The sequence below is a fragment of the Pseudomonas sp. KBW05 genome (assembly GCF_003852405.1).
Taxonomy (GTDB): Bacteria; Pseudomonadota; Gammaproteobacteria; order Pseudomonadales; family Pseudomonadaceae; genus Aquipseudomonas.
In genome coordinates, this window is sequence record NZ_QAJM01000010.1 from 57,875 (window position 1) to 172,802 (window position 114,928).

A 114,928-nucleotide genomic window follows, 5' to 3' on the forward strand; every position below is an offset into this window, starting at 1 on the left:
CCACCAGGTTGGAATAGCCGGGCTTCTTGATGATCAGCAGGCTGCTGCCATCATCGGCGGCCGCGCTGGTGAGGACCACCTGGCCTTGGGCGTTGGTGCGGCCCACGACGTTTTGCGCGCCGTTGCGTTGCAGCAGCACTTCGGCGTCGGCGATTTTCTGGTCCTTGACCACTGCGCTGAGCACTTCAATCGGCAACTGTTCGGCCTGGACTGAAAACGCTACCGCACACAATGACATCGCCGAGGCGACACGAAGCAAACCCATGCTTAACTCCCTTTAAGTAGTGGGCGGAATCGCCCTACAAGATTTTGCGCTGCAACATACGCTGAATTCAGCGAGCTGGCAGTTTTTTTGTACAAAATGTGACGTGGTTTTTATCGCGCCAGCCCTCAGAAGCATTGCGCTACAATCAAGGCTTGCTACCCAGGAGTACGCTGCGATGAGCGAACCGACGTTTGAGCAAAAACAGGATCATTACCACAAGATCCGCCGGTCCAATTACCTGGCCAGCCTGCGCCTGGAGGGGTTCGACACCCAACCGGCCGATGTCGACAAGCCCCTGCCGACCCGCGAAGCCGTCCTTGCCAAGTACCGCGACACCCCACGCTGATGCTCGACAAATATGGCGTGGGCCAGGACCCGTACTGCTATCCCGGTAGCAGCGTCCTGCGCAACCGCCTCGATTTGCACGACGAAGCCCGCCTGCACCAGGCTGAGCGGGAACTCTCCGAAATCGCCGTAGGCAACCTCCCGCTCTTCCCACCGCCCTACGACCTCGATCGCCTGCAGCACATCCACCGCATCCTGTTCGGCGACCTCTACGACTGGGCCGGCGAACTGCGCAGCGTCAACATCCAGAAAGGCGACACCCTGTTCTGCACCCCGGAACGCATCCCACCGGAAGCGGCGAAAATCATCGGGCATATGGAAGCGGCCAACTGGTACGTCGGCGCGACCCAGGCCGAGTTGGTGACGCAGATTGCCGAGGCGTACGGCGACCTCAACGTCATCCATCCCTTCCGCGAAGGCAACGGCCGGGCACAGCGGATTTTGTTTGAACAAATCATTGTGAATGCGGGGTTTTCGGTGAACTGGTGGCTGGTGAAACACGCCGCGTGGGTACCGGCGAATATTGATGCAGTGGCGTGTGATTATCGGGGGTTGGAGGCGATTTTTGAGCGGTGTATCAGCAGGCCTGCCAGCAATTAATCGCTCCCAGCCACACCGCTGAACCTGTGGGAGCTGGCTTGTCGAGTCGTCGCACCGCTGCGATGGCGGTGTATCAGCCGATAATTCCCTACCTGACCCACCGCCATCGCGGGCAAGCCCGGCTCCCACAGTTGGCGCGATTTTCCTGTGAAATCACTGCCAAGCTGCCAACGCCGGACGCCGCTGTAAGAAACCTCCAAACACCGTGACATCCGCGTCTGAAACTGCTTAAAACACTCACGCGCCCCTCTACAAAACCCATATTCGCCTGTCCGAAACTAGCGCCCTTTCCACGGCCTGGACAACACCCTATGAACATCGAAAGGACTCAATACATCGGCCACTACGGCGTCACTTTCACCGTGCTGCGCGTTGCTGTTTTACCTGCCGATCGGAACGCGCTGGCAAACCTCTGCCTACTAGACGCTGGCGCGTCCGCAAATAAGGTCCGCCAACAACTGGTGGATCTCTACGGAAAAATGCTTGCTCGCGATTTGCCTTGCAGGATGACTATCGCGATCACCAAACCGCTAACCCGACAGCAGGCGGATCTGTTCAATGAGCGCGGGACCATCATCGCTGTGTTGCTAGCGGGGGCTTTCAGTGCGCCAATTCATCCATTTTCGAAACCCGTGGCACGCGTCGCGGCCACAACTGTGGGCGTAATCACCAAAAGCTTCATTCGCACCTATCACGCAGGCGATGTGGTTATTGGAATTGAAGCGCAGGTCGAAGGTGGGATAGGCCCCCAGCGCTCCATGTCTGCAATGGTTATTCCATTCATGGGGGGCATCACCCGATGATGGAGTACCTGCAATGGCTGATTTTTATTGTGTTGAACGTTTTCATCGACAACAAAATACGCGCGCAAAACCTAAGGAAGTATGTCGGTTTGTCTCTGCTAGCCACAGGGCTGGCCTGTGCAATATGGCTCCCTTACTGGGCGCACGAAGCCCAGTTGCCCAGCGTGCCGATAGGCGCAATCCTATTAGGTTCGGGACTGTTCCTGGACCGACACCGCTACAATCGAACCCAATCCGCTCACCCACTGCTTGTGGCACCCACGCTTAACTTGGCCGCCGATTTCCCAGACGACCCCCTCATGCTTCATCTTCTGCAACTCATACATGAAGATGTGGGCCTGCCCAAGCACCAGGCCATTAACCTCAATACCTCAATCAACCACGACCTCGGCTGTAGCAGTAGCGAGGCCAGACGATTGATGGCAGCGCTGAAACAAGATTTCGGTTTGAAACTCGGTGACTATAAAAGCAACCGCTACTTCAAGCGCCGAGGTTTCGACGTCTATTTGCGATATGTAGAAAGAGGGTGCGAAGGCAAGACGCCACTCACCATCAACATGCTCTACCAAGCCATCAAAGCCAAACGCTGGGACTCTGAGACGCTCGAAGCAATCGGTTACCCGTCGTCATGAGTATCTATCTGCAAACAGCCTTTTTCCTCGGCCTTTACTTGCTGCTGCATCTACAAATCACAGACCCCACCCTCAGAAAGCGTTTCGCACTCACATTTCTCGTGGCCGGGCTCACTTTGATGTTCCTACTACCCTACGTAGCGGTGATTCTCAGAATGCCCTTCCTACCTGTCTTCGTATTCTTGATAGGCTTGGCACTCTTCATCACCCGAAACCAATACCGCCTGCAACGCGACCATCCCCCTCACCCACTCCTGCGTGCCCCCACCATGAACCTCGCCGCCGACTTCCCCGAAGACCTCGCCATGCAGCAACTCCTGCAACTGCTGCACGAAGAAATCGGCCTGCCGAAACACAAGACCCTGCGCCTGCAAACCTCGATCAACTTCGACCTCGGTTGCGACGGCGCGGAGGCCAAGCAGTTCATGGAAGCCGTGGAGGAGGAGTTTGCCCTCGATATGGGCGACTACGACGCCTATCGTTACTTCAACCCGCCGGTGTTCGATGTCTTCCTGAAGCACCGCGCCAAGGGCCGCGGCGACAAAATCCCACTGACCATCGGCATGCTGTACCTGGCGATCAAGACCCACAGCTGGGACACGCAAACCCTGGAAAACCTCAGCTGACCCCATCAGAGGGAAGGAACAAGTGACCTGTGGCGAGGGAGCTTGCTCCCGCTGGACTGCGCAGCAGTCCCAGCTTTTTCAACAAAGACGGGGCCGCTTCGCGACCCAACGGGAGCAAGCTCCCTCGCCACAGGTAGGATGTTCGCTCTCGACCCCCCTGCATTCGATCTGCGCTAATCTGGCGAGCCACGCACGAAACAACAAGGACCTTACATGGACGTAACAATGGGCCTGCTGGCCGCCTTGCTCTGGGGCGGCACGGACTTCCTCGTGGGCCTCAACGCCCGCGCCGTCGGCGTTAAACGCGCGGTGTACTTCGGCCAAGCCCTCGGCTTTTTGATCATGACCCTGTTACTCGTTATCTTCCCGGCCTTCCTCTTCAAGTCCCTTGATGCCCCGCTGAGCGTCTGGCTCCTCGGCATCGCCGCCGCACTGTTCACCGTCTCCGGCGCCCTCGCACTGTCCAAGGCGTTCGCCCTGGGCAAAGCCGCCATCGTCGCGCCACTGGTGACGTCCTACGGCGTAGTCACCACGCTGCTGTCCTGGGCCAGCGGTGAGCACATCAGCCTGCTTCAACTGGGCTGCATCGCCCTGTGCGTGATCGGCGTGATCCTCTCCAGCCTCCACAAGGACAACGGCGTCCCCCACAACAACCCACGGCTGTCCATCGCCTACGCCATGCTCGCCGCAACGCTGTACGGCACCAGCTTCTGGCTGCAAGGCCGATACACGCTGCCGGCGCTGGGGCCGATCAGCATGTTGTGGCTGGGTTATCTGGTGGGCCTGTGCGTGCTGGTGATGATGGTGCTGAGGATCAAGGATGGCCTGAAAATCCCGCCGCTGAAAAACTGCGCGACGTTGACCGGGGCGAGCTTGATGAACCTGGGTGGGTTCTCGGCGTTTTCGTGGGGGGCGATGGCGGGGTCAGTGTCGGTGGTGACGGTGATCAGTACGTTGTCGGGGGGGATTGCGGCGATTCTGGGGTTTGTGTTTTTCAAGGAGCGGTTGTCGGCGGTGCAGGTGTTGGGGGTTGTACTCGTACTCGTCGGCGCCGTGGTCCTGCACATCGCCAACTAACCTCCCGCGCACAAAAAAGCCGCCTACAAGAGGCGGCTTTTTCACAACGATCGAATCTTACAACTTAGGACCTGCAGCCTTGATCGCATCGCTCACTTCAAACTTCTTGAAGTTCTCGATGAACAAGCCAGCCAGCGCCTTCGCGGCTTCATCGTAGGCAGCCTTGTCGGCCCAGGTGTTGCGTGGGTTCAACAGGCCAGTTTCAACGCCCGGTACGGCCAGTGGCACGTCGAGGTTGATGGTGTCGAGGTGTTCAGTTTCAGCACCGATCAACGCGCCGCTCTGGATCGCTGCGATCACGCCGCGAGTGGTCGGGATGTTGAAGCGGTTGCCGACGCCGTAGCCGCCGCCGGTCCAGCCGGTGTTGACCAGGTAGACCTTGGAGCCGAAGCCGCGGATGCGCTTGATCAGCAGCTCTGCGTATTCGCCAGCCGGACGCGGGAAGAACGGTGCGCCGAAACAGGTGGAGAAGGTCGACTTGATGCCGCCGCCGGAACCCATTTCGGTCGAGCCCACCAGTGCGGTGTAGCCGGACAGGAAGTGGTAGGCCGCTTGTTCTTCGCTGAGGATCGACACCGGTGGCAGTACGCCAGTCAGGTCGCAGGTCAGGAAGATCACCGCGTTTGGCTCGCCGCCCAGGTTCTTCTCGGAACGCTTGGCAACGTGCTCCAGCGGGTAGGCAGCGCGGCTGTTCTGGGTCAGGCTGACGTCGGTGTAGTCGGCGTGCTTGGCGTCGTCGATGACGACGTTTTCCAGCACGGCGCCGTGCTTGATGGCTTTCCAGATGACCGGCTCGTTCTTCTCGGAGAGGTCGATGCACTTGGCATAGCAACCGCCTTCGATGTTGAACACCACGCCTTCGCCCCAGCCGTGTTCGTCGTCACCGATCAGGTAACGGCTTTCGTCGGCGGACAGGGTGGTTTTACCAGTGCCCGACAGACCGAAGAACAGGGTCACGTCGCCTGCTTCGCCGATGTTGGCGGCGCAGTGCATTGGCAGCACGTCAGAAGCCGGCAGCAGGAAGTTCTGCACCGAGAACATGGCTTTTTTCATTTCACCGGCGTAACGCATGCCAGCAATCAGCACTTTCTTCTGGGCGAAGTTGAGGATCACGCAACCGTCGGAGTTGGTGCCATCACGCTCTGGCACGCACTCGAAGTTGGCCACGTTGAGCACTTGCCATTCATCACGGCCGGCCGGGTTGTACTGGGCCGGGTTGATGAACAGGCAACGACCGAACAGGTTCTGCCAGGCAGTCTGAGTGGTCATTTTCACGGCGAGGTAGTGGTCTTCGGCCGCACCTACGTGAACGTGGGAAACGAAATGCTCTTGCGCGTTGTTGAACGCCTCGACGCGAGCCCACAGGGCATCGAACTTGTCGGCCGGGAACTTGCGGTTGATCGGGCCCCAGGCGATGGCGTCCTGGGTAGTAGGCTCTTCAACGATGAAACGATCGACTGGCGAACGACCGGTACGGTGACCGGTTTCTACGACCAGCGCGCCAGTATCGGCAAGCACGCCTTCACCGCGCTGCAGGGCTTCTTTGACCAGATCGTCAACACTCAGATCGGTGTATACGGCGTTATTGGCTTGCGTCATGAGGTTCCCCGTCGGCCTATGGCCGAGTGCTCCAAACGTTTTGTAGTAGAAAGTTGCGCACTACTACCGCGAAAAAAGTGGGCCGGATTATGCCAGAAAAGCCCAAAAAGAGTAGGGCCCTCCCGTCAGAACTGCGCTAATCCGGCGTTTGTCAGGTGATTTACCTGTGCTTAAACGTTTTAGTGGCGGGTATCGGAAGGGGTGTCGATGCCTGCGCCGGCGAACAATTGCACTACATCGGCGGCATCGAACAGGTAACGCTCATTGCAGAACTGGCAGTCGATCTCGATGTTGCCGCCGTGTTCCACCACCAGGTTCTGCGCGTCTTCCAGGCCCAGGCTGACCAGGGCGTTGGCCGAGCGCTCGCGTGAGCAGCTGCAATTGAAGCGCAGGGACTGTGCGTCGAATAGACGCACGGCTTCTTCGTGGTAGAGACGGTGCAGGATGGTTTCGTTGCTCAGGCCCAGCAGTTCTTCCGCCGTGAGCGTGCCGGCCAGGGCGGTGAGGCCGCGCCAGCTTTCCGCGCGATCGTCGTCGTCCTTGATGCGGTCGGCGGGCAGTTGTTGCAGCAGCAGGCCACGGGCGCGATGGCCGTCAGCGTTGAGCCAGAACTTGGTGCCCACTTGCTGGGACATCACGAAATAGTTGGTGAAGCAGTCCGACAGGGTCTCGCCGTCGAGGTCGACGATACCCTGGTAGCGCTGGCCTTCGGTCGGGTCGACGGTGAGCGCCAACACGCCGTTGGGCATCAGGTCGGACAGGGTCGCGTCCGGGGCGATCTGGTCGGCCTCGTAACGGGCCAGGCCACGGATGTCGCGCTCGCTGGAGCATTCGATCATCAGCAACGGGATCGGGCCTTCGGAACGGGCCTGCAGGATCAGCAGACCGTCGAACTTCATGGTGCCCACCAGCAGCGCCGCAGCCGCCATCAACTCACCGAGCAACTGCGCGACCGGCTCAGGATAGGCGTGCTTGGCGAGGACTTCGGCGTAGCTGCGCTCCAGCGACACCAGTTCGCCCCGGGCGTCGGTCTCGTCGAAGATGAAGCGTTGGGTGAAGTCGGTATCCGGTAGATCAGTCATAGGTCTGGGTATCTGAATTGAAGAATATTGACGCGAAGATGCTGCAGTTTATGAACAAACCGAGGCAGTTCCAAGCCAACTGACGCTTTGGGCGATTGCCGGTGGCCTCAGTCGTCGTTTCCGCTGCCGCGAAACTTGAACAGGTCGCGACGCTGTTTTTTGCTCGGTTTGCCATCGGTGGTCATGCCGATGGCACCGGCCTTGCGCATCGCCGCCGCATTTTCGCGCTTGGCGATGCTGGCGTCGGTCTCGGCGTACAGCGCCTGGGCTTCAGGCGCACCGCGGCGCACAGTGGAAAGCGCCTGCACTACGACTGTCTTTTCATCAAACCCTGCACGAATCTGGAACTCATCTCCGACGCGCGGTTCCTTGCCCGGCTTGCAGCGCTCGCCGCGATGGTGCACCTTGCCGCTCTCGATGGCGGCCTTGGCCAGGGCACGGGTCTTATAAAAACGCGCCGCCCACAGCCACTTGTCCAAACGGACCTTTTCTTCCTCTTCCTGCTTTTGAGCCACTTGAATTCCTCGCTCTGAAAAATGTCGCAACTTTACCGTTGAAACCCTTCGACGCATAAACCTCAAGGCTCACCTAAGATACGCCAGGCAGCTGGAGTTTTACGTGACTTTCCATTGCATCGACTGATTACCGGTACCTGAGCGATATCTGTCGCCATTTGCCGAATATTCTGCGTGAATACCGCGAATTCGGCGCCACCCCTTCACGGATGGTCGGGGATTGTCACAATCCATGCGCAGTTGGACGTTACTGTCCTCGAAGACTACGAAACATTTCTGAATGACCGGTTACCCATATTGAAGACATTTGACCATTTGACCGTTGTGGGTCTGCGTGAGTGGGTGGCACTTCCCGACCTGGGAGTGGCCGGCCTGCGCGCCAAGATCGACACCGGCGCCAGCACCTCAAGCCTGCACGCCACCGATATCGAGCCTTTTGAGCGCGACGGTGAGAACTGGGTGCGCTTTACCGCGCACCTGGGCAGCGTGGTGCAATTGCGTCACCGCCGCTGTGAAGCGCCCCTGGTGACAATGAAAACCATCAAGAGCTCCAACGGCCATGCGCAGGTGCGCTATGTGATCAGCACCACCCTCGCGCTGGGTGATCGGGTATGGCGGGTGGAATTCACCCTGGCCTGCCGCAAAGCCATGCGTTACCGCCTGTTGCTCGGCTCCAAGGCGCTGATTGATGGCCAGTTGGTGGTTAATCCAGGCGTCAAGTACGTTCAAGACAAGCCGGTGTTCCCGGTCTCTACTATTTCTGCCCCAGGTGCTGCATGAAGATTGCTGTGCTGTCGCGAAACCCGCGTCTGTATTCCACCCGCCGCCTGGTCGAGGCCGGCACCGAACGTGGCCACGAAATGGTGGTGATCGACACGTTGCGTGCCTATATGAACATTGCCAGCCACAAGCCGCAGATCCACTACCGGGGCAAACCCCTGGAGGGCTTCGATGCGGTCATCCCGCGTATCGGCGCTTCGGTGACCTTTTATGGCTGCGCGGTGCTGCGCCAGTTTGAAATGATGGGGGTGTTCCCCCTCAATGAATCGGTGGCCATCGCCCGCTCGCGGGACAAACTGCGCTCGCTGCAACTGCTGTCACGCCGGGGCATCGGCTTGCCGGTCACCGGTTTTGCCCACTCACCGGACGACATCCCCGACCTGATCGAGATGGTCAACGGCGCACCGCTGGTGATCAAGGTGCTGGAAGGTACCCAGGGCATCGGCGTGGTGCTGTGTGAAACCGCGACGGCGGCAGAGTCGGTGATCGAGGCGTTCATGGGCCTCAAGCAGAACATCATGGTGCAGGAATACATCAAGGAAGCCGGCGGTGCGGATATCCGCTGCTTCGTGGTGGGCGACAAGGTGATTGCGGCGATGAAACGCCAGGCCAAGCCAGGCGAGTTCCGCTCCAACCTGCACCGTGGCGGCAGCGCCAGCCTGATAAAGATCACCCCGGAAGAGCGCATGACCGCACTGCGAGCGGCCAAGGTCATGGGGTTGAGCGTGGCAGGTGTGGATATCTTGCGCTCCAACCACGGGCCGCTGGTGATGGAGGTCAACTCATCGCCAGGCCTGGAAGGGATCGAAACCACCACGGGCAAGGATGTGGCGGGGATCATCATTCAGCACCTGGAGAAGAATGGCGGGCCGAATATGACGCGGACCAAGGGCAAGGGCTGATTTCACGCTCTCTACCAGCCACCACAAAAAACTGTGGGAGCTGGCTTGCCTGCGATGAGGGCGGCACATTCAACATAATTGTTGACTGAACCACCGCTATCGCAGGCAAGCCAGCTCCCACATTGGGTTACTGGGTGTCTGTTAGACCGCATCTCTGGGCAACATCAGCCCAAGCGGCAAACGCACCCGCGCCTCCAGGCCTCCGCCTTCGCGGTTGCGCAGCTCAACATTGCCGCCATGCATAGAAGCAATCCGCCGCACAATCGCCAGCCCAAGGCCAGTGCCTTTGCCACCCCGGGCACGGTCGCCACGGGTGAACGGGTTGAAGATGCCTTCCAGCTCCGCCGGGTCGATCCCGGTGCCACGGTCCATCACGCTCAGCACGACATAGGGCGCAGCACTGTCGCCGGACACATACGCCGCCACTTCCACATCTGAACCCGCGTGATGCAAGGCGTTGCCGATCAGGTTGTTCAACAGGCGCTTCATCGACACCCGACGTAGCGCAAACGGCTGGATCGGCTCCAGGCGCATGCGCACCTGTTCGCCATTCTGGTTGTAAGGCGCCACCACCTCACGCACCAGGTCAGTCAGGTCCACTTCCTCAACCACTTCGTCACGGCCATCACGGATAAACGCCAGGAACTGGTCGAGGATCGCGTCCATGTCCTCGATATCCCGCACCATGTCGTCGGTGAGGTCGTTATGGTTGCCCATCAACTCCAATGACAGCCGCAAGCGCGTCAACGGTGTGCGCAGGTCATGGGACACCCCCGCCAGCATCAGCTCGCGTTCGCGCCCGGCCTGTTCGACGTCCTCCGCCATCTGGTTGAAGGCGCCGTACACCTCGGTCATCTCACTGGGCGTGTCGCTGACCGGCAGGCGCACACTGCGCCCCTGGCCCAGTTGGCGGGCAGCAAACACCAGGCGTTTGAGCGGTTGGTTGAGCTGGCGCACGAAAATCCACGCGGACGCGGTCGAAAGCAAGCCAATGGCCAGGAACCAGCCCAACACGTTCCAGATCTTCTGCCCCCGCAACGGGTGCGGGTACAACGGCACTTTCAACCAATCCTCACCCAGGCTCGGCGCGCGCACCCACAACGCGGGCGACACATGCATGCGCAGCCGCACCTCGGTGTCTTCACCCAGTTCGGCCTGCATCTGGCGCTGGTAGATCTCGCTGTAGGGCCAATGCTGCTCACCCTCCGGCACACCGGCGCCGGCGACGCGCACCAGGGTGGCGGCCTTGGCGATCTTCTCGCGGTTCTCAGGGTCGGCGGCCCAGTAGGCGCGCAGCGTCAGGGCGACACCGTGACTGTATTGTCGATCCACGAGCACGTCCTCGTTCATCAATAGATAAACCAGCGTGAGTGCCTTGGAAAACAGAACGACGATCAGCACCAGCCAAAGGGTGCGGGAGAAAAAGCTTTGCGGGAACCACAGCGGGGTTTTCATAGAAGACAGCTAGACACCTTGCAGGAATGAGCGGCGCTCGCAGAATTGCAGACGCCGGGCATCCCGTCGACCCTCACGGCGCCGAACCCATGGATGCCCGTTCCTGCAAATCTTCGGTCACTTGGTTGCAGTGCCATCCGGCACAAACACGTAACCCACGCCCCACACGGTCTGGATATACCGTGGCTTGGACGGGTCCGGTTCGATCATCCGGCGCAGACGGGAGATCTGCACGTCGATGGAGCGCTCCAGGGCGTCCCACTCCCGGCCACGGGCCAGGTTCATCAGCTTGTCGCGGGTCAGCGGCTGGCGGGCGTTCATGACCAGCGCCTTGAGCACGGCGAATTCGCCAGTGGTCAGCATGTGCACTTCATCGCCACGCTTGAGCTCACGGGTCGCCAGCGACAGCTCGTAGTCGCCAAACGTAACGCTTTCGTCTTCGCTGCCCGGTGCGCCTGGAACCGGCGGTGCCTGGCGACGCAATACGGCCTTGACCCGCGCCATCAGCTCGTCCGGGTTGAACGGCTTGGCCAGGTAGTCATCAGCGCCCAGCTCCAGGCCCTTGATGCGGCTCAGCTCATCGCCCTTGGCGGTCAGCATGATGATGGGGATCTGGTTGTTCGCGCTGCGCAGGCGCTTGCAGGCGGTCAGGCCGTCTTCGCCCGGCAGCATCAGGTCGAGTACGACCAGGTTGAATACTTCACGCCCCAGCAGACGATCCATCTGCTCGGTGTTCGGCACCGCGCGGGCACGGTAGCCCTTGGAGTTGAAGAAACGCTCCAGCAGGCTGCTCAGCCCCGGATCGTCATCAACGATGAGAATTTTTTCGCCTTCAGCAGTTTGTGCAGTGCTGCTCATTGGATGCTCCTCTTATCTCGGCGCGCATTATGGCGTAGCTGCCGTTATACGCACCGTGTGCATTGTTAGCAGATTTTTCCTCTACTGCCAGCGAACCCGCGCCCTACAACCTTTGGCACAGTCCCCCCAAGGACAGAACGCTGGTTATAATGCGGCGCCTTCGTGCAGGGCAACGTCAGATCGTTACCGTTTACTGCCGGGCTTTTTTTACCCGCTTGTCGTGATTTTTTCGATTTCGAGGGTCAATAGGCTGCCTCTTGACCCAGGCAGCGGCGCCAGTCGGGCCGCTCAACCAGCCGCGCAAGGCCTTGTTTTACGGGCCTGCGGGCTGCTTTCAGAATTTCAGGTGGTTTTATGGACAGCATCAACAGCCGCATCGCCGAGGAACTCGGTGTACGCCCGCAACAGGTCGAAGCGGCCGTCGCTCTACTGGATGAGGGCTCCACGGTGCCCTTCATCGCCCGTTACCGTAAAGAAGTGACCGGCAGCCTCGACGACATCCAACTGCGTCACCTGGAAGAGCGCCTGCGCTACCTGCGAGAACTCGACGAACGGCGTATCAGCATCCTCGCCAGCATCGAGGAACAGGGCAAGCTGACCCCTCAGCTTGAGCGCGACATCAAGCTCGCCGACACCAAGACCCGCCTCGAAGACCTCTACCTGCCGTACAAGCAAAAGCGCCGCACCAAGGGCCAGATCGCCCTGGAGGCCGGCCTCGGCGAGCTGGCCGACGGCCTGTTCAACGACCCGTCGCTGACCCCGGACACCGAAGCCGCGCGCTTCATCGACGCGGAAAAAGGCGTCGCCGACGTCAAGGCCGCCCTCGAGGGCGCCAAGTACATCCTCATGGAGCGCTTCGCCGAAGACGCCAGCCTGCTGGAAAAACTGCGCACGTACCTGAAGCAAGAGTCCATCCTCAGCGCCCGCGTGATCGCCGGCAAAGAGGAAGAAGGCGCCAAGTTCCGCGATTACTTCGAGCACGACGAACCGCTCAAGAGCATGCCGTCCCACCGTGCGCTGGCGATTTTCCGCGGGCGCAACGAAGGTATTCTCAGCTCCGCGCTGAAAGTCGGCGACGAGCTGCCGGGCACCATGCACCCGTGCGAAGGCATGATCGGTCAACAATTCGGCATCCAGAATCAGAATCGTCCTGCGGATAAGTGGCTCGGCGAAGTGGTGCGCTGGACCTGGAAGGTCAAGCTCTACACCCACCTCGAAACCGACCTGCTCGGCGAGTTGCGTGACGGCGCCGAAACCGAGGCGATCAACGTCTTTGCCCACAACCTGCACGACCTGCTGCTGGCCGCACCGGCCGGCCCGCGCGCCACCCTGGGCCTCGACCCGGGCCTGCGTACCGGCTGCAAGGTCGCGGTGGTCGATTCCACCGGCAAGCTGCTGGACCACGCCACCGTGTACCCGCACGTGCCGCACAACAAGTGGGACCAGACCCTGGCGATCCTCGCAGCGCTGTGCGCCAAGCACGCCGTGGACCTGATCGCCATCGGCAACGGCACCGCCAGCCGTGAAACCGACAAGCTGGCCGCCGAACTGATCAAGAAATACCCCGCCATGAAGATGACCAAAGTCATGGTCTCCGAGGCCGGCGCATCGGTGTACTCGGCGTCGGAACTGGCCTCCAAGGAATTCCCGGACCTCGACGTGTCGATCCGTGGCGCGGTGTCCATTGCCCGCCGCTTGCAGGACCCGCTGGCCGAACTGGTGAAGATCGACCCGAAATCCATCGGCGTCGGCCAGTACCAGCACGACGTGTCGCAGCTGAAACTGGCGCGCGGCCTGGATGCGGTGGTGGAAGACTGCGTAAACAAGGTCGGCGTGGATGTAAACACGGCCTCCGTCGCCCTGCTGGCGCGTATCTCCGGCCTGAACAGCACCCTGGCGCAGAACATCGTTACCCACCGTGACGAAAACGGCGCCTTCAAAACCCGCGCCGCGCTGAAAAAAGTCGCTCGTCTGGGTGAGAAAACCTTCGAACAAGCCGCAGGCTTCCTACGCGTCATGAACGGCGACAACCCACTGGATTCGTCCGCTGTCCACCCGGAAGCCTACCCGCTGGTGCAACGCATCGCCGCCGAAACCGACCGCGATATCCGCTCGCTGATCGGCGACGCCGCGTTCCTCAAGCGCCTGGACCCGAAGAAGTACACCGATGAAACCTTCGGCGTACCGACCATCACCGATATCCTGCAAGAGCTGGAAAAACCTGGCCGCGACCCGCGTCCCGAGTTCAAGACCGCCGAGTTCCAGGACGGCGTCGAAGACCTCAAGGATCTGGAGCTGGGCATGATCCTCGAAGGCGTGGTGACCAACGTGACCAACTTCGGCGCGTTTGTGGATATCGGCGTCCATCAGGACGGTTTGGTGCATATCTCTGCGCTTTCGGAGAAATTCATCAAGGACCCGCGTGAGGCGGTGAAAGCCGGTGACGTGGTCAAGGTCAAGGTCATGGAAGTCGATATCCCGCGCAAACGCGTCGGCCTGTCGATGCGCATGAGCGACACCCCCGGCGAGAAAATCGACGGTGCCCGTGGCGCCCGCCCAGGCTCGGCGCCGCGCCAGTCGCAGAACCGCTCGGAAAACACAGCGCCGCGCAAGGAAACCGCGACCGCAGCGCCAAGCAACAACGCCATGGCCTCGCTGTTCGCCAACGCCAAGCAGCTGAAGAAACGCTGATGGAGATCCCGGCCGGCTTGACCCAGAGCGCGTTCAGCGAACTGATCGGCTGCCGCCTGCAACGCCTTGAAGAAGGCGTTGCCGAGGTGGCCCTGACCCTGGAGCCGCACCTGCGCAACCGCGCGGGCAAGCTCCACGGCGGGGCGATTTTCAGCCTGGTGGACATTACGATGGGGCTGGCCTGTTCCAGCGTCCATGGTTTCGACCAGCAGAGCGCGACCATCGAGTGCAAGATCAACTACATCCGCGCCGTCGAAGACGGTGACGTGCTGTGCACCAGTCGGGTGATTCACGCCGGTCGACGCACCCTGGTGGTCGAGGCGGATGTGTACCAGGACGAAAAACTGGTCGCAAAAGCACAAGGCACCTTCGCTGTCCTATAGCTCCCCACCCTCGATTTGAGTTAATTTCGGCGCTGCACTAAACGGCGTCGGAATTTTCTTGCTGCGCTATAGCCAAATTCATGGAGTGAAGTCGGCTTTTTCTGAGCGAGTCAAATCGACTCTAGACCAGGCGATCACGCCAGTTTTAACTTCACCCTTGTAGACCGTCCTGCCCACCCCCATATTGGGGCGACTGACGCGTGAAGGAATCCAACTTGAGCGAACTTCTCAACCGCCGCCTGGCTTTGCTCGGCAAGCGCGAACACCTCTCCCTGCTAGAGCAGTGCTTGCACGGCATCGAGCGCGAATGCCTGCGCGTCACCGGCGAAGGCCGCCTGGCACAAACGCCGCACCCCGAAGCCCTGGGCGCCGCGTTGACCCACGAACAGATCACTACCGACTACTCGGAATCGTTGCTGGAGTTCATCACTCCCGCCCTGCCCAACCCGGCCGATACCCTGAGCAGCCTGGACAAGATCCATCGCTTTGCCTACACCAAGCTCGGCAGCGAGTACCTGTGGAGCCCCTCGATGCCGTGCCCACTGCCGGCTGAGGAAGACATTCCGATTGCCTACTACGGCACGTCCAATATCGGGCAGCTCAAGTACGTGTACCGCAAGGGCCTGGCCCTGCGTTACGGCAAGACCATGCAGTGCATCGCCGGCATCCACTACAACTTTTCCCTGCCGGAACAGTTGTGGCCGTTGCTCAAGGAGACTGAAGGATTTGTCGGCACCGACCGCGATTATCAGTCCACGGCCTACATCGCACTGATCCGCAATTTCCGCCGCTACAGCTGGCTGCTGATGTACCTGTTCGGTGCTTCGCCGGCCCTGGACGCCGGTTTCCTGCGCGGGCGCTCGCACCAGCTCGAAGTGCTCGACGCCGACACCCTGTACCTGCCGTACGCCACCAGCCTGCGCATGAGCGACCTGGGTTACCAGAGCAACGCCCAGGCCGGCCTCACGCCGTGCTACAACGATTTGAACAGCTACACCGACAGCCTGCGCGAAGCGGTGGCAACGCCCTACGCACCGTACGTCGAAATCGGCACGCACAAGGACGGTGAGTGGGTGCAGCTCAACACCAACATCCTGCAGATCGAAAACGAGTACTACTCCAACATCCGCCCAAAACGTGTGACCTACACCGGCGAGCGGCCGATCCAGGCGCTGATGGCCCGTGGCATCCAGTACATCGAAGTGCGTTGCCTGGACATCAACCCGTTCCTGCCGATGGGCATCGACCTGCCGGAGTCGCGTTTCCTCGATGCGTTCCTGTTGTACTGCGCGCTGAACGACAGCCCGCTGTTCGCCAGCAACGAGTGCGGCAACGCCACCGCCAACTTCCTCAGCGTGGTCAAGGAAGGTCGCCGTCCGGGCCTGCAATTGCAGCGCGACGGCCAGCCTGTGGGCATGAAGGAATGGGCCACCGAGCTGCTGGAGAAGATCGCCCCGTTGGCCGCCCTGCTCGATGAGAGCCACGGCATCAACGAACACAGCCAAGCGCTGGACGCCCAGTTGGCGAAGGTTCAGGACCCGTCCCTGACCCCGTCGGCCCAGGTATTGGCGGCGATGGCCGAGCGTAAAGAGAGCTTTGCGCAGTTCTCCCTGCATCAGAGCCAGCTGCATGCCGAGCATTTCCGCAGCGAACCGCTGCCGGCTGCAGAGCAGGCGCACTTTGAAGAACTGGCGCGCAAGTCGCTGGCACAACAGGCAGAGCTGGAGCAGAACGAAGTGGGCGATTTTGATGTGTTCGTCGGTTCCTACCAAGCCAGCATTCTGGCGATCAGCAACTAAAGCCTGACTCCTGTGGGAGCTGGCTTGCCTGCGATGGCGGTGTATCAGTTGGCATCTGTGCTACTGACCTACCGCTATCGCAGGCAAGCCAGCTCCCACATTTGCCTGCGCCGGACTGAAGATCTGGCTCCACGCTTCTCCTCATAAGCTAATTCGAAAATGTTATTTATTTTCGAGTTCTTAGATCATTTAGTCTTCTCACACGCCGACCCTCGGCCGCCTGATTGAGGAGCTTCCCCTTGAAACTATTGACCCCTCTGCGCCTCTTGGCCGCATTGTCCCTGGCCGGTGCCAGCCTGTTTGCCCAGGCGGCGGATGTGACCATCGCTTACCAGACCACCGTGGACCCGGCCAAAGTCGCCCAGGCCGACGGCGCGTATGAAAAAGCCACCAACGCCAAGATCGACTGGCGCAAATTCGACAATGGCGCCGACATCATCGCCGCCATTGCTTCCGGCGACGTGCAGATCGGCTACCTCGGTTCGAGCCCGCTGACCGCTGCCATCACCCGCAAAGTGCCGGTGGAAACCTTCCTCGTCGCCACCCAGATCGGCGGCGCCGAAGCCCTGGTGGCGCGCAATGGTTCGGGGATCAACGGCCCGCAGGACCTGATCGGCAAGAAAATCGCCGTGCCCTTCGTGTCCACCGGCCACTACAGCCTGCTGGCCGCGCTGAAGCACTGGAACATCGACCCGTCGAAAGTGACCATCCTCAACCTCGCACCACCGGCGATCATCGCCGCCTGGAAGCGTGGTGATATCGACGCCACTTACGTGTGGGACCCAGCCCTGGGCGTAGCCAAGGAAAACGGCAAGGTGCTGATCACTTCCGGCGAACTGGCCAAGTTTGGCGCACCGACCTTCGATGCCTGGATCGTGCGTAAGGACTTCGCCGCCAAGCACCCGGAAATCGTCACGGCTTTCGCCAAAGTCACCTTGGATGCCTACGCCGCCTACCGCAAAGACCCACAAGCGTGGATTGCCGATAAAGGCAACGTCGACAAGCTGGTGAAACTCTCCGGCGCCAAGGCCAGCGACATCCCGCTGCTGCTGCAAGGCAACGTCTACCCGCTGGCCGCCGACCAGGTGACCCTGCTGGGCGCGCCGACCACCAAGGCCGTGACCGACACCGCCGCGTTCCTCAAGGAACAAGGCAAGGTTGACGCCGTACTGCCGGACTACGCCCCTTACGTCAGCGCCAAGTTCATTACCAACTGATCAGGAGTTCATCGCGATGGCCTTGCTACAACTGGAGCGCATCAGCGCACAGTACCCAGGCGCCACAGAACCGGTACTGTCTGACATCTCAATCGACCTGGGGCCCCAGCAATTGCTGGTGGCCCTCGGCCCGTCCGGCAGTGGCAAGACTTCGCTGTTGAACCTGATCGCCGGTTTTGTCGAACCCTCTTCCGGGCGCATCACCCTTGATGGCGTGCCGGTCAAAGGCCCCAGCGCCGAACGCGGCGTGGTGTTCCAGGACGACGCCCTGCTGCCCTGGCAGGACGTGCTGGCCAACGTCGGCTTCGGCCTGGAGCTGGCCGGCGTGCCCAAGGCGCAACGTGAAGTGCGCGCCCGGGAAATGCTCGCGCTGGTGGACCTGGCCGGTTTCGACAGCCGCCGTATCTGGCAACTCTCCGGTGGCCAGAAGCAACGCGTCGGCCTCGCCCGTGCGTTGGCCGCCGACCCACGCGTACTGCTGATGGACGAACCCTTCGGCGCCCTCGATGCGTTCACCCGCGAACAGATGCAGGAGTTGCTGCTGCAAGTCTGGCGGCGCACAGCCAAGCCGGTGTTCCTGATTACCCACGACATCGAAGAGGCGGTCTTCCTCGCCACAGACTTGATCCTCCTGGCGCCCAACCCCGGGCAGATCGTCGAACGCCTGAGCCTGGACTTCGGCCAGCGCTACGCTGCCGGTGAATCGGCGCGGGCGATCAAGTCCGACCCGCGCTTTATCGAAACCCGCGAACACGTGCTGGGCAAAGTGTTCTCCCAACGGCAGGTGTCCGCATGAGCAGCTATGAACTCGCCGCCAAGCCGGTGATGCAGACGGTGATCCCGGTGCGCCGCAGCTTGAGCACCCGCTGGATCAGCGTACTGACCCTTATCGCCCTGTTGGCAATCTGGTGGGCCGTGACTGCCACCGGCTTGATCGAACCGCTGTTCCTGCCGCCGCCGTCCGCCGTGCTGCAAAAGGGCTGGCTGCTGGCGACCACAGGTTATATGGATTCCACCTTGTGGCAGCATTTGGGCGCGAGCCTCAGCCGCATCGGCCTGGGCCTTGGCTTTGCGGTGCTGACCGCCGTGCCGGTGGGGATTGCCATCGGTTCCAACCGTATCGCCCGGGGCATTCTCGACCCGCTGATCGAGTTCTACCGGCCGATTCCACCGCTGGCCTACCTGCCGTTGATCGTGATCTGGTGCGGCATTGGCGAGCTGTCCAAGGTGCTGCTGATCTACCTGGCGATCTTTGCACCGATCGCCATCGCCACCGCGACCGGCGTGCGCACCGTTGACCCGGCCAAGTTGCGCGCGGCACAGTCGTTGGGGGCAACTCGCGTCCAGTTGATCCGCCACGTGATCCTGCCCAGCGCCCTGCCCGATATCCTCACCGGCGTGCGCATTGGTTTGGGGGTGGGTTGGTCGACGTTGGTCGCCGCCGAATTGATCGCGGCCACCAGCGGCCTGGGCTTTATGGTGCAGTCGGCGGCGCAGTTCCTCGTCACCGACGTGGTGGTGCTGGGGATCCTGGTGATCGCCCTGATCGCCTTCGCCATGGAAATGGGCTTGCGTGCCCTGCAGCGTAAATTGGTGCCATGGCATGGCCAGGCACATTGAGTGAGAACAGCATGAGCAGCCTGACCGTTACCCCCTTGAGCATCGCCCTCGGCGCCGAGATCCGTGGCGTCGATATCACCCAGCCGCTGAATATTGAACAGCGCGACGCCATCGAACAGGCGTTGCTCACCCACTCGGTGCTGTTCTTCCGCGGCCAGGTCATCACCCCGCAACAGCAGGCGCGGTTCGCGGCGAATTTCGGCGACCTGCATATTCACCCGATCTACCCCAACGTGCCGGAACAGCCCGAAGTGCTGATCCTCGACACCGCCGTCACCGACGTGCGTGACAACGCCGTATGGCACACCGACGTGACCTTCCTGCCCACCCCGGCGCTCGGCGCGGTGCTCAGCGCCAAGCTGCTGCCGGCGTTTGGCGGCGATACGTTGTGGGCCAGCGGGATTGCGGCGTATGAGGCGCTGTCGGCGCCGTTGCAGCGCTTGCTCGATGGGCTGACGGCTACACACGACTTCACCAAATCCTTCCCGCTGGAGCGCTTTGGCAACAGCGCCGAAGACCTGGCGCGCTGGGAAGAAACCCGCAAGAAGAATCCACCGTTGTCCCACCCGGTGGTGCGTACGCATCCTGTGAGCGGACGCAAGTCGCTGTTTGTCAGCGAAGGGTTCACCACCAGGATCAATGAACTTGAACCGGCAGAAAGCGAGGCGATTCTCAAGCTGCTGTTCGCCCACGCCACCCGGCCGGAATTCACCATCCGCTGGCGCTGGCAGGAAAACGACGTAGCGTTCTGGGACAACCGCGTGACCCAGCATTACGCCGTGGATGACTACCGACCGCAGCGGCGGGTGATGCACCGGGCGACGATCCTCGGCGACGTACCGTACTAAAGACTGGCGACGGTCAAAATGTGGGAGCTGGCTTGCCTGCGATGGCGGTGTATCAGCCAAAACTTCATCGACTGACACTCCGCCTTCGCGAGCAAGCCCGCTCCCACATTGAACGCGTTCTACCGTTTATTCAGCAGTGGATGGCTTTTCCCACAGGTTGATCCCGCCTTCCTGGGCAAACCGGTCGATCTCCGCCAGTTCTTCTGCGCTGAAATGCAAGTTCTTCAATGCGCCGACGTTCTCGATGATCTGCTCCGGCCGACTGGCACCGATCAGCGCGCTGGTCACCCGTGGGTCACGCAGGGTCCACGCCAAGGCCAATTGCGCCAGGCTCTGACCACGGCGCTGGGCGATTTCGTTCAGTGCCCGTACGTGGGCAATGTTGGCTTCGGACAAGTGCTTGGCCTGCAACGAACCACCACCCGGGCGATTCACCCGCGCATCCGCCGGTACGCCGTTGAGGTATTTGTCGGTCAACAAACCCTGGGCCAATGGCGTGAACGCAATCACCCCGGCGCCGAGTTCTTCGGTGGTGTCCAGCAGGTCTTTTTCCACCCAGCGGTTGAGCAGGTTGTAGGCCGGTTGATGGATCAGCAGCGGCACTTTCCACTCTTTGAGCAGGGCCGCGATTTCGCGGGTTTTCACCCCGGAGTAGGACGAAATACCGATGTACAACGCCTTGCCCTGTTGCACGGCGGTGGCGAGGGCGCTGGCGGTTTCTTCCAGCGGGGTGTCGGCGTCAAAACGGTGGGAGTAGAAGATGTCCACATAGTCGACGCCCAGGCGTTGCAGGCTCTGGTCCAGGCTCGCGAGGATGTATTTGCGCGAGCCGCCGCCCTGGCCGTAAGGGCCGGGCCACATGTCCCAACCGGCCTTGCTGGAGATGATCAGCTCATCGCGGTAATGCTTGAAATCTTCGCGCAGCAAACGGCCGAAATTGATCTCGGCGCTGCCATACGGCGGGCCGTAGTTGTTGGCCAGGTCGAAGTGGTTGATACCCAGGTCGAACGCGGTGCGCAGCAGGGCGCGCTGGGTGTCGATCGGGGTGCTGTCGCCAAAGTTGTGCCACAGCCCCAGGGACAGTGCAGGCAGCACCAATCCACTACGGCCTACGCGGCGATACGGGATAGATTCATAGCGGTTTTCGGCAGCAATGTACGTCATCGAATCCTCTCTGGGCTTAGGGCAAATAAGGCCTGGGAATAACCTTATTCCCAGGCCTTTTAACCAGCTGAATCGCTTAAGTTTGCCCTTCCGTTTTACAGCAATTTCCTACCAGAGTGGAACGACGTAGCTGACATAAAAGCGATTTTCATCCTGCACGGTGGCGCCGGTAATGTCCGGGCTGGCGTGGGCATTTTTCCAGGTCACACCGAGGCCTTTGAGGGTGCCGGTGGGCACTTGATACGCCACCGCCACGTTGCGTTCCCATTCGCTGGTGGTGCCTTGTGCGGTGCGGATGTCATCGCCGTGGGCATAGGCCGCCGAGAAGGTCAGACCCGGTACGCCGAGTTTGCCCAAGTCATATTTGTACTGCGCCAGCCAAGTGCGTTCGCCGGCGTGCTGGAATTTGTTCAACTGCATGTTAGTCAGTGCCGGCGTATCGGCGCCTGAGCCAGGACCCTGGCGGTTATCGCCGCTGTTCAGGCCGGAGTCGAGGTAGGGGAAGTCACTTTCGCCGCTGTTTTTCTGGATGCCCAGGCCGACGGTGTGGCCGTCCAGGCTGTAGCTCTCCAGCAAGCTGGCGGTGGTCTGGTTGATGCGCCCCTTGTTCACGCCGTCGCCGTAAAGGCCGCTGGCTGCGTAGTCTTTTTCACCGTCGGCGTTACCGCCCACACCCAGGCTGCGGAACACCCGCACGTCGGTATCGAGCGCGCCCACCGACAAGGCGTCATGGCGCTTGGCGCCCACGAAAAACTGCTGGTAGTAATCCTCAAGGTTCGAATACCACAGGCTCACCGTGGTGTTCTGGATGCCGGTGTAGTCGGCGCCGCCGAACAGGAAGCGATCACTCTCTTTGGTACCGCCCGCGGTGATCATGCCCTGGTCGCCGGTTTCGTTGCGGATCTTGGTCTTGAAGATATCGCCACCGGTGAAGGTGAAATCGCTGAGGTCCTTGGACACCAGTTGCACACCGGTATTGGTCTGCTGGTAGAGGCGGCCGTCGGTGTTGGCCAGCACCGGGTTGTTGCCGAACAGCGTGCCCACGCGCAGCTCGTCCTTGGCGAAGCGCATCTTGAACGTCGGGCTGAGCACGCCGAACTGGTCGGCGGATTTGCCGTTGTCCAGGGGGAACATGCTGCCGGGATAGCGGCTCTGGTGGTCCTTGTCGTTGAGGTCGCCACCGGAGTCCAGCTTCAACCCGTAGAACGCCTGCAAGTCGAGGCCAAAGCCCACCGGCCCTTCGGTGTAACCAGACTTGAAGTTGAACTCGAACCCCTGGCCCCAATCACGAATGCTGTGGGCCTTGGCGTTGCTGTTCACCACATCGCGCCCCTGCTGGTTGAGATAGCGATTGAGCAGGGTCACATCGGCGTGGCTGTCATCGATAAAATCGGCATGGGCGGACAGCATAAAGCTCGCCATGGCGGCACCCACCATAGGGCTTAATAACGTCTTCATTGGTACCGGTCTCCGTCACTGTTCTGAAATGAAAGCGTCAAACGCTTCACACAATTAGGCGGTGGACAGATGACAGTTACGCGTCAAAACGCGCGTTGAACGGATGAAATTAAATTCATGAAAGCCCCGTAGATCAGGGCCTTGCGCGGTTTTTTGTGGGAGCTGGCTTGTGTGGGAGCGGGCTTGCTCGCGAAGACGGTGTATCAGTCACACAGGCATCGACTGACACGACGCTTTCGCGAGCAAGCCCGCTCCCACAAAAAGCTAGCGAACCAAATGCAGGAACTGCAAGTGCCGCTCGTACTGATCAAGGATGTCGTTGATGATCTGCTCCTTGGTGTAGCCCACCAGATCGTAGTCCTGGCTGCCCTCGGCCAAGTGCACTTCCGCCCGGTAGTAGCGGCGGTTGTTGAGCTCCTTGGAACCCATGCCGCCACGGGCAAACGACGGCGTGAAGTAGCCGCGCATCTGCACCTGGTAGATGAACGGATGTTCCTCGCCATGGCCGATTTCCAGGCTGACACTGTCGTTTGACGGGTCGGGCTGAGTCGTCACATTCAGGCCCTTCTCGACAAACACCGCCGTCACTTCTTCGATCGCCGGGCGTACCGTCGATTCAAGGAAGCGATACACCTCATCCCGCGACGGGAAGTGCACGGCCTGGCTCAAGCGCTGGCGCCAACCGCCACGACCCCTGCGCGAAGCCGAGACCGGCGCCAGCGAATGCAGCTGCGCAATCTGCTTCTGGGATTCGAGATAGAACGCCTTGTGCAGCCCCCACATCATCAACAGCAGGATCAGCGAGAACGGCAACGAGGTCAGCACCACTGCGGACTTCAGCGAATCGATGCTGCCAGCAAACAGCAACGCGCTGGTGACCAGCCCGGTCATCACGCCCCAGAACACCCGCAGCCATTTCGGCCCGTCTTCATCGGCGTTGCCGCCTTTGGACGAGAGCGTGGACAGCACCACGGTGCCGGAGTCGGCCGAGGTGACGAAGAACACAAAGCTGATAAACACCGTGACCGCGATCACGGTCTTGCTCCACGGGTAGGTTTCCAGCAGCAGGTAGAGGCTCATCGACGGGTTGTCGATGGCCGACTGGCCGAGCGCGGCCATGCCGTGGTTGAGCACCTGGTCGATGGCGCTGTTGCCGAAAATCGACATCCACGCCAGGGTGAAACCCAGCGGGATCAGTAGCACGCCAAACACGAATTCACGGATGGTGCGGCCACGGGAAATGCGCGCGATAAACAGGCCCACGAACGGCGACCATGCAATCCACCAAGCCCAGTAGAACACCGTCCAACCGCCCAGCCAGTCGCTGGGTTTGTCGTAGGCGTACACGTCGAAACTCTTGGTCGGCAAGGCGCCCAGGTAGTCGCCGAGGTTCTGGATCAGGGTGTTGAGCAAATGCTGGGTGGGCCCGGCGAACAACACAAACAGCAGCAGCGCGCAGGCCAGCAGCATGTTGATGTCGGACATCACCCGCACGCCCTTATCGACGCCGGCCACCGCGACAATAATCGCCGCGCCCATCATCAAGGTGATCAGGCCGACCTGGATCCACTGCGTGTGGGCAATGCCAAACAAGTAGTCCAGGCCCGAGTTGAGGTGCAGCACCCCAAAGCCCATGTCGGCCCCCAGGCCAAACACCGTGGCGATGATGCCGAAGCCATCCACCGCGTAACCGATGGGGCCGTTGATGCGCTTGCCGATCAGCGGGTACAGCGCTGAACGCAACGCCAGCGGCAGGTTATGCCGGTAGGCGAAATACGCCAGGGCCATGCCGACAAACGCGAACACGCCCCAGCCGTGCAGGCCCCAATGCAGAAACAGGATCTGCATGGCCTGGCGCGCAGCGTCGGCGTTCATCGGCGCGCCTTGCGGCGGTTGCACCAGGTGCGTCAGCGGCTCGGACACGCAAAAGAAAAACAGCGTGATGCTGATCCCGGCGGCGAACAGCATGCCGGCCCAGGACAGATAACTGAACTCGGGCTCGTCGTGGTCGGCACCGAGTTTTATCTTGCCGTAGCCCGATAACGCGGTGACCACCACGAAGACCAGATACAGGGTCATCGCCAGCATGTAGTACCAGCCGACCGTATTGGCCGCCCAGTTTTGCGCGGCCAGCAGCCAGGCACCAGCCTGTTGTGGGATCGCGATGACAATCAGGCCGAACAGCAGAATGAACGTGGCGGCGAAGTAGAAGACCGGCGCATTCATGCGCACCAGGCCGCTGGGTGGGGTGGACGATGCACTCATGAACGATGCACCCCGAGGGTGAGGGATGTGGCTGTAAAAAACGGACTCAGCAAAGGTAAGCCTCCTATTGTGAGCGGGCAGCGAACCACCGGGTTTAACTTGAACGAGCATTCAAGTTAAACATGGATAGGCAGTTTTGGACTAATCCCAGGGCCGAGCGGTAGGCAATTCCTACACTAGCTCAAGGATGGGTATGACGGATGGGCATGGCAAATCGTTCAGCGACTTGGGGGTGAAATACACAAAACATGTGGGAGCTGGCTTGCCTGCTCCCACATTGAGTCTGTGTTCGACTTACTTTTGCGTACCATCATCATGTTGCAAATTGGCCTGGGTAATATTCGCCCCCGCCGGTACGCTGCGGGTCAGCCACACATTGCCACCGATGGTCGAGCCCTGGCCGATGGTGATGCGCCCCAGAATCGTCGCCCCGGCGTAGATCACCACGTCATCCTCGACAATCGGGTGGCGTGGGTGGCCTTTTTGCAACTGCCCGTCTTCATCGGCCGGGAAGCGTTTGGCACCCAGGGTCACAGCCTGGTAGATACGCACGCGTTCGCCGATGATCGCGGTTTCGCCGATCACCACGCCGGTCCCATGGTCGATAAAGAAACTCGGGCCGATCTGCGCGCCGGGGTGGATATCGATCCCCGTCGCCGAATGGGCGATCTCCGCACTGATGCGCGCCAACAGCGGCAACCCGGCGCGGTACAGGTGGTGCGCCAGGCGATGGTGAATCACCGCGAGGATGCCGGGGTAGCACAGCAGCACTTCGTCCACGCTGCGCGCGGCCGGGTCGCCGTGGTAGGCGGCCAGCACGTCGGTGTCCAGCAGGCTGCGCAGGGACGGCAAGGCCAGGGCAAAATCCTGGATCAGGCGGATGGCGTGGGCGTCAACAGCGCCGTCATCCTGGCCGCTCTGGCGGGCGGCGTAGCGCAGTTCCAGGCGGGCCTGGGCCAGCAGCGCATTGAGCGCCACGTCGAGGGTGTGGCCAACGTAGAAGTCTTCACTTTCCTCACGCAAATCCACCGGCCCCAGGCGCATGGGGAACAGCGCACCGCACAGCGACTCAAGGATCTGCGCCACCGCTTCGCGCGACGGCAACTCGCGCCCACCGTGCTCGCCGCTCAGGCGGCCATTGCGCGTTCGCCACTGGTCCCGGGCGCCGCGCAACTGGCTGACGATGGTCTGTAACTGCCAATGACTGGAACGCTCACTCACGGTATTCACTCCTGACGAAATGGCCATCACTTTACGGTATGCAGGCGGGCCGCCCTTAAGAACCAATGGTGTGATGCTAAGAACCATCAGGCATAAGCAGATTGGCGGTTGCCCGATGAAAAGTGCCTGCCTATAGTCGCCCCATCACTTAGCCACCGTGCGCAGCCATGATCAAACAACAGCTGGACCGCTTTAACCGCCTGGAACTGCTGGGCGGCGCCACTGCCCTGGAAAAACTTGAACGGCTGTCGGCCTGGTTGGGCCGGGACATCTACGTCAAGCGCGACGACACCACGCCCCTGGCGATGGGCGGCAACAAGCTGCGCAAGCTCGAATACCTCGCCGCCGATGCCGTCGCCCAAGGCGCCGACACCCTGGTGACCGCTGGCGCGATCCAGTCCAACCATGTGCGCCAAACTGCCGCGCTGGCCGCCAAGCTCGGCCTGGGCTGCGTCGCCCTGTTGGAAAACCCCACCGGCACCGAAGACCCCAACTACCTGGGCAACGGCAACCGCCTGTTGCTGGACTTGTTCGACGCCAAGGTCGAATTGGTCGAGAACCTCGACAACGCCGACGACCAACTCCACGCCCTCGCCGAGCGCCTGCGCAGCAACGGCAAGAAGCCGTACCTGGTGCCCATCGGCGGTTCCAACGCCCTCGGCGCCCTCGGTTACGTGCGCGCCGGCCTGGAGCTGGCCGCGCAGATCGAAGACAGCGGGATCGAGTTCGCCGCCGTGGTCCTGGCCTCCGGCAGCGCCGGCACCCACAGCGGCCTGGCGCTGGCGTTGAGCGAAGTGCTGCCAGATTTACCGGTGATTGGCGTCACCGTCTCGCGCACCGACGAAGCCCAGCGCCCGAAAGTCGAAGGCCTGGCCGAACGCACCGCCGAGTTGCTCGGCGTGACAATTCCCGAGGCGTTCAAGGTGATCCTCTGGGATGAATACTTCGGCCCACGCTATGGCGAGCCGAATGCCGGCACCCTGGCGGCGATCAAGCTGCTGGCCAGCCAGGAAGGCTTGCTGCTGGACCCGGTCTACACTGGCAAGGCCATGGCCGGTTTGCTGGACGGTATCGGCCGCCAGCGGTTTGAGGATGGCCCGATCATTTTCCTGCATACCGGTGGGGCGCCGGCGTTGTTTGCGTATGGCGCCGCCTTCAGCTGAAGGAACAGAGATCAAAAATGTGGGAGCGGGCTTGTGTGGGAGCGGGCTTGCTCGCGAAGACGGAGTGTCAGTCACCAGATGTATTGACTGATACACCGCATTCGCGAGCAAGCCCGCTCCCACACAAGCCAGCTCCCACATTAGACTGCTGCATATTTCCAAATGGAATATCAATTTAGATTTATATTATTTTCAAGTCTTAAAAACCCGCTCTATCATCGCGCCGTAGGCGAAGACGCGCTACGCGCTTTAAGGCAGGATACGACTACTGCGTCACCTGCTTCGCTCAACATAAAAACACAGGGGCTCTTCATGACTATTTCCGTATTCCGTCGCACGCTGCTGGTAGGCACTTTGGGCCTGGCACTCGGCGCTGGCCTGATCGGCCAAGCCGTTGCCGGCGACCAGTTGGACAACATCAAAAAAGCCGGCGAAATCAAGATCGGCCTGGAAGGCACCTACCCACCGTTCAGCTTTGTCGATGAAAGCGGCAAGCTCAGCGGCTTCGAAGTGGAACTGTCCGAAGCCCTGGCCAAGGAGCTGGGCGTGAAGGTCAAGCTGCAAGCCACGCCTTGGGACGGCATCCTCGCCGCCCTGGAATCCAAGCGCCTGGACGCTGTGGTCAACCAAGTGACCATCTCCGAAGAGCGCAAGAAGAAGTACGACTTCTCCAAGCCGTACACCGTCTCCGGCATTCAAGCGCTGACCCTGGCGAAAAACGTCGACACCATCAAGACCGCCGACGACCTGGCCGGCAAGAAAGTCGGCGTAGGCCTGGGCACCAACTACGAACAATGGCTCAAGGACAACCAGCCTAAAGCCATCATCAAGACCTACAACGATGACCCAACCAAGTTCCAGGACCTGCGCATCGGCCGTACCGACGCCATCCTGATCGACCGTCTGGCCGCCCTGGAATACGCCAAGAAAGCCACCGACACCGCCGCTGCCGGCGCTGCGTTCTCGCGCCAGGAAGCCGGTGTTGCCCTGCGCAAAGGCGAGCCTGAGCTGCTCGACGCGGTAAACAAGGCCCTCGACAAGCTGCGCGCCGATGGCACCTTGAAGAAGCTGTCCGAGAAGTACTTCGCCGCTGACGTCACTCAATAATGGAAGCAGGTTTCCAACTCGCGCTGGACTCCGCGCCCTTTCTGCTCAAGGGCGCGTATTACACGGTGATTCTCAGCCTCGGCGGGATGTTCTTCGGTTTGCTGCTGGGCTTCGGCCTGGCCTTGATGCGCTTGTCGCGCTTCAAGCTGTTGAGCTGGACCGCCCGAGTCTACGTGTCGTTCTTTCGCGGCACGCCCTTGCTGGTGCAGCTGTTCCTGATCTACTACGGCTTGCCGCAAGTGGGCATCGAGCTGGATCCGATCCCGGCAGCCATGATCGGCTTTTCGCTGAACATGGCCGCCTATGCCTGTGAAATCCTGCGCGCCGCTATCGCCTCCATCGAGCGCGGCCAGTGGGAAGCCGCGGCCAGTATCGGCATGACCCGCGCGCAAACCCTGCGCCGGGCCATCCTGCCGCAGGCCATGCGCACCGCATTGCCGCCACTGGGCAACAGCTTTATTTCGCTGGTCAAGGACACGGCGCTGGCCGCCACCATCCAGGTGCCCGAGCTGTTCCGCCAGGCGCAATTGGTCTCGGCACGCACCTTTGAAATCTTCACCATGTACCTGTCCGCCGCCCTGATCTACTGGATTCTGGCGAGCATCCTGGCGCATTTGCAAAATCGTCTGGAAGACCGGGTCAACCGGCATGACCTGGAGTCTTGATCGATGATCGTGGTTGAACAACTGACCAAACAATTCAAGGGCCAGGTGGTGCTCAACGGCATCGACCTGGAGGTCAAGGAAGGCGAAGTCATCGCCATCATCGGCCCCAGCGGCTCCGGCAAGACCACCTTTCTGCGCTGCCTGAATTTCCTCGAACAACCCACCAGCGGCCGGATCAAGGTGGGTGACATCGAGATCGACACCAGCAAGCCGATCAACCAGCAACAAGGCCTGGTACGGCGCTTGCGCCAGCACGTGGGTTTTGTGTTCCAGAACTTCAACCTGTTCCCCCACCGTACCGCGCTGGAAAACGTCATCGAAGGCCCGGTCGTGGTCAAGAAGATGCCCCGCGAAACGGCGACCGCCCTCGGGCGCAAGCTGCTGGAACGGGTCGGTTTGGCGGGCAAGGAAGACGCATACCCGCGACGCCTCTCGGGTGGCCAGCAACAGCGCGTGGCAATTGCCCGGGCGCTGGCCATGGAGCCGGAAGTGATCCTGTTCGACGAACCCACCTCGGCGCTCGACCCGGAACTGGTCGGCGAAGTGCTGGCGACCATTCGCAGCCTGGCCGAAGAAAACCGCACCATGGTCATCGTCACCCACGAGATGAGCTTTGCTCGCGACGTGGCCAACCGGGTGATCTTCTTCGACAAGGGGGTGATCGTCGAGCAGGGCGAAGCCAAGGCATTGTTCGCCAACCCCAAGGAAGAACGCACAAAGCAGTTCTTGAGCAAATTCCTCGCCCACTGAGTCGGTCGTGTGTGAAATTCGCTTGTGTCACAGGCCTGGCACAACTCCAAATGTGGGAGCGGGCTTGCTCGCGAATGCGGTAGGTCAGCTGCCACATGCGTCGGCTGACACACCGCCTTCGCGAGCAAGCCCGCTCCCACAAGGGATCTCCTCGCCTACAGCAAGTCTGCATTCCAAGCGGTAAAACACCCCGCCACACCTATCCGGAATTCCCCCGCCGCGTCAGCCCCTTCTGAATCTCACCCAACCCGCCGTTTAGCCCTTTGCCGCCATTGACGCCTCTTGGCCAACCCTCTTATCTAGCGCCCTGAGGATTGGATCCTATCCCGGCTATTCACTGAATCGTTCTTTTCAGCCCCTGCCCGCACCCCGCGCAAAGGGCCGGAACGATTGCTGCTGGTTGCATCAAGGAGATTACTTATGACGCACACCCTGCTCACCGCGCCGACCCTGCCACAGGCCCTTCGAAACGGCATCAACGCCCTGGCTGCCGCACAGCTGCAGGTCGATATCGCGCCCTACCCCGACATGGATGAAGGCGACCTGATCGAACTGTTCTGGAACAACTGCTTTGCCGCCTCGCGCCGGGTAACCGCCTGCAAGGTCGGCACCCCCACGCACCTGCGTGTGCCGGAAAGCTTTGTGCAAGATGGCCCGGCCCAGGTCCATTACCAGGTCATGCAAGTCGGCCACGCCGCCGCCCGCTCGGCCGTGACGCGGGTGCGGGTGAAAACCAACTACCCGGGCGGGCAGCCCTCGCCACTGTACTGCGACGAAAACCTGAACCTCGCTCCCGCCAGCCTGCCCGAGACCATTCGCCGCTACGGCGTCAACGCCAGCCAGGTGCGGCGGGGCATTCCCCTGACTATCGAGCCCTACCTGAACATGACCAGCGGCGACGCCATTACCCTGCGCTGGGGCGATGTGCGCCTGGACCTGCCGAAGATCCAGGCCAGGGATGTCGGCCAGCCTGTACGGGTGTGGGTGCCCTCGACTGTGATTGTCGAAGCCGGCGACGACAGCCGTCTGGAGGTCACGTACTGCATTCTTGATCGCGTCGGCAACAATTCTCGCTGGGCGCCAGCACGCACTTTGCGCATCGCCGCCGGGGCGCCGGCCCGCCCGGCCGGGACGGCGCTGATCTATCAGCCGCGCCCTCTCGGCTCGCCCTGCGAACCTGGGTGACGGACCTTCTATGCTTATTCCAAAAATCACGTTTATTTAAATATTTAACACGCTTAGGGTATATGCACCGGACCACCGGACATCTTTGATTTTTCTGTTTTCATTTCATTGAATGCGAGGTCGGTATGGTCAGAATTACCCCGGTGCGCAACGCCAGGGCATTACGTGCAGCCAAGGAGCGGCGCTGATGTCTAACTTGGCTCAAACACCCCCCCAGAGAGATCTGGACGTCGCCCCCCTGCTGTTGCCAGCCACCGTGCTGCGCAACGACGCAGAGGCGCTGAACGCGGCCCACGCGCTGGCCCAGGCGGCACGCCTGCACGCCGCCCAGCGCGATCAGCAACGCAAACTGCCATGGGCACAGCTGGAACAATTCACCCGCAGTGGCCTGGGCAGTATTTCCATTCCCCGTGAATACGGCGGCCCGCAGGTGTCCTTCGTGACCCTGGCCGACGTATTCGCAATCATCAGCGCGGCCGACCCGGCCCTCGGCCAGATCCCGCAGAACCATTTCGGCATCCTGCACCTGCTGCAAGGCGCGGCCACCGAGCGCCAGAAAAAGCAGCTGTTCCAGAGCGTCCTCGACGGCTGGCGCATCGGCAATGGCGGCCCGGAACGCGGCACCAAGAACACCCTGGAACTCAAGGCGCGCATTACCGCCAAGGGCGACGGCTATGTGGTCAGCGGCCAGAAGTTCTACTCCACCGGCGCGCTGTTCGCCCACTGGGTGGCGATCAAGGCACTCAACGATGACGGCAAGCAGGTCATGGCGTTCGTGCGCCGGGGCACTGAGGGGCTGCGCATCGTTGACGATTGGTCGGGCTTCGGCCAGCGCACCACCGCCAGCGGCACGGTATTGCTGGATCAAGTACCGGTGGACGCCGAGTTGGTAGTGGAAAACTGGCGCATCGGCGAAACCCCGAACATCCAGGGCGCCGTCTCGCAACTGATCCAGGCCGCCATCGACGCCGGCATCGCCCGTGGTGCCCTCGACGACACCATTGCCTTCGTCCGTGAACGTTCGCGCCCGTGGATCGACGCCAAGGTCGAACGCGCCAGCGATGACCTGTATGTGATCGCCGACATCGGCAAGCTGAAGATCGAACTGCACGCCGCTGAAGCCCTGCTGCGCAAGGCCGGCCAAGTGCTGGACCAGGTCAGCGCCGCGCCGATCACCGCGCAGTCCGCCGCCCGTGCATCCATCGCCGTGGCCGAAGCCAAAGTGCTGACCACCGAAGTGTCGCTGCAGGTCAGCGAAAAGCTCTTCGAACTGGCCGGCAGCCGCGCCACCCTCGCCGAGTTCAACCTCGACCGCCACTGGCGCAACGCCCGCGTGCACACCCTGCACGACCCGGTGCGTTGGAAGTATCACGCCATCGGCGCCTATCGATTGAACGGCACGTTGCCGGCTCGTCACTCCTGGATTTAACCGACCAGAACACTTCCTCTACAAGCTTCTGGAGCACACATGACTTTCTCTGCAAACGTCGCGGTTATCACCAGCGATGAACAAGCCCTTGTTGTCGCCAGCGACCTGGCCGAAGACTTCCGCCGCGACAGCGCCCAGCGCGACCGCGAACGCCGCCTGCCCTTGCCCGAACTGGACGTGTTTTCACGCTCCGGGCTGTGGGGTATCAGCGTGCCGAAAGAGTACGGTGGCGCGGGCGTGTCCAACGTCACCCTGGCCAAGGTCATTGCGTTGATTGCCCAGGCGGATGCGTCCCTGGGCCAGATCCCGCAGAACCATTTCTACGCCCTCGAAGTGCTGCGCGTGAACGGCACGCCGGCGCAGCAACAACGACTGTACGCCGAGGTATTGGCCGGCCAGCGTTTCGGCAATGCCCTGGCCGAACTGGGCACCAAGACCGCCCACGACCGCGTCACCTCGATCACCCGCGACGGCGATGGTTTTCGCATCAGCGGCCGCAAGTTCTATTCCACCGGCGCGATCTACGCCCAACGCATCCCCACTTCGGTGGTGGATGAACACGGCGTGCAGCAACTGGCCTTCGTGCCCCGTGACAGCGACGGCCTGACGGTGATCGACGATTGGAGCGGCTTCGGCCAGCGCACCACCGGCAGCGGTTCGGTGGTGTTCGACAACGTGTGGGTCGCCGCCGCCGACGTGGTCCCGTTCCAGAGCGCCTTCGAACGCCCGACCACCGTCGGCCCCCTGGCGCAGATCCTCCACGCCGCCATCGACACCGGCATCGCCCGCGCCGCCTTTGAGGATGCGCTGCACTTCGTGCGCGCCAAGACCCGCCCGTGGATCGATTCCGGCAACGACAAAGCCACTGAAGACCCCTTGACCCTGAAAAGCTTCGGCCACCTGAGCATCCGCCTGCACGCCAGCGAAGCCTTGCTGGAACGCGCCGGCGAGTTCCTCGACCGCGCCCAGGCCGAGAGCAACGCCGACACCGTCGCCGCCGCCTCGATTGCGGTGGCCGAAGTGCGCGCCTTGAGCACCGAAATTTCCCTGGCCGCTGGCAGCACCCTGTTCGAACTGGCCGGCAGCCAGGCGACCCTGGCCGAACACGGCCTCGACCGCCACTGGCGCAACGCCCGCGTGCACACCCTGCACGACCCGGTGCGCTGGAAGTACCACGCAGTCGGCAATTACTACCTCAACGATGCAAACCCGCCACTGCGGGGGACCATCTAAATGGCCAAGAAAAAAATCCTGCTCAATGCCTTCAACATGAACTGCATCGGCCATATCAACCACGGCATGTGGACCCACCCACGGGACACCTCGACCCAGTACAAAACCATCGAGTACTGGACCGAATTGGCGCAGATCCTCGAGCGCGGGCTGTTCGACGGGCTGTTCATCGCCGATATCGTCGGCGTGTACGACGTCTATCAAAATTCCATCGACGTGCCGCTCAAAGAGTCGATCCAGCTGCCGGTGAATGACCCGTTGCTGTTGGTCTCGGCGATGGCGGCGGTGACGAAAAACCTCGGCTTCGGCCTCACTGCCAACCTCACCTACGAGCCGCCGTATCTGTTCGCGCGGCGCATGTCCACGCTGGACCACCTGAGCCGTGGCCGTGTGGGTTGGAACATCGTCACCGGCTACCTCGACAGCGCCGCCAAGGCCATGGGCCTCACCGAACAGGTCGAGCATGACCGCCGCTACGACCAGGCCGACGAGTACCTGGAGGTGCTCTACAAACTCTGGGAAGGCAGCTGGGAAGACGACGCCGTGCGCAACGACCCACAGGCGCGGGTGTATGCCCAGCCGGGCAAGGTGCACAAGGTCGAGCACCACGGCGAGTTCTATCAGGTTGAGGGCTATCACCTGTGCGAGCCGTCGCCGCAACGCACGCCAGTGCTGTTCCAGGCCGGCAGTTCGGATCGCGGTTTGCTGTTCGCCGGGCGGCACGCCGAGTGCGTGTTTATCAGTGGGCAGAACAAGGCCGCGACCAAGATCCAGGTGGACAAGGTACGCGCCAGCGCCGTCGAAGCCGGGCGCAATCCGGATGACATCAAGGTGTTCATGGGCCTCAACGTGATCGTTGGCGCCACCGAAGAGGCGGCCTGGGCCAAGCACGCCGAGTACCTCAGCTATGCCAGCGCGGAAGCCGGCGTGGCGCACTTTTCGGCGTCCACGGCGATTGATTTCTCGCAGTACGCATTGGATGAACCGATCCAGTACGTGAAGAGCAACGCGATCCAGTCGGCCACCAAAAACCTGCAAAACAACGACTGGACCCGACGCAAATTGCTCGAGCAGCACGCCCTCGGTGGGCGCTACATCACCCTGGTGGGTTCGCCTGAACAGGTGGCGGATGAGTTGGAATCGTGGATCAGCGAGACCGGGCTGGATGGGTTCAACCTGACGCGGATTGTCACGCCGGAAAGCTATGTGGATTTCATTGAGCTGGTGGTGCCGGAGTTGCAGAAGCGGGGGTCGTACAAGACCGCTTATGAGACCGGAACACTAAGGGAAAAAGTTTTCCACAACACCGCGCGCCTGCCCGAACAACACACCGGTTCCAACTACCGACACTGATCAAAAATGTGGAAATGAGCTTGTGTGGGAGCGGGCTTGCTCGCGAATGCAGTGTGTCAGTCGGCACATTCGCCAGCTGACCCAACGCTTTCGCGAGCAAGCCCGCTCCCACACAAGCCAGCTCCCACAGTGAATCCTCATTGTTTGTACCAATACCTTATGACTGGAAAATCATTATGAAAAAAACACTGCTCTCCCACCCAGTCAAAGTACTGGCCCTGGCCCTTGGCCTGTTCAGCTCGGCGGTATTCGCCAGCGACGCGCCGCTGAAAGTCGGCACCACCGCCGCTTTCGCAATACCGTTGGAAGCCGCCGTTGCCGAAGCCGGCAAGCAAGGCCTGAAAGTCGAGTTGGTGGAGTTTACCGACTGGATTGCACCCAACGTCAGCCTCGCCGCCGGTGATATCGACGTGAACTACTTCCAGCACATCCCGTTCCTGGAAAACGCCAAGGCTGCCGCCGGTTTTGACCTGGTGCCGTACGCGCCGGGGATCATCAACAACGTCGGCCTGTACTCGAAGAAATTCAAAAGCATCAACGACCTGCCCCAAGGCGCCAGCGTGGCCATCGCCAACGACCCGATCAACAGCGGGCGCGGCCTGCAATTGCTGGCCAAGGCGGGGCTGATTACCCTCAAGCCGGGCGTGGGCTACAAGGCCACCGAAGAAGACATCGTCAGCAACCCGAAAAAGATCAAGATCCTCCAGGTCGAGGCCGTGCAACTGGTGCGCGCCTATGACGACGCCGATCTGGTGCAGGGCTACCCGGCCTATATCCGCCTGTCCAAGACCTTCGATGCCGAGTCGGCGCTGCTGTTCGACGGCCTCGACCACCCGGAATACGTGATCCAGTTCGTCACCCAGCCCAAAGGCACCACCGATCCACGGGTGATCAAGTTCGTCGATATCTACCAGCACTCGCCGGTGGTGCGCGCCGCGTTGGACAAGTCCCTGGGCAAGCTCTACCAAGTCGGCTGGGAAGCTAAAAAATGACCGCTGCCCACTTCCAACTGCGCGACCTGGGCACACCGCCCAGGGACGCCGAGCAGACCGAACTGCACCCCGACCTGAACCGCGCCCATGTGCGCTTTATCAACCTGGGCAAGAGCTACGACGGCAAGGTGCATGCCCTGCAAGGCATCGACCTGGCGATCCAGCGCGGTGAAGTGTTCGGCATCATCGGCCGCAGCGGCGCCGGCAAATCCTCGTTGATCCGCACCATCAACCGCCTGGAACAACCCAGCACCGGGCGGGTGCTGATCGATCAGGTGGACATCGGCGACTTCGACGAAGACCGCCTGGTGGCGCTGCGTCGGCGCATCGGCATGATCTTCCAGCACTTCAATCTGATGTCGGCCAAAACCGTGTGGCAGAACGTCGAGCTACCGCTGAAAGTGGCCGGCGTGCCCAAGCCGCAGCGTGAGCAGAAAGTGCGCGAGCTGCTGGAGTTGGTGGGTTTGCAGGACAAGCACAACGCGTATCCGGCGCAGTTGTCCGGTGGGCAGAAACAGCGCGTGGGCATTGCCCGCTCGCTGGTGCACGATCCCGAGATTCTACTGTGCGACGAGGCCACGTCGGCTCTCGACCCGGAAACCACCCAGTCGATCCTCGGCCTGCTGCGCGAGATCAACCGGCGCCTGGGCCTGACCATCGTGCTGATCACCCACGAGATGGCGGTAATCCGCGAGATTTGCGACCGCGTGGTGGTGCTGGAACACGGTCACATCGTCGAGCAAGGCCCGGTGTGGCAGGTGTTTGGCGACCCGCAACATGAGGTCAGCAAAACCCTGCTGGCTCCCCTGCAACACGGCTTGCCGGAGGAACTGCAAAGCCGTTTGCAGGCCACTTCGACGTCGGCCGAGGCGGCGGTGGTGCTGCGATTGCAGTTCACCGGCGCAGGCACCGACGAGCCGGACCTGGCCGCGCTGTTCAGCGCCCTCGGCGGGCGCGTGCGCTTGCTGCAAGGCGGCGTGGAGCGCATCCAGGGCCATGCCTTGGGGCAATTGCTGCTGGCGGTGAGTGGTTCGTCCCACAGTGCCGATGAATTGCGCAAGCGCGCCGGCAATTGGGCACAACAGGTGGAGGTGCTGGGCTATGTGGTTTGATCGTTTATTACAGGGCGCCATCGATACCTTGTTGATGGTCGGTGTGTCGTCGCTGATCGCGTTACTGGTGGGGATTCCGCTGGCGGTGTTCCTGGTCACCAGCGACAAGGGCGGCATCTACCAGGCACCGGCGCTGAACCGCGTGCTGGGGGCGTTCGTCAATCTGTTCCGCTCGATTCCGTTTCTGATCCTGATGGTGGCGCTGATCCCGTTCACCCGGCTGATCGTCGGCACCACCTACGGTGTGTGGGCAGCGGTGGTGCCGCTGACCATCGCGGCTACGCCGTTCTTTGCGCGGATTGCCGAGGTGAGCCTGCGCGAGGTCGATCAGGGTTTGATCGAAGCCGCCCAGGCCATGGGCTGCCGACGCTGGCACATCATCTGGCACGTGCTGTTGCCGGAAGCGCTGCCGGGGATTGTCGGCGGGTTCACCATCACGTTGGTGACGATGATCAACTCGTCGGCCATGGCCGGTGCGATTGGCGCCGGTGGCTTGGGCGACATTGCCTACCGCTACGGCTATCAGCGCTTTGATACGCAGATCATGCTGACCGTGATCGTGCTGCTGGTGGTGCTGGTGGCGTTCATCCAGCTCGGCGGCGATCGGTTGGCGCGGGTGCTGAACAAGCGCTGAGGTATAGTCGGGGCATCTCCGCACTCGGTATCGCCCGCTATGTCCCTCAAGCCCGACGACCTCGACCAGATCACCTCCACCACCCTCGGCCACTACAACAAAGTGGCCGAGGACTTCCGTGCAGGCACCCGCGACCACGATGTGAGCCAGAACATCGACGCGCTGCTGCGCCACATCCAGGGCGCGGCGCCGTTTACCGTACTGGATTTCGGCTGCGGCCCGGGGCGCGATTTGCAGACCTTCACGCGCATGGGGCATATCGCCGTGGGCCTGGACGGCTCGGAGCGCTTTGCGCAGATGGCCCGGGAAGACAGCGGGTGTGAGGTATTGCAGCAGGACTTCCTCAAGCTGGACCTGCCGGCTGAACGCTTCGACGGGATCTTTGCCAATGCGGTGCTGTTTCATATTCCCAAGCAGGAACTGCCGCGAGTGCTCAAGCAGCTGCATGGGGCGCTGAAGGCCGGGGGCGTGTTGTTCAGTTCCAACCCTCGGGGTGAGAACCAGGAGGGGTGGAATGGGCCACGGTATGGGTCTTATCACGATCTTGAGGCTTGGCAGGCATTGCTGGCTGAGGCTGGGTTTGTGGAGTTGGAGCATTACTACCGGCCGGCGGGGTTGCCGCGGGAGCAGCAGCCTTGGTTGGCCAGTGTGTGGCGCAAGCTTTAGCGCTGTCTGGTCTGACGTCTTCGCGAGCAAGCCCGCTCCCACATTTGAAGGCATTCCAAAGTTGGAACTCGGTCAAATGTGGGAGCGGGCTTGCTCGCGAAGGTCTCAAAGACACAGCTAATCGACCTGATACACCACCGGTTTCTCACCCGCCACCAACGCCGTAACGCTGCGCGCGGCATACCCCTCTCTTGGGACCGCAGCAAAATTCGCCACCAACCGCGTGCCATCGGCAAAGGTGGTTTCCTGCACCAACCGATCCACCGTCAGCCACCGAAATCCGGTCATCGCCTGCGTTGCCAAGCGCTGGTGCAACGGCCGGAAAAACCGATCCTGGCGCTCCATCACCGGTAACCGCTGCTTAACCGTCGCAGCACTCAAGTGATACAGCGGCGGCACGTTGTAGAGCAGTTGCGCCAGCTCATTCTCAACCCGCACATTGCTCAGCTTGAGACTGTCGAACAGCCAGTGATGGGTGGTAATCACCGACCCATGGAACACCGCCTGATACAGCGGCAAACGCATGCTTGGCTCGAAATGAATCGTGCGAAACGGCTCGTTCAGCGGCACCGCCTTGAAGAACACCGCAGGCTGCTCCGGCGGGTACCAGTTGCCCACGTAATGCGGCGATTGCTTGTCCTTCGTCATCGCCTGGTCACTCCAGCCAATCACTGGCGTCTGCATGCCGTGGGCGAACAGGATGCCCTGGGCGGTGATCGCGTTGCCGTCCTCGGAACCGGTCGGCAACTGGCGTGCGGTATTGAGCCAGCGGGACGCATCGATATTGCCTTCGGCGTTTTGCGCCTGGGTCATGGGGGCACCGTCGCGGTAGCTGTCGAAGACCATGCTGGTGGCATAGGCATCGAGGAACCAGGCGTTGAAACCCGCCTTGGCCTGCACAGCCTGTACCCGCGCCTCCAACAAGGGCCGCACACAGCGCGGATCGGTGTAGTGGCCGGATTGCTGGAAGCCGGTTTTCAGTTTGCCGGTTTGCAACACTATTGCGCAGTCACGATAGGCCCGAGAGCCAAGATGGGCGGTGGTCCAGTCGGGGTTTTCGCTGGCGGACAAGGCGGTCTCATAGGAGTCGTAGGGCGCCATCAGGAAACCGGCGTCCACTCCGGTGCGAATCGCCTCGGGGTGCCACAGGCCGCCTTCCCAGCCTTCGCCCAGGGTCACCAGCAAGCGTGGCAGACCTGCACGGCTCAACGCTTGGATCGTCTGGCTGCCCCACGTGCCAGGGGTGTCGCGCAGTGCTCCGGCAAATGCGCCGGCCAGTTCACTGCGAAGCTCGCCATAGCGCGCAGCGAGGCGCGTCATGTCGGGCGCGTCCACCTGCCAGCTCTGCCGGGCTTTTTTGTTGATCGCCGCGTTGAGCCCACGCAGCAACACCGTCTGTTCATAGCGATTGAGCGGCGTGGCCTGTGCCAAGACTTTCGTCGCTTCCTTGTCCAGCAGCCCCTTGAGTTCATGGGTGCGCAGTCGCTTGAGCAGCAGCGGCCAGTCCCGCACATCATCCAGGGCCAGCAGATCATTGCCCCACAGATAAACGTGGCTGGCCCCCAGCAGTTTCTCGCCCTCGGGTGTCTGCTGCAACTTATCCGCAAGTGGCTCATAACGGCCCTGCTCAACCAGCCATTGGCGATAGCGTTTGGCACCCGCCAAGGGGTCGGCATCGCCCAAATGCAGCAACAGGGTCATGGGCGCGGCGGGATCAAGTGCGGTGAATTCATGGGTCACCGACAACGCCTGGTCCGCCTGCCAGCGCAAGCGGTTGTTGTAGGGGTTGGTCAGCAACCAGTTCAAGGTAAAGCCGCCGTGGTCCATGCCCCACAACGGCAGGCTGATGTCCTGGGTGGTGTTGATGTCGCCCTGCTCCAGCAGAAAGGCTTTCCACACGGCATTGTCGGCAGGCACGTAATGCCCTTCGGCCAATGGCCAGATCAAGCCCTTGCCCAAGGCGCTGCCGGGTTGTTGAAGGAGCGCCACGTCACCCGGTTCGTGCGCCGTGATGACGAATGTCAGGTCGCGTTGCGCGAGGTTGGCCGTCACGCGCAAAGTTCCCCACTGCCAACTGGCTTGTTGGGCGTTCTGCACGAGTTCGCTGACTGCGCGCGCGGCAACGCCGCTGGAGGCCTGCACCGGCGCCTGGCCGTTGGGCGTGACGCGGATGGCGAGGGTGGCGGGGTCGAGTTCGACGCGCCACAGCGGGTTTTCGAGGACGGTGCTGGCAAGGGTCAGCGGGGAGATGAGGAATGTGCAGAGCAGTAAAAGATGGCGATGCCAGTTCATAGCGTTCGACCGGGTGGGGTGGAGGTTGGGAGGGTAGAACACTCTGCTGCCTGACAGGGCAGTGATAGATGTTTCGGGAGGTTTCTTACACCCCCCCAGCACTGTGGAGATCCAAATGTGGGAGCGGGCTTGCCCGCGAATGCAGTGTGTCATTCAACCCATCAGGCGTCTGATACACCGCTTTCGCGAGCAAGCCCGCTCCCACAGGTTTGATCTTCATTTTTTCTGGTTAACCGCGTTGCTCAGCCTTTGGCTCGCGGATCTTGTACCAAGCCACATACAGCGCCGGCAGGAACAACAGCGTCAACAACGTGGCAATGATGATCCCGCCAATCATCGCGTACGCCATCGGCCCCCAGAACACTTCGCGGGCGATGGGGATCATGCCCAGGCTCGCCGCTGCCGCCGTCAGCAAGATCGGCCGGCGCCGGTGCTCGGTGGCTTGCACCACCGCATCCCACGGTGAATAACCGGCCACTTCGTACTCGTCGATCTGCGTCACCAGGATCACCGAGTTGCGGATGATGATGCCGATCAGCGCGAGGATGCCAAGGATCGCCACAAAGCCCATGGGCGTGCCCGTGGGGATCAGCGCCAGCACCACGCCAATCAGCCCCAGCGGCGCAACACTCGCCACCAGGAACATCTTCTGCACGCTATGCAGCTGGATCATCAGGAACGTCGCCATCAGGAACAGCATCAACGGCACCACGCTGGCAATCGGGCCTTGGGCCTTGCCGCTTTCTTCCACGGTGCCGCCGGTGGCGACCTTGTAGCCCACCGGTAAACCGGCGTTGAACTTGTCGATGGTCGGCGCCAGCTGTTTGACCAGATCGGTGGGCTGCATCTCATCTCGCACTGACGCCTTGACCGTGATGGTCGGCTTGCGGTCGCGACGCCAGACCAGCGGCTGTTCCAACTCATAGCGCACCGTGGCGAACGCCAGCAGCGGGATCGACGTGCCGTTGGGCGTGACGATCTGCAGGTTCTGCAAGGTTTCCGGCGTGCCGCGCTCGGCGTCTTCGGCGCGGCCGACCACGTTGATCAGGTAGATATCGTCGTGCACTTGGGTCACCGAGGCGCCGCTGACCACGCTGTTCATCAACTGCGCGACGTCTTCCGACGACAACCCCAGCTGCCGCGCCTTGTCCTGGGCGATGTCCACCCGCAGCACTTTGCCGGGCTCGTTCCAGTCGTAGATGATCTCGCCCAGGTGGGTGTTCTGGTCCAGCAACGTGGCCAGTTCGATCGCATGTTTGCGCACCTGGTCGATGTCCTTGCCGGACACCCGATACTGGATCGGCCGCCCCACCGGCGGGCCCATTTCCAACGGCTGCACATAGCTGCCGATGCCGACGAAGTCATCGCGCAGGCGCTTTTGCAGGCGCTTGATCAACTCGCCGCGTTCTTCCAGGCCTTTGCTGACGATCACCAGCTGTGCGTAGTAGGGGTTTTCCAGTTGCTGGTCCAGCGGCAGGTAGAAACGGATCGCGCCCTGGCCGATATAGGTGCTCCAGCGTGCGATGTCCGGGTCGTCCTTGATGATCGCTTCAAGGCGGTCCACGGCCTTGCGCGTCTCGTTGATCGAGGCGTTTTGTGGCAGGTTCAGGTCCACCAGGATTTCCGGGCGGTCCGACGACGGGAAGAACTGGTTCTGCACGAACTGCATCGAGAACACCGACGCCACAAACAACGCCACGGTAATGCCGATGGCCCACCAGCGGTTGCGCATGGCCCAGAGCATGCCGCCGTTGAACGCGCGACCGATGCGCCCAGGCTCGGCATCGTGGGGTTTGACCTTGGCGCTGAGGATATGCACGCCAATCACCGGCGCAAACAGCACCGCCACCACCCACGACACCAACATCGCCACGGCGATCACGGCAAACAGGGTGAAGGTGTATTCGCCCGCAGAACTGGCGTTGAGGCCAATCGGCACAAAGCCCGCCACCGTCACCAGCGTACCGGTGAGCATCGGGAACGCCGTGGACGTATAGGCGTAGGTCGCCGCCTGTTCCTTGGTTTCGCCTTTTTCCAGGCGCGTGATCATCATCTCCACGGTGATCATCGCGTCGTCCACCAACAGGCCGAGGGCGATGATCAACGCGCCCAGCGACACCCGCTGCATGGTGATGCCGCTGTATTCCATGAACACGAACACCAGCGCCAGCACCAGCGGGATCGAGCACGCCACCACCAGCCCGGCACGCATACCGAGGCTGATAAAGCTCACCACCAGCACGATAATCACCGCCTCAAACAGCGCGCTGGTGAAGCCGCCGACGGCCTCTTCCACCACTTCCGCCTGGTCGGACACCTTGTGCACACCAACGCCCACCGGCAGGTCGGCGGTCAGTTCGTCCATGCGCTCATGCAGGGCCTTGCCGAACGCCTGGATATTGCCGCCCTTCTGCATGGCAATGGCCAAGCCAATCGCCGGCGTGCCGTTGAAACGGAACATCGGCCGCGCCGGGTCGACGTAGCCACGGCTGATCTCGGCAATGTCAGCCAGCCGATAGAAACGGTCATTGAGCCGCAGGTTGACGTCGGCCAGGTCTTTTTCCGAGGCGAACTGCCCGGACGTGCGCACCGAAATCCTCTCCGGCCCGGCCTCGATCACCCCGGCAGGCGTCACCGCGTTCTGCGATTGCAGGCTTTGCACGACCTGGCGCTGATCAATGCCCAGCGCGGCCAGTTTGCGTGTGGAGAAGTTCAGGTAAATCACTTCGTCCTGCTGGCCGATCATCTCGACCTTGCCCAGCCCCGGCACCGAACGGATCTCGGCGCGCACCTGCTCCACGTAGTCGCGCAACTGGCGCATCGACAGGCCGTCGCCGGTAAAGGCGTACACCGAGCCGAACACGTCACCGAACTCATCGTTGAACGACGGCCCCTGCAACCCCTGGGGGAAGCTGCCGCGAATATCGTCGATCTTCTTGTGCACCAGGTACCAGATGTGGGGGATGTCCTTGGCGCTGGTGGTGTCCTTCAAGAACACAAACACCGTGGACTCACCGGGCCGGGTGTAGCTTTTCACGTAGTCGAGGGAGTCCAGCTCTTCGAGTTTTTTCTCGATGCGGTCGGTGACCTGCTTGAGGGTTTCTTCCTGGGTCGCACCGGGCCAGCGGGTCTGGATCACCATGGTCTTGATGGTGAAGGACGGATCTTCCTCGCGGCCCAGGTTCATGTAGGAGAACACGCCCATCAGCAGCGCGACGAACATCAGGTACCAGACGAAGGACTGATGCTTGAGGGCCCAGTCGGATAAGTTGAAGCTGCCTTTCATCGCGGGCTGTCCTCGTCGATTTTGACTGTCTGCCCGGGTTTCAGGCTGTTCACGCCGGCGGTGACGATGCGCTCGCCGGGTTTGACGCCGCCGTTGAGCACGGCGCTGCTGGCGTCACGGCTGATGACGGTGATGTCACGCGGTTGCACGGTGCGGCTTTGGGGGTCGAGCAGCCAGATGCGGGTCTTGCCATCGACCTCCTGCAACGCGCTCAGCGGTACTTCGATGCGCGGCGCGATGGCGGTGCTCAGGGTCACGCTGATCGCCGTGCCCAGGCGGAAGGCTGGCGGCGTCTCGGCCAGGGTCAGGCGCGCACGACGGGTGCGTGTGGCGCTTTGGGCCTGGGGTTCGATCTCGCGCACGATGGCGGTGGTGTGCACGTTCGGGTCGAGTTGCCCGGCGACCAGGAACACCACGTCGGGTGGCAGCCGTTCGGCGAGCCCGGCCGGTAGGTCGATCACCGCTTCCTTGATGTCCGGGCGGGCCAGGGTCACCACTTGCTGGCCGGCGCTGACCACCTGGCCGGCTTCGGCATTCCAGGCAGTGACGATGCCGGCGTGGTCGGTGCGCAGTTCGGCGTAGTTGAGCTGGTCCTTGGCCTGGTTGACCGCCGCCTGGGCCTGGTCGAGGGAGGCCTGGGTGGTTTTCAGGTCGGTCTGGGCCACATCCAGCTGGGCCTGGGCGCCGACGCCACGGTTGAACAGTTCCTGCTGGCGGCGCGCGTTGGCCTGGGCGTTGATGAATTGCGCCTGGACCTTGGCCAGGTCGCCCTGCGCCGCGCGCAGCTGGTTTTGTTGATCGGTGGGGTCGAGCACCGCGAGCAAGGCGCCCTGCTCCACTTCGGCGCCCACATCCACGGCACGCCGGGCGATGCGCCCGGGCACGCGGAAACCCAGGTTGCTTTCATAGCGCGCCTGGATCGTGCCGGCGAAGCGGCCGAGGTTGGCCTGGTCCTCCGCTTTCACTTCCATGGACAACACCGGACGCACTTGTTCGGGCGGCGCCTCTTCCTTCGAGCAGGCCGCGAGCAACAGGCTGGCGGTGAGCAAAACCGTCAGGCGCTTCATGGCTGGGCTCCTTGTTGGGCAATCTCGACCAGCATGCCGGGGTGCAGCAATTGCCCACCGGCCACCACGACCTTTTCGCCGCCCTTGAGGCCATCACTGATGATGACTTTGCCGGTGAGGTAACGCGCCACGCTGACCTTGTGCAACTGCGCCTTGCCGTCGCCGTCGATCAACCACACGGCGGGCTCGTTGAGGTCTTTGGTCAGGGCCGACCAGGGCAGCTCGATGCTCGGTTTGGCCGGGCCATTGGCGGTGGCGCTGACCACCGAGCCCAGTCGCATGCCCTTGGGCAACGCCTCCAGGGCAATCTTCACCTGCACGGTGCCGGTGTTGGCGGCCACAGCCGGGGTGACTTCGCGGACCTTGCCTTGGGCCTTGATGCTGGGGTTATCCAGCAGGCTCACGGTAATCGGCGCGTCGGGCGGCGGCTCCACCAGCAGCGATTCATAGACGTTGAACACTGCATCGCGCTCGCCGTCCTGGGCCAGGCTGAAGATCGGCACGGTGGCCTGCACCACCTGGCCCACTTCGGCCTGGCGCGCAGTAATCACACCGGGCGCGTCGGCAATCAATGCGGTGTAGCCCAGTTGTTCGCGGGCGTTAGCCAATTGAGCCTGGGCGGCGACCAGGGCGCTTTGGCTGCTGCGCAGCGCGGCCTGGGCGGCGTCGTATTCGCTGCGGCTGGTGTAGCCCTTGGGCAGGAGTTTTTCCTGGCGCACAAAGGCTGCCGCCGTTTGTTTGACCCGCGCCTGCTCGGCCACGACCTGGGCCAGGGCGGAATCGACGTTGGTCTGCAAATCCTTGGGGTCGAGCTTGGCCAGCACTTGCTTGGCGCTGACGCGGTCGCCCACATCGACCATGCGCTGGATGATCTTGCCACCCACGCGGAACGACAGGTCGGTTTGCACGCGGGCCTGGATGTCGCCGGTGAGGGTGACCGCCGCGGCGAAATCCGCCGGTTGCACGGTCTGCACAAAGACCCGTGAATGCTGCTTGGGCTCGGCTTTTTCCTGACCACAACCGCTGAGTAGCGCCAGTAGGCCAAGTCCGAAAATACAGGTGGAAATACGACCGCCCATGCAGGCTCCTTTTGCGTGATGCCGACTTGCCAGTGTGTATGCGACTGTGAGCTTAGTTCAGGGTTCCTTATCTGCATGGAGGCTCCCATACTCCGAGGGTTCCCACACCGATTGAATACCCATGCTCAAGACCCTCGCGGTGGCCAATTACCGCTCGATCAATAAATTGGTGGTGCCCCTGGGCCGGCTGAACCTGGTGACCGGTCCCAATGGCAGCGGCAAATCCAACCTGTACCGCGCCTTGCGCCTGCTGGCGGAAACCGCCCAGGGCGGGGTGATCAATGCACTGGCCCGTGAGGGCGGGCTGGATTCGACCTTCTGGGCCGGGCCGGAAACCATCAGCCGGCGCATGCACAAGGGCGAGGTGCCGATTGAGTCCACCGTGCGCCAAGGCGTCAAGCGCCTGCGCCTGGGCTTTGCCGGTGAAGATTTCAGCTACGCCATTTCCCTGGGGCTGCCCGAACCCAGCGAGTCGTTTTTCGCCCTCGACCCGGAGGTGAAAAAAGAGTGCATCTGGGCCGGCCATATCTACCGCCCGTCCAGCCTGCTGGTGCAACGTTCCGGGCCGATGGTGCGTGCCCGCGACGGTCGCCAGTGGGATGTACTGGCCCAACACACGCCGAATTATCACAGCCTGTTCGATCAGGTCGGCAGCCTGCGCGGCTCGCCGGAAGTGCTGTTGCTGCGCGAAAGCATTCGCGGTTGGCGCTTTTATGATCACTTTCGCAGCGATGTAGACGCGCCGGTGCGTCAACCGCAACTGGGCACACGCACGCCGGTGTTGCATCACGACGGGCGCGACTTGGCGGCGGCGTTGCAGACCATCCGCGAAATCGGCGACCCCGAGGCGTTGCAGCGCGCGGTCAGCGATGCGTTTCCCGGCGCCCGCTTGAACATCCAGCCGTTGCAGGGTGGGCGCTTTGCAATCGAGTTTTATCAGGAAGGTTTGCTGCGGCCGTTGTCGGCGGCGGAGTTGTCCGACGGCACCTTGCGTTATCTGCTGCTGATCGCGGCGCTGCTGACGCCACGGCCACCGACCATGATGGTGCTGAACGAGCCGGAAACCAGCTTGCACCCGGATCTGTTGCCGGCGTTGGCGCGCTTGATTATCCAGGCATCCCGGCAGTGCCAGGTGTGGGTGGTGTCCCATGCCAGCCGGTTGATTGCGGCGTTGCAGCAGGATGAAGGGTGCAATTCGATTGTGCTGGAGAAGGTGTTGGGGGAGACGCGGATGGTGGGGCAAGGGATTTTGGATGCGCCGGCGTGGCACTGGCCGGAATAGTCGGTGACTGGGAGGGCCTCTTCGCGAGCAAGCCCGCTCCCACATTTTGATCTGTGAATACCTTCAAATGTGGGAGCTGGCTTGCCTGCGATAGCGGTAGATCATTCACCGCATAGGCAAGGGATCAACCCTGCCACTTACCGCCCTCAACAATCACACTCTCCGGCTTGGTGTCATCGCTCAGCTCTTTGCGCACATATTGGTCATACAGCTTGAGCAAAAATTTCTCCTCACCCAACTTCGCCAACTCGGCATTCACCCAGTCACGCAGTTCGATGTTGCCCTTCTTCACCGCTGGCGCAATCGGTGCTTCATCACCGAGTTTCTCTTCCAGCACGCGGTAGCCCGGGTTCTGCTTGGCCCAGCTGAACAGCACCAGGTTGTCTTGCGCATACGCATCACCACGGCCCGCCGACAGCGCTTGCAGCGACTCGGAGTTTTTCTCGAACTTGAGCAGTTTCCAGTCCGGGTGGTTTTTGGTCAGCCAGATATCGGCGGTGGTGCCGGTGGTGACAATGGTGGTGCGGCTCGCCAGGTCATCCAGGCTTTTCACCACGCTGTCGTTGGGCACCAGCGCCTGCACCGCGACTTTCAGGTTGGGGTTGGTGAAGTCCACCGCCTCCTTGCGCTCCGGCGTCACGGTCATGTTGGCGAGGATCAGATCGACCTTGTCGCTTTGCAGGAACGGAATACGGCTGGCCGGCTCGACCGCGACGAACTCGACCTTGTTTTCATCGCCCAGCAGATCCTTGGCGAATTGGCGGCCGATATCAGTATCGAAACCTACGTAGCGCCCGGCCTCGTTCACAAAGCCGAACGGCGGCTTGTCGGTGAACACGCCAACGATCAGCTTGTCCCGCGCCTTGATCTTGTCGATGTAGCTCGCCGCAGCGGCGACGGGTTTGGCAGGCTCTTCGGCCTTTTTATCGCAGCCGGCCAGCAGGGCGACGGCAAACAGTGGCAGCAGTAACTTTTTCATAGCAGCTCCAGTTCCTTGGTTTTCTTCGGCAGTGTTGAGACAAAGGAGAACTTCTCCAGGAACTGCTGCGCGCGTGCGGTCTGCGGGTTCGTAAAGAATGCCTCGGGGGTGTTGTGTTCGAGGATGCGACCGGCCTCCATAAACACCACGCGGTCGGCGACGGCGCGGGCGAAGGCCATTTCGTGGGTGACGATCAGCAGGGTCATGCCATCGCGGGCCAGGCCCTGGATCACTTCCAGCACTTCCTTGACCATTTCCGGGTCGAGGGCGGCGGTGACTTCGTCAAACAGCATGACCTGCGGGTTCATGCACAACGACCGGACGATAGCGATGCGTTGCTGTTGCCCGCCCGAGAGCTGGCGCGGGAAGGCGTCGCGCTTGTCGGCCAGACCGACGCGCTCCAGCAGTTTTTCGGCTTGCTCGCGGGCTTCGCGGGGTTCGCGTTTTTGCACTTTCAGCGGTCCGAGCAGGATGTTGTCGAGCACGCTCAAGTGCGGGAACAGGTGGTAGCTCTGGAACACCATACCGATGTCCTGGCGCACTTGGCGCCAGTCGGTGTGTTTATCCAGCAGCTCTTTACCGGCAAAACGCAGGCTGCCGCTGTGGGCGACTTCCAGCCCGTTCAGGCAGCGCAGCAAGGTGCTTTTGCCGCAACCGCTGGGGCCGAGGATCACCACCACTTCGCCGCTTTGCACGCGCAGGTCGATGCCCTTGAGCACCTGTGCTTCGCCGAAATATTTGTTGAAACCCTGAAACTCGATCAATGCGCTCATGCTTGGGCCCAGCGCCGTTCCAGCACCTTGGAGGCGGCCGACAACGGGTAGCAGATAAAGAAGAAAAACAGGAACAGCACGCCGTAAATCAACACGGATTCGTAGGTGCGTTCGATGATTTGCTGGCCGACCTTGATCACGTCCACCACGCCGATCAGCACCGCCAGGGAGCTGGTCTTGATGATGCGCGTGTAGACGTTGATGGTCGGCGGCGTCATGCGCTTGAGCGCCTGGGGCAGCAACACGTAGCCGTACAACTGCGGGGCGGACAGGCCAATCGACAAGCCCGCTTCACGCTGGCCCCGGGGCAACGAATGCAAGGCGCCGCGTACCACTTCGCCGACTTCACTGGCGCCCCACAGCGATAGCACCAGCACCGCGCACCAGAAACTCGGAATACTCAGGCCAAAGAAAATCGGCAGGCCGAAAAACAGCAGGTACAGCCACACCAGCACCGGGATCGCGCGGAACAGTTCCAGGTACACCCGCAACACCGCGTTGATCACCTTGTTGTTCAAGGTGCGCAGCACGCCATACAACACGCCGCCGACGGTGCTGAAGGCGATGCTCAAGAAGGAAATCGACAGGGTTTGCGCAGCGCCCTTGCCCAGTTGCGGCAACGACACCCACAACAACTCAAGACCCGAACTGGCCATGCTGGAGCCTCCTTTCCAGGCGGCTGAGCAGCAGCGACAGCGGCAAGAACAGCAGCACGCAGATCAGCGTCAGCACGGCGAGCATTTCGTAGGTCTTGTAGTACAGCGCGATGTAGCTCTTGGTGGTGTAGAGAATCTCTGGCACCGCCACGGCGGAAACCACGGTGGTCTCCTTGAGCAGAAAGATGAAATTGGCGAACAGCGCCGGCAGGCTGAGGATGCCAGCCTGGGGCAGGATCACATGGCGCAGCAACTGCCAGTCGGACAGGCCGATGGACTTGCCCGACTCGATCTGCGCCAGCGGCACCGCTTCCACACCGGCGCGCAGCACTTCGGTGAGGTAGGCGCCGCCAAGAAAGGTCATGGTGATGATCGCCGCCCAGAAACCGGAGATGTTGAAGCCCAGGGCTGGCAGCGCGAAGTAGACAAAGAACAGTTGGATCAGCAGCGGCGTGTTACGCGCCAGCTCCACATACAGCGCCACCAGGCGTGACAGGTACGGCGTGCGAAACACCAGCAGCGCGGCGTTGATCAACGCCACCAGCAGCGAGGTGGCAATGGCGATCAGGCCCACTTGCAGCGTCACCCCCACGGCTTTTAAAAACGCCGGCAAGGTGCTGAGGATAAAAGCGAAATCGAAGGTCATCGGCAGTCCAAAACGCCGCAGGGGTAATGCGGCGTGCGCGGTTCGATCCGGCGTGGGTAACGTCGGGTAGCGCAGACTTTAAAGGTATAAAAACAAATATTTAAATACCTAAATAGCATATTGATATCACGCAAAAACCTAACCCCGAAGCCGCCGGGTTCTGAGGCCCTGCACAAATCCCCTGTGGGAGCAGGCTTGCTCGCGAAGGCGCTGTGTCAGTCGACAAATGCAGTGGCTGAACCACCGTATTCGCGAGCAAGCCCGCTCCCACACAAGCCAGCTCCCACAGGTTTGACTGCATTCCAAAGTCCAGGCAATAAAAAACGCCGACGCTGTAGAAGCCGTCGGCGTTGAAACCTTGAAGGGGGTTTTCAGCTACATCAGAACGCCGGCAGCACAGCGCCGCTGTATTTCTTCTCGATGAAGGCTTTGACTTCCGGGCTGGTCAGGGCCTTGGACAGTTTCTGGATAGCGTCGCTGTCCTTGTTGTCCGGACGTGCCACCAGGTAGTTCACATAAGGAGAATCAGCACCTTCGATCAACAGCGCGTCTTTCGCCGGGTTCAGGCCAGCTTCCAGGGCGTAGTTGGTGTTGATCAGGTCCAGGTCGACCTGGTCCAGCACGCGTGGCAACAGGGCCGATTCCAGCTCTTTGAACTTCAGGTTCTTCGGGTTGCTCGCGATGTCTTTCGGCGTAGCCAGTGCGTTTTTCGGGTCTTTGAGGGTGATCACACCAGCCTTTTGCAGCAGCAACAGGGCGCGGCCGCTATTGGAGCCTTCGTTCGGGATGGCCACGGTGGCGCCATCTTTCAGCTCGGAGATGTTCTTGATCTTCTTCGAGTAGGCGCCGAACGGTTCAACGTGCACGCCGACCACGGTGGTCAGGTTGGTGCCTTTACCTTTGTTGAAGTTTTCCAGGTACGGCAGGGTCTGGAAGTAGTTGGCGTCCAGACGCTTCTCGGCCACTTGTACGTTGGGCTGAACGTAATCGGTGAAGACTTTGATCTGCAGGTCCACGCCTTCTTTGGCCAGGGTTGGCTTGATCAGCTCAAGGATCTCCGCGTGCGGGATCGGCGTGGCGGCAACCACCAGTTTCTCGTTGGCTTGGGCGAAGCTTGCAGTCAGGGCAGCCGCCAGAGCGGTAAACAACAGAACCTTTTTCATGCAGTGTCCTTAATTCCGGGGCGTCGGTGACGGCCGCTTTTTATGTGGTGTGCCAGCGATGTGCTATCGCGGCGTGAAACGGACAATACCTAGATTTTTTATTCCCGAACAATATCTTTTATTCACTTTGATATTCCATTTTGCTCATACAAGAATTTTCTGAGGGTTTCCTGCTCGGCCGGACTGGCAGCGTTGAAGATCCGCCGCACTTGCTCCAGCGGCGAGCCCGCCACCGGCAAATTCAAATGCTCGGGCAAGATCTCGTCGCCACTGCTCACCAGCAATGCAAAGTGAATAACGTTTTCCAGCTCACGGGTATTGCCCGGCCAGCTGTGCTGTTCCAGCACCTGCTGGGCGGCGTCGCTGATCAGCGGCACCGGCAGGTCCAGGCGCTGGCTGTAGATACCGAGGAAATATTCCGCCAGGGACAAGATATCGCCCACCCGCTCGCGCAGCGCCGGCAGTTCCAGCTGGCCTTCGCTCAGGTAATGAAACAGGCGCTCATGGAACTTGCCCGCCGCCACGGCCTGGGCGAGGTCGATGCTGGTGGCGGCGACCAGGCGCACGTCCACCGGGCTTGGCTGATGGGCGCCGACGCGGGTGACTTCGTGGTTTTCCAGGGCGGCGAGCAGTTTGACCTGGATCGGCAGCGGCAAGTCGCCGATCTCGTCCAGGTACAAGGTGCCGCCGTTGGCCGAACCAAACCAGCCGGCACGGCTGCTGGCCGCGCCGCTGTGGCTGCCGGCGGCGTAACCGAACAGCTCGGCATCGGCATAAGTCGGGCTGATCGCGCCGCAGTTGACCGAGACAAACAAGCCGCCGCGATCGCTGCCACGGTGAATGTGGCGTGCCAGCAGTTCCTTGCCGCTACCGGTCTCGCCGCGAATCAATACGGGCAAGGCGCGCGGCGCAAGGCTTTCAAGGTCTTCGCGCAGTTGCCGCGAACGTGGATCAACGAACACCAGCGCCTTGGCGCGGATGCTCAGCGGGCTTTTATCGGCGTCGGGAAAGGTCAGCAGCGGCTGACCGTAGGTTTCATGCAGACTCATGGCAGGCTCCCGCCCCGGCTCCACTCAGGGACGGGGCGTCGAAAAATGTTCAGGCACTACGGCGGGCGTGGTGCTCAAGGCGGTTTTGCAGGCGATAGAGGTAGGCAAAACCCTGCTCCCAGCGCTGATGGCCGGACTTCACATTGATATGTCCCGCGCCCGACAGGATGCCGGCTTCGGCGCCCCACTGACGTGCCAGCTCAAGGGCCCGAGGGGCACTGACGGCACTGTCGTTGTCGGAGCTGACCACCTGGCTCGGAAACGGCAGCAGGTCGGTAGGAATCGGCGCAAAATTGCGCAAGGCCGGCGAGCAAGCAGGCCGTTCGACATCAGCCGGCGCCACCAGCAAGGCGCCGCGCACCTGCCGCAAGAACTGCACGGGAGCCGTCGCCGCCCAATGCGCCACGGTGATGCAACCCAGGCTATGGGCGATCAGGATCACCGGCGTGCTGTCGGCGGCGATGGCCTCGGCCAGCGCGGCCACCCAGTCTTCGCGGCGCGGCGTCAGCCAATCGGCCTGCTCCACGCGGGCGCTGTTGGGCAGGCTGTTCTGCCAATGACTTTGCCAATGATCTTCTGGCGATCCTTGCCAGCCCGGCACGATCAGATAACGAATCGACTCGCTGTGCATGGGTGTGCCCTCCTGCAGCGTTTAACGTTGTAGGACAGTATAGGGATGGGTTATATATTCGTTAAGGAATAAGAAGCTATTTATTAATAACCAAAAAATAATCTGTGTGGAGATCCAAATGTGGGAGCGGGCTTGCTCGCGAATGCGGTGTGCCAGTCGGCACATTCATCGCTGGCACACCGCATTCGCGAGCAAGCCCGCTCCCACAGGGGTCCTCATTCCAGGCTGAAATAGGCGGTGCTGGTTAAATTCGAGGCAAAAAAAAGGCCGCACCCTGCCAAGGAGACGGCCAAAAAATTGTCGAGGCTTTGTTGCAATTAACTAACGAGCGGTAATCACTGACAACTTGGTAATCCCCGCGCGTTCGATAGACGCCATGGCGCGCGCCACTTCGCCGTAGTTCACACCATCGTCAGCCTGCAGTTGCACCCGCACATCGGGGTCCTTGGCCTTGGCCGCCTGCAGATTGAATTCCAGCAGATCCGGCTGGATTTCGTCCTTGTTGATAAACACCTTGCCGGCGCCGTCGATGCTGACCACCAGCGGGTCTTTCTGCTCCACCGGGGCCACGGCCTCGGTCTTGGGCAGGTTGATGGGGATCGCGTTGGTCAGCAGCGGCGCGGTGACGATAAACACCACCAGCAACACCAGCATCACGTCCACCAGCGGCGTGACGTTGATCTCGCTCAGTACCTCATCACTGTCTTGGGTGGAGAAGGCCATGTCAGGACGCCTCCTTCACTTTTTGCGGGGTGCCGGCGGCGGTTTTGTTCAGTGCCGGGTGCAACAGCACGCGGAACGAGTTTTTCTGCGCGAGGCTGTAGAAGTCGTGGGCGAAGTCGTCGAGGTCGGCGGCGGTCAGCTTGAGGCGACGCAGGAAGTAGTTGTAGACCAGCACCGCCGGCACGGCGACGGCAATACCAACGCCCGTCGCAACCAGCGCGGCACCAATCGGCCCGGCCACGGTTTCGAGGCTGGCGGAGCCGGCGGCGCTGATGCCTTTGAGGGCTTCCATGATGCCCCACACGGTGCCGAACAGGCCGATAAACGGCGAGGTGCTACCGATACTGGCGACCACGGCCAGGCCGGTTTCCAGGGAGCGACGCTCACGTACGATCTGCTGGCGCAGAGCGCGCTCGAGGCGGTCCTGGTGGTTGATGGCCTGGCTCAAGTCCGCAGCATGCGGGGTTTCACCGACCTGGATCGCCGCGTAGCCAGCCTGGGCCACACGAGCAGCAGCGCCAGGTTGGGTCTCTGCCAGCTCGGCGGCCGAGTCGAGACTCGATGCCGCCCAGAACTGTTTGTGGAACTTGCGATCCTGCGCCTTGAGGCGACCGAACTGCACGCCCTTCAACAGCGCCAGGCCCCAGGTCGCGACCGAAAAGACCACCAGCAGCCAGATCACCGCGCTTTCGATGGATTCAAGTGGAGATGCTAATGCCATGATGTGTTCCCTCTGTGCAGGTCGCGGCGTGTGCAACACACCGCAGCCGAATAGTTAGTGAATCTTGAAATCGATCGGGACGCTGACCCAGCCGTCCTGGGCCACGTCGCCCTGCTTGGCCGGCACGAAGCTCCAGCGCTTCACCGCTGCCAATGCGGCGTCGTCGAGTTGCTGGCGACCGCTGCTTTTCTGGATCTGGATCTCGCCCGGCTTACCGCTGGCCAGCACGTGTACCCGCAGCAACACCGTGCCTTCCCAGCCCCGGCGCTGGGCCAGTGACGGGTATTCGGGCGCCGGGTTCTTCAAGTACGCGGCGTTGGCCGAGGCCGGTGTGACCGGGGCCGGCGCCGGTGGAGCAGGTGGCGCGGGCGGTGCGGGTGTCGGTGGCGCGGGCGGTTGCTCGACCGGTTTGGGGGCGGGCTTGGGCTCAGGCTTCGGCACAGGCTTTGGTTTGGGTTTTGGAATCGGTTTTGGCGGCGCCGGCTTGGCGGCCAATTCATCCACCACGGGCGGCGGTGGCTCGACCACAGGCGGCGGTGGTGGCGGCGGCACAGGCGGTGGCGGTTCGACCACCGGCGGCGCCGGCTGGGAAAATTCGATGGTCATCGGCGGAATTTCCGGCGGCACGATCGGCAGCACCGGTGTGGGCTTCTGCGCCACCCAATAGATCACCGCACCGTGCAGGGCCAACACCAGCAAGCCCAGCAGAATCCCTTCGCGACGGCTTGAGAAACGCTTTGGGGTTTGCTGCGTTCGCAGTTGCCCCAACGGCGCGCGGTGCGGCCGGCCAAGGTCGACCAACTCACCACTCGGTGCCTGGCGCCATTGCGCCTCTGGTGCACTGGCGGCGGTCTGGACATTGCCCATTGATTCACTCCCTACGGTTTTGAAACCAAAAAACCGACGGGCCTGCGTGGAAGGCCGTCGAGGGCTGAATCATCGGGGCCAGACGCTTATCTCTTAAAGTAATCTTTAAAGTTATACATAGATCTAAATTGAATAAACGAAACATTCAGAAACGCCAAGCCCACGTCTTCCGTGGCCTGGCGCCGAGGCGTTTTTTTTCAATGCTTTGCAGGCATACAAAATATTCCGCAAAGGCATGCATCAATGGGGGTTGTTTGCGCATAAATCGAACAACTCGCTTTGCAAACACTGCCCCGCCGCGCCCAAGCCGCTGCGCGCATACAACGCCAGGCGCACGCCCTGCACCGCCGGCAAACCGCTGTCGTCGCCAAGGATCAAGTGCCCCGCCTGCACCACACGACGCGGCAACAGGCTGATCCCCAACCCCGCCGCCACCGCCGAACACACACTGGCCAGGCTCGCGCTGGAATAGCCGATGCGCCAGCGCCAGCCTCCCACTTCCAGGTGTTGCAGCATTTCATTGCGGTACAGCCCGCCCACCGGAAACGCCACCAACGGCAGCGGATCACGCCCCAGGGACGGCGTGCTGCGGCTGTCCACCCAGCACAGCGGTTCCGGCCACGATGCCAGGCAGTCGTCGCTGTCGCCCATTTGCTTGACCAGCAACACGTCGAATTCGCCGCTGCGGTACTGGCGCTGCAACTCCGGGCCGAGGCCGCTGGTGACTTCCAGCCGCACCCGTGGATACGCCAGCACAAACGCCGACAGCAAGGGCATCAGGCGCTCGGATGCAAAGTCTTCCGGCACACCGAGGCGCAACACACCGTCGCTTTGTTGGTTGATCAACACATCGGCGGCCTCTTCATGTAGCGCGAGGATGCGCCGCGCGTAGGCCAGCAGGCGTTCACCCTCGGCGGTGGCGACCACATGGCGCTGGTCGCGGTCGAGCAACTGGCAGCCGGCCACGTCTTCCAGGCGGCGGATCTGCTGGCTCACGGTGGATTGGGTCACGTGCAGGCGCTCGGCGGCGCGGGTGAAGTTGCCGCAATCCACCACGGCGACAAAACTGCGTAACAACACGGGATCGAACACGGCGCTCACCATTCCATTTGCCACTGGTTTTCATGGTTATATTTAATTTCAGAATACCTGTAGCGCTGCCCATACTCACCCTCCATTTACCTGCCGCAAGGGCGCTGCATGACCCTCAATAAATCCCTCGCCGGCTGGGGCCTGCTGATTGTGCTGGGCCTCAACCTGCGGCCGATCCTCAGTTCCATCAGCCCGTTGCTCGGCGAGATTCGCCTGGCCACCGGCCTGAGCTTCCAGAGCAGTGCCCTGCTCACCAGCCTGCCGGTGATTTGCATGGGCCTGGTGGCGTTGGTCGGCGTGCGTGTCGAGGCGCAGCTGGGTGAGCGGCGCGGTATCGCCCTGGGCCTGATGATGATCCTGCTGGCGTGCCTCGCCCGCTGGCTGATGGGCCAGGGCTCTGCGCTGCTGGTGACGGCGTTGCTGGGCGGCGCTGGCGTGGCGCTGATTCAGGCGCTGGTGCCGGCGATGATCAAGCGCGAATTCCAGCACCGCGTGCCGGTGGCGATGGGCGTGTATTCGGCTTCGTTGATGGCCGGTGGCGGGCTCGCGGCGCTGCTCAGCCCGCTGGTGGCCACGCAGTTCGGCGATTGGCAGGCGGGCCTGGGCGTGTGGCTGTTGCCGGCGCTGGGCGCATTGTTGCTGTGGGCCTGGTTGCCACTGGGGGCGGAAAAAAGCGCCAAGGAGATCCCGGCGTTCAAGGGCCTGCGCAATCGTCGCGCGTGGTTGCTGGCGCTGTATTTCGGCCTGGTGAACTGCGGCTATATGAGCCTGGTGGCGTGGCTGCCGGCGTTCTATCAGCAGTTGGGCTGGGGCGTGCTGCCCAGCGGTTCGTTGCTGGCGTTCATGACCATCTTCCAGGTGCTCGCCGCGCTGTTGATGCCGGTGCTGGCACAACGCGGGATCGACCGGCGGCCGTTGCTCGGCATCAGCCTGTTGGCGCAAACCGTGGGTTATCTGGGCTTGATCATTGCGCCGCTGCAATTTCCCCATCTGTGGGTCGCGTTGTGTGGCTTTGGCCTCGGCGCGTGTTTTGCCCTGAGCCTGCTGCTGACCCTCGACCACCATCGCGACCCGCGCCAGGCCGGGCAACTGGCGGCCTTTGTGCAGGGCGTGGGCTTCTTGATCAACGCCGTGTCGCCGTGGATGACCGGCTGGCTGCGCGAACTCACCGGCAACTTTGTCAGCGCCTGGGTGGTGCTGGCCGTCACCGCCGTGGCGATGCTGGTGGTCACACGGGTATTCAGCCCGGCGACCTACCGCACGGCGCCCGCTCTATAGTTATGCGTTTAAGATCTAGATAAAACAAACATGCTTCATTGACGGAATAAGCACGCCGCTTAAAATCCCGGTTCTCCTCTTGGACGCCGGGCCCCCCATGGATCTTCGCCAACTGCGCTATTTCATCGCGCTCAACGAGCACCGCAGTTTCGTGCGCGCCGCCGACGCCATGGGCATCACGCAACCGGCGTTCAGCCGCAGCATCCAGGGCCTGGAGCAAGAGTTCGGCTGCGTGCTGGTGGACCGCGCCCACAAAGAGCTGCGCCCCACCCCGGAAGGCCAGGTAGTACTGCAACATGCCCTGAGCCTGGTGCAAGGCGCGGCGTTGCTGAGCCACGAAGTCACGCGCATGACCAAGCTCGACGCTGGCGAAGTGCGTTTGGGCTGCGACGTGGTGGCGGCGGTCAACCTGCTGCCCGAGGCCCTGGCGCGGTTTGTCAGCGCCTACCCCAAGGTGCGCAGTGCCTTGCAGGTGGATAACTGGGAGCGCCTCGGGCGCAGCCTGAGCCGCGAGGAGATCGAATTTTTTATCGCCGACGTGCGCCACTTCGAAGCCGACCCGAACTTCCAGACCCAGGCCCTGACGCCCCGGCGCAGCGTGTTTTTCTGCCGGGACGGGCACCCGCTGCTGGCCAAGGACAGCCTGTCCACCAACGACCTGTTCGACTACCCGCTGGCCACGCCGCTGATCGCGCCGGGCATTCGCAAGCTGCTGGCCAACCTCAGTGGGCGCATCGACTTTGCCCCCGCCATCGAGTTGGAACAGTTCGCCGCGCTGGCGAGCATCGTGCGCCAGTCCGATGCGATTGGCCTGGGCGCCGAAGAAGCCTTCGTCGATGACTTCGCCAGCGGCGCGTTGCAGGTGCTGCACTGGCGCAACCTGCCCCACGCCCTTGACAGCTTGAGCAACCGCTGCGGGATCATCAGCCGCGCTGGGGCGCGCTTGTCGCCTGCGGCGAAGGCACTGATCGAGACGCTGCTGGCGGTGGAAAGCCAAGCCGATTGGCCCGCGCAAACGTCCCGAAATCATTGAAGCGCACGCCCATCTGCGCCATGACCTTATGCGCCACCTTGGCGGTCATCTGGCGGATGTAGAACGGCTCGTTCACCACAAAATGGTGGATGCCATGGGTGCTGCCGAAGTTGAAGCAGAACGCCTGCAACGGCCACATCCACCACGGGTTCAACACCTGGGTCTGCTGGATCACATTGCCCAGTTCCACATCGCCGTAGTAGTGCATGTTGGAGCTGACAAAGTGCAGGCAAAAGGTGCGCAACACGTTGGGGCCGATGATCACCACGGCGGCGATGTCGATCACCTGCATCACCTGCAAGGTCGTGGCTGACCACTCGATGGGCGCGCCCAGCAGGCTGGCGATGCCATTGGCCGCGTGGAAGCCGAGGAACACATACCACGCCCCCCAATGCAGCAGCGCCAGCGGCGCGTACACCAGCAGCGAGCGCTTGAGGATGCTGAACTTGTGCTTCCAGGTCTTGGCCCGCAGCAGGCGGATAAACGCCGACATGACGTTGTCACCGACCATCAACAGCCGCGCAAAACCCCAGGGCTCGCCGTTGGTAATGGCGCGCTCTTCCATATCCGTCTCGGTGCCGGACACCTTGTGATGGTTGAGGTGCAGGTGCCGGCGAATCCACGGGTTGATCGTGCTCGGCCGCGCCAGCCACACCAGGCCCATCATCAGGTGGTGGGGGATACGCTGCTTGCGAAAGTACATGCTGTGGATCAGGTCGTGTTCCAGCTCGTGGGTCAGTGAAGCCAGGAACGCATTGATCAACAGACACGCCCACCAGGCCATATAACCCTCGATGTAGAGCGCTGCCGAGCCAATCATGCCGAGCAACGCAAACGCCAGGATGCCCGCACCCAGCGCGTCCTGATGCAGCAGCCAGGGGTGCTGCTGACGCAAGCGCACACCTTCGGCCATCACCACTTCACGGATATGCGCCGAACGCTGTTGCGCGTTCATCTGCTGGGGACTTGCAGAAGTACCGTCCATGCTTCCATCCTCTGGTTATTGAAGCGTCCATCCTGCCCCACGCGATCTGGCAGGGCGCTAGCCCTGGACGCCAACCTGTTGACCGCAAGCGCCAATCGCCATGACCGAACCCACCTCCCTCGCCAGTTGGACCCGCGCCCTGCGCAAGCAGCTCGACGCCCTCGGCCTCGACAGCGCCGCGCTGTGCGCGCAAGCCGGGCTCGACCCACAGCAGATGGACGACCCGAATGCGCGCTACCCGCTGTCGGCCACCACGCGGCTGTGGGAACTGGCGGTGCAGGCCAGCGGCGACCCGGCGATTGGCTTGCGGGTGTCGCGGTTTGTCAGCCCTACCACCTTTCATGCGCTGGGTTATGCGCTGGTGGCCAGCGGCAGTTTGCGCGAGGTGTTCGAGCGCATCGTGCGTTATCACCAGGTGGTCAGCGACGCCCTGACCCTGGAGTTGAGTGGCGATGGCCAGCGCTACCGCTTTCGCCTGCTGCAACCCAGCGGCAGCCCGGCGCCGGCGTTCGAAGCCATCGATGCGTTTGCGGCGATTTATGTGCGCACGTGCCGCAATCGCCTGGGCCGGGACTATGCGCCGCTGGCCGTGTACCTGCGGCGTCCGCAACCGGTCGATCCCAAGCCCTGGCACACGGTGTTTCGCGCGCCAGTGTTTTTTGGCGCCGAGGAAGACCGCCTGGAATTCGCTGCCCAGGACTTCGACAGCCACCTCGACGACGCCAACCCCGAGCTGGCCGAACACAATGAAACCGTGCTCAAACGCACCCTCGCCCAACTACAGCCGCTGACCTGGGAGCGCAAGGTGCGCCGGGTGATCGAAGCGCAATTGCCCGACGGCGAGCCCGGCGCAGAACGGGTCGCCCAGGCGTTGCACTTGAGTTTGCGCAGCTTGCAGCGGCATCTGGCGGACGAAGGTTGCCGGTTTGATGCGTTGCTCAATGAGTGTCGGGAGAATTTGGCGTTGCTGCACTTGCGGGACCCGCAGTGTTCATTGGCGGAGATCAGTCATTTGCTGGGGTTTGCTGATACCAGCAGTTTTAGTCGGGCGTTCAAGCGATGGACGGGGGTGACGCCGGGGCAGTTTCGGGAGGGGTTGAGGTAGATTTGTGGGGTTTTTGAGGGCCTCTTCGCGAGCAAGCCCGCTCCCACATTTGACTGCATTCCAAAGTTGGAACTCGATCAAATGTGGGAGCGGGCTTGCTCGCGAAGGCGTCAGATCAGTCACCGCCCACGATCACGCCGTAACACTTTCCTCACCCGCGCCACCAACGCCTTGGCCTCAAACGGCTTGAGCAGGTAGTCATCCTCATGCAATTCCAACCCACGCAGCCGGTCTTCAATGCCGCCGGGCGTGGTCAGGAACAACACTGGCGTGCTGCCCTTCTGGCGAATCGCCTGCTGCAATTTCCAGGCATTCAGCCCGGGCAGCATCACATCGAGGATCACCAGGTCGTACTCGCCGTCCTCGACCAGACGCTGGGCCGCCATGCCATTGGCCGCCACGTCCACGCTGTAGCTGGCCTCGTTCAAGCCCTGGGCCATCCGCTGTGCTTCGTCGGATTCATGTTCCACTAACAGCACACGCATAAGACACCTCGATTGATCAGGCCAGCAGGCTAACACCCTCAGGTGTGCGCCGCCTCCCGCAACCGCCCGGCGTCGAGGATTTCGATCTCGCCGTAGCCCAAACGCACAATGCCCTGGGCTTGCAGATCCTTGAGCAAGGCGTTGGTGGTCTGGCGCGACAGGCTGAGCAGCGCCGCCAGGTCTTCCTGGGGCAGTTGCACGATGCGCCGTGAGGGCTCGATGTCGCCGTGGCCGTCAATGATCATCAGCAAGCGATGGGCCAGGCGCACCGACGCCGGCATCAGGCGCAATTGTTCGAGGCCGATAAAGCTCAGGCGCAGCTTCTGGCTCATCAACAACGCCAGGTCGCGCCAGTAGCGCGGGTTTTCGTCGAGGTCTTTCAACAGCGCCTGCTGCGGCACCTGCAACAGCGTGCACGGGCCGACGGCGCAGGCGTCGTGGGTGCGCGGCAGGCCGTCGAACAGGCAGATCTCGCCAAACCAGAAAGGCGGCTCGACCAGGCTCAATACCGCCTCCTTGCCGTGTTCATTGACCGCGCTGATGCGCAGGCTGCCATCAAGTACCGCATACAAGCCGCACGGCGGGTCACCGCGCTTGAACAGGTATTGCCCCGTCGTCAGCTGACGCAACCGGGCGTGGGCCAGCAAGCTAGTCTGAAACGGTGCGGGCAGGTGACTGAACCACTGGCCTGTCGCCAGTTGCGAATGCCATTGCGCTGCATCCATGGGAACTCCGAAGATTGTCGCCCAGTTGACAGTCAGGCAAAGGCTGACAGGGCATGATCAAACATCCTACAGGAGGAACAACAATGAAAAGCCTCGTCGATCACCTCAGCCAATACGCCGCCTACCATCGCGACCCACGCAATATCGCCAGCCACTTTATCGGCATCCCGTTGATTGTGGTCGCGGTGGCCGTGCTGCTATCGCGTCCCGAATGGACCGTCGGCAGGCTGTGGGTGTCTCCGGCGGTGCTGCTCGCGCTGTTTTCGGCGTGGTTTTACCTGCGTCTGGAACTGGCGCTCGGCGTGTTGATGACGGTGCTGATGGGCTTGTCGGTGTGGGCCGGGCATGTGTTGGCGGCGCAGAGCACGCTGGTGTGGCTGGGCAGCGGGGTCGGGATGTTTGTGGTGGGCTGGGCGATTCAGTTTGTCGGCCACTACTACGAAGGCAAGAAACCGGCGTTTGTGGATGATGTGTCGGGGCTGATTGTCGGGCCGTTGTTTGTGGTGGCGGAACTGGCGTTTCTCGTGGGGCTGCGGCATGACCTCAAGCAGCAGATCGAAGCGCGTTCGGGGCCGGTGCGCTCACTGGCCGCGCAGCCGCACTAATCCACCCGTGCCGCGTCCAGCGCCGCACGTAACAGCTGCGCGTCCAACGGCTTTTGCAGCACGGGAAAGCCGCTGGCGACGGTCTCGGCCAGGCAGGCCGGCGACGTATCGCCGGTGATGATGATCGCCGGCACCGCCTGGCGCAGGTAACGTCGGGCGCGGCTGATGGCTTGCAGGCCGTTCATGCCGCTGAGGCGAAAGTCGCTGAGGATCAGGTCCACCGTGGCACTGCCCTGGCGCCGCGCATCGTCGTGGCGCTGGCAGGCTTCGTCCACCGAGGCACCAGCGTATACGCGGTGGCCCCACAGGTCGAGCAACCCCACCAACGCTTCCAGCACCGTCGGCTCATCGTCGATCACCAGGATGCCCAGGCCTTCTTCGCCAGCGCGTCGCGGCGCGACCGCTTGCACCTGCGTCGCCGAGTGGCTGAGGGGCACGCGCAGTGCAAACATCGAGCCCTGCCCTTCCACAGAAACCAGGCGCACGTCATGGCCGAGCAACCGCGCGGTATGCCGCACGATGGCCAGGCCCAACCCGAGGCCCTGGGTGCGGTCGCGCTGCGGGTTGTGCAGTTGGAAGAACTCTTCGAATACCTGCCCGTGGTGCGCCCGGGCAATCCCGGGGCCGCTGTCGAACACCTGGATTTCCACGCTCAAGCCTCGCCGCCGACAACCGAGCAACACACCGCCGTAGTCGGTGTAGCGCACCGCGTTGGCCAGCAGGTTGTCGAGGATGCGCTTGAGCAGCACCGGGTCGCTGTCCACCCACACCGGCAGCGGGCGCACGCGCCAGCGCAAACCGCGGCCACGGGCGCCGGCGCTGAACTCGTTGGACAGGTCGGCAAACAGCCGCTCCAGGGACACCGGTTCACGGTTGACTGCCACCACGCCTGCATCCAGGCGCGAAATGTCGAGCAGGCCATTGAGCAGGCCGCCCAGGTTGCCGATCACCGCACCCAACCGTGCCGCAACATCACGGGCCTTGTCGGCCAGTACATCGCCGCGCTCGGCCAACGCCGCCAGGCCCGCGACAAACAGGCCTAGGGCATGGATCGGCTGGCGCAAATCATGGCTGGCCGCCGCGAGGAAGCGCGACTTGGCCTGGTCGGCCGCCTGGGCGCGGTCGCGCTCCTGTTCCAGGCGATGCACCAGGTCGAGGTTTTCCAGGCGCAACTGGACCGTTTCGCGCAAGGTCTGAAAAGTCACGCGGCTGTAATACAGATTGACCGCCGACAGGCAGGCGACGAAAAACAGATAGGTCGTGTAGGTCTCTCCTGCGCCCAACAGGCACTGCACCGCGACGGGCGCCAGCATCGCCACCAGGGAACCGGCATACGCCGGCGGAAACGCCGACAGCGACGGCACCGCACCACACACCAGCCCGGTCAGCACCACGCAGGTAAACGCCAGCAGCTGCGGATCACCCGTGGCAAACCCGACCCAACCGACCACGCCCCACAGCCCGGCCGAGGCCCAGGACAGCAGCGACGCATGCCACCCCCACACGCGGGGGGCCAGATCCGCCGCACCGGCATGGGCGAAATAACGCCGCGCCAGCACGATGCGCCACAGCGTCAAGGCATACATCACGCCGATCCACACCAGCACCGCCTGGGCCGACACTGCGTCGCGGAAGATGTACGCCACCGGCCAGGGTATGACAAAGTTGGCAAACAGCACGGCGTACGACTGGCGGTAGAGCAAATCGACGCAGTTACGCTGGATAACCTCGGTCATGAACACAATTCCAATAAGAGCGGCTGACAATGGAAGGTAAGCGCCTGAACATCCTGATTGCCGATGACCATAGCATCGTGCGCGATGGCCTGCGGTTTCTGCTCTCGACCCGCGATGACGTGCAGGTGGTGGCGGATGCGGCGCACAGCGATGGCATCCTTGCCGGGCTGGCGCAGCACCGCATCGACCTGCTGCTGCTCGACCTGGGCATGCCGGGGGTCAACCGCTTGCAGTTCATCCGCGACCTGCGCTGCCGGTTCCCGCGCCTGAAAATCCTCGTGCTCACGGCCAACGTCGAGCTCAGCACCATTCGCGGCGTGCTGGAGGCCGGCGTACACGGCTACATCACCAAGGCGGATGACAGCCATGAGCTGCTGGACGCCATCGACGCGGTGCGCCGAAACGAGCGCTACCTGGCAGCCGCCGTGCGTTTTGCGATTGACGGCCACGGCAGCCAGGCCGCCGATGACCACCTGATCGCTGAGGCCGCGCTGACCCGCCGCGAACGGCAGATCCTCGGCCTCGTCGCCCAAGGCAGCAACGCCCGCGACATTGCCGAGCAACTGCATATCAGCCCTTTGACCGTGCGCAAGCACCGCGAAAACCTGATGCGCAAACTCGACCTGCACAACACCGCCGAACTCGCCGTGTACGCCGTGCGCCTGGGGCTTCCCACTGGCTGACAGCATCCCCCGCCCACTCTCTTGGGAAAATACGGCAGTCGCCGTATTTCTGCGCCCAGGCCTGCGCCCTAACCTTGCAGGCCTGGTCCTTCGCTGCCTGCCTTCATCCAGCGTACTTCCAGAAACCGCCCACGGGCGCCCTTGTCACTGGAAGACCACGCTCATGTCCTTCACCTTATGGATTCCCTTTGCCACCGCGACCCTGGTATTTGCCTGCATGCCCGGCCCCGCGATTCTCTACATGACCAGCCAGACCCTGGCCCACGGCCGCCGCGCAGGCTTGCGTGCGGCGCTGGGGATTCACCTGGGGTGCTACGCGCATATCCTGGCGGCGACGTTTGGCTTGTCGGCCTTGCTGCATGCCGCGCCGGCGGCCTTCGACGTCATACGCCTGGCGGGTGCCGGTTACCTGATCTGGCTGGGCGGTTCGATGATTTTCAAGGCGCGTCATCACAGCCCGGACAACGGCGTGGTGCGCCAGCCGGATGTGCTGCGCGACAGCGTGGTGGTGGAGGTGCTGAACCCGAAGACGGCGCTGTTTTTCCTGACCTTCCTGCCCCAGTTCGTCGACGTCGCGGCGGACGCTCCGGTGTGGTTGCAGTTTTTGCTGCTGGGCAGCTTCGTCAACCTGGTGTTCTCGGCGGCGGACGTGGCGGCGGTGCTGGCGTCTTCGATGCTGCTGGGGCCGTTGTCGGGGCAACGTTTTCAGCAGTGGGTGCCGAGGGTCAGCGGGACGGTGTTGATTGGGTTGGGGTGTGTGCTGGTATTACAAAGTGGATGGAACACGGTCTGAAATGTGGGAGCGGGCTTGCTCGCGAATGCGGTGGGTCAGTCACAGATGTTCTGTCTGATCCGCCGCCTTCGCGAGCAAGCCCGCTCCCACACAAGCCCACACCTCAGGTATTGCGAGGGAGGCGTTAGGCTTTTTGCCAGACCTTGGGCTTGAAGAACAACGTCTCGCCACGGGCCAAACCGGTGAGGCTGTCGTGGTCTTTCACCACTTCGGCCTCGATCAGCTCGCTCTGGCCTTCCACCTTCAACGTCACGCGCGTGGTCGCACCCAGTGGGCGGATGTCGCGCACTTCGGCGGCGTGGTGGTCTTCCAGTTCATGGCGCGACAGCGACACTTCATGGGGGCGGAACAACACATGATTGTCTTCGCCCAGATGCAGGCGGTTCGAATCACCGAGGAAGTGATAGACGAAATCACTGGCCGGGTTTTCGTAGACTTCGCCCGGTGAGCCGATCTGCTCGATCACGCCCTTGTTCATCACCACGATACGGTCGGCGACTTCCATGGCCTCTTCCTGGTCGTGGGTCACGAACACCGAGGTCAGGTTGATGTCTTCGTGCAGGCGTGCGAGCCAGCGGCGCAGTTCTTTACGCACCTTGGCGTCGAGGGCACCGAACGGCTCATCCAGCAGCAGCACTTTCGGTTCCACCGCCAGGGCGCGGGCCAGAGCGATACGCTGGCGCTGGCCACCGGAGAGTTGTTCCGGATAGCGGTCGGACAGCCAGTCCAGTTGCACCATGTTCAGCAGCTCGTGGACTTTGCTGGCGATCTGGCTTTCGCTCGGGCGCTGGTTCTTCGGCTTCATGCGCAGGCCGAACGCCACGTTGTCGAACACGGTCATGTGGCGGAACAACGCGTAGTGCTGGAACACGAAGCCGACGTTGCGATCACGCACGTCGTGGCCGGAGACGTCTTCACCGTGGAACACGATGCTGCCGTCATCCGGGGTTTCGAGGCCGGCGATGATGCGCAGCAAGGTGGTCTTGCCGCAGCCGGACGGGCCAAGCAACGCCACCAGCTCGCCACTCTGGATGTCCAGATTGATGCTGTTCAGGGCCTTGAAGGCGTTGAAGTTCTTGCTGACATTACGGACTTCGATCGACATGACTTATTCCTCACCGGCACTGTTGCGCAGGCGGTTGATACGGTTCTCGCTCCACTGCTTGAGCAGCAGGATGAAGAGCGCCAGGATCAGCAGCAGGCTGGCCACCGCAAACGCGGCGACGTGGTTGTATTCGTTGTAGAGAATCTCGACGTGCAGCGGCAGGGTGTTGGTGACGCCGCGAATGTGGCCGGACACCACCGACACCGCGCCAAACTCACCCATGGCCCGCGCGGTACACAGCACCACGCCGTAGATCAGGCCCCATTTGATATTCGGCACGGTGACGTGCCAGAACATCTGCCAGCCATTCGCACCCAACAGCCGAGCGGCTTCTTCTTCCTGGGTGCCCTGCTCTTGCATCAGCGGGATCAGTTCACGGGCCACGAACGGCACGGTGACGAAGATGGTCGCCAGCACAATGCCGGGCAAGGCAAACACGATCTGGATGTCATGGTCCTGCAACCACGGGCCAAAGAAGCCCTGGGCGCCGAACATCAGCACGTAGACCAGGCCGGCAATCACCGGCGACACCGAGAACGGCAGGTCGATCAGCGTGACCAGGATGCTCTTGCCACGGAACGAGTATTTGCTCACGCACCAGGCAGCGCTGACGCCGAACACCACGTTGAGCGGCACCGAAATCGCCACGGCGATTACCGTGAGTTTCAGCGCCGACAACGCGTCGGGTTCGAGGATCGCGGTGAAGAACGACCCGAGGCCGTTCTTCAAGCCCTGGGTCACCACGATCAGCAGCGGCAACAGCAGGAACAGCGCAAACACCAGCCAGCCGAGGCTAATCAGGATACGTCGCGACACTGCGCTGCCACGGCGGGCAGCGTTGGCCGAGGACGCGGCGGAAATAGACGATTGGGACATGTTCCGCGCCTCCTTATGGACGTTCGATGCGCCGCTGCAACAAGTTGATCAGCAGCAGCAGGACAAAGGAAACCACCAGCATCAACACGCCGATGGAGGTGGCGCCGCGGTAGTCGTACTGGTCGAGCTTGACCATGATTAGCAGCGGCAGGATCTCGGTTTTCATCGGCATGTTGCCGGCGATAAAGATCACCGAACCGTACTCACCGACGCCACGGGCAAACGCCAGGGCGAAGCCGGTCAGCCAGGCGGGCAGCAACGCGGGCACGAGGATGTAGCGGAACACCTGCAACGGCTTGGCGCCCAGGCAGGCGGCGGCTTCTTCGATTTCCCGGGGGATATCGGCCAGTACCGGCTGCACCGTGCGCACCACGAATGGCAGCGTGACAAAGGTCAGCGCCAGGGTGATGCCCAGCGGGGTGTAGGCGATCTTGAAGCCCAGGTCGGCGGCAAACTGGCCGACAAAACCATTAGGCGTATACAAGGCGGTCAGTGCGATACCCGCCACGGCGGTGGGCAAGGCGAAGGGCAAGTCGATCATCGCATCGATGATCTTGCGGCCGGGGAAGGTGTAGCGCACCAGCACCCAGGCCAGCAGTGTGCCGATCACGCCGTTGATCAGTGCCGCATACAGCGCAGTGCTGAAGCTCAGCTTCAAGGCCGCCAGCACGCGCGGTGCGGAGATGATGTTCCAGAACTGATCCCAGGTAAGTTGAGCGGCGTGTACAAACATCGCCGCGAGGGGGATGAGTACGATCAGGCTGAGGTACACCACGGTGTAGCCCAGCGTCAGCCCGAAGCCGGGTATGACGGGGGAGATACGACGCGACATAAGAGTCCTTGGTTAAAGGGTAGAAACCACTGTAGGAGCACGCTTTGTGTGGGAGCTGGCTTGCCTGCGATGCAGGCACCGCGGTGTAACTGATACGCCGCGGTGATGCTATCGCAGGCAAGCCAGCTCCCACAGAAAAGCGAGGCTCCTACAGGTACTTTGGCTTACTGCGCCGTGTAGATCTGGTCGAACACGCCACCGTCGTTAAAGAATTTCGGTTGGGCAGTTTTCCAGCCGCCGAAGTCTTTGTCGATAGTCACCAGGTCCAGTTTCGGGAACTGTTGGGTGTATTTGGCGGCAACTTTCGCATCGCGTGGGCGGTAGAAGTTCTTCGCCGCAATCTCCTGGCCAGCCGGGCTGTACAGGTGCTTCAGGTATTCAGTGGCGATTTCGGTGTTGCCCTTTTTCTCGGCGTTCTTGTCGACCACGGCCACTGGCGGCTCGGCGAGGATCGACAGGGACGGCACGACGATGTCGAACTTGTCGGCGCCGCCGTCTTCCTTCAACGCCAGAAAGGCTTCGTTTTCCCAGGCCAGCAACACGTCACCCTGACCGTTGTTGACGAAGGTGATGGTCGAACCGCGTGCGCCGGTGTCCAGCACAGGCACGTGTTTGAACAGCTCTTTCACGTATTCCTGGGCCTTGGCTTCGCTGCCGCCAGCCTTGAGGCCGTAGGCCCAGGCGGCGAGGAAGTTCCAGCGGGCGCCGCCGGAGGTTTTCGGGTTCGGGGTGATGACCGAAACGTCTTTCTTGATCAGGTCGCCCCAATCCTTGATGCCTTTAGGGTTGCCCTTGCGCACCAGGAACACGATGGTCGAGGTGTACGGGGTGCTGGCGTCCGGCAGGCGGGTCTGCCAGTTTTCCGGGAGGGTCTTGCCCAACTTGGCGATTTCGTCGATGTCGCCGGCCAGGGCCAGGGTCACCACGTCGGCGCGCAGGCCGTCGATCACGGCGCGGCCTTGCTTGCCCGAACCACCGTGGGATTGCTGGATTTTCACGTTGTCGCCGGGGTGGGACTGTTTCCAGAAATTGGTGAACTCAGCGTTGTAGTCCTGGTACAGCTCACGGGTCGGGTCGTACGAGACGTTGAGCAACTCGTAGTCCTTGGCAACGGCGGAACCTGCAAACACGGCGCTGGCCAGGGCGGCCAGGGCGTAACGGCGAATCGACGACATAGAAGCTCCTGAAAATTCTGGGTGTTGGCTTTTTCTTATAAGTGCGGGTCTAGCATGCGAATCGCCGTGACTGCTTAGCTCGGTTTGTTACCCGGGTTCTGCAGGCGGAATTTTTCTTTGCGTTCGATCTGAACCACTTGCGCGTTATGCACGGTGATTTCCACTGCGCCAAAGCGCAGATCGCGCAATGCGCTCTGGATCTCACGCAAAATGGCTGCTTCGTCCTGGCCGTCGACGCTACGTAGAGATGCGCTCATGGTCTCGCTCCTGAAATAAAGAGTGCCTTGCAGTGGCGGCACTGCGGGTGGCGTGAGAGCGATAGTAGATAAGCGCGGATATTCTTAAAAATACTATTTAAGAATGTTTATATAACCAGAAAGAATTTTCTGATGGGACGTGGGGTTGCGTGCGGGTTTTATGCCCGCACGCTGAAATAAAGCCTTATTAGGATCCAAATGTGGGAGCTGGCTTGCCTGCGATAGCGGTGTGTCAGTCAGCACATCACTGGCTGATCAACCGCTATCGCAGGCAAGCCAGCTCCCACATTTTTGGCCACATTTCAATTCTGGATTGGCGGGGCTCGGTTCCAATCGATTTCACTCGCCGGCACTGGCCGGCCAAACCAGTAGCCCTGGCCCAGATCGCATTCATGCTCCAACAGGAACCGCGCCTGCTCCACCTGCTCGATGCCTTCGGCATGCACCTGCATGCCCATGCTTTTCGCCAGGGCGATCACCACGCGCACGATGGCGGCGTCGTCTTCGTCCCACGGCAAGCCGGCGACAAAGCCCTGGTCGATCTTGAGTTTCTGCACCGGCAGGCGCTTGAGGCGCAGCAACGAGGAATAGCCGGTGCCAAAGTCGTCGATGGCCAGGCGCAAGCCCAGTTCGCGCAGGCGGTGCAGTTGCTCCAGGGCGGCTTCGGGGTCGTCCATCACCGCGCTTTCGGTGACTTCCAGCTCAAGGAAGGCCGGGTCCAGGCCGGTGTCGTGCAGCACCTGGGCAACTTGGTCGTACAGCTCGCGACGGGCAAACAGACGGCTGGAGACGTTGACCGCAATAAAATTCAGCGCCACGCCATCGGCCAGCCATTGGCCCATCTGGCGGCAAGACTGATCCAGCACCCAGGCGTCGATGTCGGCGATCAACCCGGTGCGTTCGGCGATGGGAATGAAGTCCCCCGGCGGCACCAGACCACGCTCCGGGTGCTCCCAGCGCACCAGCGCCTCGACGCCGATCAGGCGGCTGTCTTGCAGATCGTGCACGGGCTGGTAGTAGACGCGCAGTTCGTGCTGGTCGAGGGCGCGGCGCAATTCGCTGGCGATTTCCACGCGGTTTTGCGCGTGGGCGGTGAGTTCTTCGGTGTACAGCGCGTAGCCTTCGCGCCCGGCGCTCTTGGCCTTGAACAGCGCGGAGTCGGCGTTGCGCAACAGTTGCTCGGCGCTCAGGGCATCGCTGGGGAACAGGCTGATGCCGACGCTGGCGCTGATAAACAGTTGGTGGCCATCAAAGATGAACGGTTGTTTCATCGCGTCCAGCATGCGTTGCGCCAGGCCGGCGGCTTGCACCACCTGTGGACAACTTTCCGCCAGCACGGCGAACTCGTCGCCCCCCAGGCGCGCCAGGGTTACGCCGGGGCCGAACAGGGCCTTGAGCCGCTCGCCCACCAGCTTGAGCAGTTGGTCGCCGACGTTATGGCCGAGGCTGTCGTTGATGATCTTGAAGTGGTCCAGGTCCAGCAGCAGCAAGGCACAACCGCGCTTATGCACTTGCGCCGAGGCCAGCGCCTGCTCGGCGCGGTCGGTGAACAGCAGGCGGTTAGGCAGGTCGGTGAGCGGATCGTGGTGCGCCAAGTGCGCCAGTTCGTGCTCAGAATGCTTGATGGCGCTGATATCGGAGAACACTGCGACATAATGGCTGACGTGGCCGAGATCATCCTGCACGGCGCGGATGGTTTGCCACTGTGGATAAATCTCGCCGCTCTTGCGCCGGTTCCAGATTTCCCCGCTCCATTCACCGGTACGCCCCAGGGCCTGGAACATCTGTTGATAAAAACCCGATGAATGGCGCCCGGATTTGAACAGGCTCGGCTGCTGGCCCATGACGTCTTCGCGGCGGTAGCCGGTGATCTCCACAAAGGCGCGGTTCACATGCACGATCAAGCCCTTGGCGTCGGTGACCAGCACGCCTTCGCGGGTGCAGTCGAACACGGCGGCGGCCTGGCGCAAGCGTTCGCGGTTTTCCTGCAGGGGCTGGGCAAGCCGGTTGGCCCGGTCAAACCGCGCGCAAAGCAGGTAAATGGCCAGCGCGCTGAGGGCTACCCACACATAGCCACGCACCTGCAGCCAATGACCCAACTCCCTCGGTTCATCGAGAAAGTTGATCAATATCTGGTTGCTGAGCTGGAGCCAGACAATGGAAACCAGCAGGTATACCAGCCCCACACGCAGGGCACCTCGGTATGAAAACAGCATATGGTCAGTAATCCTTACCAAAAAAACAGAATCGCCCTACAAAGGCTGCGGATTATAGAATAAGAAACATCCCGTCACTCCTATCTGAAAGGGTGGCTGGTTTTCTCTGTAGGCTTAGTGATAATGCGTGAGCTGTTTTTTTCTTTATCTGAGGGCCATACAGCCTATGTGGTACAACGGTTTTCTTGACCTGTCAGCCTGGCAACTGGTGGCAGTCACTCTGTTGATGACCCACGTGACCATCGTTGGGGTCACCGTCTATCTGCACCGCTATTCAGCCCATCGTTCCCTGGAACTCAATGCCGGCCTGAAACACTTCTTCCGTTTCTGGCTGTGGCTGACCACGGCGCAGAACACCCGCGAGTGGACTGCCATCCACCGCAAACACCACGCCAAATGCGAAACCGTCGATGACCCGCACAGCCCGGTGATCAAAGGCCTGTCCACCGTGTTGCGCAAAGGTGCCGAACTGTACCGCGCCGAAGCGGAAAACCCCGAGACCTTGCGCATCTACGGCAAAAACTGCCCGGACGACTGGATCGAACGCAAGATCTACACGCCCTACCCGCTGCTGGGCGTGGCGATCATGGGCGTGATCGACCTGCTGCTGTTCGGCACCATCGGCATCACCATCTGGGCGATCCAGATGATGTGGATCCCGTTCTGGGCCGCCGGCGTGATCAACGGCCTGGGCCATGCCGTGGGCTATCGCAACTTCGAATGCCGTGACGCGGCGACCAACCTGGTGCCGTGGGGCATCATCGTCGGTGGCGAAGAGCTGCACAACAACCATCACACCTACCCCAACTCCGCCAAGCTGTCGGTGAAGAAGTGGGAGTTCGACCTGGGCTGGGCCTGGATCAAGGTGTTCAGTTGGCTGCGCCTGGCCAAGGTGCAGCGCGTGGCGCCGATTGCCCACCGCGTCGAGGGCAAGGGCCACCTGGACATGGACACCGCGATGGCGATCCTCAACAACCGCTTCCAGATCATGGCCCAGTACCGCAAGCTGGTGATCGGCCCGCTGGTCAAGCAAGAGCTGGAGAAGGTCGATCACTCGGTGCGCCACCAGTTCCATCGCGCCAAGCGCCTGCTGTCGCGGGAGACCAGCCTGCTGGATGAGCGTCATCACCTGCGCATCCAGGGCATGCTGGAACACAGCCAGGCACTGAAAGTGATCTACGAGAAGCGCCTGGCGCTGCAACAGATCTGGCTCAAGACCAGCACCAATGGCCACGACATGCTCGCCGCCATCAAGGAATGGGTGCATGAGGCCGAGGCCAGCGGCATCCAGTCCCTGCGCGACTTTGCCCACCAATTGAAGACCTATTCCCTGCGTCCTGCAGCGGTCTGAGCCTACGGTGGGAGGGCTTGCCCTCCCACCCACCGGCTTTTTGGCGCCATTTCTCGGACACCGTCAATCGCGCCCGATGACGGAACTTCACTGCAATTCGCCTCTCTCAATGAACACTTCGCCATCATGGTGGCCCCTTGTTGTGACCGCTGTTCCATCCTGCGGCGCGCCCAGAGAGAGTTGTGCCGATGGTTCACGAAAAGCCCTACCTGCCCGATCCTCCCAGCGCTGAGCACCCGCGCCCCGCAGCGGCGGCGACCCTGCTGGCGCTGATGCACGCCCAGGGCGAAGTCGAGCGGCTGAGCGAGCGCGAACAATTGCTCAGTTCACTATTGGTCAGCGTGAACGCCGTGCTGTGGGCCATCGATTGGCAAACGCGCCGCGTGCTGTACGTGAGCCCGGCCTACGAACGGGTATTTGGGCGTTCGGCCGGCTTGCTGTTGGCCGACCACCGGGAATGGCGCAACAGCATTCACCCCGAAGACCTCGACTACGCCGAACACAGCCTCGCCCGCGTGCTGGAACAGGGCGCCGTGGAAGACCGCGAGTACCGCATCATCACCGCTGACGGGCAGATCCGCTGGCTCAGCGACAAGTGCTACATCAACCAGCAAGTCGAACCTGGCGAGCCGGTGATCGTAGTCGGCATGGCCGAAGACATCACCGAGAAAAAGCAGCTGGAACTGGAACTGCATCGCCTCGCCACCACCGACGTGCTGACCCAGAGCAGCAACCGCCGGCACTTCTTCGAATGCGCCAACCAGGCATTCGACAGCGCCTGCGCCCAAGGCGCGCCCTTGGCGTTTCTGTTGCTGGACATCGATGACTTCAAGGACGTCAACGACTCCTACGGCCACCTGGAGGGCGACCAGGTGCTGCGGCGTATCGCCGAGAGCGGTCGCGGGGTATTGCGTCGTGGCGACCTGTTCGGGCGCATTGGCGGCGAAGAATTCGCCGCGGTCCTGCCCGGTTGTGCGCCGGACATGGCGTTGCAGGTGGCGGAGCGGTTGGGCAAGGAAATCCAGGCGCTGAGTTTCAGCTATGAAGGTTTGGCGTTTACGGTGACCGTCAGTCAGGGTTTGGCTAGCCTGAGCGAAGAGGACTCGACGTTGGACAGCCTGTTCGCCCGCGCGGATGCGGCGATGTATGAGGCCAAGCGGCTGGGCAAGAATCGCGTCGTCGCCAGCTAAATATCTGCCGCAACAAAGATCCAATGTGGGAGCGGGCTTGCTCGCGAATGCGGAGTGTCAGTCGCAGGATTGATTGACTGATACACCGCCTTCGCGAGCAAGCCCGCTCCCACACAAGCCCGCTCCCACATTTGGATCTCATTGTTCTCTAGGCCTTGCGCACGCGCATTAGCTCCGACAAGCCAACCTTGAGCAATCGCGCCGTCTTGCCCGCCGCCAGCACCTCCAACCCTTCATGCTCAGTCAACCGCGCCATCTGCGCCGCCAGGTTCACCACCAGCGCATCCCGCGCATACACCCCGCCCTCCAGCGAGTAGATCGCCGCGATCAACTGGCGCAGCTCATGGGGCAAGCGCCAACGCGCACGCAACGCTGAGCCATAGGCGGCACCGAAGGTGTAGAGCGCCTCGCCGATCGCCTCGTCATCCAACGCGCCGCCGCCCTGGCACCAGTCTTCCAGGCAGCGCAACAACGCCAGGTCACCGAGCCGATGCAGGATGCCGGCGCTGTAGCAGCGCTCGTGATCCAATTCCAGCATGCGCGCCAGGCGTCGCGCGTAGTCGGCGGTGTCCTGGGACAACTGCCAGTGACGCTCGGCATAGGCCACCAGAGCCGCATCCCCCAGCACCACGTTGTGCTTGAGGGACAGGCCGAGGATCAGGTTCATGCTTTGCCCGGCAGCCAGCTTGTGCAACGCCGCCGGCAGGGTTTGCACCGGCGTGCCGTGATGGCCGGCGCTGTTGGCGGCGGCAATCAGCACGGCGGTGATTTGCGGGTCCATGCGCACCTGGTCTTCCAGGCGCTTGAGGTCCAGGCCCTCGGGGCCAAGGCTTTTTTGGACGGCGTCTTTCACATCCACGCGCAACGGAGCGCCATCAGAGGCCTCGCGACGGCGCTCCAGGAACGCCGGCAAGGTGATGCCCGGCGCCAGCGGCGGAATTTCGCAGTACACCGTTTCGCCTTCATTGAGCAGCAGGTCTTGCAGGCGCTGGGTCAGGCTTTCCATGTTCAGGGGTTTGGTCAGGTAGGCCGTGGGCGCCAGGGGCAGGGCTTCACGCACACTGGCGCTGTCATTGCGGCTGCTCAGCAGAATGAAAGGCAGCGCGGGCGAGCGGCGCTGCTGGCGCACGCTGCGCAGCAGGCTCAGGCCATCGATGCCCGGCAACTCCCAATCGGCCAGGATCAGGTCGTAGGCTTTTTCCCGCAGCAAGGTAGCCGCTTGCTGACCGTCGGCACACACATCCAGCCGTGCGTCACAGCGCACGTTCAACAACACTTGCTTGAGCAGGTCCCGCGACCAAGGGTCCGCTTCTGCAATCAACACGCGGGGTACAGCGGGTAAATCAACAGCAGTCATCCAGCACGCTCCATCGGCAATGCTTGCACCTTAGTCAATGGAGGCGGGTACGTACAATGAACCTGGGCTGAATGTGCTGTATCGGGCACAAAAAAACCCGCCGAAGCGGGTTTTTTCTGTCGATCAGGTCAGCTTGCGCTTACAGCTCGGAGAAGCACTCTTCGATGATCGCCAGGCCTTTGTCCAACAGCTCGTCCGGCGCAGTCAGCGGGACCAGTACGCGCAACACGTTGCCGTAGGTGCCGCAGCTCAACAGGATCAGGCCCTTGTCACGCGCCTTGGCTACCACGGCAGCCACGGCCGCAGCGTTTGGCTTGTGGGTGTCGCCACCGTCGAACAGCTCGACGGCGATCATCGCGCCCAGGGCACGCACGTCACCGATCACCGGGTACTTGGCCTGGATGGCTTTCAGGCCAGTGACCAGACGCTCGCCGACGGACTTGCAACGGTCCAGCAGGTGCTCTTCTTCGAACACTTCCATCACCGCCAGCGCAGCCGCGCACGCGATCGGGCTACCGGCGTAGGTGCCGCCCAGGCCACCAGGGGCGATGGCGTCCATGTATTCAGCCTTGCCGCACACACCGGCCAGCGGGAAGCCACCGGCGATGGATTTGGCGAAGGTGGTCAGGTCGGCAGCAACGCCCATCTGTTCCATGGCGAAGAAAGTACCGGTACGGCCGGCACCAGTTTGCACTTCGTCGGCGATCAGCAGGATGCCGTGCTTGTCGCACAGTTCGCGCAGGCGCTTCATGAAGGATTTCGGCGCGACGTAGAAACCGCCTTCGCCCTGCACCGGCTCGATGATGATTGCAGCGATATCACGCGGCTCGGCATCGTTCTTGAAGATGCGTTCGATGCTGGCGATGGAGTCGTCGTCGCTCACACCGTGCAGCTCGTTCGGGTACAGCGCGCGGAACACGCCGCCTGGCATCAGGCCCATGCCGGCCGAGTACGGCACGACTTTACCGGTGAGACCCAGGGTCATCATGGTGCGGCCGTGGTAGGCGCCGGTGAAGGCGATCACGCCGGCGCGGCCAGTGGCGGCACGGGCAATCTTCACGGCGTTTTCCACCGCTTCGGAACCGGTGGTGACCAGCAGGGTTTTCTTGGCGAAATCGCCTGGCACCTTGGCGTTCACTTTCTCGCACACTTCGACGTAGGGCTCGTAGGCCAATACCTGGAAGCAGGTGTGAGTCAGCTTGTTCAGCTGCTCGGTCACGGCGGCGATGATTTTCGGATGCACGTGGCCGGTGTTCAGCACGGCGATACCGCCGGCGAAGTCGATGAACTCGCGACCTTCAACGTCGGTCACCGTGGCGTTCTTCGCGGATTCGGCGAAGATCGGGTGGATCTGGCCAACACCGCGCGGTACAGCGGCTTCGCGGCGTTTCATCAGGGATGCGTTGGTCTTGCTCATAAAGTCCTCATTCGCCACTCATCGGGTGGCGGGGTCCAAGGAATACGTGGCGGGGAGGCAACTGCGGCAGCATGCGATGATCGACTGCCACAGCGTTCCCGGCCACTACGAATAACGTCTTGAAACACGCAAAGGGTCAGCGCTCTCGTGCCCTCTGCGTTTATTGCAATCTCTTACAGGGCTTAGATGCCCAGGCAGAGGTATTTGATTTCCAGGTAATCCTCGATCCCGTACTTGGAGCCTTCACGGCCCAGGCCCGAGGCCTTGATGCCGCCGAACGGCGCCACTTCGTTGGAGATCAACCCGGTATTGACGCCGACCATGCCGTATTCCAGGGCTTCGGCCACACGGAACACACGGCCCAGGTCGCGGGCGTAGAAGTAGGAAGCCAGGCCGAACTCGGTGTCGTTGGACATCGCGATCACTTCGGCTTCGTCTTTGAAACGGAACAGCGGCGCCAGCGGGCCGAAGGTTTCTTCCTTCGCCACGGCGGCGTTTTTCGGCACGTTGGTGAGGATGGTCGGCTCGAAGAAGTTGCCTTCCATAACCTTGCCGCCCGCCAGCAACGTCGCGCCTTTGCTCAGGGCATCGGCGATATGTTCCTGCACCTTGGCCACGGCCTTTTCGTCGATCAAGGGACCTGTGGTGGTGCCGTCCTCCAGACCGTTGCCGATCTTCAACTTGGCCACGGCCACTTTCAATTTTTCCGCGAACGCGTCGTACACCGAATCCTGAATGTACAGGCGGTTGGCGCAGACGCAGGTCTGGCCGTTGTTGCGGTACTTGGAGATGATCGCGCCTTCGACGGCCTTATCCAGGTCGGCGTCGTCGAACACGATGAACGGCGCGTTGCCGCCCAGCTCCAGGGAAACTTTCTTGATGTCCTTGGCGCATTCGGCCATCAGCTGGCGACCGATTTCTGTCGAGCCGGTGAAGGACAATTTACGCACGATCGGGTTGCCGGTCAGCTCGCCGCCGATGTCGCCGGCGCTGCCGGTGACCACACTCAGCACGCCTTTCGGGATACCGGCACGGTGCGCCAGCTCAACCAGGGCCAGGGCCGAGAACGGGGTTTGCGAAGCGGGCTTGATGACCATGGTGCAACCGGCGGCCAGGGCCGGGCCGGCTTTACGGGTGATCATCGCGGCCGGGAAGTTCCACGGGGTGATGGCAGCGGTCACGCCGATCGGCTGCTTGATCACGATCAGGCGCTTGTCGGGCTGGTGGCCGGGGATCACGTCACCGTAGATGCGCTTGGCTTCTTCGGCGAACCACTCGATAAAGGATGCGGCGTAGACGATTTCGCCCTTGGCTTCGGCCAGCGGCTTGCCTTGTTCGAGGGTCATCAGGCGCGCGAGGTCGTCCTGGTTTTCGATCAGCAGCTCGAACCAACGGCGCAGCTTATTCGCGCGCTCCTTGGCGGTCAGCGCACGCCAGACCGGCAAGGCGTTGTCGGCGGCTTCGATGGCGCGGCGGGTTTCCGCGGCGCCCATCTTTGGCACGGTACCGAGAATCTCGCCCGTGGCAGGGTTGTTGACCTTGATGGTCTGACCGTTGTCCGCATCGACCCAAGCACCATCGATAAAGGCTTGCTGGCGGAACAACTGGGCATCTTTAAGCTGCATGTCGGCTTTCCTTAACAGCACCGCGCGCACGCGGAGCGAATTAGAGTTGTTGAAAGGCGCCTTGTGGGCTGCCGTCAGGGAAATCAGCCCCAGCGCACGAAACAAGTGAAGCGCACGCGGGAGACAGAGCGTTTGAAATCTCAAACGAATCCTAGGATCAATGGGGGTACAGGGCAATAGTCTGTTCGAAAAAAAGAACGAAAACGGCGCATTTGCCGAATCTTTCGGATCAGCGTGATTGGCCCCGGTTCCCACGCCTTGAGCGGCGGCGCCCGACTTAGGCCGCCAGCGCGCCGATTTCCTACGGTTCAGCGGCCAAAAACCAGCATGGACGCCCAAGGGCGACATGGGTATGATGTCGCCCGCACAAGCATCCGTAGCTCAGCTGGATAGAGTACTGCCCTCCGAAGGCAGGGGTCGTGGGTTCGAATCCCGCCGGGTGCACCAGATCCAGATGAAAAAGCCCCAGGTCGAAAGACCTGGGGCTTTTTTGTGAACGTTGAATCAACGTTGTTTCAACGCCTCCAACCGCGCTGGCAAATCCTCCTCGGGAAAGCGCTCATGCAGTGCCAGCAGCTGTTCATCCGCCGCTTTACTCTCCCCCGCCGCCCGCAATCTCACAATCTCCCGCAACCCCTCCTCCAACGAAGGCAACGCCACCGGCGCACGTTTGCTGAGTTTGGCGGTGGACTCATCTGCCATCGAGCCCATCACTTGCGCACTCTCGGCCCTGGGTGCAGCGGCCATTCGCGCCACTGGCGCTGGGGCAGACATCATTGGCGGCGGCGGACTGGCAGTCTCTTCATGCAGTGCCGAGAAAGTCGCAGTGGAAATTTCCGGAGCCGGCACAGGCGAGCGCGTGACCACGCCAACCATCAGCGCCAAACCGGCGACGGTGGCAAATGCCATTTGCCAGCGCGGCCGTTGGCAGGCTTGCACCCAACGTTGCCACAGGCTTGGTTGCGGTGCCGGGGCTTCGCGGCGGGCGGTGGCGAGGATGAAGGCGTCAAGGGACGCGGGTGGCTCGCCCGTGCTGTGTTGACGGTAGTGCTGGAGCAGCACGTCGTCGGAATCTGAACTATGTCGGGAGTCTGTCATGCGGGTATCTCCTCGGCCAGCAGGCGGCGCAGTTTCTGCTGGGCGTAGCGCAGGCGGCTTTTTACGGTTTCCAGCGGAGCCTGGGTGAGCGCGGCGATTTGCGGCACTTCGAGGTCGCCGTGCAGGCGCAGCAGGAAGACTTCGCGCTGGTCTTCGGGCAGGTCTTGCAGCGCAGCGTCGAGCCGCGCCTGGTCGCGGCTCAGGCTCAGTTGCTGCTCGGGGCCGGCGGCGTCGTCGGCCTGGGCATGCAGCTGCTCGTCGTAGCTGTCGTGCAGTGGGTTGTGGATGCCATGCTTGCGCCAGTGGTCGATCAGGCGGTTGCGGGCAATCTGAAACAACCACGTACGAAAACTCGCCCGACCCTGTGGCTGGGTGGTGCTACGGATCAGGCTGAGCCAGGTCTCCTGGTAGATTTCCTCAGCCAGTTCGGCTTTGTTGCTCAGGGACACCAGGAAGCGGTAGAGGCCTTGGCGGTGCCGCGCGTACAAGGCTTCGAACGCGGCACCGTCACCGGTTCGGTAGCGGGCCAGCAGCGATTCGTCGCTGGGCAGTTCATCTGGAACGGCCATGTCGATGGCGAACTCCTTTCGATGGATCAATGCAGGCTCCCTGTGGGAGCCGGGCTTGTCGGGTCCCACAGTGGATCGTTGTTGTATTCGCAATCAGTGTTTGAGGCTCTGCGCCAATTCCACCAATTGCACAAACTCATTTCGCAGCCCGAACGGGTCATCGCCGCGGGCCGAACGGGCCAGTGCAGCGGTGTCCTGCAAGCTCATGCTGCCAGTGTAGCGGCCATCGCCCTTGAGCTGTTGGGCGAAGGCTGCCACGGCCGCCGAGAAACGCAGGTCGTCGCTGGCTTGGGTGGGTTCGTTGTGGATAGGCCGCTCGATCAACTGGCTAGCGCCGCCCGCAGCAGGCTTGTAGCGCACACGCAACATTGCCAGTTCATCGGTGTTGTGTTGCGCCTTGGGCGCAGCGGTATAGCGCAACGGCTCCAGCCAGCCTTTCGCGCCCGTTGGCACGATTTCATACAATGCCGTGACCGTATGCCCCGCACCAATCTCACCCGCGTCAACCTTATCGTTGCTGAAATCCTCACGTTTCAAGGCGCGATTTTCATAGCCGAGCAGGCGATATTCGCTGACGCGTGCCGGGTTGAATTCCACCTGCAATTTCACATCCCGTGCCACCACCGCCAAGGTCGAGCTGAGTTGATCCACCAGCACTTTGCGTGCTTCGCGCAGGTTATCGATGTAGGCGTAGTTGCCGTCACCGGCATCGGCCAGTTGCTCCATCAGGTGTTCGTTGTAGTTATCCACACCGAACCCCAAGGTCGTCAGGGATACGCCGCTTTTGCGCTGCTGGGCAGCCATCTGCTTGAGGCTGTCAAAATCGCTGATGCCCACATTGAAGTCACCGTCGGTGGCCAGCAGGATGCGGTTGATGCCCTTGTCGATAAACCCTTCGCGAGCCATCTGGTAGGCCAGTTCGATACCCGATGCGCCAGCGGTCGAGCCGCCAGCCGTCAGTTGATCGATGGCGTTACGGATCTTGGCCTTTTCGCGACCGGAGGTGGGCTGCAGCACCACGCGCGACTCGCCGGCATAGACCACCAGTGACACACGGTCCTGCTCACGCAACTGATCCACCAGCAATTTCAGGGTGCTTTTCACCAGCGGCAAACCTTCGCGACGGTCCATGGAACCAGACACATCCACCAGAAACACCAGGTTGGCCGGCGCCAGGTCCGCCACGGCACGGTCGGATGCGCGGATGCCGATGCGCAACAGCTGGGTGTGTGGGTTCCACGGCGTGGCCGCGACTTCGGTGCTCACGCCAAACGGCGAGCCATCGCTGGGCAGTGCATAGCGGTAGGGGAAGTAGTTGACCATTTCCTCCAGTCGCACAGCCCCTTCGGGTGGCAGGCTACCTTGGTTGAGGAAGCGTCGTACGTTAGCGAAGCTGCCGGTGTCCACGTCAACACTGAAGGTCGAGACGGGCATTTCGGCGACACGCTGCACCGGGTTGTCCGGCAGGCGTTCGTATTGCTCTCCAGGCTCGCTGCGATATTGATTCACGCGCTCATCACTCATCATCAACGGCGCCGCCATTGGTGCTGAAACCACACGTTTGACCAGAGCCCCTTCGAGGCGTGCCGGCGCGATGCTGGGCGTGACCGTCGTGGCCTCGCGGGGCATGGCAGTGTCTGGGGACGTGGCCACGCCACAACCGGCCATTGCCATGCAGGTGGTGATGGCAACGCCTTGTGCGACAGGGCGCAGGAGCGGCAAGAAAAGACGAGACATGGCGGCTGAACCTCGGGCGTGAATGAAGCGTTCACTCCTTCAGACGCGACAGGATCGGTGCTCGGGTTAAACACCGAGTTTTTTTCTTAAACCGCTACGGCAGATGACGCGGTCTTGTAATGCCGTGTGTGGTTCTTTTTTTGTCCATCGGCTGGTTTTTCGAGAAACAACGAGACAAACAAAGTTGGAACTCGCCCTACGCCAGCCCACGCACAAAAAAAACCATACCCCTGATAGCTGCAACAGCATGCGACAGCGCTTCTTAAACCACCATCAGGTAACAGTTGGGCGATTGGAAACCGGTTTGCGCAATGCGAACTTGTTGCGCCGCAAAAGGATTTTGCCTACAGACTTTACTAAGGAAAAATAAGCAGCGTTTACCGGAATAACAATGAAAATACATTCTCGCGTGCCTACCTTTTTCGCGCCCTACAGCGCCCCTCAGCGCCCACAACGTTTTTTGCGCCCGTTCAATATTCCAATGATCTTCCGCCCCTTCATCCAACCATTTGTCACTCACCCGTGGCTGCGACCTTTCACGCGCCCAACCCTTCGCCCGAATCCCCGGCCCGACCAGACGCCGTCCCGTCCCGAGCGCCGCACACTTCCTCCGAGCCCCGACAGACCCAGCCCCCACACCTGGGATGGCAAGGACATGACCCAACGTCCGGACGATCCTTACATCGCCAAAGTGAATAAGCGCTCCTACGACAAACAACAGATTATCGAGCAGCTCACGCGCGGCGTGGCCACTTGGCGCGACACCAACCAGAACAACCAGACTGAGATAGGTTTTTCATTTAACAATCGCGGATTTAACGAAGCGCAGAAACAGGAAGCACGACGTTCTTTAATTTCCTATAGTGATATCGCCAACCTGAAATTCACCGAAAACGGCAATACCGCCGAAGGTCGCGTGACCTTTGGTATTTCAAATAGCGTGCGTACCGCCCAGGGTACTTACCCAACGCCCGGGCGCGGAGGTGGCGGCGCAACCCTCTACAGCCCACGCATGGCAACGCGCGTGGTGATGACTCATGAGATCGGGCATGCCCTTGGCTTGAAGCACCCTGGCAACTACGACGGCAGCGCCTCGGAAAGCCAACGCGCTTATGCACAAGACTCCACCGCCCACACCGTCATGAGTTACTTCGGCGATAAAAGCAGTGGCAAACAGCTGGGCGCCAAACCCCTTGCGCCGATGATGGATGACATTGCCGCGATCCAGAAAAAATACGGCGTCAATCATCAGACACGCAAAGAGGACAATACCTACGGTTTCAACTCCAATACCCAGCGCGATTACTACAGCCTAAATTCTGCGCGAGACCGCCTTATCGCCTGCATCTGGGACGGCGGCGGCAATGACACCGTGGACGTTTCCGGCTATCGCGCCAACCAGCTTATCAACCTCAAGGCCGGTGCGTTTTCAGATGTTGGCGGGCTCAAGGGCAACCTATCCATCGCGAGGGGCTGCACCATCGAAAACGCCATCGGCGGCTCAGGCCACGACGCGTTGATCGGCAATGACGCCGACAACCGGCTCACGGGCGGCGCGGGCGCGGACCAGAAGCGCGGCGGCGGCGGCGCGGATACGTTCGTCTACAACAACGCCCTTGACTCCACCCCCGAGCAACCCGACACGCTTCTGGACTTCACCGGCGGCACCGACAAGATCGATGTGTCAGGCGCCATGCAAAAAGCCCGCGCGTCGTCACTGAGCTTTGTCCAAGCCTTCAACGGCAAGGCGGGCGAGACGCTGCTGACGTATGACGAAACCACCGGCAAAGGCAGTGTCTCCATCGACCTGGACGGCAACGGCCGCGCCGACCTGCTGATCAAGACGCACGGGCGGGTCAAACCCGACGATATCGTTCAAACCGTTGCAAACAGTCGTTATCGCCTGAGCCGTCGCCGCGGCTGAAAACAACGCAAAGCGCCACCCACAACGACAAAGGCCCTCCCCGGTCAGTACCGGGAAGGGCCTTGTCCTGCGGCGCCTAGAACTTAGTCAGTACCGTACTTCGGGTTACGCGGACCGTACAGGATCCCCGTGCGTTGCCCCGGCGACAGCAGGCGCGCACTGGTGATACCGGCAATCGGATGCGCCGCGTCGGTAGAACTGTTGATCACCTGCTTGACCGCCGCCGTGATCAGCATACCCACCAGGCCGCCGCCGTTGTTGTTGCCTTCCTCGCTGGAGGCCCGCGCCGAACCGGTCCACAGGGTGGTACCGGTGCGCAGGTCGACCAGTTTGGCCGAGGCCGTCACCGCCGTATCGCTGGAGATCAGCATGTACTTGGTGCCGTACTCGGTGACGGTGATGTACAGCGCCGCATCCGCGCCGAAGATGTCATGCAGTTTGGTCGCTGGCACCGCCTGGATATCGTTGGCGGTGGTCAGGCCGTTCTGGCGGAAGGTTTCGTCCACCAGGGCAATCGGCAACACGTAGTAGCCGGCTTCGGCCAACGGGTAGGTGACTTGCGACACCAGGCTGTAGGACGCCTGCACTTCCGGCGACTCATTGAGCGGCGGCAGGACCAGGATCGACTTGGGCCGTGCCTGTTTGTACGCCGTGTAATCCACGGTCTTGGGCGCGGCGCAACCGCCGAGCAAGGCCAGGGCCAGCAAGGCGCCGGTGAGTTTCAAAAGGCTCATTTAGCGGCGACTCCGGTCTTGGCGTTTTTCAGCAAAAAGTCCATGTAGGAAGCGGACTCGGGGAACAGCGCCTTCTCGGTGCGAAACTCCTGCACCATCTGGTCGTCCTTGCCCATGCTCAGGTACAGCATGCCCAGGTGCGCGTGGTAACCCGGCGGGGCTTTACGGCCACTGGCGTTGATCTTTTGCAGATCCCGTTCCAGCGCCTCGACCTGCGCTTCCTTGGGCTCGCCCTTGAAGTACTCGTAAACCTGCGGCTGGTAGCTTTCCCACTGATACAGGGGCTGGGGCGCCGTGTGGCACCCGGCGACTACTGCGCTTGCTGTCAGCATCAGCGCCAACTTCACTGCCTTGCTCATCCGTGTACTGCTCCTTGAGGTGTTGCTGATCAGTTGCGCGGGTTCCAGGCACCGGCGTTGATGCCGTCTACCAAGCGGTTGATGGCTTCGCGCATGGCCAGGTCCAAGACCTTGCCATTGAGGGTGGAGTCGTAGCTGGCGGTGCCGCCGAAGCCGACCACTTCACGGTTGGACAGCGCGTATTCACCGGCGCCCTGGGTGGAATACACCACTTCGGAAGTGCTGATGTTGACGATGTTCAACGCGACTTTGGCGTAGGCCACTTGGGTCTTGCCGCGACCGAGGATGCCGAATAGCTGGCGGTCGCCGGTTTCTTTGCGGCCGAACTCGGTGACATCACCGGTGACCACGTAATCAGCGCCCTTGAGCTTCTGCACGGTGCCTTTGATCGCCGCTTCCTGGGAGATTTCGCCCATGTTGTCGCGGTCCAGCACGCTGAAGCGATTGGTCTGCTGCAAGTGGGTGATCAGGATGGTCTTGGCCTGGCCGCCGAGGCGGTCAACGCCATCGGAGAAGATGCCGCGCATGTAGCTGGAGCGGTTGTCGAACTTGCCCACGGCAATCGGTACACGCACGCCGTTGTAGACCACACCGGCGCTGGCGACTTTTTCCACCGGCAGAGCGCGATTGCTCTCGGTGGCGCAACCGGCCACGCCGAGCAGCGCTGCGGCGGTGAGGCCCGACAGCAGGATTTTGGACAGTGCTTTCACAGAGTGCTCCTAGAGTGAGAAATCAGCAGGTGCAGCAGGTAAAACTAGCGAGTGGGAATGTTGCGGATGTCGTTGACGATGTCGCGGCTATAAACACTGAAGTAGAAGCCTTCGACACTGGCGTTGCTTTTATTGGTCACCAGGGCGCCCATGGTCTTGTACTGCTCGAAGTTGCCGATCACGCCGCCGGGCACCTGGTCATACAGGGCCTTGGAAAAGTGCAGCACCTCGGTGCCGTTCTTCTTGACCGCGACCTTGTAGCTGAAATCGACACTGACCAGCAGCTTGTTGTCGTCGACGATCAGGGTGGCGAGCCCGCCTTTCGAGTCCTGGATATGGCGCGTGTACACAATGTTCATATCCAGCAGATAGTCGGCCTTGTCCTTGCTGGTGGCGTAGCGACCGGCCTTGAGCAAGCGGTTGACCATATCGACACCCAACGCTGCACGAACCTTGTCGTCGGGCAGGAAACGCTCGTTTTTGCCCACCACCTCAACATCAAGCGTGTCGAGCCAGAAGGTTGCAGTCTTGGGAATGGAGACCGGCGCCGGGGAAACGTAGTACTCCGGCTTGGAGGCGCAGCCTGCCATAAGGCAGACGGCGAAAAAGAGGAACAGCGTGCGCATGTATGAATTCATCCCTGAACAGTATCAAGCTTTAAACAATCGCGGCATTTTACGGAGTTAGGAGGGGTTCTCAAGTGTATTTGGTCAGTTGCGTGCGCTGTCACTCGGCATTGTCGTTGCCTGGGCCATCGCTCAACCACCGCAATTATTGAGGCCGGCACACGTTGTACGCCTGGTTCTCGGCGACTTCCTCCATGTGATGCCCAATCACCGTATTAAGCACCAACTGCCGCTCCGACTTCCCGGTCGCACGGTAAGCCGCCCCCTGGGCATCGGTCTGAATCCTGAAACCGCCGCTCGCCAGTTGCTTGACCAATTGCACCCGCCGGATCCTATCGCCATTGCCACGATGGTCGCTCGGCGACAGGAACACGTAGCGCTCCTGCTGCAACAGCCAGACCGGCCGATCACTGCTCTCGCTGTCAAACACGTAGGCACAATCCACCGCCGCCGCCGGGAAGCTGGCCTTGCGCACATAGCGCCCGCCCTCATACCCCACCAGCGTGACCAGCCCGGGTTGCACAACGGCCACCGCGTCCTCGGTCTGCACGCCGTCTTGAATGCCGTAGTTCGAATAGGCCCAACGCAACGGAATGAACTGCGCCGGGGTTGCCGCCAGGGCGAGATCGTTGTTGATCCGCGCCTGATCCTCGGCGCCGCGATAGGGCACGCCCTGGCAGCCGGCAAGCGCGGCGAGGCAGAGCAACATCAAGCTTCTGGTGAATGTCCTGTTCATGGGAACGTCGTCCCGATGCGTGACCGTTCTTCGGAGAACCAGATCCCGGTGATCTTGCCGACCACATCCTCAACGGCGACCTGGCCCATGAAGCGGCTGTCGTTGCTGTTGTTGCGGTTGTCACCCAGCAGGTAGACGTGACCCGGCTCGACTTTAAGCGGCGCCAGCTCCATTGACGCTGCGCCGTTCACGCGGTCAGCCGGTGCGTGGAACAGGCCGAGGTTTTCACCGTTGTGGATCAGCTCGCCATTGACGATGGCCAAGGTGTCGCCGCCCACGCCGGCCACGCGCTTGATCGCCTCGGTGCCGTTCCAGCGATACACCACGATGTCGCCGACCTTCGGCGCACCGGCCTTGAGATCGGAAACGATGTAGTCGCCGATCGACAGCGTCGGCGCCATCGAGCCCGACGGAATGTAGTAGTTCTTGAAGCCCATCAACGGCCCCCGCAGCACTTCCATCAGCACGAACGTGATCACCATCAACACGCCCACATACAGCGCGTGGAAGCGTTTGCGCGGCACGTCTGGGGGGCCGTCGTAACGACGTGCCAACACCGCCGACACAATCGCGGAACTGAGCTTGACCGCAATCGCGAAGGCGGCAAACACGTACAGCCCGATGGGCGACGCGATCAGGCCACAGACGCCGAGCAACACTACACCGCCGTACAAAATCGCGGCGACCCAGATCGCCCATTTGATCCGGCCCACGTAGACCAGGCCCCAGCCCGCCACGAGGCAGGACATCAGGAAGGCTTGCAGGGAGAGTTTTGCGGGTTTCATTGAGGGTCCTTAAGGAAAATTGGTGTCCACAAAGTGTTGCGCGAAATCTTCAGCGTTGATCGGGATACCGGCGCTGGCAAACTTCTCGGCGTTGGTGCGCCATATCTCTTTGATCTTGTCGGCGACCGTCGCGGGGAAATCCATTTGTGCTTCGATCACCGCCTGCCAACTGCCTGACGTGCCATACACCTCGTGCAGCTTGGGTTCCATGGCGCGCAAGGTCGCCTGCTGCTCATCGCTCAGCTCACCAATGGCTGCCAATACGTAGCATTCCAACAGCCGCAGAAACGGTTTTCCTGCATATCGACTCATAATCCCTCTCTAAAATCACACCGCCCCTGTGGCGAGGGAGCTTGCTCCCTCGCCACAAGTGCAGCGCATGCCGTTAGAACGCGTACCGCGCCTTGAGCATCACGCCATCGGCATCAAACCCACTGCGCGCCTGGCGCGTGTAGCTGGCGCCGACGGTAAAGTCCGACACCTGATAGTTCACGCCCACGCTGGCTTCATAGCTGTCACGCGCCACCGACGCACCGGTGACGGTAAACGCCGAACCACCCAACACATAGTTGGAGGTTTGCGCGACACGATCACCCATCAGGTCGTGATACGCCATCAATGTCGCTTCCGGCTGCAAGCTGCCCGCGCCCATCGGCAGGTTGCCAGCCAGGCGCACACCGGCGCCCAACTCGCCGACTTCATAACGCTGCGAACGGGTGCTCAGCGCGGCCGACGAACCCTTCTCGTCGTAGCCGTCCATGCGCACGTTGGCATAACGCGCGGCAACGCGTGGTTCGATCACTACCGCTTGCGACGGCTTGAAGCTGTAGCCGCCGATCACGCTGGCGGACAACACATTGCTGTCGTAGCGGCCCTTGGCCGTGGTGCCGGCGATGTGGCGCTTGCTCTCGTTGTCGTTATGACCGTAGCTGAGGCTGCCATCGACAAACCAGTCTTGCAGCGACCAGTTACCGTACAGCGACAGCGCATGGCCTTCGACGTCGGTCTTGTTGCCCAGGTCCGAATGGATGTTGGAATTGAGGTAGCTGTAGGCCACGCCCAGGGTGGTGGTGTCGTTGACCCGACCGTCCACACCCACCGCCATGCCGCTGCTGTTGGCCGAGTAACCGTTGGCGCCGCCGCGACCGTCCTGGTCCATGTTGCTGCTCAGGCCCTGCACCCAGACGCCGCCGCGCTGTTGGCTTTCACGCTGCTCGGTGAGGCGATTGAAGATCGCGCCGTTGACCACGGTTTGCCCGGACAAGGCCACGTCCAGCGCGCCACGGTTGACGTCCGGCTTGAGCTGGTCGCTGATCTGCGCCAGTTGCGCAGCCGTGCCGGCGTTGGCCAGGGCCTGGAAGACCTGGTCGTCGCTGCCGAGGCGGCTGAGCACGCCATTCTTGAAGCTGTTGACCGCCGTGGCCGAGGCGGCGCTGGCCCCTACGCCGGCGAGCTCTTCCTGGACTTGCCCGTCGGCCTTGACCGCCACCACGGCCTTGACCGTTTGCGCATCGGCCGAATAGCTGAGCACGTCGAGCAAGGCCGAAGCACTGTTCACCGACAGGCCGTTGTCTTGCACGCTGGTGGCTTGCAGCAGGGTGTATTGCGTGCCGTCGTTGGTGCTGGCGAAGTCGCCGGGGTTGGCGCTCACGGTCAGCTTCGAGGCGTTGGCGAAGGTGGCGTTGCCGTTGACCGTCAGGTACGCCGTGGTCGGCACCACGCTGTCGGACAGGTGCATGTCGATGCCGGCGCCATTGGCGACGTTGAGGTCGCCGGTGATGGCGGTGCCTTGTGCAGCAAGATTCAAGGAGCCGGAGTTGACCGAGACCGGCGCAATGATGCGCGAGCCGGTGAAGTTCGCCTGGCCTGCGACGTTGACCGCGCTCAGGTCAAGCAAGTCGCCGACGATGGCGCCGCCGGTCCAGTTCAGCGTCGCCAGGTTGGCGGCGTCCACGGCAACCCCCGAGTTGCTGCGGATTTCACCAGCTTGCTGGTTGATTTCAAACGGCGAGGTTTGCTCAGCGGCGTTAACCAGGATCGCGGTGCCGTCGGCCGTGATGGTGCCACGGTTGACGATGCCACGGGCGCCGCTCGCACTGTTGGTGGCGAAAGTGGCGCCCTGGAACTCGAAGGCGCTGGCATCGGTGCCCTTGGCTTCAAGCGTGCCGGTGTTGAGGATGTAATCGATAGTGCCGTTATAAAACAGCACACCGCGAGCTTCTGTACCGTCGGCCGATACCAGCCCGCTGTTTTCGATGCGCAGCGCGCTGGTCGCGGTTTCCACTTCAATGCCCAGGGCATCCTCACCGGTGGCAATGATCGAGCCGGAGTTGAGGATCTTGCCGCCGATGGTGGTCGGGGTGGCGCCATCGATATCAAGGATCAAACCCGTGGCGCCACGGCCGTCCATGTTGATCACGCCGGTGTTGGAAACGTCGCCGCCAATGGTGGTGCCGTGCAGGTAAATACCTTCGCCACCGCCCACGAAACCCAGCGTCGGCGCATTCGGCAGCGGCGCCGTCGAGCGGATCGTGCCCGAGTTGATCACACTGCCGCCAATGGTCGCGTCGCCGATCTCCAGCCCTTCATAGCCGCCATGACTCATCAGGATATTGCCGGCCTGAATCACATCCCCCGTGATGCTGCTGGGGGGCAGGTTGCTCGGGCCGGTCCAGTACATCGGGTCGATGGCCATCGCGCGGATCGTCTTGCCTTGCGAGTCCAGCGTAATGTCGGCGCGGTTGATCAGCGAACCCTGGATGTGGGTATCGGTAAAGCCCAGGCCCGCTGGCAGGGTGGTGCTGGGGTCGACCACTTGGGACAGCTGTCCGGTGATGGTCACGGGCTCACTGAAGGTCTCACTGGCCCAAATATTCTTGCCCTGCCCCAGGTCGAACTCAACGGCCAGCACCTGTGTGCTGATTGCGCCGACCATGATGGCCAACAAGGTTTTCTGGAACGTCTTGCGCTTCATTTCTAACTCCATGAACTACGGCTCACTGCCGCCAAAAGGCCCGGCGGCAGTCGGTGTACCGAGTGAAGGGATCAATTGATCCGAATGCATTCCCCCAGGGCGCCCGCATAAAACCCAGGCGCACGAAGACGCACCGCAAGGGGCGGTGGCAGGCAGGGGAATAAGGGGGGAAGGTTCACATCAATCCTTAATGTCATTTAAAAACGCTGCAGTCCATGCAGCCCGACCGGTTATAGGGTGGGCGGGGTAATGACATTGGAATAAACGGAATGTTCAAACGAAGTGCGCAGGGGGTGGTGCTTTGTGAACTGGGTCGCAGTTAGGGAACGATCATCGACACTTCCACACGATTGCGAAAGGCAACTCGTCGCTGAGGATTTCAGGCAAGCGAAAGTAATAAGTGGCAGATGCGTGCTCCAGGCTCTTGTGGACAAATGCGCCGTCAGTCATCACGCGGTAGGAGGCGCATTCCATATACGAGCCCGCCGCTAGCGCGTTTTTTATCTGGCCATAGGTCCCATCGGCGCCCACCGGCAGCAATTCGGTCGGTGGCGGGCGTACAGCCAGGTCATCGTTTTCAATGTCCATGGAATACGCTCTTCGAAAGCCGGGTTCACTGCTGGCCCAGTAGACGGATACCAACCGGTGTTTTTCATTTCCCTCATCGAGAAACGCATCCGCCAGGATGTATTGATCGTCTGAAATTTTATAAACGCCGTCTTCCAAAGCGAGCACACACGGTTCTCGTACGCTGACGATGTCCCCGGTTCTTGAGTTGTGCAGCGATGACCATTCCGGCATTTTAGATACCTCAACTCCATTGTGGCGTTTTGATTATTTGACCTTCGACCCTAACTCAGAATCTCTTCCAAACCCTTGCTCACCTCCGTTAGCTCATTGGCAGACATTGGGCTATAGCGGACGACTATTAATACACCATCATCGAATTCTGAAACACTTTCGACATGGTTGCTCAGACAATCAACGATTTGCTTCGGGCTTTTCCCAAAAGCACGAGAGCATAGTTCCCGATCAAAATAATTAGCTGCATTTATACGAAAAACCCCATCTCTTCCGTTAACGTCTTTTTTTGTCGCCTCACAAGCCGCCACGACCATAGGCCAGTCACTTCGCGTGACACGCCAGTCATGCAGGGCGGCTCGATAGGCTGCAAACGCTTTTATGTACTGTGGGAACACTCGCTTTATCAAATCTGGACAATCAACCTTGCCGCCAGCAAATTCAATGAATAGCGTGTCATCAAACTGTGCATCATCTTCCAGATAGTGTTGATTTCTTAGCGCATAGGAAATTCTGCCTTTCACTCCCGAAGGCAGTAATTTGTCCAACGAAACCGAAACAACAAGCTCATCTTCAATATCGGGCAGTTCAATCGTATCGACTAGACTCCACGGAGCGCCTAAACCCGCTAGCTGCGCCAAGAACCTGCTGTGCTTTTCTCGTATAGGCTCTGCGCAGTCAGGCCTATGTCGAAACTCCAACTTATACTTGGTCATCAAGGTGCTACCTTAACAGTGATATTTCTGATGTTTTGTTCAATCAAAATATCGGTTGCTCTATCAGACGTTTTTTCGAGTTGGAAATTCAAAGCTGCTTTGATGCCTGAATTTTGCTTTAGCGCGTTCGATACCCTCTGAACGCTTTGAATCTGCTCATCAGCTTGCCCCCGATAGCAGTGGGTCAGTACCAGATGAGCTGGCTGACATTCCGCTATCGGGGCATAGGTATCTACACAACGACTGGACCTGACAAACCCCGAAGCTCTGGCTTTTGATCTTGATCTTAGGCGCCCCGTTAACCACGCTGCCCGAACACAGGCTTGAATCCGTGGGCCGCTGTAAGAGCGGAACCCTAAGTGGCCGTGACCGCAGCAATGGATATGTACTCCGACCCAAAAGCCCCGGCGCCACATAGATAGTCATCGCAGGCAAGCCAGCTCCCACCTCAGAGCGATGTGCAACCAACACAACTCAACCGCCTGACAGGCCGTCTTCGCGAGCAAGCCCGCTCCCACACTAGAGCCGGTTTACACCCGGTAAAAATCGCCCGACTGCCAGGCCGTCACAGGGGCAAGCCCCCTCCCACATTGACTGCATTCCAAATGATCTACAGGGCGTAGATCAGCTGGCGTCTTTGCCGCGATCCTGGCCGGGCACCAGGGTCAATGTCGGCTTTTCCACATCACGGGAGACGTGGGATTTCACTTCCTCCACACCGCCCTCTTCGTCGTTGTGGATCACCAGCACACCCGGCTTGCGCAGTTGCTCCAGGTCACCCTCGCCGAGCTTGAAGCTTTCGCTGAGGTTCTTGTCGCTGAGTGCGTTCGCCTCGGCACGGCGCTGGGCGAATTTGCGGCCCTTGCGTTGCTGGTAGCGCGCCCACGAGACCAGGATCAGCGCGTTGAACAACGCGATCCACAGGTAGATCTGCAAGGTGTTGAGCGCGGCGAAGATCGGCGCCTCGATGCGCGGGCCGCCGTGGGTTTCCAGCATCGCGTTGATCCCGCGCGCCAGCAGCCAGATCAACCCAGCCCAGGCCAACAGGGTCAGCACCACGTCGATGATCCACATCACCGAGTTTTGGCGAGTTCTGATCAGTTTCATGATCACACGTCCTCATTGGCTGGTTTGATCCCGCGGTCCGGGCTGACCCAGCGCGCGCGCTTCTGGTGCTGGTTGAACAGCACCTTGGGAAAACTGACCAGGGTGGTGAACAAGCTGACCAGCCAGAACACCATCGGGTACCACACCGTCCAGAACAGGGTTTTCCACAGGTCTTTTTCGTAGCGCCGGTCAATCAGGATGCTCACGGCAAACTGCACCAGGCACACCATCGCCAGCACCAGGCCGGTAAATGCCGGTGGCACCAGGGAATCCACGGCAATCGCTTGCGGCAACACCATGAATTTACCCAGGCCCCAGAAGATCACCGAGAGCAGGAAGGTAAAGGCCCAACCGGTGGACAGGCAGTATTCGAACAGCAGCGGCCACAGGTAGCGATGGCGCCATTGCCAGATGCCACGGATATTCTTGAACAACACTTCGGCGCCGCCCTGGGCCCAGCGCAGGCGTTGTTTCCACAGGCCACCGACGGTTTCCGGCATGAGAATCCAGCACAGTGCACGCGGCTCGTAGAAGATCGCCCAGTGATCGAGTTGCAGCTTCCAGCTGACGTCGATGTCCTCGGTGATCATGTCGGTGCTCCAGTAGTCGATGCGGTCCAGCGCCTTTTTACGGAACGCCACCACCACCCCGGACACCGTGAAGATCCGCCCGAATACCCGCTGCGTACGCTTGATCAAGCCGATGATCGACGAGAACTCGCCCACCTGTACCCGGCCGATCAAGGTCGAGCGCGTGCGGATGCGTGGGTTGCCGGTCACCGCGCCGAGGCGCGGGTTGTCGAGCATCGGCGCGACCATATACGCCGCCGCATTGCGGTCGAGCAGCGCATCGCCGTCGATGCACACCAGGTACTCGCTGCGCGCGGCCACCGCGCCCATGCGCAAGGCCACGGCCTTGCCCTGGTTCTGCGCCAGGTGCAACACGCGCAGGCGCGGGTGTTCCAGGGCCAGCGCATCGAGGACCGCGGCGGTGTTGTCCTTGGAGCCGTCGTTGACGGCGATCACTTCGATGTTCGGGTACACCTGGTCCAGCGCCGCATGAATGGTCTCGGCCGCGTTATCACCCTCGTTGTAGCAAGGGATGATGATCGAGATCAGCGGGTTGCCGGCCAGGGTCGGCGCCGGGGTGTCCTCTTCCCACGGCCAGTGGCGTTCCCAGTGCAGCCAGAAGTACAGGCCGCCGGCAATCCACAGCGCCGACATGAACAGCGGGTAGAAAAACACGAAGTCCATCAGGAACTGCCCGGTGACCAGGAAGATCAGGCCCAGGGGCACACCCAACACCAATGCCAGCACGAATAAAGCCAGGATTCTGTCGAACATGGTCAAGGGTTCCATTGGTTGGAAATGGCCGGACGTATCGTCTTCAGGTCCGGGGAGTTTTCCAGGAAGTTGTCCGGGTAGTAGCCAAAACTGGTGACACCCTGGCGCTTGAGTACGCCCATCCATTCAGCCAACTGCTCGGCACTGATGTCCGGCGCTTCCTTGGTACGCCAGTCTTTGGCTTGCAGTTCGAACACGGTGCGGTCGAGCGCACCGGGACGCGCCTTGACGGTAGCCACCAGTTTTTCCAGCCAGGCGTTGGAGTTTTTCAGCGTCTGGCCTTCCATCAGCGGCATGGCCATCGGTGCGGTCCAGTCGTAGGTCTGGAGGAAGTCGTCGAGGTTCTGTGCGAACCAGGTTTCGCTCTGCGGGTTAAGCATCGGCTCGGCGAAGATATTGCGCGCGGTCATGATCTGCGGGCCACGGATCGCACGGACTTTGGCGGTCAGCTCGTTGGTAAAATCGATCAGGAAACGGCTCTTGAAGCGGGTCCAGCGCTGCATCACAGCCGGGTCGGCGCGCAAGGCTTCGATGGTGTTCGGCAGACCGTTGGCGGCATAGGCCTTGAGCGCCGCAGGGCTGGCGTCTTCAAAGTCGTTGAACACCGCATCATCGTGATACAGCACGCCATCGAGACCACTGTTGCTGATACTCGCCAAGTCTTCGTAAATTTCGCCGATGATCTTGCGCACCTCTGGATCGAACGGCGACAGGCGTTGGTATTGATCGGGGTCGAGGCCGATCTGGCCGGTTTTCGGGTCCCAGCGGGTTACGCGTGGCAGCTTGGGATCCAGGGCAAAACTCAGCACCGGCATCCAGGCATAGACGCTGGCATGGGCACGGGTGTGCAGTTGCCAGGCGACACGGTTGAACAGGTCGGCACGCATCGGCAGGTGACGGTTGGGGAAGTACAGCGAGTGCACCAGGCCGTCACCCTTTGGATCGGCATAGGCTTGCAGGAACACCGTCACAGCGCCCATGTCCACCACGCGTTGAATCAGTTGGTCGAGGTTGCGCGCCTGCTGGGCCGGGTCCGGGTCGTAGACATGGTCCAGGTCCACGTGCAGCACCCGCATCGGCGCCTTGGTCTGCACGGCGACGATGCTGTTGGCGTAATGTTCGCCGTCCGGGTCGGAGGCCACCAGGAAACGCGGGCTGTTCATCAGCTTGGTGGAGTCGTCAAGACCATCGTCCAGGGTCAGCGCCATCTGGTAGCCGTGTTCATCGACCACGGCCAGCGACGTGCCGTCAGCCGCACCGTATGGCCATACCCACACCCGTGGGGCTTTGCCGGTCACTGCACGGATCTTGTCGGAAATCGCCTTCACGTCAGCGCGCATGCGCACCTGGAACTGCGCTTCGGTTTCATACCGCTTGGTCGCCGGGTCATAACGCCGCGTGGTGGCAGCCGGCTCCAGATTGCCCTGGGGGTTGCCCAGGATGCCTTTGTGGCTGTTGTCGGTGTGCGCAGCTATTTCCACCAGGCCCGACTGGGACACTTCGCGGATCTGCTGCCAGGTCAGGAACTCGCCGCGCGGCCGTGGTTGGCCGGCGAAGTCCACCGGCTGGTTCATCGGCGTGTCGATCCAGTAACCCACCGGCGCCAGCAGGGCCGGCCAGCGGTAGGCACGCAGGATCGGCATCACCCGCGTGTAGAAGCTGGAGTAGCCGTCGTCGAAGCTGAGCATGATGGCTTTCGGCGGCAGCGCTGGCCCACCGTTGCGGGCCGCGAGGATCTGGTCGACGCTGACCGCCTGGTAGCCGTTCTCGCGCAACCAGGCGAGCTGCTCGATCAAACGTTCGGTGCGTACCGCCACCACCGCCTGATCGGGGTCACGATCCTCGACGTCATGGTAACCAATGCCGAGGAAATGGTTTTTCGGCCACGGCGCTTCGTTGGGCGCAATCGGCCGCTCGGCGGGTGGGGTGAAAGGTGCGGGTTGCTGGGCGCAGGCGCTGGCCAGCATTACGCCCAGAATCAACAAGCAACGGCTGAGGACGGTCATGGTCAGGCTCTTCTAGAAACGGTAAGTGAGGTCGACGAGCAGGCGCAGATCGCGTTCGCGATCGCCGTCGTAAGGTCGGCTGATCAGGCTCAGGTTCGCGCCGGCTTCCAGTACGTCATTCCAGCGGTAGCGTTGGCCGTAACCCACCAGACCGATGCCACCGGTGGAATAATCCTGCTGGCTATAGGTACCCGCACCGACCTGGAACTGCTGACTCCACTGAGTCTCGTAGCGGTGATAGAGCACATGGTTGATGTTGATGACCGGCAGCACGGTGAAGTCCGACTTCGGGTTGAAGTAGATCGTGTCTTCCTTGCTGTTGCGGCTGGCGCCGACTTCCAGGCCCAGGTCCACTTGCACTTTCGGCGAGCTGTAAAGGCCTTCGCGGCCACTGAGCAGGGCTTCGAAGCGGTCGTTGCCGTCACTGAAATGGGACGGGCTGAGGGTCAGTTTCCACTCGCGGCTTTCGTTGGCGCGCCAGCGGATGAAACCGCTGCCGCCGTTGGCCGTGATCCCCTCGTTCAACGCCCGTAGCGGTGTGGTGGACAGCAGGTAGCCGAGGCTGCCGCCGTATTGCCAGTTGTCGTTGATGTCCCGCGCAATCGACACCGCCGCGCCTTGTTTGGAGCCATCACCGTAGGAGTGGTTGGACACCTCGGCTTCAATGGTCATGTCGCGGGTGCGCCGCTCGACGCCGACCACCTGCCAGCGGTGGTGGCCGGTGCCTTCTTCAAAGTCGGCAGTGGCATAACCGGCACCGGCGAACAGGCGCCAATCTTCGTCGATGGGCGGCGTGTAGATCCGGCTTTCAATGCCCCAGTCACGGCTGCCCGAGACGGCCCCGGCGTCGCCGTTGTTGCCGCCGCCGAAGCTTTTGCCGGTGTAGGCCTCGACCCGTAGCTCGGCCATGTCATGCACGTCGCGCAGGCGTTGCAGGCGCTGTACCTGGCGGTTGTCCGGGTTACGGGCGACCACATCGTCGGTGAGGATGTCGAGTTGCCGCCATTCCTGCAGGTCCAGGGCCGTGAAGCCTTGGGACATCTCCAGGCCGATGTCACGCGGGCTTTGCGCCTCCGTTTCCTTGAGGACACGCTCGGCGCGCCGTGGCCAATCGCGTGCGCGGTACATTTCTGCTTGCGCCAGGCGTAGCCCGATGCTGCCAGGCGCCTTGCCGACCAGCTCTTCCAGGGATTTCTCGCTGGACGGCAGATCGGCCCCATAGGTGCCGGCCTGCGCGGCCAATTGTTGGGCGTCCATCCACTCATCGTTAGGGTTGCCGATCGGCAGGCCCTTGAGTTCAACCCGGGGTTTCTGGCTGTCGGCCAGGTTCTTGGCGACAGTCCGCGCCTCGTCCACCTGGTCGTTTTCGAGCAAGGCGTAGAACAAGGCGGTGCTGTCTTCGACACGGTCGCCGACGTCGGCATCGGGCGCCGTAATCGCCTGGCGATACAGCGGCGCGGCCTTTTCCGGCAGGCGTTGGTCGAGGTAGGACGCAGCCACCCAACGCACGGCATAAGTGGGCAACTTCACCCCTTCGGCCTGGAGCGTTTCGTACTCGCGGATCACCTCAGCCGTACGCGCCCGCGCCTTGAGTGCGCCCAGGCGGTCGATGCGCCACACCACCACGTCGTCCTTGGCGGTGGGGTCGGGCGTCCAGCGGGCGAGGAGCTTGTCGTAATCCTGCAGCGCGCGGTCAGCAATGACGTAGCGCTCCTTTTCGCTGCGCGTGGCGAACTCGGCCATGCGCACGCGTTCGGCGGCGAGGTCACCTTCCAGGCGGCGCTGGGTCACCGGGTCGATAAGGCCCGGGCGCTTGGCCGCCAGGCGTAATGCCGGCTCCGGCAAGCGCGCCTTTTGCAGGGCGACGATGTATTCGCGGGCGACTTCCGGTTTGTCACCGGCGCGGATAAACGCCTGGTCGAATTCAAACAACGCGTCGTAGTTGAAACCGGCTCGGGTCAGCGCGTAACCCAGGGCCATGCGCCGGTTGGGGTCATTCGGGTTGGCCGCCACCAGCGCGCGGGCGCGTTGCACGGCTTCGGTGGTTTTGCCGCCGTCCGCCTGGGCCAGGACCAGGCCCAGTTGCAGGTCGACATTGTTCGGCTCACGCGACAGCGCCTGGCGATACACCGCCTCGGCTTGCGCCCACTGCTTCTGGTTGCGATAGGTACGCGCGACGGTGGCGAGCGCCTGGGGCGTCAAGGTGCGGTTTTTGCCCTGGGCTTCGTACACCTTGAGCACTTCGGCGTCCTGCCCGGCCCAACCGGCAATTACCAGGTGATCGCTGACCTGGCCCGGCGTCTGGCGCTCGGCAGGGAGTTGGCGCAATTGGGTCAGGGCCGGCGTGAAATTGCCGTTGCGCGCCTGAATGATCAGGGCATCGTAGGCAGGGTCGGCCACGGCGAAAGCGGGCATCAGCAACTGGCTGCACAAGGCTGCCCCGATCAGCAGTCGTAACCGGCCTGATGCACTGAGTGGGAGGTTTCGCAGCATATCGTGAGCTTCCTTACACACGGAAAGCTGTAACGATAGGTGGTCCTGAGCAATTTGCATCAGGGTGTCGGCGTCTCGTGACCCGACCTAGCTTTCCTGTAGGAACTATCCCTTAAGAAAGTAGGGGAAAGCCCAATTCAGAACAATTGTTCAGAATTGGCAGCGAATCTGAAATACGAATGGGGGAGCGGACTTGCCAACGATAACGGGGCTTCAATCAACCTGAACGTCGATTGTTTGACCCTGATCACAGGCACTTCCACTCCCCCATTATTTATTTCTGGGTGAAGGCAGAATCTTTACTGCGCGCCGCTCATGGCACCGGCTTTGGCCAAGACGAAGCCAATGAATTGTTCCACGGTCATCTTCTGGCCGTTGAAGGTCACTTCATTGTTGGCGTAGTGCAGCTTGGAAACGACGTCGTTGCCAACCAGGGTCGCCAGTTGGGTGCCGACCGCCATGCCACTGACCATTTCGGCCGCCATCTGCGATTGCTGCTCGATGGCTTTCGGGTCGGTCACGCCACCGGCCTGGGCTTGCAGGGCAGCAATGTCGCTGATCATGGGCTTGGACAGGGTCAGGTTGGCATCCAGCAAGGCGATGATCTGCTTGCCCAGTTCAACCGGTGGCAGCTCCATGGACGATGGTTTGGTCAGGTCCAGGATCAGGTTGAACTTGCTTTCGCCGTGGGTGGTTTTCAGCGACAGGTTTTCCAGGGCCACTTGCGGTTTGGCCGCCAGCAACTGGTTGACGTTGGCTTCCGCGAGGGTTTGTTCGGCTTCGGTCAGTTGCAGTTCCGGCACGGGTTGACCCGCAGCGGCAGCGGCTTGCACCGGCTGCATCTTGTCCTGGTACAGCTTGGTCAGCAACAGGCCCGACGGCACGTCGATGTTCTTCACGCTCACGGCCATGGCGGCGGAGCCCACCGGTTTGCCCTGGTAGCCGATCTCGTCGATCTTGTAGTCGACGCGGCCGTCCATGGTGTTGTCTTTGACGGCGCTGGTGTCTTTCTGCTCGAAGCCCTTGAGGGTCAGCACGGTTTGTTGCGGGCCGACGGTCAGCTTGGTGTCGGTCAGCTCAACGGTGTTCTGCCCGGTGTAGAAGCCGAAGGTGGATTTTTCCAGGTTGCTGGCCACAGTCAGGCCGGCCAGGTCGGCCGCGAAGGGCGTGCCGTCGCCATCGACGGCGGTCAGCTTGAGGCTGTTCATGTAGCCGTTGACCTTGACCTTCTTGCCTTCGGCGCTGCTGTCGAAGTCCAGGTTAAGGCCGGAGAAGCTGGCCGAGGACTTGTCGTCCTTGAACTCCAGCGGCAGCAGCTCGAAATTGCCGCTGACCGAACGGTTGTAGCCGATATTGGCCACGCCCTTGAGCGGCGACACATCTTTGGCAGCGGCGAACCATTTTTCGGTGGTCGGGTTCTTTTCCAGCGAGTAGTGACTGGTGGCCATGACCGGCAGCCACTTCAGCGACACCAGGCGCGAGAACGGCAGCGGGCCGTGCTCGATATGGTCGACGAAGAGCAATTCCGGGTTCGGGTTCTGCTCACCGAAGAACGAACCCTGGGCCTTGAGACGATAGTGCGCGGTGCTGCTGAACAGGCCACGGTCCAGGGACACCAGCTCCAGGTCCAGACGCCCATCGACGCCGGCCATGGAACGTTGCAGTTCCTTGTTGGCGTCCTGCACCGCCGTTTGCAGCACCGGTTCCAGCTGCTTGCCGGTGTACCAGGCGCCGCCTGCACTGACAGCGCCTACAGCGACGACAAAACCCAAAAGAACTACGGCTGGCTTATTCATGAAGTGACCTGATCAAATCCTGTGAGAAGTGGGCTGTCTTCCTTGAACCCCGAAGGGGTTGGCTCAAGCCCGCCAAAAGCGGGGGAAGATTAGCACTGGCGGCCGCGAACGGCCCAGCTTTTCAGAGGGGTCAGGTCAGCAGATGGTTCACGAATATTCCGATTCAATCTCGTCGAGCTGGTGATCGAAACTCTTCAACCGCGCCGTCCAGGTGTACACCAGCACCTCAAACTCGCGGTGTATCACGGCGTTACCCGGGGTGTCGGCCTTGGGGTCACAGAAGTCGAGTTGGTAGCGCTCACGGGCCATTTGCGTGGCGACGTCGGACAATTCCCGCGCGTTATTCAGCCAATGCCTACCGTCGGCAACTTGCTGATCCAACGCCACGCACTGTTTTTTCAAGGCTTCGAGGCTTTTTTCCAGAGGCGTGCCGGTGAGTTCGCCCATGACTTCCTGGAAGGTGCGCCCCGGTTGCCAGTAGCTGCCCCAGAAATAGCGGTCGAACACAGTTTCGACGCGGCGCAGCGCAACCTTGGTGTCCCAGATCGCCACACGGGTCTTGCCCTGTTCGAGCAGCCGGCGTTTGATCCGATGGTTCTGGTAGGACGCCCAGGCCACCACGCCAATGGACAAGGTGCCGATCACCAGGCAGGCGCTGTCGAGAAACACCATGGCCTTGTCGATTTGGTGAGCGAGCATGACCCCGTAGAAGTAGGCAGCCGATAACAACACCAGTGCGAAGAACACGCACCAGAAAGCGGGAGCATAAGGGTTTTTCATTATTGGAATCCCCATGAGCAAACGCGAGCAGTGTCAGGTGAATCGTCACGGCGACTCACCTGACAAAGCATAGCTATAAGCTCAGGGTTTGCTGGCCTGCGCAGCTTGCGTTCGTCCGCTTTCCCAACCACCGCCCAAGGCCAGGAACAAGTCGATCTGGCTCATGGCAACCTGGGTGTTCGCCGCCGCCAGTTGTGCGCGCACATCGGTGTAGGTGCGCGTGGCTTGCAGGTCGGCGAGGAACGAGGCGCGGCCGGCCTGGAAGAAGCGGTGGGTCTGGTCCGCCGCTTCCTTGGCCGACTCGCCGGCTTCGTTCAGGGCGTCGCGACGCTGCAGTTGCGCGGTGTATTGGGCCAGGCCGGTCTGGGTTTCGCGGATGGCGTTGAGCACCACGCCGTCGAAATGCGCCAGGGCGCCCTGGGTCGCGGCTTCGGCTTCGTGGATGCGGGCGCGGGCGCCGTTGGTCGGCACGGTCCAACTGATCAGCGGGCCAAAACCCCAGCGGTTGGTGGGCGCGGTGCCGAGGTTATCGAGAATGCCGACGGTGCCCACCGTGGCGCCAATGCTGATGTCCGGGTACAGCGCACCGGTGGCCACGCCGATGCGCGCGGTGGCGGCGGCCAGTTGGCGCTCGGCCTGGCGCACATCGGGGCGGCGCTTGAGCAGCGCGGCGCCGTCGCCTACCGGCAACAACTGGGCGATATGCGGCAGCTCGGCGCAGGTGCTGGTGCCCTCTGGCAATTGGTCCAGCGGTTTGGCCAGCAGCATCGACAGGCGGAACAAACCGGCCTGGCGCGCGGCTTCATAGCGCGGCATGTCGGCGCGCAGGGATTTGTACTGGGTTTGCGAGCGAGTCACCTGGGTTTCATCGCCACGCCCGGCGTCACGCAGACGTTGGGTGAGCTTGGTGCTCTGGCCTTGCAGCTCGAGGGATTCATTGGCAATCGCCAATTCTTCGTTGGCCGCGCACACCTGGGTGTAGGAGCGCACCACATCCGCCACCAGGGTGATGCGCGCAATATCGGCGGCGGCCTGGGCGGCGTCGGCACTGGCCTGGGCGCTTTCGATGCCGCGTTGCAAGGTGCCCCACAGGTCGAACTGGTACGAAGTGCTGATGCCAACGCTGCCGATATTCGCTACCGGGACTTTGTCCGCGAGCAAAAACGCCTCGCCGGATTCCTGCAAGCGCTGGGCCTCGGCCTTCACACCGGCATTCCAACCGCCGGCGGATTCGGCCTGTTGCACCTGATAACGCGAGCGTTGCAGGTTGGCGGCGGCCACGCGCAAATCGGTGTTGGAGGCCATGGCCTGGCGCACCAGTTCATCCAGGCGCGGGTCGTTGTACAGCTTCCACCAATCTGCCGGCACCGGCGCCGACACCACGTTGCTGCCCTCGCCCGCGATCTGCCCTTGCAGGTCGCCGCGTTTGACCGCGGCCTCGTCCGGCAGCGTGTAGTCCGGGCCCACCGCCTGGCAGGCCGACAGCATCAGCCCCAGCGCGGCAATGGCCAGCCGTTGCTTCATGGCTTGTCTCCAATGATCGACACGGTGGCGGTACGCCCGGCGATCATGCGGAAGTCCGCCGGCACCTCGTCAAACGCGATGCGCACGGGAATGCGCTGGGCCAGGCGCACCCAGCTGAACGCCGGGTTGACGTTGGGCAACAGGTTGGCGCCGCTGCTGCGGTCACGGTCTTCGATCCCGGCGACGATGCTCTGCACATGCCCGCGCAGGCGGGCGTTGTCGCCGACCACGCGAATATCCACCGCCATGCCGACGTGGATACCGTCGAGCTTGGTTTCTTCGAAGTAGCCGTCGATGTGAAAGGAATTGCTGTCCACCACCGACAACACCGGGCGCCCGGCGGTGACGAACTCCTGGTTGCGCGGCGCACGGTCGTTGACGTAACCGTCCACCGGGCTGCGGATCACCGAGCGGTCGAGGTTGAGCTGAGCCGAATCCACCGTCACTTGGGCTTCGGCCAGGGCCGATTGTGCTCGGGCCACGCGGGACTGGCTTTCTTCCAGTTGCTCGCTTGGCACCAGGTTACCCAGGCCACGGTTGCGTTTGTATTCGCGGCTGGCCTGGGCCAGGGTTTCCTGGCGGTCGGCCACGGCGGCCTGGGCTTGGCGCAGGGCCAGCTTGAAGCGGTCCTGGTCCACGGCGAAGAGCACCTGGCCCTTGGTCACCAATTGGTTGTCGCGCACGTCGACTTGCTGGATCAGCCCGGACACGTCGGGGGCGATCTGCACGATGTCGGCACGGATGTGCCCGTCACGGGTCCAGGGCGCAAACATGTAGTACATGACCATGCGCCACACCACGACGACCGCAAAGGTCACGATCAACAACGTGAGGACTACACGGCCGATGGTCAAAAAGGGTTTTTTCATGTCATCAGGTATCGACTGAGTGAGTCCACCGCGCCCAGCAACAGCGCGTAGAGCCCCACGTTGAACAATGCCCGGTGCCAGACCAGGCGGTAGAAGTGGAGCCGGGTCAACAACCCGTGCACCACCAGAAACAACACGTACGTAATGCCCATCAGCACCAGCAGCGTGGGCAGGAACACCCCGCTGATATCCAGATCACCGATCATAAAGGCGCTCCATCGGGTAGCGGCGCTTCCTGCTCGGTGCCGCCAATGAATTCCACGCCAGGCAACAGCGCCAGGCGCAGGCCGGCCAGCGCGTGCAGCAGGTGCACGCGGGTGTCGTCTTCGTCTTGCAGGCCTTGGCCGTTGAGGGCGCGGCGCGTGCGGTCGAGGGTCATCAGCAGACCGCTCGGCGCGGGCAAGCGTTCACCGGCCTTGAGGCAGGCCTTGAAGTAACCGCCGACGCCTTCGACCACCTGGTTGAGCAGCACCCGTGGCACGCCGAGGATGCGTGGCGAGTAGGCCAGCAGGTCGAGCAGGTTCAGTGCCACCCGCAAGTCGCGCAGGGCGACGCCGGTGTCGTGGCCGATGATCGCCAGGCGCGGCAGGTGCTGCATCAGGCGGTCGAGCATTTGCGCGGCGAGGTGGCGGTGTTCGTTGAGGGTTGCCGGTTCGGTCATGCCGACGATGTCGTGCCAGCTGAAACGGGTCAGGCGCTTGGCCGCCAGTTCGGCGCCGAAGGGCCGCGCAATCAGCGTCCACACAAAGGCAAACAACAGGCCCACGGGCCCGGCCAGGTTGACGTTGGCGAAGTTGAGGAAGTCCGCATCATAGGCCCCCTGGATGCTGATGAACGACGAGGTGTTCACCAGCGTCAGCAACATGCCCAGGTAAAAGCGCGGCTGCACCGTGAGCGTGCCGATGCAGATAAACGGCACGGCAAACGCCAGCACCAGCATCGGGAAATCGTGCAGGTTGGGCAGGACCAGAAACAGATAGAGGCTGGCGAACAGCACTGACATCGCCGTCCAGAAAAAGAACCGGTAGATCTGCGGCGCGGGGTCGTCCATCGAGGCGAAAAAGCTGCACGCCACGGCGGCCAGGATCACGGCGCTGCCGCCGTCGGTCCAGCCCAATAGAATCCACAGCACCGAGGCGACGATGATCGCGGTGACAGTGGAAAACGCCGAGTAGAACATCAGGCCACGGTCGAGGAACGGCGTGAGCCGGCCCAGGCGCCAGTGACGGTATACGGCGCGCCAGGTGACCTGGCTTTCGCAGGCGATGGCGGCTTGCAGGCTGCGGCAGTCTTGCCACAGGTCGATCCATTCGCCGAGGCGGTACAGGGCGTTGGAGAACAATAAAGTGTGGCGTTCGTCCAGCGCTTCGCCTTGGGGTTGCAGGGCTTCGACCTGATCACGCAGGGCGCGCCAACTGTCCATCGAGGGGTTTTCTGCGCTGCTTTGCAGCCACTGGTTGGTGGCTTCCAACAGGGGCGTCAATTGATCGAGATACTGCGGCGCCCGCTGCTCAACGGCATACAGCGCATCGTCGAGTTCCTCCACCACCGGCAACAGGTGGATCATGCGCCCGCGCAGTTCCTTGGTATTGCGCACCGTCTGCGGCCGCGCGCCTTCGTGGGGCAACTGGCCGATCATCAATTCCAGGGTGTTGAAGGTGGCGACCATGCCGCCGCGCAAGCTGCTGACTTCTTCCGGCGTGACGTTGCGCGTCAGAAAGCGCTGGCTGTAGACCTGGGCGTCGGCAAACCACTTGCTCACCGAGCCATCGAACACCGGCATCAGGCGCCGTGGCCAGAACATCGCGCCGACCACCGCCGCCACGGCGATACCGAGGAAGATCTCTTCGGTACGTGCTTCGGCCACATCCCACACGGCCAGCGGATTATCCACCACCGGCAGGGCGATCAACGGCAAGGTGTAGCCAGCCAGCATCAACGCGTAGTTATTCGCAGTGCGCAGGTGCATGGAAAGGAACAGCAAAATGCCTGTCCACAAGGCAATCACCACCACCAGCACATAGGGCGACTGCACAAACATCGGCACAAAAAACACCGCCGCCGCCGCGCCCATCAAGGTGCCGATGGCGCGGTACAGCGCCTTGGAACTGGTGGGGCCGACAAACGGGCTGGAGACGATATACACGGTGGCCATCGCCCAATACGGACGCGGCATTTGCATGAGCATGGCGATGTACAGCGCGATCATCGAGGCGGCGAAAGTGCGCACACCGTAGAACCAGTCGCGGGCCGGCGGAAAGCCGCTGAAGAATCCGTTCAAAGGGTTGCCGCCTCAAAGGCGCGCAGCACGCGCAAGGCGGCGGCCATGTCGTCGGGCGCGATGTCGGCGAGGACTTCCTTGCGCAGGCGCACCAGTTGCACTTCCACCGCTTGCACCAGTTCACGGCCCCGTTCGGTGAGGCTCAACGCCTTGGCACGGCGGTCGTGGATATCTTCGGTGCGGCACACGTAGCCGCCGTTGCACAACTGATCGAGCAGGCGCACCAGCGACGGGCTTTCCATCCCCGACGCCTGGGCTACTTTTACCTGATGCACACCGTCGCCCAGGCGGCCGATCATCAACAGCGGCACGGCGCAGGCTTCGGAAATACCGTAGCTCACCAGCGTGGTCTGGCAGATTTTGCGCCAGTTACGGGCGCCCACCACCATGCTGCTGCTGAGGTTCATCTGGAGTTGTTCGAGGGATTGAGGCACTGGATAGTTCGCATACAGTTAGTTTGCTAACTATCAATATGGTGGATGAACGGGAGGCCGTCAAGTTTTGAAACAATTTCGCGTATGAATGGAAAAAATCGGGATGGGCTTCCCTAATGCCAGTCATTCAAGAACTGGAAAGAACAAAAAGTAACCTGTGGCGAGGGAGCTTGCTCCCGTTGGACTGCGCAGCAGTCCCAGGCTTTGAACAAAGAGTAGGGGCCGCTTCGCGGCCCAGCGGGAGCAAGCTCCCTCGCCACAGGTACAGAGTTCGCCTTGGGCTGACTGGCATGAAGGTCTGTCCCCTCCCACACTTTAGATCCGTGCTGGCTGTCAGGGTCGTGGCTCAGGCTACCCGGTTTTGCTCCAGCGCCATACGCTCCAGACTTTTAGTGCCTCGGAGATAACCACTAATACGGCCAGCCACACCGGGTTGTAGCTGGGGACGAACTGGGCACCTACTAGCAACAACGAAACAGAGGGGACAATAAAAGCCAGTCGCATGGGGGTTTGCACATAAACAACCCACTTCACCGTTTCACGACCGAAAAAGAACAACAGACAAGAAATGACTATGGAAATTTGCAACAACATGGCGAAGCCGAATAGGTAAAGCTGCACAACGTTATGTTCACGCAGCAGCCATAAAGCACTTTCGACATCGCTTAAGTAGGGGACCCTTCCCCCTATTGCACTGTTCAGGGCATATCGGGCTAGAAACAAGGCATCCATAGCCCCCCAAAACCAAAAGACCTGCTTGCGTGTCATTGCCCTGCGTCCTTGTATTCGTAGGCCACATCTGGCGTCACTGGCTGCCAGTGCCACGATTTACCGCCTACCTGCCAGTTGTCATCACCCTCCAGATAACGCTGTTTTATATGCCGCAACTCCCCATATCGACGCTCGACAGACCGTTGGATAAGCTGCTCATCGCGACCATCAAGCCTTATCCATCGCTGGGTCATGACCCTGGTGGTGTTCGCAAAGTCCTTCCCATCCGATAAAAACAACCGTCCCTCATCGCCCGCGGAAACCAGCCGATTGGCTGCAAGAATCGCAGTGTTTTTCACGCCGTCATAATCGATGCTGACCTTCTCCCATTTACCTGGCCCGACATAGAGTCGGCGGCCCATAAGATGGCCGTACTTGACGCGACACTCTCGGCTTAATGAGAGAAAGGGACGTTCCATCACAAACAACCATTCACCCTCTGCCAGTTTTTCCAGAACGCGCCGCTGATCTTTTTCTGCGACACCGCACACTGGAGAAATATTGCACTCCCTCAGCAGCTCGCACAGCCCAGGCAACGTATAGGGGGCACGGAAGAACGCCCTCACTTCTATCCTGGAAAAATAAGGACTTTCGATTTTCGTGAGGTCATATTTTTCAATGTCGGCACGTGGGATCAGACGCTTCATGATGTGTCCAGAAAGGGAAGTCAGCGCCTGTTAATAGCGGGCTCCTCACACTGGCCACCATCGTCCACTTCCCCTTAGTCGATAGGAGATTTCCCAAGTTCACACAGAGCCCGTCCCGCCTCCTCCTCGATAAACTCAAACACCTCCTCCGCCACGCTGTACTGAAACTGCTTTCTGCGGTGCCTGGAAACCTTGCCCTCGTTATCCAGGCACATCATCACCAGCTTCGACAAATCACTGCCACGCACGTCAAAACGCTGATTGACCGCCTTGATCACGCGGTCATAACGGTCGAGAAATTCGGTTTCTTCACGCAACTCCACTTCGAGGGCGCGGTGGGCCATTTTCAGGGTGAATTCGACGCAGCGGGTGGCGTCCCAATAGCGGTAGATCGAGGGGTGGCCGATGAAGTCGAAGGCCATTTGCTCGCCGTCCAGCCAGGTGACGTTCCAGAAGTCTCGTGTCGGCTGGGAGAAGGCTTTTAGCGCCTCCAGATAGGCAGGCTCTTCGTGTTTCATCGCCACGGAAACCGGCAACAGCAAGCCGTTTTCCAAGGCGCCGTAGTGGCACAGCGTTTGGTGGATCAGGAAGCGCGACAGTCGCCCATTGCCGTCCATGAAGGGATGCAAAAATACAAAACCAAACGCGGTAACGGCCGCAGCGACGAGAGGATCAACCTCCCGCACAGGCTGATTGGCAAAGGCCATCAACTCTTCCATCAGCTCGTGACACAACTCAGGCGCCGGCGGCACGTAGCTGACACCCGCCGCGCCGCGCAGGCCGTTGTGCAGATGATTTTGTTCGTGGCGAAATGCGGCGGCTTTATCGAAGGGATTGAAGACGGTGCTGTTTTGCAGTTCGACCAGATAATCCTCAGTCAGCAAGCGGCCTTCGTGGGCCTGGCGTAGCAACTGAACGAAGCGACGGGATTTTTCTTCGCTGGGCTGCTCTTTTTCGATGGCGAACGAGTCGCGGGTCTCATGGAGGTAAGCCCACTGGGTCGCGCGGTCCATCATTTCGGGTGGCAGGGTGGCCATGAAGACTTTGGCGCGGCGCAACACGTCAAGCGCCAGCAACGCATCCAACTCGGGCGTTCGCTCCACGGTCGCGCAGTAATGCAAAGAGCCCAGGCCATTGAAATCGATTCGCCAACGGCTATTGCGGATGCTCGGGCCGGTTACATACCGGGCGGGATCGAATAAGGCTACGACGCGCCCCCGAACAGGCGCCGCGTAATCGAGCGTCTGCCCCGTTAAGGCTTCCCATAAAAAACAGGCTTTTCGGATAAACGCCCCATTCGGAGCGGCTGCCAGCCCAGCCAGAAGCGGCTCTGGGCCAAGCTTTTCAAATACCTGGGCGAGTACGGCGAGGTTGACGCCTTCATGCTTGAGCGCGAACAGCACATGGTCAAACAAGGCGTGTTGCGCAGGCGCGACAGCAGGAGGGACAGCAAGGCAGTTGCCGATCAAGGTGATTCTGGTTACGGGCTTGATCATCGCGACACGATTGGGTGCGATGACTTTTAAATCCAGTGCCTCACAGAGATGGGCATATCCGACTGTGGCCAAGGTGAGCGTCCCAGGAAAAGATTCACTGAACCGATTAAAGCCCAGATTTTTTTACCGCTCACCATTTTTTTTTACATAAGCGCATTTTGTCGGATATTTTTTTACACCCCACGCCCCTTACGCAACAACACATCCAACTCATCCACCACCTCAGCCCAATCCGCGTCCTTGCGTTTTTCTTCACGCAAAAATGCACTTTGGCTGGGTGTCCAGAAAAACGCATCGGCCAATTCCAACTCCGGTTTGAGCGGCGAATGAACGGCCACAAACTGGTCAATGCTGACCGGGTCATCCGGCAGGCCAAGTTGCTTGAACAATGCAGGCAGGTCGTGCACAGGCGGTTCCATGGTGAGTCCCTGATCAATGAAAGTCAGACCGAGTCTAGCGGCAACCCTCGGGTTGCGCTGACGCGACGTTGCACAACACAAACAAACGCGCCCGCGCACCGCCGCCGTCCTGGCGACTGAGTTCGCGCCAGCCTTCTGGCAAGGGCGCAAAGTCGTCCGGAGCCTCGTTGCTGCTGATCAGCCACACGCGGCGGGTCTCGGCGGGCAATGCCGACAGACGGTCAAGGTAGATACGCCCGCCGTCCTGGTCCACCAGGGTGCCGAAGCCATAGGCGTTGGGCCGGGTGGGCGTGCCGTCAGGCTTGGGTGGGGTGTAGAGCTGCAATTGCGCGTCGGTCTGGTCGTAATACACGTAGCTCAGGTACCACATCATGTCGCTGAGGACGATGCGGTCGTCTTCCTGATAATTGCGGTTGACGAATTCCACGGGCACGTTGAACTGGTCGTGTTCATCAACAGTGAAGTTGTTCTTCAACCCCACCAGTTCTACCCCGACAAACAGCACGAACAACGCCGCCCCCAGCCAGGCCAGGCGCGACGGCAGGCGGTCGATGGCCAGGGCCACGAGGATCGGCAAGCCCAAGGCATACACCGTGAGGTAGCGCTCGATAAACACCGGGGAAACAAACGACACGCCGTACACCAGCAGCAGCGGCACCAGCAAAAACAGGGCCAGTAGGCTGGCCGGCCGATAGTGCTCGCGGTCGCGCCAGACGGTGACGCCAACAATGCCCGCCAACAGCATCGGGAAGGCCCAAAACAGCGGCGCCCAGAAGCCAACGCCCTCATCCTGCAGCACGAACTGCCAGATCATCGATGGCAGGGACAGCAGGCCAACCGGGTCTTCCCAGCCAATGTCGCCGCCCACTTTGAGTTGTTCGACGTGCTGCACCAGGTCCAGCAGGTTTGGCAGCCAAGGCAGGTACAGCAACACGATCACGCTGTTGCTCAACCACCAGGCCGGGCGCGCCAGTAGACGCTGGCCGCGCGGCTGGGTACGCCACAGCACGCCCAGGTAGGCCCAATGCACCAGCACACACAGCGCGGTGAAGTAATGGGTATAGAAACCGGCGCTCATCAACACAACATACATCGCCAGATAACGCGTGCGCTCGGGGTTGCGTACCCAGTACACCAGCGCCAACGTCGCGCCCAGCAGCCACACGGCAAGCAGCGAATACATGCGCACTTCCTGGCTGTAGCGCACCGCCGTCGGCAGCAGCGCCAACAATACTCCCGCCAGCACCGCAGCGCGCCGGGTGGACAGTTGCCGCGTCAGCCAGATACCCAGGCCCACGGCGACTACGCCGGGGATCGCACTCATGCTGCGAATGGACCCGATGCTGTCGCCGAACAGCTCGATCCAGCCGCGCAAGATCAAGAAATACAGCGGCGGATGCACATCGTGGGCCGCGTGAAACCACAGGTCACCCACCGCGTACTCACTGAGCAGCAGGCTGGACCCCTCGTCGCCCCAGATCGCCGCGGCCGTCAGTTGATAAAACCGCACCGCCATGGCCAACGCCACTATCGGCACCCACCACAGGCGGCTGATCCAGCCGGCGCGCTCCCACGTGAGGCGACTATAGGCGGGCAACGCCGCGACCTTTTCGTTTTGCTCTACCACAGACCGACGCACCTCGATTCCCCTGCCACTGCGCAAACACCGCCACTCTAGGACAAAAGCCCGCAGCTCGCTGCTGGTATCGGACAAATCAATGATTTGCGTAGGCCTTCACCGAAGCTTTTGTGAGATCAGGCTATGATTGCCTCCCTCCAAGGACTCAGGATCAAGGACACGTCATGCGCATCGGTTTACTGTCACCTCTGGCACTGGCTCTGTTGGCCAGCACTTCCCTGCCGGCACTGGCCAGCTCCGACGACTCTTGCTACCCCGATTGGCGGGTCTCGCGTGACAGCCTCGACACGTGCAACAACCTGCCTTTCCTGAGCCCGGGCAACGACAGCCGCGTCAACCTGCGCCTGTTGCTGGCCGACAAAAAAACCGTGGCGCTGACGCCCAACGCCTTGAACGAAGATGACCTGGCCCAGGGTTTTGGCCCCGTGCCATTTGCGGTGTATCGCCTGACCCCGGTCGGCAGCGGCGAGACGCAACCCGACTCCGACGATTCCCCCACCGCCGAACTCGACACCCTGCTGGAACCCCTGGGCATCAAGCGCGAAGAGTACAAAACCGCCGGTGAAGCCTTCCTCAACGGCGAAGGCAGCCGCTGCCGCAGCAACGACGATGACAGCGCCACCGCGTTTATCCGCCAAGTGGTCAAGGCCGACATGCCAGCGGCCGAGCGCCAGCTTCTGGCGCAATCCCGCCTGCAACTGCTGGGCGCCTGCACCTGGGATGGCCCGGTCATCGCCGACCCGCAGCAGATCCAGTCCAGCGACGGCCAGCTGTTTCGCACGTACCTGCAAGCTGCCGCCGACTTCTACAGCGGCCGTTTTGCCGAGGCCGAACGTGGCTTCTCGGCGCTCGCCAGCGCCAGCTCGCCATGGCTGAAGGAAACCGCGCTGTACATGACCGCCCGCACCGCGCTGAACCAGGCCCAGGCCAACACCTACGATGAATACGGTGTGCCCAACCTCGAGCGTGTGGATAAGTCTGCGCTGGCCGCTGCCGAGCAGGGTTTTGGCAACTACCTGAAAACTTATCCACAGGGCGCCTACACCGCTTCTGCCCGTGGTCTGCTGCGGCGTGTTTATTGGCTGGCGGACGACAACGTCAAGCTCGCCGACGCCTACGCCTGGGGGCTGACCCAAGCCACCGAGGCGCAGCGCAATGTGTCGGTGGATGAACTGGTGGAAGAAGCCGACGTGAAGCTGCTGTCGGTGACCGGCGGGCCGATCGACACGCCGATGATTCAACTGGTCAGCGACCTGATGCGGATGCGCGCCCACAACCCGCCGACACTGACCCGCGACGACCTCGCCCAGCGCAAAGCCGTGTTTGCCAATGAGCCCGCATTGTACGACTACCTGCTCGCGGCGTACGCGCTGTACGTCGAGCATCAACCCGACAGCGCCTTGCAGCACCTGCCCAAGGACGTGCCGTCGAGCCTGGATTATTTCGCCTTCAGCCAACAGACCCTGCGCGCACTGGCGCTGGAAGATAAAAAGGACTGGAAGGCCGCCGAGACCCTGTGGCTGCAACTGCTGCCGCTGGCCAAACAACCGCTGCAACGCGACCAGTTGGAGCTGGCCCTGGCCCTGCACTACGAGCGCAGCGGCCAATTGGCGAAGGTGTTTGCCGCCGACTCGCCGATCAGCGCCAAGCAGGTGCGCTACATCTTGCTGCGCAACGTCGCCGGGCCTGACTTGCTGCGCCAACAACTCGCCCAGGCCAGCGACCCGCTGGAACGCGAGACCGCACAATTTGTGCTGCTCTACAAAAACCTGCTGCGCGGCCAGTTCGCCAGCTTCGCCGAAGACCTCAAGCAACTGCCGACGCCGGCCCCCGAGGACAAGCTCGGCACCAGCCTGGGCTACGTCTACAACGCCAGCCAGACCTTGCGGTTGTTCCAGTGGAACGGCGACAAAGCCGAATCCGGC

105 protein-coding genes and 1 tRNA gene (2 of these 106 cut by a window edge) are annotated in these 114,928 nt (G+C 61.6%); 39 read left to right on the top strand and 67 right to left on the bottom strand.

All coding sequences use genetic code 11. From position 1 onward, the window contains the following. Positions 1-265: the start of a tetratricopeptide repeat protein gene (locus tag DBR46_RS10995; protein WP_124526201.1), read on the bottom strand. It extends 911 nt beyond the left edge of the window; only the first 265 of its 1,176 coding nucleotides appear in the window; its start codon is at positions 263-265; its stop codon lies off the left edge, out of view. A gap of 175 nt (positions 266-440) precedes the next feature. Here DBR46_RS10995 and DBR46_RS11000 point away from each other — a divergent pair, with 175 nt between their 5' ends. From DBR46_RS11000 to DBR46_RS11025, 6 genes are all read left to right on the top strand, one after another. Beyond that, positions 441-611 (top strand): YhfG family protein, encoded by a 171-nt coding sequence (locus DBR46_RS11000; RefSeq protein ID WP_124526202.1) that lies wholly within the window; start codon positions 441-443, stop codon positions 609-611. Next, positions 611-1,210, top strand: a complete 600-nt coding sequence (locus tag DBR46_RS11005; protein ID WP_124526203.1) for a putative adenosine monophosphate-protein transferase Fic — start codon at positions 611-613, stop codon at positions 1,208-1,210. The genes DBR46_RS11000 and DBR46_RS11005 overlap by 1 nt, the downstream gene beginning before the upstream one ends. Before the next feature lie 311 nt (positions 1,211-1,521). Further along, on the top strand, positions 1,522-2,013 hold the full coding sequence (locus DBR46_RS11010) for a hypothetical protein (RefSeq protein ID WP_124526204.1): 492 nt from the start codon (positions 1,522-1,524) through the stop codon (positions 2,011-2,013). Beyond that, positions 2,010-2,645 carry a DUF1493 family protein gene (locus tag DBR46_RS11015; RefSeq protein ID WP_124526205.1) on the top strand — a complete coding sequence of 212 codons (636 nt, stop codon included), beginning with the start codon at positions 2,010-2,012 and terminating at the stop codon, positions 2,643-2,645. Before DBR46_RS11010 ends, DBR46_RS11015 begins: the two co-directional genes overlap by 4 nt. A gap of 269 nt (positions 2,646-2,914) precedes the next feature. Next, positions 2,915-3,271 (top strand): DUF1493 family protein, encoded by a 357-nt coding sequence (locus DBR46_RS11020; RefSeq protein ID WP_124526206.1) that lies wholly within the window; start codon positions 2,915-2,917, stop codon positions 3,269-3,271. A 213-nt stretch (positions 3,272-3,484) separates the two neighbouring features. After that, on the top strand, positions 3,485-4,348 hold the full coding sequence (locus DBR46_RS11025) for a DMT family transporter (protein ID WP_256659273.1): 864 nt from the start codon (positions 3,485-3,487) through the stop codon (positions 4,346-4,348). Between the two features lie 57 nt (positions 4,349-4,405). On the opposite strand, the gene DBR46_RS11030 is transcribed toward DBR46_RS11025, so the two are convergent. From DBR46_RS11030 to DBR46_RS11040, 3 genes are all read right to left on the bottom strand, one after another. After that, positions 4,406-5,947 carry a phosphoenolpyruvate carboxykinase gene (locus tag DBR46_RS11030; protein WP_124526207.1) on the bottom strand — a complete coding sequence of 514 codons (1,542 nt, stop codon included), beginning with the start codon at positions 5,945-5,947 and terminating at the stop codon, positions 4,406-4,408. Between the two features lie 179 nt (positions 5,948-6,126). After that, positions 6,127-7,029: an Hsp33 family molecular chaperone HslO gene (gene hslO / locus DBR46_RS11035; RefSeq protein WP_124526208.1), complete on the bottom strand. Its 903-nt coding sequence runs from the start codon at positions 7,027-7,029 to the stop codon at positions 6,127-6,129. Positions 7,030-7,136: 107 nt separating this feature from the next. Continuing rightward, positions 7,137-7,544: an RNA-binding S4 domain-containing protein gene (locus DBR46_RS11040; protein WP_124526209.1), complete on the bottom strand. Its 408-nt coding sequence runs from the start codon at positions 7,542-7,544 to the stop codon at positions 7,137-7,139. A gap of 330 nt (positions 7,545-7,874) precedes the next feature. On the opposite strand from DBR46_RS11040, the gene DBR46_RS11045 reads away from it, so the two are divergent. After that, on the top strand, positions 7,875-8,324 hold the full coding sequence (locus tag DBR46_RS11045; protein WP_177325340.1) for an ATP-dependent zinc protease: 450 nt from the start codon (positions 7,875-7,877) through the stop codon (positions 8,322-8,324). After that, the gene (gene rimK / locus DBR46_RS11050; RefSeq protein WP_003187674.1) at positions 8,321-9,226 is read left to right on the top strand and encodes a 30S ribosomal protein S6--L-glutamate ligase; all 906 of its coding nucleotides are present in this window, start codon (positions 8,321-8,323) and stop codon (positions 9,224-9,226) included. The genes DBR46_RS11045 and rimK overlap by 4 nt, the downstream gene beginning before the upstream one ends. Positions 9,227-9,367: 141 nt before the next feature. On the opposite strand, the gene DBR46_RS11060 is transcribed toward rimK, so the two are convergent. Together DBR46_RS11060 and ompR are read right to left on the bottom strand one after the other, a co-directional pair. After that, on the bottom strand, positions 9,368-10,681 hold the full coding sequence (locus tag DBR46_RS11060; RefSeq protein WP_017737551.1) for an ATP-binding protein: 1,314 nt from the start codon (positions 10,679-10,681) through the stop codon (positions 9,368-9,370). A gap of 117 nt (positions 10,682-10,798) precedes the next feature. Further along, complete coding sequence (gene ompR / locus DBR46_RS11065) at positions 10,799-11,539, bottom strand: two-component system response regulator OmpR (protein WP_017737550.1); 741 nt, start codon at positions 11,537-11,539, stop codon at positions 10,799-10,801. 354 nt (positions 11,540-11,893) lie between these two features. On the opposite strand from ompR, the gene DBR46_RS11070 reads away from it, so the two are divergent. From DBR46_RS11070 to tauD, 7 genes are all read left to right on the top strand, one after another. Beyond that, entirely contained in the window at positions 11,894-14,230 is a 2,337-nt protein-coding gene (locus tag DBR46_RS11070; RefSeq protein WP_124526211.1) for a Tex family protein, read from the top strand. After that, a complete protein-coding gene (locus DBR46_RS11075; protein ID WP_124526212.1) occupies positions 14,230-14,613 on the top strand; it encodes a PaaI family thioesterase in 384 nt (127 codons plus the stop codon). Before DBR46_RS11070 ends, DBR46_RS11075 begins: the two co-directional genes overlap by 1 nt. Positions 14,614-14,828: 215 nt before the next feature. After that, entirely contained in the window at positions 14,829-16,412 is a 1,584-nt protein-coding gene (gshA, locus tag DBR46_RS11080) for a glutamate--cysteine ligase (RefSeq protein WP_124526213.1), read from the top strand. A gap of 239 nt (positions 16,413-16,651) precedes the next feature. Next, the gene (gene tauA / locus DBR46_RS11085; protein ID WP_026136505.1) at positions 16,652-17,629 is read left to right on the top strand and encodes a taurine ABC transporter substrate-binding protein; all 978 of its coding nucleotides are present in this window, start codon (positions 16,652-16,654) and stop codon (positions 17,627-17,629) included. Between the two features lie 16 nt (positions 17,630-17,645). Further along, a complete protein-coding gene (gene tauB / locus DBR46_RS11090; RefSeq protein ID WP_124526214.1) occupies positions 17,646-18,425 on the top strand; it encodes a taurine ABC transporter ATP-binding subunit in 780 nt (259 codons plus the stop codon). After that, positions 18,422-19,249: a taurine ABC transporter permease TauC gene (gene tauC / locus DBR46_RS11095; protein ID WP_124526215.1), complete on the top strand. Its 828-nt coding sequence runs from the start codon at positions 18,422-18,424 to the stop codon at positions 19,247-19,249. The genes tauB and tauC overlap by 4 nt, the downstream gene beginning before the upstream one ends. An 11-nt stretch (positions 19,250-19,260) precedes the next feature. Then, positions 19,261-20,097: a taurine dioxygenase gene (gene tauD, locus DBR46_RS11100; protein ID WP_124526216.1), complete on the top strand. Its 837-nt coding sequence runs from the start codon at positions 19,261-19,263 to the stop codon at positions 20,095-20,097. A 126-nt stretch (positions 20,098-20,223) separates the two neighbouring features. Here the strand turns inward: tauD and mgrA are convergent, their stop codons facing one another. The 4 genes from mgrA to epsC form a co-directional block, all read right to left on the bottom strand. Next, entirely contained in the window at positions 20,224-21,261 is a 1,038-nt protein-coding gene (gene mgrA / locus DBR46_RS11105) for an L-glyceraldehyde 3-phosphate reductase (RefSeq protein ID WP_124526217.1), read from the bottom strand. 108 nt (positions 21,262-21,369) lie between these two features. Beyond that, positions 21,370-22,698, bottom strand: coding sequence for an OprD family outer membrane porin (locus DBR46_RS11110; RefSeq protein WP_124526309.1), 1,329 nt, complete (start codon positions 22,696-22,698; stop codon positions 21,370-21,372). A 285-nt stretch (positions 22,699-22,983) separates the two neighbouring features. After that, positions 22,984-24,945 (bottom strand): choline transporter BetT, encoded by a 1,962-nt coding sequence (betT, locus tag DBR46_RS11115; RefSeq protein WP_017734617.1) that lies wholly within the window; start codon positions 24,943-24,945, stop codon positions 22,984-22,986. Between the two features lie 333 nt (positions 24,946-25,278). Beyond that, on the bottom strand, positions 25,279-26,205 hold the full coding sequence (gene epsC, locus DBR46_RS11120) for a serine O-acetyltransferase EpsC (RefSeq protein ID WP_124526218.1): 927 nt from the start codon (positions 26,203-26,205) through the stop codon (positions 25,279-25,281). 167 nt (positions 26,206-26,372) lie between these two features. On the opposite strand from epsC, the gene DBR46_RS11125 reads away from it, so the two are divergent. The 12 genes from DBR46_RS11125 to DBR46_RS11180 all read left to right on the top strand — a co-directional run bounded on the left by DBR46_RS11125 (position 26,373) and on the right by DBR46_RS11180 (position 38,494). Continuing rightward, a complete protein-coding gene (locus tag DBR46_RS11125) occupies positions 26,373-27,368 on the top strand; it encodes a D-cysteine desulfhydrase (protein ID WP_124526219.1) in 996 nt (331 codons plus the stop codon). Positions 27,369-27,680: 312 nt separating this feature from the next. Continuing rightward, complete coding sequence (tcyJ, locus tag DBR46_RS11130) at positions 27,681-28,475, top strand: cystine ABC transporter substrate-binding protein (protein ID WP_017734621.1); 795 nt, start codon at positions 27,681-27,683, stop codon at positions 28,473-28,475. Then, on the top strand, positions 28,475-29,140 hold the full coding sequence (gene tcyL, locus DBR46_RS11135; RefSeq protein WP_003187646.1) for a cystine ABC transporter permease: 666 nt from the start codon (positions 28,475-28,477) through the stop codon (positions 29,138-29,140). Before tcyJ ends, tcyL begins: the two co-directional genes overlap by 1 nt. 3 nt (positions 29,141-29,143) lie before the next feature. Next, positions 29,144-29,890 carry an L-cystine ABC transporter ATP-binding protein TcyN gene (gene tcyN / locus DBR46_RS11140; protein ID WP_124526220.1) on the top strand — a complete coding sequence of 249 codons (747 nt, stop codon included), beginning with the start codon at positions 29,144-29,146 and terminating at the stop codon, positions 29,888-29,890. A 420-nt stretch (positions 29,891-30,310) separates the two neighbouring features. Beyond that, positions 30,311-31,075: a hypothetical protein gene (locus DBR46_RS11145; RefSeq protein ID WP_124526221.1), complete on the top strand. Its 765-nt coding sequence runs from the start codon at positions 30,311-30,313 to the stop codon at positions 31,073-31,075. 187 nt (positions 31,076-31,262) lie between these two features. Next, entirely contained in the window at positions 31,263-32,504 is a 1,242-nt protein-coding gene (locus DBR46_RS11150; protein WP_124526222.1) for an SfnB family sulfur acquisition oxidoreductase, read from the top strand. Between the two features lie 39 nt (positions 32,505-32,543). Further along, entirely contained in the window at positions 32,544-33,737 is a 1,194-nt protein-coding gene (locus tag DBR46_RS11155; protein WP_124526223.1) for an SfnB family sulfur acquisition oxidoreductase, read from the top strand. Beyond that, on the top strand, positions 33,738-35,090 hold the full coding sequence (locus tag DBR46_RS11160) for an LLM class flavin-dependent oxidoreductase (RefSeq protein ID WP_124526224.1): 1,353 nt from the start codon (positions 33,738-33,740) through the stop codon (positions 35,088-35,090). Between the two features lie 176 nt (positions 35,091-35,266). Further along, entirely contained in the window at positions 35,267-36,082 is an 816-nt protein-coding gene (locus DBR46_RS11165) for a MetQ/NlpA family ABC transporter substrate-binding protein (RefSeq protein WP_124526225.1), read from the top strand. Next, positions 36,079-37,194, top strand: coding sequence for a methionine ABC transporter ATP-binding protein (locus tag DBR46_RS11170; protein WP_124526226.1), 1,116 nt, complete (start codon positions 36,079-36,081; stop codon positions 37,192-37,194). The genes DBR46_RS11165 and DBR46_RS11170 overlap by 4 nt, the downstream gene beginning before the upstream one ends. Continuing rightward, the gene (locus tag DBR46_RS11175) at positions 37,184-37,828 is read left to right on the top strand and encodes a methionine ABC transporter permease (protein ID WP_124526227.1); all 645 of its coding nucleotides are present in this window, start codon (positions 37,184-37,186) and stop codon (positions 37,826-37,828) included. The genes DBR46_RS11170 and DBR46_RS11175 overlap by 11 nt, the downstream gene beginning before the upstream one ends. 39 nt (positions 37,829-37,867) lie before the next feature. Beyond that, a complete protein-coding gene (locus tag DBR46_RS11180) occupies positions 37,868-38,494 on the top strand; it encodes a bifunctional 2-polyprenyl-6-hydroxyphenol methylase/3-demethylubiquinol 3-O-methyltransferase UbiG (RefSeq protein ID WP_124526228.1) in 627 nt (208 codons plus the stop codon). Positions 38,495-38,611: 117 nt separating this feature from the next. Here DBR46_RS11180 and DBR46_RS11185 read toward each other — a convergent pair whose 3' ends face one another. The 4 genes from DBR46_RS11185 to DBR46_RS11200 all read right to left on the bottom strand — a co-directional run bounded on the left by DBR46_RS11185 (position 38,612) and on the right by DBR46_RS11200 (position 46,218). Then, positions 38,612-40,786, bottom strand: coding sequence for a glycoside hydrolase (locus DBR46_RS11185; RefSeq protein WP_124526229.1), 2,175 nt, complete (start codon positions 40,784-40,786; stop codon positions 38,612-38,614). Between the two features lie 229 nt (positions 40,787-41,015). Then, positions 41,016-44,072, bottom strand: coding sequence for an efflux RND transporter permease subunit (locus DBR46_RS11190; RefSeq protein WP_124526230.1), 3,057 nt, complete (start codon positions 44,070-44,072; stop codon positions 41,016-41,018). Further along, positions 44,069-45,139, bottom strand: coding sequence for an efflux RND transporter periplasmic adaptor subunit (locus tag DBR46_RS11195; RefSeq protein ID WP_124526231.1), 1,071 nt, complete (start codon positions 45,137-45,139; stop codon positions 44,069-44,071). Before DBR46_RS11195 ends, DBR46_RS11190 begins: the two co-directional genes overlap by 4 nt. Next, positions 45,136-46,218, bottom strand: a complete 1,083-nt coding sequence (locus tag DBR46_RS11200; RefSeq protein ID WP_124526232.1) for an efflux RND transporter periplasmic adaptor subunit — start codon at positions 46,216-46,218, stop codon at positions 45,136-45,138. The genes DBR46_RS11195 and DBR46_RS11200 overlap by 4 nt, the downstream gene beginning before the upstream one ends. 121 nt (positions 46,219-46,339) lie before the next feature. Here DBR46_RS11200 and DBR46_RS11205 point away from each other — a divergent pair, with 121 nt between their 5' ends. Beyond that, positions 46,340-47,500, top strand: a complete 1,161-nt coding sequence (locus DBR46_RS11205; RefSeq protein ID WP_124526233.1) for an AAA family ATPase — start codon at positions 46,340-46,342, stop codon at positions 47,498-47,500. Between the two features lie 124 nt (positions 47,501-47,624). Here DBR46_RS11205 and DBR46_RS11210 read toward each other — a convergent pair whose 3' ends face one another. From DBR46_RS11210 to DBR46_RS11265, 11 genes are all read right to left on the bottom strand, one after another. Further along, positions 47,625-48,479 (bottom strand): transporter substrate-binding domain-containing protein, encoded by an 855-nt coding sequence (locus DBR46_RS11210; protein WP_124526234.1) that lies wholly within the window; start codon positions 48,477-48,479, stop codon positions 47,625-47,627. Beyond that, a complete protein-coding gene (locus DBR46_RS11215) occupies positions 48,476-49,252 on the bottom strand; it encodes an amino acid ABC transporter ATP-binding protein (protein ID WP_124526235.1) in 777 nt (258 codons plus the stop codon). The genes DBR46_RS11210 and DBR46_RS11215 overlap by 4 nt, the downstream gene beginning before the upstream one ends. Beyond that, positions 49,249-49,908: an amino acid ABC transporter permease gene (locus DBR46_RS11220; RefSeq protein ID WP_124526236.1), complete on the bottom strand. Its 660-nt coding sequence runs from the start codon at positions 49,906-49,908 to the stop codon at positions 49,249-49,251. Before DBR46_RS11220 ends, DBR46_RS11215 begins: the two co-directional genes overlap by 4 nt. Next, positions 49,889-50,554, bottom strand: coding sequence for an amino acid ABC transporter permease (locus tag DBR46_RS11225; RefSeq protein WP_003187615.1), 666 nt, complete (start codon positions 50,552-50,554; stop codon positions 49,889-49,891). Before DBR46_RS11225 ends, DBR46_RS11220 begins: the two co-directional genes overlap by 20 nt. Positions 50,555-50,934: 380 nt before the next feature. Further along, positions 50,935-51,717, bottom strand: coding sequence for a MetQ/NlpA family ABC transporter substrate-binding protein (locus DBR46_RS11235; RefSeq protein ID WP_017736875.1), 783 nt, complete (start codon positions 51,715-51,717; stop codon positions 50,935-50,937). A gap of 122 nt (positions 51,718-51,839) precedes the next feature. After that, on the bottom strand, positions 51,840-52,766 hold the full coding sequence (locus tag DBR46_RS11240) for a sigma 54-interacting transcriptional regulator (protein WP_124526237.1): 927 nt from the start codon (positions 52,764-52,766) through the stop codon (positions 51,840-51,842). 49 nt (positions 52,767-52,815) lie between these two features. Next, positions 52,816-53,397, bottom strand: a complete 582-nt coding sequence (locus DBR46_RS11245) for an alpha/beta hydrolase (RefSeq protein WP_124526238.1) — start codon at positions 53,395-53,397, stop codon at positions 52,816-52,818. Positions 53,398-53,718: 321 nt separating this feature from the next. Continuing rightward, positions 53,719-54,120 (bottom strand): biopolymer transporter ExbD, encoded by a 402-nt coding sequence (locus tag DBR46_RS11250; protein ID WP_124526239.1) that lies wholly within the window; start codon positions 54,118-54,120, stop codon positions 53,719-53,721. A gap of 1 nt (position 54,121) precedes the next feature. Further along, entirely contained in the window at positions 54,122-54,844 is a 723-nt protein-coding gene (locus tag DBR46_RS11255) for a MotA/TolQ/ExbB proton channel family protein (RefSeq protein WP_124526310.1), read from the bottom strand. Between the two features lie 51 nt (positions 54,845-54,895). Continuing rightward, positions 54,896-55,708, bottom strand: coding sequence for an energy transducer TonB (locus DBR46_RS11260; RefSeq protein WP_124526240.1), 813 nt, complete (start codon positions 55,706-55,708; stop codon positions 54,896-54,898). 240 nt (positions 55,709-55,948) lie between these two features. Then, the gene (locus tag DBR46_RS11265) at positions 55,949-56,812 is read right to left on the bottom strand and encodes a LysR family transcriptional regulator (RefSeq protein ID WP_124526311.1); all 864 of its coding nucleotides are present in this window, start codon (positions 56,810-56,812) and stop codon (positions 55,949-55,951) included. A gap of 96 nt (positions 56,813-56,908) precedes the next feature. On the opposite strand from DBR46_RS11265, the gene DBR46_RS11270 reads away from it, so the two are divergent. Both DBR46_RS11270 and DBR46_RS11275 read left to right on the top strand, forming a co-directional pair. Then, positions 56,909-58,078, top strand: a complete 1,170-nt coding sequence (locus DBR46_RS11270) for a CynX/NimT family MFS transporter (RefSeq protein ID WP_124526241.1) — start codon at positions 56,909-56,911, stop codon at positions 58,076-58,078. A 97-nt stretch (positions 58,079-58,175) separates the two neighbouring features. Continuing rightward, complete coding sequence (locus DBR46_RS11275; RefSeq protein WP_124526242.1) at positions 58,176-59,111, top strand: LysR family transcriptional regulator; 936 nt, start codon at positions 58,176-58,178, stop codon at positions 59,109-59,111. Here the strand turns inward: DBR46_RS11275 and DBR46_RS11280 are convergent. Next, positions 59,002-60,096: a fatty acid desaturase gene (locus tag DBR46_RS11280; RefSeq protein WP_124526243.1), complete on the bottom strand. Its 1,095-nt coding sequence runs from the start codon at positions 60,094-60,096 to the stop codon at positions 59,002-59,004. The two genes, DBR46_RS11275 and DBR46_RS11280, sit on opposite strands and share 110 nt — an antisense overlap. Before the next feature lie 100 nt (positions 60,097-60,196). Here DBR46_RS11280 and DBR46_RS11285 point away from each other — a divergent pair, with 100 nt between their 5' ends. Beyond that, complete coding sequence (locus tag DBR46_RS11285) at positions 60,197-61,201, top strand: AraC family transcriptional regulator (RefSeq protein WP_124526244.1); 1,005 nt, start codon at positions 60,197-60,199, stop codon at positions 61,199-61,201. A gap of 119 nt (positions 61,202-61,320) precedes the next feature. Here the strand turns inward: DBR46_RS11285 and DBR46_RS11290 are convergent, their stop codons facing one another. Beyond that, positions 61,321-61,686, bottom strand: a complete 366-nt coding sequence (locus DBR46_RS11290) for a response regulator (RefSeq protein ID WP_124526245.1) — start codon at positions 61,684-61,686, stop codon at positions 61,321-61,323. Between the two features lie 38 nt (positions 61,687-61,724). Beyond that, on the bottom strand, positions 61,725-62,411 hold the full coding sequence (locus DBR46_RS11295; protein WP_124526246.1) for a Crp/Fnr family transcriptional regulator: 687 nt from the start codon (positions 62,409-62,411) through the stop codon (positions 61,725-61,727). Between the two features lie 83 nt (positions 62,412-62,494). Here DBR46_RS11295 and DBR46_RS11300 point away from each other — a divergent pair, with 83 nt between their 5' ends. Beyond that, positions 62,495-63,016 carry a DUF962 domain-containing protein gene (locus DBR46_RS11300; protein WP_124526247.1) on the top strand — a complete coding sequence of 174 codons (522 nt, stop codon included), beginning with the start codon at positions 62,495-62,497 and terminating at the stop codon, positions 63,014-63,016. Here the strand turns inward: DBR46_RS11300 and DBR46_RS11305 are convergent. Continuing rightward, complete coding sequence (locus DBR46_RS11305; RefSeq protein WP_124526248.1) at positions 63,013-64,752, bottom strand: hybrid sensor histidine kinase/response regulator; 1,740 nt, start codon at positions 64,750-64,752, stop codon at positions 63,013-63,015. The genes DBR46_RS11300 and DBR46_RS11305 overlap by 4 nt on opposite strands. 29 nt (positions 64,753-64,781) lie before the next feature. On the opposite strand from DBR46_RS11305, the gene DBR46_RS11310 reads away from it, so the two are divergent. Together DBR46_RS11310 and DBR46_RS11315 are read left to right on the top strand one after the other, a co-directional pair. After that, positions 64,782-65,435 carry a response regulator transcription factor gene (locus tag DBR46_RS11310; RefSeq protein ID WP_124526249.1) on the top strand — a complete coding sequence of 218 codons (654 nt, stop codon included), beginning with the start codon at positions 64,782-64,784 and terminating at the stop codon, positions 65,433-65,435. A gap of 163 nt (positions 65,436-65,598) precedes the next feature. Next, entirely contained in the window at positions 65,599-66,228 is a 630-nt protein-coding gene (locus DBR46_RS11315; RefSeq protein ID WP_124526250.1) for a LysE family translocator, read from the top strand. Between the two features lie 124 nt (positions 66,229-66,352). Here DBR46_RS11315 and DBR46_RS11320 read toward each other — a convergent pair whose 3' ends face one another. The 6 genes from DBR46_RS11320 to dibA all read right to left on the bottom strand — a co-directional run bounded on the left by DBR46_RS11320 (position 66,353) and on the right by dibA (position 72,689). Further along, positions 66,353-67,333, bottom strand: coding sequence for a sulfate/molybdate ABC transporter ATP-binding protein (locus DBR46_RS11320; protein WP_017736171.1), 981 nt, complete (start codon positions 67,331-67,333; stop codon positions 66,353-66,355). A 3-nt stretch (positions 67,334-67,336) separates the two neighbouring features. Then, positions 67,337-68,209 (bottom strand): sulfate ABC transporter permease subunit CysW, encoded by an 873-nt coding sequence (cysW, locus tag DBR46_RS11325; RefSeq protein WP_017736172.1) that lies wholly within the window; start codon positions 68,207-68,209, stop codon positions 67,337-67,339. A 13-nt stretch (positions 68,210-68,222) separates the two neighbouring features. Continuing rightward, positions 68,223-69,041 (bottom strand): sulfate ABC transporter permease subunit CysT, encoded by an 819-nt coding sequence (gene cysT, locus DBR46_RS11330; protein WP_017736173.1) that lies wholly within the window; start codon positions 69,039-69,041, stop codon positions 68,223-68,225. 164 nt (positions 69,042-69,205) lie between these two features. Next, on the bottom strand, positions 69,206-70,216 hold the full coding sequence (locus tag DBR46_RS11335) for a sulfate ABC transporter substrate-binding protein (RefSeq protein WP_124526251.1): 1,011 nt from the start codon (positions 70,214-70,216) through the stop codon (positions 69,206-69,208). 74 nt (positions 70,217-70,290) lie between these two features. Next, positions 70,291-70,473, bottom strand: a complete 183-nt coding sequence (gene oscA, locus DBR46_RS11340) for a sulfur starvation response protein OscA (protein WP_003170956.1) — start codon at positions 70,471-70,473, stop codon at positions 70,291-70,293. Between the two features lie 302 nt (positions 70,474-70,775). After that, on the bottom strand, positions 70,776-72,689 hold the full coding sequence (gene dibA / locus DBR46_RS11345) for a phosphodiesterase DibA (RefSeq protein WP_124526252.1): 1,914 nt from the start codon (positions 72,687-72,689) through the stop codon (positions 70,776-70,778). Between the two features lie 166 nt (positions 72,690-72,855). On the opposite strand from dibA, the gene desA reads away from it, so the two are divergent. After that, positions 72,856-74,040 carry a delta-9 fatty acid desaturase DesA gene (desA, locus tag DBR46_RS11350; RefSeq protein ID WP_017735284.1) on the top strand — a complete coding sequence of 395 codons (1,185 nt, stop codon included), beginning with the start codon at positions 72,856-72,858 and terminating at the stop codon, positions 74,038-74,040. Between the two features lie 188 nt (positions 74,041-74,228). Beyond that, positions 74,229-75,230, top strand: coding sequence for a sensor domain-containing diguanylate cyclase (locus DBR46_RS11355; protein ID WP_124526253.1), 1,002 nt, complete (start codon positions 74,229-74,231; stop codon positions 75,228-75,230). A 148-nt stretch (positions 75,231-75,378) separates the two neighbouring features. On the opposite strand, the gene DBR46_RS11365 is transcribed toward DBR46_RS11355, so the two are convergent. From DBR46_RS11365 to gabD, 3 genes are all read right to left on the bottom strand, one after another. Continuing rightward, positions 75,379-76,587 (bottom strand): HDOD domain-containing protein, encoded by a 1,209-nt coding sequence (locus DBR46_RS11365; protein ID WP_124526255.1) that lies wholly within the window; start codon positions 76,585-76,587, stop codon positions 75,379-75,381. A 139-nt stretch (positions 76,588-76,726) separates the two neighbouring features. Next, entirely contained in the window at positions 76,727-78,004 is a 1,278-nt protein-coding gene (gene gabT / locus DBR46_RS11370; protein ID WP_017734501.1) for a 4-aminobutyrate--2-oxoglutarate transaminase, read from the bottom strand. A gap of 182 nt (positions 78,005-78,186) precedes the next feature. Beyond that, positions 78,187-79,629: an NADP-dependent succinate-semialdehyde dehydrogenase gene (gene gabD, locus DBR46_RS11375; protein ID WP_124526256.1), complete on the bottom strand. Its 1,443-nt coding sequence runs from the start codon at positions 79,627-79,629 to the stop codon at positions 78,187-78,189. A 370-nt stretch (positions 79,630-79,999) separates the two neighbouring features. Here gabD and DBR46_RS11380 point away from each other — a divergent pair. After that, positions 80,000-80,076, top strand: a tRNA-Arg gene (locus DBR46_RS11380). Positions 80,077-80,133: 57 nt separating this feature from the next. On the opposite strand, the gene DBR46_RS11385 is transcribed toward DBR46_RS11380, so the two are convergent. The 3 genes from DBR46_RS11385 to DBR46_RS11395 form a co-directional block, all read right to left on the bottom strand. Then, a complete protein-coding gene (locus DBR46_RS11385; protein ID WP_124526257.1) occupies positions 80,134-80,727 on the bottom strand; it encodes a hypothetical protein in 594 nt (197 codons plus the stop codon). Then, positions 80,724-81,296 (bottom strand): RNA polymerase sigma factor, encoded by a 573-nt coding sequence (locus tag DBR46_RS11390; protein WP_124526312.1) that lies wholly within the window; start codon positions 81,294-81,296, stop codon positions 80,724-80,726. The genes DBR46_RS11385 and DBR46_RS11390 overlap by 4 nt, the downstream gene beginning before the upstream one ends. A gap of 93 nt (positions 81,297-81,389) precedes the next feature. Next, entirely contained in the window at positions 81,390-83,033 is a 1,644-nt protein-coding gene (locus DBR46_RS11395; protein WP_124526258.1) for a VWA domain-containing protein, read from the bottom strand. Positions 83,034-83,688: 655 nt separating this feature from the next. On the opposite strand from DBR46_RS11395, the gene DBR46_RS11400 reads away from it, so the two are divergent. After that, the gene (locus DBR46_RS11400; RefSeq protein ID WP_124526259.1) at positions 83,689-84,957 is read left to right on the top strand and encodes a M10 family metallopeptidase C-terminal domain-containing protein; all 1,269 of its coding nucleotides are present in this window, start codon (positions 83,689-83,691) and stop codon (positions 84,955-84,957) included. Between the two features lie 83 nt (positions 84,958-85,040). Here DBR46_RS11400 and DBR46_RS11405 read toward each other — a convergent pair whose 3' ends face one another. From DBR46_RS11405 to DBR46_RS11530, 26 genes are all read right to left on the bottom strand, one after another. After that, on the bottom strand, positions 85,041-85,691 hold the full coding sequence (locus tag DBR46_RS11405) for a DUF799 domain-containing protein (RefSeq protein ID WP_124526260.1): 651 nt from the start codon (positions 85,689-85,691) through the stop codon (positions 85,041-85,043). Beyond that, positions 85,688-86,050 (bottom strand): DUF4810 domain-containing protein, encoded by a 363-nt coding sequence (locus DBR46_RS11410; protein WP_124526261.1) that lies wholly within the window; start codon positions 86,048-86,050, stop codon positions 85,688-85,690. The genes DBR46_RS11405 and DBR46_RS11410 overlap by 4 nt, the downstream gene beginning before the upstream one ends. Before the next feature lie 29 nt (positions 86,051-86,079). After that, positions 86,080-86,760 (bottom strand): CsgG/HfaB family protein, encoded by a 681-nt coding sequence (locus tag DBR46_RS11415; protein ID WP_017739196.1) that lies wholly within the window; start codon positions 86,758-86,760, stop codon positions 86,080-86,082. A gap of 44 nt (positions 86,761-86,804) precedes the next feature. After that, positions 86,805-87,386, bottom strand: coding sequence for a hypothetical protein (locus DBR46_RS11420; protein WP_124526262.1), 582 nt, complete (start codon positions 87,384-87,386; stop codon positions 86,805-86,807). A gap of 145 nt (positions 87,387-87,531) precedes the next feature. Next, positions 87,532-88,095 carry a hypothetical protein gene (locus DBR46_RS11425; RefSeq protein WP_124526263.1) on the bottom strand — a complete coding sequence of 188 codons (564 nt, stop codon included), beginning with the start codon at positions 88,093-88,095 and terminating at the stop codon, positions 87,532-87,534. Between the two features lie 23 nt (positions 88,096-88,118). After that, entirely contained in the window at positions 88,119-88,907 is a 789-nt protein-coding gene (lepB, locus tag DBR46_RS11430) for a signal peptidase I (protein WP_124526264.1), read from the bottom strand. A 9-nt stretch (positions 88,908-88,916) separates the two neighbouring features. Continuing rightward, the gene (locus tag DBR46_RS11435) at positions 88,917-89,219 is read right to left on the bottom strand and encodes a hypothetical protein (RefSeq protein WP_124526265.1); all 303 of its coding nucleotides are present in this window, start codon (positions 89,217-89,219) and stop codon (positions 88,917-88,919) included. Between the two features lie 73 nt (positions 89,220-89,292). After that, entirely contained in the window at positions 89,293-91,881 is a 2,589-nt protein-coding gene (locus tag DBR46_RS11440) for an autotransporter outer membrane beta-barrel domain-containing protein (protein ID WP_124526266.1), read from the bottom strand. Positions 91,882-92,211: 330 nt separating this feature from the next. Then, on the bottom strand, positions 92,212-92,682 hold the full coding sequence (locus DBR46_RS11445; RefSeq protein WP_124526267.1) for a hypothetical protein: 471 nt from the start codon (positions 92,680-92,682) through the stop codon (positions 92,212-92,214). Positions 92,683-92,732: 50 nt separating this feature from the next. Continuing rightward, positions 92,733-93,398, bottom strand: a complete 666-nt coding sequence (locus DBR46_RS11450) for a hypothetical protein (protein ID WP_124526268.1) — start codon at positions 93,396-93,398, stop codon at positions 92,733-92,735. Positions 93,399-94,022: 624 nt separating this feature from the next. Continuing rightward, the gene (pgaD, locus tag DBR46_RS11455) at positions 94,023-94,505 is read right to left on the bottom strand and encodes a poly-beta-1,6-N-acetyl-D-glucosamine biosynthesis protein PgaD (RefSeq protein ID WP_124526269.1); all 483 of its coding nucleotides are present in this window, start codon (positions 94,503-94,505) and stop codon (positions 94,023-94,025) included. A gap of 2 nt (positions 94,506-94,507) precedes the next feature. Further along, positions 94,508-95,848 carry a poly-beta-1,6-N-acetyl-D-glucosamine synthase gene (gene pgaC, locus DBR46_RS11460; protein ID WP_017739205.1) on the bottom strand — a complete coding sequence of 447 codons (1,341 nt, stop codon included), beginning with the start codon at positions 95,846-95,848 and terminating at the stop codon, positions 94,508-94,510. A 2-nt stretch (positions 95,849-95,850) separates the two neighbouring features. Then, the gene (pgaB, locus tag DBR46_RS11465) at positions 95,851-97,854 is read right to left on the bottom strand and encodes a poly-beta-1,6-N-acetyl-D-glucosamine N-deacetylase PgaB (RefSeq protein WP_124526270.1); all 2,004 of its coding nucleotides are present in this window, start codon (positions 97,852-97,854) and stop codon (positions 95,851-95,853) included. A gap of 12 nt (positions 97,855-97,866) precedes the next feature. Continuing rightward, a complete protein-coding gene (gene pgaA, locus DBR46_RS11470; protein WP_124526271.1) occupies positions 97,867-100,347 on the bottom strand; it encodes a poly-beta-1,6 N-acetyl-D-glucosamine export porin PgaA in 2,481 nt (826 codons plus the stop codon). Between the two features lie 299 nt (positions 100,348-100,646). Next, positions 100,647-102,143 carry a YdgA family protein gene (locus DBR46_RS11475; RefSeq protein WP_026137108.1) on the bottom strand — a complete coding sequence of 499 codons (1,497 nt, stop codon included), beginning with the start codon at positions 102,141-102,143 and terminating at the stop codon, positions 100,647-100,649. Positions 102,144-102,290: 147 nt separating this feature from the next. After that, positions 102,291-102,923 (bottom strand): NADH:ubiquinone oxidoreductase subunit N, encoded by a 633-nt coding sequence (locus tag DBR46_RS11480; protein WP_124526272.1) that lies wholly within the window; start codon positions 102,921-102,923, stop codon positions 102,291-102,293. An 81-nt stretch (positions 102,924-103,004) separates the two neighbouring features. Continuing rightward, positions 103,005-104,447, bottom strand: coding sequence for an efflux transporter outer membrane subunit (locus DBR46_RS11485; protein ID WP_124526273.1), 1,443 nt, complete (start codon positions 104,445-104,447; stop codon positions 103,005-103,007). After that, positions 104,444-105,316, bottom strand: coding sequence for an efflux RND transporter periplasmic adaptor subunit (locus DBR46_RS11490; RefSeq protein ID WP_124526274.1), 873 nt, complete (start codon positions 105,314-105,316; stop codon positions 104,444-104,446). Before DBR46_RS11490 ends, DBR46_RS11485 begins: the two co-directional genes overlap by 4 nt. Next, positions 105,313-105,522, bottom strand: a complete 210-nt coding sequence (locus tag DBR46_RS11495; RefSeq protein WP_010214247.1) for a DUF1656 domain-containing protein — start codon at positions 105,520-105,522, stop codon at positions 105,313-105,315. Before DBR46_RS11495 ends, DBR46_RS11490 begins: the two co-directional genes overlap by 4 nt. Beyond that, complete coding sequence (locus DBR46_RS11500; RefSeq protein WP_124526275.1) at positions 105,519-107,597, bottom strand: FUSC family protein; 2,079 nt, start codon at positions 107,595-107,597, stop codon at positions 105,519-105,521. Before DBR46_RS11500 ends, DBR46_RS11495 begins: the two co-directional genes overlap by 4 nt. Further along, a complete protein-coding gene (locus DBR46_RS11505; RefSeq protein WP_124526276.1) occupies positions 107,594-108,004 on the bottom strand; it encodes a MarR family winged helix-turn-helix transcriptional regulator in 411 nt (136 codons plus the stop codon). Before DBR46_RS11505 ends, DBR46_RS11500 begins: the two co-directional genes overlap by 4 nt. Before the next feature lie 378 nt (positions 108,005-108,382). Further along, positions 108,383-108,799 carry a hypothetical protein gene (locus DBR46_RS11510; protein WP_124526277.1) on the bottom strand — a complete coding sequence of 139 codons (417 nt, stop codon included), beginning with the start codon at positions 108,797-108,799 and terminating at the stop codon, positions 108,383-108,385. After that, complete coding sequence (locus tag DBR46_RS11515; RefSeq protein ID WP_124526278.1) at positions 108,796-109,449, bottom strand: hypothetical protein; 654 nt, start codon at positions 109,447-109,449, stop codon at positions 108,796-108,798. The genes DBR46_RS11510 and DBR46_RS11515 overlap by 4 nt, the downstream gene beginning before the upstream one ends. A 74-nt stretch (positions 109,450-109,523) precedes the next feature. Then, complete coding sequence (locus tag DBR46_RS11520; protein WP_124526279.1) at positions 109,524-111,017, bottom strand: Fic family protein; 1,494 nt, start codon at positions 111,015-111,017, stop codon at positions 109,524-109,526. A gap of 101 nt (positions 111,018-111,118) precedes the next feature. Further along, a complete protein-coding gene (locus DBR46_RS11525; RefSeq protein ID WP_124526280.1) occupies positions 111,119-111,364 on the bottom strand; it encodes a DUF2789 domain-containing protein in 246 nt (81 codons plus the stop codon). 34 nt (positions 111,365-111,398) lie between these two features. After that, on the bottom strand, positions 111,399-113,003 hold the full coding sequence (locus DBR46_RS11530) for a glycosyltransferase family 39 protein (RefSeq protein ID WP_124526281.1): 1,605 nt from the start codon (positions 113,001-113,003) through the stop codon (positions 111,399-111,401). A gap of 164 nt (positions 113,004-113,167) precedes the next feature. On the opposite strand from DBR46_RS11530, the gene DBR46_RS11535 reads away from it, so the two are divergent. After that, a protein-coding gene (locus tag DBR46_RS11535; protein WP_124526282.1) for an outer membrane assembly lipoprotein YfiO crosses the window boundary here: on the top strand, positions 113,168-114,928 show its 5' portion. Its footprint extends 405 nt past the window's final position; the window shows 1,761 of its 2,166 coding nt (coding positions 1-1,761); its start codon is at positions 113,168-113,170; its stop codon lies off the right edge, out of view.

Coding starts and splice junctions, on each gene's coding strand:
- DBR46_RS11335 (WP_124526251.1), bottom strand. CDS start 70,216: ATGTCGTCGATTCGCCGTTACGCCCTGGCCGCCCTGGCCAGCGCCGTG.
- DBR46_RS11435 (WP_124526265.1), bottom strand. CDS start 89,219: ATGAGTCGATATGCAGGAAAACCGTTTCTGCGGCTGTTGGAATGCTAC.
- DBR46_RS11075 (WP_124526212.1), top strand. CDS start 14,230: ATGGAGATCCCGGCCGGCTTGACCCAGAGCGCGTTCAGCGAACTGATC.
- tauD (WP_124526216.1), top strand. CDS start 19,261: ATGAGCAGCCTGACCGTTACCCCCTTGAGCATCGCCCTCGGCGCCGAG.
- DBR46_RS11305 (WP_124526248.1), bottom strand. CDS start 64,752: ATGACCGAGGTTATCCAGCGTAACTGCGTCGATTTGCTCTACCGCCAG.
- DBR46_RS11365 (WP_124526255.1), bottom strand. CDS start 76,587: ATGACTGCTGTTGATTTACCCGCTGTACCCCGCGTGTTGATTGCAGAA.
- DBR46_RS11155 (WP_124526223.1), top strand. CDS start 32,544: ATGACTTTCTCTGCAAACGTCGCGGTTATCACCAGCGATGAACAAGCC.
- DBR46_RS11490 (WP_124526274.1), bottom strand. CDS start 105,316: ATGAAAAAACCCTTTTTGACCATCGGCCGTGTAGTCCTCACGTTGTTG.
- DBR46_RS11385 (WP_124526257.1), bottom strand. CDS start 80,727: ATGACAGACTCCCGACATAGTTCAGATTCCGACGACGTGCTGCTCCAG.
- DBR46_RS11060 (WP_017737551.1), bottom strand. CDS start 10,681: ATGAAAACCCCGCTGTGGTTCCCGCAAAGCTTTTTCTCCCGCACCCTT.
- pgaD (WP_124526269.1), bottom strand. CDS start 94,505: ATGAAACTGATCAGAACTCGCCAAAACTCGGTGATGTGGATCATCGAC.
- DBR46_RS11125 (WP_124526219.1), top strand. CDS start 26,373: ATGATCAAACAACAGCTGGACCGCTTTAACCGCCTGGAACTGCTGGGC.
- rimK (WP_003187674.1), top strand. CDS start 8,321: ATGAAGATTGCTGTGCTGTCGCGAAACCCGCGTCTGTATTCCACCCGC.
- hslO (WP_124526208.1), bottom strand. CDS start 7,029: ATGACTGATCTACCGGATACCGACTTCACCCAACGCTTCATCTTCGAC.
- DBR46_RS11160 (WP_124526224.1), top strand. CDS start 33,738: ATGGCCAAGAAAAAAATCCTGCTCAATGCCTTCAACATGAACTGCATC.
- DBR46_RS11235 (WP_017736875.1), bottom strand. CDS start 51,717: ATGAAAAAGGTTCTGTTGTTTACCGCTCTGGCGGCTGCCCTGACTGCA.
- tcyN (WP_124526220.1), top strand. CDS start 29,144: ATGATCGTGGTTGAACAACTGACCAAACAATTCAAGGGCCAGGTGGTG.
- DBR46_RS11250 (WP_124526239.1), bottom strand. CDS start 54,120: ATGGCCTTCTCCACCCAAGACAGTGATGAGGTACTGAGCGAGATCAAC.
- tauB (WP_124526214.1), top strand. CDS start 17,646: ATGGCCTTGCTACAACTGGAGCGCATCAGCGCACAGTACCCAGGCGCC.
- pgaC (WP_017739205.1), bottom strand. CDS start 95,848: ATGTTCGACAGAATCCTGGCTTTATTCGTGCTGGCATTGGTGTTGGGT.
- DBR46_RS11410 (WP_124526261.1), bottom strand. CDS start 86,050: ATGAGCAAGGCAGTGAAGTTGGCGCTGATGCTGACAGCAAGCGCAGTA.
- cysT (WP_017736173.1), bottom strand. CDS start 69,041: ATGTCGCGTCGTATCTCCCCCGTCATACCCGGCTTCGGGCTGACGCTG.
- tauC (WP_124526215.1), top strand. CDS start 18,422: ATGAGCAGCTATGAACTCGCCGCCAAGCCGGTGATGCAGACGGTGATC.
- DBR46_RS11030 (WP_124526207.1), bottom strand. CDS start 5,947: ATGACGCAAGCCAATAACGCCGTATACACCGATCTGAGTGTTGACGAT.
- DBR46_RS11245 (WP_124526238.1), bottom strand. CDS start 53,397: ATGCACAGCGAGTCGATTCGTTATCTGATCGTGCCGGGCTGGCAAGGA.
- cysW (WP_017736172.1), bottom strand. CDS start 68,209: ATGTCCCAATCGTCTATTTCCGCCGCGTCCTCGGCCAACGCTGCCCGC.
- mgrA (WP_124526217.1), bottom strand. CDS start 21,261: ATGACGTACATTGCTGCCGAAAACCGCTATGAATCTATCCCGTATCGC.
- DBR46_RS11355 (WP_124526253.1), top strand. CDS start 74,229: ATGGTTCACGAAAAGCCCTACCTGCCCGATCCTCCCAGCGCTGAGCAC.
- DBR46_RS11150 (WP_124526222.1), top strand. CDS start 31,263: ATGTCTAACTTGGCTCAAACACCCCCCCAGAGAGATCTGGACGTCGCC.
- DBR46_RS11215 (WP_124526235.1), bottom strand. CDS start 49,252: ATGAGCGCATTGATCGAGTTTCAGGGTTTCAACAAATATTTCGGCGAA.
- DBR46_RS11180 (WP_124526228.1), top strand. CDS start 37,868: ATGTCCCTCAAGCCCGACGACCTCGACCAGATCACCTCCACCACCCTC.
- DBR46_RS11225 (WP_003187615.1), bottom strand. CDS start 50,554: ATGACCTTCGATTTCGCTTTTATCCTCAGCACCTTGCCGGCGTTTTTA.
- DBR46_RS11165 (WP_124526225.1), top strand. CDS start 35,267: ATGAAAAAAACACTGCTCTCCCACCCAGTCAAAGTACTGGCCCTGGCC.
- DBR46_RS11270 (WP_124526241.1), top strand. CDS start 56,909: ATGACCCTCAATAAATCCCTCGCCGGCTGGGGCCTGCTGATTGTGCTG.
- DBR46_RS11025 (WP_256659273.1), top strand. CDS start 3,485: ATGGACGTAACAATGGGCCTGCTGGCCGCCTTGCTCTGGGGCGGCACG.
- pgaB (WP_124526270.1), bottom strand. CDS start 97,854: ATGACCGTCCTCAGCCGTTGCTTGTTGATTCTGGGCGTAATGCTGGCC.
- DBR46_RS11005 (WP_124526203.1), top strand. CDS start 611: ATGCTCGACAAATATGGCGTGGGCCAGGACCCGTACTGCTATCCCGGT.
- DBR46_RS11020 (WP_124526206.1), top strand. CDS start 2,915: ATGAACCTCGCCGCCGACTTCCCCGAAGACCTCGCCATGCAGCAACTC.
- DBR46_RS11445 (WP_124526267.1), bottom strand. CDS start 92,682: ATGCCGGAATGGTCATCGCTGCACAACTCAAGAACCGGGGACATCGTC.
- DBR46_RS11405 (WP_124526260.1), bottom strand. CDS start 85,691: ATGAGCCTTTTGAAACTCACCGGCGCCTTGCTGGCCCTGGCCTTGCTC.
- DBR46_RS11145 (WP_124526221.1), top strand. CDS start 30,311: ATGACGCACACCCTGCTCACCGCGCCGACCCTGCCACAGGCCCTTCGA.
- DBR46_RS11425 (WP_124526263.1), bottom strand. CDS start 88,095: ATGTTGCTCTGCCTCGCCGCGCTTGCCGGCTGCCAGGGCGTGCCCTAT.
- DBR46_RS11420 (WP_124526262.1), bottom strand. CDS start 87,386: ATGCGCACGCTGTTCCTCTTTTTCGCCGTCTGCCTTATGGCAGGCTGC.
- DBR46_RS11070 (WP_124526211.1), top strand. CDS start 11,894: ATGGACAGCATCAACAGCCGCATCGCCGAGGAACTCGGTGTACGCCCG.
- oscA (WP_003170956.1), bottom strand. CDS start 70,473: ATGAGCGCATCTCTACGTAGCGTCGACGGCCAGGACGAAGCAGCCATT.
- DBR46_RS11110 (WP_124526309.1), bottom strand. CDS start 22,698: ATGGTGGGTGCCGCCATGGCGAGCTTTATGCTGTCCGCCCATGCCGAT.
- DBR46_RS11185 (WP_124526229.1), bottom strand. CDS start 40,786: ATGAACTGGCATCGCCATCTTTTACTGCTCTGCACATTCCTCATCTCC.
- DBR46_RS11310 (WP_124526249.1), top strand. CDS start 64,782: ATGGAAGGTAAGCGCCTGAACATCCTGATTGCCGATGACCATAGCATC.
- tcyJ (WP_017734621.1), top strand. CDS start 27,681: ATGACTATTTCCGTATTCCGTCGCACGCTGCTGGTAGGCACTTTGGGC.
- DBR46_RS11495 (WP_010214247.1), bottom strand. CDS start 105,522: ATGATCGGTGATCTGGATATCAGCGGGGTGTTCCTGCCCACGCTGCTG.
- DBR46_RS11195 (WP_124526231.1), bottom strand. CDS start 45,139: ATGAAGCGCCTGACGGTTTTGCTCACCGCCAGCCTGTTGCTCGCGGCC.
- DBR46_RS11390 (WP_124526312.1), bottom strand. CDS start 81,296: ATGGCCGTTCCAGATGAACTGCCCAGCGACGAATCGCTGCTGGCCCGC.
- DBR46_RS11200 (WP_124526232.1), bottom strand. CDS start 46,218: ATGGGCGGTCGTATTTCCACCTGTATTTTCGGACTTGGCCTACTGGCG.
- DBR46_RS11450 (WP_124526268.1), bottom strand. CDS start 93,398: ATGACCAAGTATAAGTTGGAGTTTCGACATAGGCCTGACTGCGCAGAG.
- DBR46_RS11190 (WP_124526230.1), bottom strand. CDS start 44,072: ATGAAAGGCAGCTTCAACTTATCCGACTGGGCCCTCAAGCATCAGTCC.
- desA (WP_017735284.1), top strand. CDS start 72,856: ATGTGGTACAACGGTTTTCTTGACCTGTCAGCCTGGCAACTGGTGGCA.
- DBR46_RS11240 (WP_124526237.1), bottom strand. CDS start 52,766: ATGAGTCTGCATGAAACCTACGGTCAGCCGCTGCTGACCTTTCCCGAC.
- DBR46_RS11220 (WP_124526236.1), bottom strand. CDS start 49,908: ATGGCCAGTTCGGGTCTTGAGTTGTTGTGGGTGTCGTTGCCGCAACTG.
- DBR46_RS11510 (WP_124526277.1), bottom strand. CDS start 108,799: ATGACACGCAAGCAGGTCTTTTGGTTTTGGGGGGCTATGGATGCCTTG.
- DBR46_RS11505 (WP_124526276.1), bottom strand. CDS start 108,004: ATGAACCTCAGCAGCAGCATGGTGGTGGGCGCCCGTAACTGGCGCAAA.
- DBR46_RS11300 (WP_124526247.1), top strand. CDS start 62,495: ATGAAAAGCCTCGTCGATCACCTCAGCCAATACGCCGCCTACCATCGC.
- DBR46_RS11275 (WP_124526242.1), top strand. CDS start 58,176: ATGGATCTTCGCCAACTGCGCTATTTCATCGCGCTCAACGAGCACCGC.
- DBR46_RS11485 (WP_124526273.1), bottom strand. CDS start 104,447: ATGAAGCAACGGCTGGCCATTGCCGCGCTGGGGCTGATGCTGTCGGCC.
- DBR46_RS11285 (WP_124526244.1), top strand. CDS start 60,197: ATGACCGAACCCACCTCCCTCGCCAGTTGGACCCGCGCCCTGCGCAAG.
- DBR46_RS11320 (WP_017736171.1), bottom strand. CDS start 67,333: ATGTCGATCGAAGTCCGTAATGTCAGCAAGAACTTCAACGCCTTCAAG.
- DBR46_RS11290 (WP_124526245.1), bottom strand. CDS start 61,686: ATGCGTGTGCTGTTAGTGGAACATGAATCCGACGAAGCACAGCGGATG.
- DBR46_RS11170 (WP_124526226.1), top strand. CDS start 36,079: ATGACCGCTGCCCACTTCCAACTGCGCGACCTGGGCACACCGCCCAGG.
- gabD (WP_124526256.1), bottom strand. CDS start 79,629: ATGCAGCTTAAAGATGCCCAGTTGTTCCGCCAGCAAGCCTTTATCGAT.
- DBR46_RS11480 (WP_124526272.1), bottom strand. CDS start 102,923: ATGAAAAACCCTTATGCTCCCGCTTTCTGGTGCGTGTTCTTCGCACTG.
- DBR46_RS11315 (WP_124526250.1), top strand. CDS start 65,599: ATGTCCTTCACCTTATGGATTCCCTTTGCCACCGCGACCCTGGTATTT.
- DBR46_RS11000 (WP_124526202.1), top strand. CDS start 441: ATGAGCGAACCGACGTTTGAGCAAAAACAGGATCATTACCACAAGATC.
- DBR46_RS11175 (WP_124526227.1), top strand. CDS start 37,184: ATGTGGTTTGATCGTTTATTACAGGGCGCCATCGATACCTTGTTGATG.
- DBR46_RS11015 (WP_124526205.1), top strand. CDS start 2,010: ATGATGGAGTACCTGCAATGGCTGATTTTTATTGTGTTGAACGTTTTC.
- DBR46_RS11475 (WP_026137108.1), bottom strand. CDS start 102,143: ATGAATAAGCCAGCCGTAGTTCTTTTGGGTTTTGTCGTCGCTGTAGGC.
- DBR46_RS11440 (WP_124526266.1), bottom strand. CDS start 91,881: ATGAAGCGCAAGACGTTCCAGAAAACCTTGTTGGCCATCATGGTCGGC.
- dibA (WP_124526252.1), bottom strand. CDS start 72,689: ATGCTGTTTTCATACCGAGGTGCCCTGCGTGTGGGGCTGGTATACCTG.
- DBR46_RS11515 (WP_124526278.1), bottom strand. CDS start 109,449: ATGAAGCGTCTGATCCCACGTGCCGACATTGAAAAATATGACCTCACG.
- DBR46_RS11525 (WP_124526280.1), bottom strand. CDS start 111,364: ATGGAACCGCCTGTGCACGACCTGCCTGCATTGTTCAAGCAACTTGGC.
- gabT (WP_017734501.1), bottom strand. CDS start 78,004: ATGAGCAAGACCAACGCATCCCTGATGAAACGCCGCGAAGCCGCTGTA.
- pgaA (WP_124526271.1), bottom strand. CDS start 100,347: ATGCTGCGAAACCTCCCACTCAGTGCATCAGGCCGGTTACGACTGCTG.
- betT (WP_017734617.1), bottom strand. CDS start 24,945: ATGAATGCGCCGGTCTTCTACTTCGCCGCCACGTTCATTCTGCTGTTC.
- DBR46_RS11010 (WP_124526204.1), top strand. CDS start 1,522: ATGAACATCGAAAGGACTCAATACATCGGCCACTACGGCGTCACTTTC.
- DBR46_RS11205 (WP_124526233.1), top strand. CDS start 46,340: ATGCTCAAGACCCTCGCGGTGGCCAATTACCGCTCGATCAATAAATTG.
- tcyL (WP_003187646.1), top strand. CDS start 28,475: ATGGAAGCAGGTTTCCAACTCGCGCTGGACTCCGCGCCCTTTCTGCTC.
- DBR46_RS11295 (WP_124526246.1), bottom strand. CDS start 62,411: ATGGATGCAGCGCAATGGCATTCGCAACTGGCGACAGGCCAGTGGTTC.
- lepB (WP_124526264.1), bottom strand. CDS start 88,907: ATGAAACCCGCAAAACTCTCCCTGCAAGCCTTCCTGATGTCCTGCCTC.
- DBR46_RS11260 (WP_124526240.1), bottom strand. CDS start 55,708: ATGGGCAATGTCCAGACCGCCGCCAGTGCACCAGAGGCGCAATGGCGC.
- ompR (WP_017737550.1), bottom strand. CDS start 11,539: ATGAGCAGCACTGCACAAACTGCTGAAGGCGAAAAAATTCTCATCGTT.
- DBR46_RS11395 (WP_124526258.1), bottom strand. CDS start 83,033: ATGTCTCGTCTTTTCTTGCCGCTCCTGCGCCCTGTCGCACAAGGCGTT.
- DBR46_RS11400 (WP_124526259.1), top strand. CDS start 83,689: ATGACCCAACGTCCGGACGATCCTTACATCGCCAAAGTGAATAAGCGC.
- DBR46_RS11210 (WP_124526234.1), bottom strand. CDS start 48,479: ATGAAAAAGTTACTGCTGCCACTGTTTGCCGTCGCCCTGCTGGCCGGC.
- DBR46_RS11280 (WP_124526243.1), bottom strand. CDS start 60,096: ATGGACGGTACTTCTGCAAGTCCCCAGCAGATGAACGCGCAACAGCGT.
- DBR46_RS11265 (WP_124526311.1), bottom strand. CDS start 56,812: ATGGTGAGCGCCGTGTTCGATCCCGTGTTGTTACGCAGTTTTGTCGCC.